Origin of the sequence: Xanthomonas sp. WHRI 6108, assembly GCF_040202385.2 — a bacterium.
In the GTDB taxonomy this organism is placed as follows: Bacteria; Pseudomonadota; Gammaproteobacteria; order Xanthomonadales; family Xanthomonadaceae; genus Xanthomonas; species Xanthomonas arboricola.
On the sequence record NZ_CP168198.1, the window covers coordinates 4577347 to 4692689 of the forward strand.

Annotated in this window: 80 protein-coding genes, 2 tRNA genes, 3 rRNA genes, 2 other RNA genes and 3 pseudogenes (2 of these 90 only partly in view); 40 read left to right on the top strand and 50 right to left on the bottom strand. The window is 66.0% G+C overall.

Going from position 1 to position 115343, the window contains the following annotated elements:
• A protein-coding gene (locus tag ABQ039_RS19260) for a TonB-dependent receptor domain-containing protein (protein WP_184611897.1) crosses the window boundary here: on the top strand, positions 1 to 2444 show its 3' portion. 262 nt of this gene lie to the left of the window's left edge; the window shows 2444 of its 2706 coding nt (coding positions 263–2706); the start codon falls outside the window, past its left edge; its stop codon occupies positions 2442 to 2444.
• Positions 2445 to 2661: 217 nt separating this feature from the next.
• Here the strand turns inward: ABQ039_RS19260 and ABQ039_RS19265 are convergent, their stop codons facing one another.
• From ABQ039_RS19265 to glyQ, 3 genes are all read right to left on the bottom strand, one after another.
• Positions 2662 to 4251, bottom strand: a complete 1590-nt coding sequence (locus ABQ039_RS19265; protein WP_184611694.1) for a sulfotransferase — start codon at positions 4249 to 4251, stop codon at positions 2662 to 2664.
• A complete protein-coding gene (glyS, locus tag ABQ039_RS19270) occupies positions 4251 to 6485 on the bottom strand; it encodes a glycine--tRNA ligase subunit beta (RefSeq protein ID WP_349778611.1) in 2235 nt (744 codons plus the stop codon). Before glyS ends, ABQ039_RS19265 begins: the two co-directional genes overlap by 1 nt.
• A gap of 294 nt (positions 6486 to 6779) precedes the next feature.
• On the bottom strand, positions 6780 to 7688 hold the full coding sequence (glyQ, locus tag ABQ039_RS19275; protein ID WP_167764315.1) for a glycine--tRNA ligase subunit alpha: 909 nt from the start codon (positions 7686 to 7688) through the stop codon (positions 6780 to 6782).
• Between the two features lie 90 nt (positions 7689 to 7778).
• Here glyQ and ABQ039_RS19280 point away from each other — a divergent pair, with 90 nt between their 5' ends.
• The 3 genes from ABQ039_RS19280 to ABQ039_RS19290 all read left to right on the top strand — a co-directional run bounded on the left by ABQ039_RS19280 (position 7779) and on the right by ABQ039_RS19290 (position 11842).
• Positions 7779 to 9593: a GspE/PulE family protein gene (locus tag ABQ039_RS19280; protein WP_054591723.1), complete on the top strand. Its 1815-nt coding sequence runs from the start codon at positions 7779 to 7781 to the stop codon at positions 9591 to 9593.
• A 539-nt stretch (positions 9594 to 10132) separates the two neighbouring features.
• On the top strand, positions 10133 to 10897 hold the full coding sequence (locus ABQ039_RS19285; protein ID WP_016904252.1) for a glutamine amidotransferase: 765 nt from the start codon (positions 10133 to 10135) through the stop codon (positions 10895 to 10897).
• Between the two features lie 45 nt (positions 10898 to 10942).
• Positions 10943 to 11842 (top strand): BPSS1780 family membrane protein, encoded by a 900-nt coding sequence (locus ABQ039_RS19290; RefSeq protein ID WP_016904253.1) that lies wholly within the window; start codon positions 10943 to 10945, stop codon positions 11840 to 11842.
• 182 nt (positions 11843 to 12024) lie between these two features.
• Here ABQ039_RS19290 and tatC read toward each other — a convergent pair whose 3' ends face one another.
• The 4 genes from tatC to ABQ039_RS19310 all read right to left on the bottom strand — a co-directional run bounded on the left by tatC (position 12025) and on the right by ABQ039_RS19310 (position 14616).
• Positions 12025 to 12762: a twin-arginine translocase subunit TatC gene (gene tatC, locus ABQ039_RS19295; RefSeq protein WP_024937600.1), complete on the bottom strand. Its 738-nt coding sequence runs from the start codon at positions 12760 to 12762 to the stop codon at positions 12025 to 12027.
• Entirely contained in the window at positions 12759 to 13397 is a 639-nt protein-coding gene (gene tatB, locus ABQ039_RS19300) for a Sec-independent protein translocase protein TatB (protein WP_349778612.1), read from the bottom strand. The genes tatC and tatB overlap by 4 nt, the downstream gene beginning before the upstream one ends.
• Before the next feature lie 15 nt (positions 13398 to 13412).
• Positions 13413 to 13640 carry a Sec-independent protein translocase subunit TatA gene (gene tatA / locus ABQ039_RS19305; protein ID WP_016904256.1) on the bottom strand — a complete coding sequence of 76 codons (228 nt, stop codon included), beginning with the start codon at positions 13638 to 13640 and terminating at the stop codon, positions 13413 to 13415.
• Positions 13641 to 13713: 73 nt separating this feature from the next.
• On the bottom strand, positions 13714 to 14616 hold the full coding sequence (locus ABQ039_RS19310) for a YSC84-related protein (RefSeq protein ID WP_349778613.1): 903 nt from the start codon (positions 14614 to 14616) through the stop codon (positions 13714 to 13716).
• Positions 14617 to 14768: 152 nt separating this feature from the next.
• Here ABQ039_RS19310 and hemH point away from each other — a divergent pair, with 152 nt between their 5' ends.
• The 3 genes from hemH to ABQ039_RS19325 all read left to right on the top strand — a co-directional run bounded on the left by hemH (position 14769) and on the right by ABQ039_RS19325 (position 17031).
• Positions 14769 to 15734, top strand: coding sequence for a ferrochelatase (gene hemH, locus ABQ039_RS19315; protein ID WP_039521260.1), 966 nt, complete (start codon positions 14769 to 14771; stop codon positions 15732 to 15734).
• 2 nt (positions 15735 to 15736) lie between these two features.
• Entirely contained in the window at positions 15737 to 16603 is an 867-nt protein-coding gene (locus tag ABQ039_RS19320; protein ID WP_349778616.1) for an alpha/beta hydrolase, read from the top strand.
• A gap of 140 nt (positions 16604 to 16743) precedes the next feature.
• A complete protein-coding gene (locus tag ABQ039_RS19325) occupies positions 16744 to 17031 on the top strand; it encodes a hypothetical protein (RefSeq protein WP_024937605.1) in 288 nt (95 codons plus the stop codon).
• A gap of 150 nt (positions 17032 to 17181) precedes the next feature.
• On the opposite strand, the gene ABQ039_RS19330 is transcribed toward ABQ039_RS19325, so the two are convergent.
• The 3 genes and pseudogenes from ABQ039_RS19330 to ttcA all read right to left on the bottom strand — a co-directional run.
• Positions 17182 to 17967, bottom strand: coding sequence for a SprT family zinc-dependent metalloprotease (locus ABQ039_RS19330; protein ID WP_164737123.1), 786 nt, complete (start codon positions 17965 to 17967; stop codon positions 17182 to 17184).
• 739 nt (positions 17968 to 18706) lie between these two features.
• A complete protein-coding gene (locus ABQ039_RS19335) occupies positions 18707 to 19612 on the bottom strand; it encodes a recombination-associated protein RdgC (RefSeq protein WP_007974628.1) in 906 nt (301 codons plus the stop codon).
• A gap of 82 nt (positions 19613 to 19694) precedes the next feature.
• Positions 19695 to 20615 (bottom strand): annotated as a pseudogene (gene ttcA / locus ABQ039_RS19340) (tRNA 2-thiocytidine(32) synthetase TtcA); the annotation flags it as partial.
• 481 nt (positions 20616 to 21096) lie between these two features.
• On the opposite strand from ttcA, the gene xylA reads away from it, so the two are divergent.
• A complete protein-coding gene (gene xylA / locus ABQ039_RS19345; protein ID WP_349778645.1) occupies positions 21097 to 22434 on the top strand; it encodes a xylose isomerase in 1338 nt (445 codons plus the stop codon).
• Between the two features lie 69 nt (positions 22435 to 22503).
• Here xylA and ABQ039_RS19350 read toward each other — a convergent pair whose 3' ends face one another.
• Positions 22504 to 23577 (bottom strand): LacI family DNA-binding transcriptional regulator, encoded by a 1074-nt coding sequence (locus ABQ039_RS19350; RefSeq protein WP_349778648.1) that lies wholly within the window; start codon positions 23575 to 23577, stop codon positions 22504 to 22506.
• A gap of 161 nt (positions 23578 to 23738) precedes the next feature.
• On the opposite strand from ABQ039_RS19350, the gene ABQ039_RS19355 reads away from it, so the two are divergent.
• The 6 genes from ABQ039_RS19355 (at position 23739) to ABQ039_RS19380 (ending at position 35263) form a co-directional block, all read left to right on the top strand.
• The gene (locus ABQ039_RS19355; RefSeq protein ID WP_349778644.1) at positions 23739 to 25949 is read left to right on the top strand and encodes an alpha-glucuronidase family glycosyl hydrolase; all 2211 of its coding nucleotides are present in this window, start codon (positions 23739 to 23741) and stop codon (positions 25947 to 25949) included.
• Positions 25946 to 27910, top strand: a complete 1965-nt coding sequence (locus tag ABQ039_RS19360) for a sialate O-acetylesterase (protein ID WP_349778643.1) — start codon at positions 25946 to 25948, stop codon at positions 27908 to 27910. Before ABQ039_RS19355 ends, ABQ039_RS19360 begins: the two co-directional genes overlap by 4 nt.
• An 11-nt stretch (positions 27911 to 27921) precedes the next feature.
• The gene (manD, locus tag ABQ039_RS19365; RefSeq protein ID WP_211921291.1) at positions 27922 to 29181 is read left to right on the top strand and encodes a D-mannonate dehydratase ManD; all 1260 of its coding nucleotides are present in this window, start codon (positions 27922 to 27924) and stop codon (positions 29179 to 29181) included.
• Positions 29181 to 30875: a glycoside hydrolase family 43 protein gene (locus tag ABQ039_RS19370; RefSeq protein WP_374057825.1), complete on the top strand. Its 1695-nt coding sequence runs from the start codon at positions 29181 to 29183 to the stop codon at positions 30873 to 30875. Before manD ends, ABQ039_RS19370 begins: the two co-directional genes overlap by 1 nt.
• Before the next feature lie 2 nt (positions 30876 to 30877).
• On the top strand, positions 30878 to 33571 hold the full coding sequence (locus tag ABQ039_RS19375; protein WP_374057826.1) for a glycoside hydrolase family 3 C-terminal domain-containing protein: 2694 nt from the start codon (positions 30878 to 30880) through the stop codon (positions 33569 to 33571).
• Positions 33572 to 33799: 228 nt separating this feature from the next.
• Positions 33800 to 35263 carry a mannitol dehydrogenase family protein gene (locus tag ABQ039_RS19380; RefSeq protein WP_184611887.1) on the top strand — a complete coding sequence of 488 codons (1464 nt, stop codon included), beginning with the start codon at positions 33800 to 33802 and terminating at the stop codon, positions 35261 to 35263.
• Positions 35264 to 35413: 150 nt separating this feature from the next.
• On the opposite strand, the gene ABQ039_RS19385 is transcribed toward ABQ039_RS19380, so the two are convergent.
• Positions 35414 to 35800, bottom strand: coding sequence for a VOC family protein (locus ABQ039_RS19385; RefSeq protein ID WP_054591734.1), 387 nt, complete (start codon positions 35798 to 35800; stop codon positions 35414 to 35416).
• A 473-nt stretch (positions 35801 to 36273) separates the two neighbouring features.
• Here ABQ039_RS19385 and ABQ039_RS19390 point away from each other — a divergent pair, with 473 nt between their 5' ends.
• Both ABQ039_RS19390 and ABQ039_RS19395 read left to right on the top strand, forming a co-directional pair.
• Positions 36274 to 36564, top strand: a complete 291-nt coding sequence (locus ABQ039_RS19390; RefSeq protein ID WP_260297980.1) for a type I toxin-antitoxin system SymE family toxin — start codon at positions 36274 to 36276, stop codon at positions 36562 to 36564.
• A 337-nt stretch (positions 36565 to 36901) separates the two neighbouring features.
• On the top strand, positions 36902 to 37906 hold the full coding sequence (locus tag ABQ039_RS19395; protein ID WP_184611681.1) for a 2-hydroxyacid dehydrogenase: 1005 nt from the start codon (positions 36902 to 36904) through the stop codon (positions 37904 to 37906).
• A gap of 543 nt (positions 37907 to 38449) precedes the next feature.
• On the opposite strand, the pseudogene ABQ039_RS19400 reads toward ABQ039_RS19395, so the two are convergent.
• Positions 38450 to 38839, bottom strand: a pseudogene (locus ABQ039_RS19400) (hypothetical protein); the annotation flags it as partial.
• 227 nt (positions 38840 to 39066) lie between these two features.
• Between ABQ039_RS19400 and ABQ039_RS19405 the strand changes: the two are divergent.
• Positions 39067 to 39225: a DUF2256 domain-containing protein gene (locus tag ABQ039_RS19405; RefSeq protein ID WP_046346114.1), complete on the top strand. Its 159-nt coding sequence runs from the start codon at positions 39067 to 39069 to the stop codon at positions 39223 to 39225.
• Positions 39226 to 39305: 80 nt separating this feature from the next.
• Here the strand turns inward: ABQ039_RS19405 and ABQ039_RS19410 are convergent, their stop codons facing one another.
• Entirely contained in the window at positions 39306 to 40316 is a 1011-nt protein-coding gene (locus tag ABQ039_RS19410; RefSeq protein ID WP_221232478.1) for a DNA-binding protein, read from the bottom strand.
• A 161-nt stretch (positions 40317 to 40477) separates the two neighbouring features.
• On the opposite strand from ABQ039_RS19410, the gene ABQ039_RS19415 reads away from it, so the two are divergent.
• Entirely contained in the window at positions 40478 to 41521 is a 1044-nt protein-coding gene (locus tag ABQ039_RS19415; protein WP_184611679.1) for a kelch repeat-containing protein, read from the top strand.
• Positions 41522 to 41638: 117 nt separating this feature from the next.
• Complete coding sequence (locus tag ABQ039_RS19420; protein WP_260297978.1) at positions 41639 to 42535, top strand: DUF3800 domain-containing protein; 897 nt, start codon at positions 41639 to 41641, stop codon at positions 42533 to 42535.
• Between the two features lie 207 nt (positions 42536 to 42742).
• On the opposite strand, the gene ABQ039_RS19425 is transcribed toward ABQ039_RS19420, so the two are convergent.
• The 6 genes from ABQ039_RS19425 to ABQ039_RS19450 all read right to left on the bottom strand — a co-directional run bounded on the left by ABQ039_RS19425 (position 42743) and on the right by ABQ039_RS19450 (position 51934).
• Complete coding sequence (locus tag ABQ039_RS19425; RefSeq protein ID WP_349778641.1) at positions 42743 to 43789, bottom strand: SMP-30/gluconolactonase/LRE family protein; 1047 nt, start codon at positions 43787 to 43789, stop codon at positions 42743 to 42745.
• A gap of 76 nt (positions 43790 to 43865) precedes the next feature.
• A complete protein-coding gene (locus tag ABQ039_RS19430; protein ID WP_374057874.1) occupies positions 43866 to 44984 on the bottom strand; it encodes an endo-1,4-beta-xylanase in 1119 nt (372 codons plus the stop codon).
• A 116-nt stretch (positions 44985 to 45100) separates the two neighbouring features.
• The gene (galB, locus tag ABQ039_RS19435) at positions 45101 to 47800 is read right to left on the bottom strand and encodes a beta-galactosidase GalB (protein ID WP_349778640.1); all 2700 of its coding nucleotides are present in this window, start codon (positions 47798 to 47800) and stop codon (positions 45101 to 45103) included.
• 166 nt (positions 47801 to 47966) lie between these two features.
• Positions 47967 to 49388: a glucuronate isomerase gene (uxaC, locus tag ABQ039_RS19440; protein WP_349778639.1), complete on the bottom strand. Its 1422-nt coding sequence runs from the start codon at positions 49386 to 49388 to the stop codon at positions 47967 to 47969.
• 43 nt (positions 49389 to 49431) lie between these two features.
• Complete coding sequence (locus tag ABQ039_RS19445; RefSeq protein ID WP_349778638.1) at positions 49432 to 50418, bottom strand: endo-1,4-beta-xylanase; 987 nt, start codon at positions 50416 to 50418, stop codon at positions 49432 to 49434.
• Between the two features lie 10 nt (positions 50419 to 50428).
• Complete coding sequence (locus tag ABQ039_RS19450) at positions 50429 to 51934, bottom strand: MFS transporter (protein WP_374057875.1); 1506 nt, start codon at positions 51932 to 51934, stop codon at positions 50429 to 50431.
• 282 nt (positions 51935 to 52216) lie between these two features.
• Between ABQ039_RS19450 and ABQ039_RS19455 the strand changes: the two genes are divergently transcribed.
• The 4 genes from ABQ039_RS19455 (at position 52217) to ABQ039_RS19470 (ending at position 58681) form a co-directional block, all read left to right on the top strand.
• Positions 52217 to 55159, top strand: a complete 2943-nt coding sequence (locus ABQ039_RS19455) for a TonB-dependent receptor (protein WP_349778636.1) — start codon at positions 52217 to 52219, stop codon at positions 55157 to 55159.
• Between the two features lie 99 nt (positions 55160 to 55258).
• A complete protein-coding gene (locus ABQ039_RS19460) occupies positions 55259 to 56746 on the top strand; it encodes an MFS transporter (protein ID WP_349778635.1) in 1488 nt (495 codons plus the stop codon).
• A 36-nt stretch (positions 56747 to 56782) separates the two neighbouring features.
• The gene (locus ABQ039_RS19465) at positions 56783 to 57817 is read left to right on the top strand and encodes a glycoside hydrolase family 43 protein (protein WP_260297972.1); all 1035 of its coding nucleotides are present in this window, start codon (positions 56783 to 56785) and stop codon (positions 57815 to 57817) included.
• Between the two features lie 330 nt (positions 57818 to 58147).
• Positions 58148 to 58681: a lipocalin family protein gene (locus ABQ039_RS19470; protein WP_179466122.1), complete on the top strand. Its 534-nt coding sequence runs from the start codon at positions 58148 to 58150 to the stop codon at positions 58679 to 58681.
• A gap of 123 nt (positions 58682 to 58804) precedes the next feature.
• On the opposite strand, the gene ABQ039_RS19475 is transcribed toward ABQ039_RS19470, so the two are convergent.
• Both ABQ039_RS19475 and ABQ039_RS19480 read right to left on the bottom strand, forming a co-directional pair.
• A complete protein-coding gene (locus tag ABQ039_RS19475) occupies positions 58805 to 59158 on the bottom strand; it encodes a ribonuclease E inhibitor RraB (RefSeq protein WP_184611666.1) in 354 nt (117 codons plus the stop codon).
• A 189-nt stretch (positions 59159 to 59347) separates the two neighbouring features.
• Positions 59348 to 59920: a hypothetical protein gene (locus ABQ039_RS19480; RefSeq protein WP_039527696.1), complete on the bottom strand. Its 573-nt coding sequence runs from the start codon at positions 59918 to 59920 to the stop codon at positions 59348 to 59350.
• 156 nt (positions 59921 to 60076) lie between these two features.
• Between ABQ039_RS19480 and ABQ039_RS19485 the strand changes: the two genes are divergently transcribed.
• Entirely contained in the window at positions 60077 to 60280 is a 204-nt protein-coding gene (locus ABQ039_RS19485) for a YdcH family protein (protein ID WP_023905744.1), read from the top strand.
• 415 nt (positions 60281 to 60695) lie between these two features.
• Here the strand turns inward: ABQ039_RS19485 and ABQ039_RS19490 are convergent, their stop codons facing one another.
• From ABQ039_RS19490 to ABQ039_RS19500, 3 genes are all read right to left on the bottom strand, one after another.
• Complete coding sequence (locus ABQ039_RS19490; RefSeq protein ID WP_349778634.1) at positions 60696 to 61676, bottom strand: zinc-binding dehydrogenase; 981 nt, start codon at positions 61674 to 61676, stop codon at positions 60696 to 60698.
• A gap of 325 nt (positions 61677 to 62001) precedes the next feature.
• Positions 62002 to 64671 carry a glycerol-3-phosphate 1-O-acyltransferase PlsB gene (gene plsB / locus ABQ039_RS19495; protein WP_024937637.1) on the bottom strand — a complete coding sequence of 890 codons (2670 nt, stop codon included), beginning with the start codon at positions 64669 to 64671 and terminating at the stop codon, positions 62002 to 62004.
• Entirely contained in the window at positions 64671 to 65645 is a 975-nt protein-coding gene (locus tag ABQ039_RS19500; RefSeq protein WP_186810885.1) for a hypothetical protein, read from the bottom strand. Before ABQ039_RS19500 ends, plsB begins: the two co-directional genes overlap by 1 nt.
• A 406-nt stretch (positions 65646 to 66051) precedes the next feature.
• On the opposite strand from ABQ039_RS19500, the gene ABQ039_RS19505 reads away from it, so the two are divergent.
• From ABQ039_RS19505 to ABQ039_RS19520, 4 genes are all read left to right on the top strand, one after another.
• Positions 66052 to 67104, top strand: coding sequence for a LacI family DNA-binding transcriptional regulator (locus ABQ039_RS19505; RefSeq protein WP_016904027.1), 1053 nt, complete (start codon positions 66052 to 66054; stop codon positions 67102 to 67104).
• A gap of 135 nt (positions 67105 to 67239) precedes the next feature.
• A complete protein-coding gene (locus ABQ039_RS19510) occupies positions 67240 to 70269 on the top strand; it encodes a TonB-dependent receptor domain-containing protein (protein WP_349778633.1) in 3030 nt (1009 codons plus the stop codon).
• 317 nt (positions 70270 to 70586) lie between these two features.
• Positions 70587 to 73622, top strand: coding sequence for a TonB-dependent receptor domain-containing protein (locus ABQ039_RS19515; RefSeq protein WP_054592241.1), 3036 nt, complete (start codon positions 70587 to 70589; stop codon positions 73620 to 73622).
• 107 nt (positions 73623 to 73729) lie between these two features.
• Entirely contained in the window at positions 73730 to 75250 is a 1521-nt protein-coding gene (locus ABQ039_RS19520; RefSeq protein WP_104590377.1) for a tryptophan halogenase family protein, read from the top strand.
• 205 nt (positions 75251 to 75455) lie between these two features.
• Here the strand turns inward: ABQ039_RS19520 and ABQ039_RS19525 are convergent, their stop codons facing one another.
• From ABQ039_RS19525 to ABQ039_RS19540, 4 genes are all read right to left on the bottom strand, one after another.
• Positions 75456 to 76151 carry a hypothetical protein gene (locus ABQ039_RS19525; RefSeq protein WP_184611658.1) on the bottom strand — a complete coding sequence of 232 codons (696 nt, stop codon included), beginning with the start codon at positions 76149 to 76151 and terminating at the stop codon, positions 75456 to 75458.
• Positions 76152 to 76156: 5 nt separating this feature from the next.
• Positions 76157 to 76753: a hypothetical protein gene (locus ABQ039_RS19530; RefSeq protein ID WP_126966958.1), complete on the bottom strand. Its 597-nt coding sequence runs from the start codon at positions 76751 to 76753 to the stop codon at positions 76157 to 76159.
• Positions 76754 to 77030: 277 nt separating this feature from the next.
• Entirely contained in the window at positions 77031 to 77762 is a 732-nt protein-coding gene (gene pyrF, locus ABQ039_RS19535) for an orotidine-5'-phosphate decarboxylase (RefSeq protein ID WP_184611656.1), read from the bottom strand.
• The gene (locus ABQ039_RS19540) at positions 77759 to 78724 is read right to left on the bottom strand and encodes a 5'-nucleotidase, lipoprotein e(P4) family (protein WP_184611654.1); all 966 of its coding nucleotides are present in this window, start codon (positions 78722 to 78724) and stop codon (positions 77759 to 77761) included. Before ABQ039_RS19540 ends, pyrF begins: the two co-directional genes overlap by 4 nt.
• A 16-nt stretch (positions 78725 to 78740) precedes the next feature.
• Here ABQ039_RS19540 and ABQ039_RS19545 point away from each other — a divergent pair, with 16 nt between their 5' ends.
• Positions 78741 to 78947 carry a hypothetical protein gene (locus ABQ039_RS19545; RefSeq protein WP_184611652.1) on the top strand — a complete coding sequence of 69 codons (207 nt, stop codon included), beginning with the start codon at positions 78741 to 78743 and terminating at the stop codon, positions 78945 to 78947.
• 58 nt (positions 78948 to 79005) lie between these two features.
• Positions 79006 to 79674: a YceH family protein gene (locus tag ABQ039_RS19550; protein WP_104575882.1), complete on the top strand. Its 669-nt coding sequence runs from the start codon at positions 79006 to 79008 to the stop codon at positions 79672 to 79674.
• A gap of 132 nt (positions 79675 to 79806) precedes the next feature.
• Here ABQ039_RS19550 and ABQ039_RS19555 read toward each other — a convergent pair whose 3' ends face one another.
• Positions 79807 to 80841, bottom strand: a complete 1035-nt coding sequence (locus ABQ039_RS19555) for a DUF4272 domain-containing protein (RefSeq protein ID WP_349778632.1) — start codon at positions 80839 to 80841, stop codon at positions 79807 to 79809.
• Positions 80842 to 80911: 70 nt separating this feature from the next.
• Between ABQ039_RS19555 and ABQ039_RS19560 the strand changes: the two genes are divergently transcribed.
• Positions 80912 to 80987: non-coding RNA, sX9 sRNA (locus tag ABQ039_RS19560), on the top strand.
• A gap of 4 nt (positions 80988 to 80991) precedes the next feature.
• On the opposite strand, the gene ABQ039_RS19565 is transcribed toward ABQ039_RS19560, so the two are convergent.
• Positions 80992 to 81582: a GNAT family N-acetyltransferase gene (locus ABQ039_RS19565; RefSeq protein WP_184611647.1), complete on the bottom strand. Its 591-nt coding sequence runs from the start codon at positions 81580 to 81582 to the stop codon at positions 80992 to 80994.
• Between the two features lie 63 nt (positions 81583 to 81645).
• Positions 81646 to 83622: a DNA helicase Rep gene (rep, locus tag ABQ039_RS19570; protein WP_349778631.1), complete on the bottom strand. Its 1977-nt coding sequence runs from the start codon at positions 83620 to 83622 to the stop codon at positions 81646 to 81648.
• 113 nt (positions 83623 to 83735) lie between these two features.
• On the opposite strand from rep, the gene ABQ039_RS19575 reads away from it, so the two are divergent.
• Together ABQ039_RS19575 and ABQ039_RS19580 are read left to right on the top strand one after the other, a co-directional pair.
• Complete coding sequence (locus ABQ039_RS19575; protein WP_024937658.1) at positions 83736 to 84401, top strand: thymidine kinase; 666 nt, start codon at positions 83736 to 83738, stop codon at positions 84399 to 84401.
• Positions 84402 to 84607: 206 nt separating this feature from the next.
• A complete protein-coding gene (locus tag ABQ039_RS19580) occupies positions 84608 to 85852 on the top strand; it encodes a GAF domain-containing sensor histidine kinase (RefSeq protein WP_024937659.1) in 1245 nt (414 codons plus the stop codon).
• A 147-nt stretch (positions 85853 to 85999) separates the two neighbouring features.
• Here the strand turns inward: ABQ039_RS19580 and ABQ039_RS19585 are convergent, their stop codons facing one another.
• The 8 genes from ABQ039_RS19585 to ABQ039_RS19620 form a co-directional block, all read right to left on the bottom strand.
• Positions 86000 to 87601 carry a glucan biosynthesis protein gene (locus ABQ039_RS19585; protein WP_102256379.1) on the bottom strand — a complete coding sequence of 534 codons (1602 nt, stop codon included), beginning with the start codon at positions 87599 to 87601 and terminating at the stop codon, positions 86000 to 86002.
• A gap of 68 nt (positions 87602 to 87669) precedes the next feature.
• A complete protein-coding gene (locus ABQ039_RS19590; RefSeq protein ID WP_349778630.1) occupies positions 87670 to 88773 on the bottom strand; it encodes a DUF4380 domain-containing protein in 1104 nt (367 codons plus the stop codon).
• Between the two features lie 184 nt (positions 88774 to 88957).
• Positions 88958 to 89773, bottom strand: coding sequence for a bifunctional DNA-formamidopyrimidine glycosylase/DNA-(apurinic or apyrimidinic site) lyase (gene mutM, locus ABQ039_RS19595; protein ID WP_349778629.1), 816 nt, complete (start codon positions 89771 to 89773; stop codon positions 88958 to 88960).
• 314 nt (positions 89774 to 90087) lie between these two features.
• Positions 90088 to 90202 (bottom strand): 5S ribosomal RNA (gene rrf / locus ABQ039_RS19600).
• A 112-nt stretch (positions 90203 to 90314) separates the two neighbouring features.
• Positions 90315 to 93195: ribosomal RNA gene (locus ABQ039_RS19605) — 23S ribosomal RNA — on the bottom strand.
• Between the two features lie 227 nt (positions 93196 to 93422).
• Positions 93423 to 93499: transfer RNA gene (locus tag ABQ039_RS19610), tRNA-Ile, on the bottom strand.
• Positions 93500 to 93518: 19 nt separating this feature from the next.
• Positions 93519 to 93594, bottom strand: a tRNA-Ala gene (locus ABQ039_RS19615).
• Between the two features lie 92 nt (positions 93595 to 93686).
• Positions 93687 to 95233, bottom strand: a 16S ribosomal RNA gene (locus tag ABQ039_RS19620).
• The 16S, 23S and 5S rRNA genes sit together here with 2 tRNA genes alongside, the layout of an rRNA operon.
• A gap of 820 nt (positions 95234 to 96053) precedes the next feature.
• On the opposite strand from ABQ039_RS19620, the gene ABQ039_RS19625 reads away from it, so the two are divergent.
• Together ABQ039_RS19625 and ABQ039_RS19630 are read left to right on the top strand one after the other, a co-directional pair.
• Positions 96054 to 97229, top strand: coding sequence for a benzoate/H(+) symporter BenE family transporter (locus ABQ039_RS19625; protein WP_349778322.1), 1176 nt, complete (start codon positions 96054 to 96056; stop codon positions 97227 to 97229).
• Positions 97230 to 97283: 54 nt separating this feature from the next.
• Positions 97284 to 97354: non-coding RNA, sX9 sRNA (locus ABQ039_RS19630), on the top strand.
• A 39-nt stretch (positions 97355 to 97393) separates the two neighbouring features.
• Here ABQ039_RS19630 and bphP read toward each other — a convergent pair.
• The 6 genes from bphP to ABQ039_RS19660 all read right to left on the bottom strand — a co-directional run bounded on the left by bphP (position 97394) and on the right by ABQ039_RS19660 (position 104861).
• Complete coding sequence (gene bphP, locus ABQ039_RS19635; RefSeq protein WP_184515036.1) at positions 97394 to 99295, bottom strand: bacteriophytochrome BphP; 1902 nt, start codon at positions 99293 to 99295, stop codon at positions 97394 to 97396.
• On the bottom strand, positions 99292 to 99885 hold the full coding sequence (locus tag ABQ039_RS19640) for a biliverdin-producing heme oxygenase (RefSeq protein ID WP_349778321.1): 594 nt from the start codon (positions 99883 to 99885) through the stop codon (positions 99292 to 99294). Before ABQ039_RS19640 ends, bphP begins: the two co-directional genes overlap by 4 nt.
• A 99-nt stretch (positions 99886 to 99984) precedes the next feature.
• Complete coding sequence (locus tag ABQ039_RS19645; protein ID WP_024939648.1) at positions 99985 to 101250, bottom strand: TCR/Tet family MFS transporter; 1266 nt, start codon at positions 101248 to 101250, stop codon at positions 99985 to 99987.
• Between the two features lie 381 nt (positions 101251 to 101631).
• The gene (locus ABQ039_RS19650; protein ID WP_374057827.1) at positions 101632 to 103791 is read right to left on the bottom strand and encodes a lytic murein transglycosylase; all 2160 of its coding nucleotides are present in this window, start codon (positions 103789 to 103791) and stop codon (positions 101632 to 101634) included.
• A 315-nt stretch (positions 103792 to 104106) separates the two neighbouring features.
• Positions 104107 to 104313: a hypothetical protein gene (locus tag ABQ039_RS19655; protein ID WP_024939646.1), complete on the bottom strand. Its 207-nt coding sequence runs from the start codon at positions 104311 to 104313 to the stop codon at positions 104107 to 104109.
• 158 nt (positions 104314 to 104471) lie between these two features.
• Positions 104472 to 104861 (bottom strand): YchJ family protein, encoded by a 390-nt coding sequence (locus tag ABQ039_RS19660; RefSeq protein ID WP_054591718.1) that lies wholly within the window; start codon positions 104859 to 104861, stop codon positions 104472 to 104474.
• Between the two features lie 82 nt (positions 104862 to 104943).
• Between ABQ039_RS19660 and ABQ039_RS19665 the strand changes: the two genes are divergently transcribed.
• A complete protein-coding gene (locus tag ABQ039_RS19665) occupies positions 104944 to 105723 on the top strand; it encodes a TSUP family transporter (RefSeq protein WP_349778319.1) in 780 nt (259 codons plus the stop codon).
• A 780-nt stretch (positions 105724 to 106503) separates the two neighbouring features.
• Here ABQ039_RS19665 and ABQ039_RS19670 read toward each other — a convergent pair.
• The 4 genes and pseudogenes from ABQ039_RS19670 to folE all read right to left on the bottom strand — a co-directional run.
• Positions 106504 to 109896: pseudogene (locus ABQ039_RS19670) on the bottom strand (ATP-binding protein); the annotation flags it as partial.
• A 385-nt stretch (positions 109897 to 110281) separates the two neighbouring features.
• Positions 110282 to 110983: a DUF4194 domain-containing protein gene (locus ABQ039_RS19675; RefSeq protein ID WP_039518266.1), complete on the bottom strand. Its 702-nt coding sequence runs from the start codon at positions 110981 to 110983 to the stop codon at positions 110282 to 110284.
• The gene (locus ABQ039_RS19680) at positions 110970 to 112439 is read right to left on the bottom strand and encodes a DUF3375 domain-containing protein (protein WP_016902174.1); all 1470 of its coding nucleotides are present in this window, start codon (positions 112437 to 112439) and stop codon (positions 110970 to 110972) included. The genes ABQ039_RS19675 and ABQ039_RS19680 overlap by 14 nt, the downstream gene beginning before the upstream one ends.
• Positions 112440 to 112458: 19 nt before the next feature.
• Positions 112459 to 113061, bottom strand: coding sequence for a GTP cyclohydrolase I FolE (folE, locus tag ABQ039_RS19685; protein ID WP_016902173.1), 603 nt, complete (start codon positions 113059 to 113061; stop codon positions 112459 to 112461).
• 131 nt (positions 113062 to 113192) lie between these two features.
• Here folE and ABQ039_RS19690 point away from each other — a divergent pair, with 131 nt between their 5' ends.
• The 4 genes from ABQ039_RS19690 to ABQ039_RS19705 all read left to right on the top strand — a co-directional run.
• Positions 113193 to 113648 (top strand): MarR family winged helix-turn-helix transcriptional regulator, encoded by a 456-nt coding sequence (locus ABQ039_RS19690; RefSeq protein WP_349778317.1) that lies wholly within the window; start codon positions 113193 to 113195, stop codon positions 113646 to 113648.
• Positions 113649 to 113751: 103 nt separating this feature from the next.
• Positions 113752 to 113970, top strand: coding sequence for a DUF1656 domain-containing protein (locus ABQ039_RS19695; RefSeq protein ID WP_024939640.1), 219 nt, complete (start codon positions 113752 to 113754; stop codon positions 113968 to 113970).
• On the top strand, positions 113967 to 114887 hold the full coding sequence (locus ABQ039_RS19700) for an efflux RND transporter periplasmic adaptor subunit (RefSeq protein WP_349778316.1): 921 nt from the start codon (positions 113967 to 113969) through the stop codon (positions 114885 to 114887). Before ABQ039_RS19695 ends, ABQ039_RS19700 begins: the two co-directional genes overlap by 4 nt.
• Positions 114884 to 115343: the 5' end (the start) of an efflux transporter outer membrane subunit gene (locus ABQ039_RS19705; protein WP_349778315.1), read on the top strand. 1001 nt of this gene lie beyond the right edge of the window; 460 of the gene's 1461 nt are visible here — the first part of the coding sequence; it begins with the start codon at positions 114884 to 114886; its stop codon lies off the right edge, out of view. Before ABQ039_RS19700 ends, ABQ039_RS19705 begins: the two co-directional genes overlap by 4 nt.

Here is a 115343-nt window from a genome sequence, read left to right on the forward strand (position 1 = left end):
TGGACCCCGGCTTCACCCTGGTGCTGATCGACGGCCGGCCGATGGCCGATTACCCACTGCTCTACAACGGCCAGAGCAATTTCGTCGACCTGGCCAGCGTGCCGGTGGGCATGGTCGAACGCATCGACGTGGCGCCGGGCAACCAGTCCTCGATCTACGGCTCCAGCGCCATTGCCGGCGTGGTCAACATCATCCTGAAGAAGCGCATGGACGGCGTGCAGATGAATTACCGCATGGGCACCTACGATGGGGGTGGCGGCAACAACCAGCGCTTCCAGCTCACCGGTGGCAACGAGATCGGTGGCGCCAACATCGTGTGGGGCCTGCAGCTCAACAATCAGGATCCGATCTACGGCTACCAGCGCCGCGATTTCGATTCCACCAGCGACAATCCTGACCCGACCCTGCGTTACGGTTCACGCATTGCCTTGCATAACCTGCCCACCACCTATCTCGATCCGGGCGCCGAAAATTGCGCTGCATTGGGACCGCTGTTCAATGGCTCGGTGCAGTACGACAACCGCGCCAACCGCGGCAACTTCTGCAGCAGTCGCGCCGAGCCGGGCTACGCCAGCATCCTCAACAAGGAACGCAGCGCCAGCGGCTATGCCAACCTGAGCTATGCCTTCAACGATAACGTCGAGCTGTACTCGACCCTGCTGCTCAATCGCACCAAGGTCGAGGTCAATAGTGGCCCCCGCTTCTGGCAGACCTCCTCCGATACCGGTGGTTTTTTCTACAATCAGGACAGCCAGCAGCTCGAAAGCTATCAACGCATCTTTGCGCCGGAGGAAACCGGCAATCAAAACTTCAACAACGACCGCCAGACTGCCGACTCCTACAACATCGCGCTTGGCCTGAAAGGCGGCCTGGGTGCCAGCAACTGGACCTACGATGCCTACTACGCACGCTCGGAATATCGCATCGAAAGCCGTCAGCAGTGGCCGCTGGCCGACCGCATCGAAGATTTCTTCCGCGAACAGTTCCTTGGCGCTCCGCAGGGCGAGTACTACGGCTACCCGATCTATTCACCCAACGATGCCAACTTCTATCGCGCCTTGACGCCGGCGCAGTACCGCAGCTTCAACGACGAAATCCGCACCAAGTCCCGGACCTGGACCCAGAACGTCAACCTGCAGCTGACCAACACCGAGTTGTTCAACCTGCCGGCCGGTGCGGTCGGCGTCGCCGGTGTGGTGCAGGCCGGTAATCAGTACTGGACCAACCCGACCGACCAACGCGTGATCGCTGGCGACTTCTACCAGCTGACCGGCACCCAGGGCAGCGGCAAGCGCGAGAACTGGGCGGCGGCCTTCGAAATGCGGGTGCCGATCCTGAGCACCTTGACCGCCAATCTGTCGGGCCGCTACGACGACTACAAGAACCAGGGCGGCGGCGGCGATTCCAAGTTCACCTACAAGGCCGCGCTGGAATTCCGTCCGATCGATTCGCTGCTGTTCCGCGGCAATTACGCCACCGCGTTCAAGGCACCGGACATGGCATTTTCCTTTGCTGGCGACAGCGGCTTCTTCCAGGGCGTCAACGATTACTACCGTTGCGCACTCGAAGAACCCAACGTGCCGATCGCCGACTGCACCTATGGCGGCACCAGCATCCAGGGCCGTCGGTCCGGCAATGCGGATCTGAAGTCGATCACCGCAAAGTCCTGGGGTGCCGGCGTGGTGTGGTCGCCGAGCGCAAGCTTCAGCGTCAACGCCGATTACTACAACATCAAGATCGATGACAAGGTCAGCGACCTGAGCACCGATGCCCTGCTGCAGAACGAATCGGCCTGCCGGCTCGGCGCCCTGGATATCAACTCGCCGACCTGCGTCGACGCGCTGTCGCGCATCGATCGCACGGCCGCCGATGCGCCGGTACCCAATCGCCTGAGCAACATCCGCATCAACCCGGTCAATATTTCCAACGAGGAAATCTCCGGCGTGCTGACCAAGGCGACCTACAACCTGGCTACCGACTCCTGGGGCCTGTTCGTGTTCGACGCGCAATACAACCTCACGCTCAAGCATGAAAGTCAGCAGTTCCCGCAAGACCCGGTGCGCGACCTGCTGAGCGAGCCGTTCTTCTCTTCCGAGTTCCGCAGCATCACCAATGCCTCGATCACCTGGCAGAAGGATGCGTGGACCACCACCTTGTTCGGCCAGCGTTACGGACGTACGCCCAACTTCACCGCACAGCAAAGCACCGATGGCTATGCGGTGGAAGGCGCACGCAAGGTCGGTGCGTGGACCACGCTCAATGCCACGCTGGACTATGCGGTCAACGACGACATCTCGCTGACCGCCACGGTCAACAACCTGGCCGACACCCGGCCGCCGCGCGATCGCACCTACAGCAGCTATCCGTACTACAACATCTTCAACTACACCGGTTACGGACGTTCCTACATGCTGGAGCTCAACTGGCGTTTCGGCGCGCACTGAGTCAGCCAGGGTGGTATTTGCCAACGGCAGCCACGGGGCTGCCGTTGTCGTTTTGAGACAAGCGTTTTTGGGTCGAGCGCTTGGGGATCGCCGCTGCTGCGAGTGGGCGAACTTGGAGTGGCCAGACACGACGAGGCTGGCGACACGCAGGCGTTTTCGATTGCGGGCATAGCGCATACATCGCGGCGGCGTCTCCGCGTCGTTTCGCTGGCCGTTGTCAGCGTGCGTCGGTCTGGATCAGGCCGGCGTGCAACAAGGCCTGCCGCAGCGGCCCCAGCTGCGTGGCGTAGCGCCGCCATTCTTCGACGTTGCGCCCATGCACGCCTTCGCGCACCTGCACGCTGCTCAGCGTGGCCGACGCGGCCGCATTGCGGGTGATATCGATCTGCCCGGGCTCGATCTGCAACCCGCAGCGCGCCATCAACTGCTGCAATACCGCAGATGGATCGCGCACCATCTGCGCATAGTCCACATCGATCACCCGGCCCGGCAATGCCGCGCGCCATTGCGCCATCAGGGCGTGATACGCCTGATAGTGGCGCGCCAGCGTGTGCAGGTCGTAGCTGTAGGCGTAAGAATCACCGAACAGCGCGCGGTAATTGGAGAAGCACACCGCCATCGGCTCGCGTACCAGATGCACGATCAATGCCCCCGGCAAGGCGCGCGCGATCGCGCCGATCGCCACTGCATTGGCCGGTAGCTTGTCGATGTACCAGCGTGCCGATCCGGCTCGCCATTGCGTCTGTTCCAGGTAACGCGCGCCGATCTGCGCGTAGTCCAGCGTCGGCAAGGCCTGCAGCAGGCGCGCATCCAGCAGGCTGCGACCGGCCTGGTCGGCGCCCCAGCGCAGTTGATGGCCGAAGTCGTTCAACTCGCCAGCCGACACGATCTGGGAATGGTTGCCCAGCATCCGCTCCAGCACCGTAGTGCCCGAGCGCGGCAAACCGAGCACGAAGATCGGTTGCGGACCGTGTGCGACGGGGGCTTGCTGCGCGGCGAACAGGCCCTGGCCGGCCAGCGCACCCAGCTGCGCGTACAACGCCGCCTCGGCGTCGGCGTCATGACGCAGGCGTGCATGCATCACCGCGTTGCCGTGCTGTAGCGCGTTCCAGGCGGCCCCGGTCTGGCCGAGGTCTTCCAGCTCCTTGTACAGCGCGAACGCCAGCCCGGCGCGATCTTCGCTGTCGGGTTTGGCGAGCTGCAACTGCCGACGCAGTTGTTCCACATGGTTGCTGCTGGCGCTCTGCCGGCGCAGGCGCGCACGCGTCAACGCCGCGCGACCATAGCCGGGCGTGTGCGCCAGCGCATGCTCCAGCGCCTGCGCCGCTTCATCGAGGCGACCATTGAACTGCAACTGCACCGCAAGGAAAAAACGGAAATCCGGTCCATCGAATCCGCAGGCCTGCGCCTGCTGCATCATCGCCAGTGCATCGACATGTTCGCCCAGCGATTGATGCACGTGCGCGAGCAGGGCCAAGGTCGCGCCGTCCTGGCACTGCGTCACCGACGGGTGCCGCAGCAAGGCATGCAGTGCGCGATGCTCGCCGACCCGCAACAAGGCCTGCGCCACGCGGCAACGCATTGTCACGTCGTCGCCTAGATCGTTTGCGGCCAGCCGCAGCTGCACAACCGCCTCGCGCATCCTGCCGTTGGCCAGCACGGTGCCGGCCAGCAGCACGCGGGCCGCCACATGCGCCGGCTCCACCTCCAGCAGCGCCTGCAACGCAGACGCCGCCACAGCCAGGTCGCGGCGTGCCAATGCGGCCTGCGCGGTCTGCCAGTGCGCCGCGCCGGCGGACGCGGCCATCAGCTGGACAGATGCTCGATGGCGGCGACGCTGCCGAGGCGGTCGCCGAGCTTCTTCAGCAGGGCCAGACGATTGGCGCGCAATTGCGCGTCTTCTGCATTGACCATTACCCCGTCGAAGAACGCGTCCACCTGTGGGCGCAACCGCGCCAGGCGTGCGAGCACGGCGACGTAGTCGTGCCGGTGCAGCGCATCGCCGGTATCGCCGATGGCCGCTTCCACCGCTTCGGCCAGGGCTTCTTCGGCCGGTTCGCGCAGCAGCGTGGTGTCGATATCGCCGGGGATCTCGCCCTCGACCTTGCGCAGGATGTTGCGGATGCGCTTGTTGGCTGCGGCCAGGGCTTCGGCTTCGGGCAGCGTGGCGAAGATGCCGATCGCATCGATGCGGCGGTCGAAGTCGTAGAGGGAGCCGTGGGTCGCGCCCAGGTGCGCTCCTACGAGCCCTGTAGGAGCGCCCTCGGGCGCGACCGAGAACAGTGCGGCGACCGCGTTGAAGTGGGTGGCAGGAACGCCCTTGTCTGCGTAGTAGCCGCGTAGGCGGTCGAGGATGAAGTCAAAAATCTCTGCTGTAGTCGCCTCTACATTTGGCACCCATAGTCCGCCGCCTTGACGCTCTGCGACATTGACGCCGTGGGTCTTGGCGGCTTCAGCCGCTGTTTGCTGTTTACTAGCTTGCGACGAGGCCAAAGCGGAATTAACCAAACCCACTGCTTTCTTGATCAAATCAAGTAGTGATAAGTCAAACCCACTCTCAATCACCGTCCGCGCCAGCCCCAGGGCATTGCGCCGCAGCGCGAACGGGTCCTTGTTGCCGGTCGGCTTCAAACCGGCCGCAAAGCCACCAGCCAAGGTATCCAGCCGTTCGGCAATCGCCAGCACCTTGCCCAGCGGCGACAGTGCGATGTCGTCGCCGGCAAACCGCGGCTGGTAGGCCTCGTCGATGGCCAGCGAAATCTCGCTCGGCTCACCGGCGGCCTTGGCGTAATGACGCCCTGCAATGCCCTGCAGCTCCGGGAATTCGTTGACCATGCGCGATTGCAGGTCGTTCTTGGCCAGCTCCGCAGCGCGACGCGCCTGCGCAGGATCGGCGCCCACCTGCGGCGCGATCGCCTCGGCCAGCGCCGCCACACGCGCGGTCTTGTCGGCCACCGTGCCCAGCTTGGCCTGGTAGGTCACGCTGGCCAGGCCCGCACCCATCGCCTCCAGGCCCTGCTTGAGGTCTTCGTCGAAGAAGAACTTGGCATCGGCAAAGCGCGGACGGATCACCCGCTCGTAGCCCTTGGCGACTTCGGCCACGTCCTTGGAGACGATATTGGCGATGCCGATGAACTGCTCGGTCAACTTGCCGCCGTCGTCCAGCACCGGGAAGAATTTCTGGTTGATCTCCATGGTTTCGATCAGCGCTTCCTGCGGCACCGCCAGGAAGTCGCGCTCGAAGCTGCACAGCACCGCCGACGGCCATTCGACCAGGTTGACCACCTGCTCCAGGTTGTCGTCGCTGATGCGTGCGCTGCCGCCGGCCTGCCTGGCGGCGGCTTCGACCTCTTCGACGATGCGCGCACGGCGTGCATCCGCATCCACCAGCACATGCGCCGCGCGCAAGGCCTCGATGTAGTCGCCCGGTGCCGCCAGCGATACCTCGCCCTGATGCATGAAGCGGTGCCCGCGGCTGAGGCGATCGCCACGCACGCCCAGCAGCTCGGCCGGAACCACGCTGTCGCCGAACAGCAGCACCAGCCATTGCACCGGCCGCGCGAAGGCGTATTCGTGCGCGCCCCAGCGCATCGGCTTGGGGATCGGCATCGCGGCGATCGCTTCGCGCAGAATGTCGGGCAGCAGGTCGGCGGTGCGCGCGCCCGCCGTCACCGCGCGGTGCACGAAGCGCTCGCCCTTGGCGTCGCTGGTGCGCTCCAGCGCGGTCCAGTCGATCCCGGCCTTGGCGGCGAAACCGGCCAGCGCCTTGGTCGGCTTGCCCTCGGCATCCAGCGCGATGTTGAGATACGGACCCAGCACTTCGGAGCGCTGCTCGGGCTGCTCGGTGGCCACGCCCGGCAGCAGCACCGCCAGGCGGCGCGGTGTGGACAGCGGCTTGGCATCGCCCCGGGTGACCGCGACGCCGCGCTTTTCCAGACCGTGCAGCACGCCATCGAAGAAAGCCTGCGCCAGACCCGGCAGCGCCTTGACCGGCAGCTCTTCGGTGCCCAGTTCGATCAGCAGGGGAAGTTGTTCGCTCATAAGACGTGGACCTTTACGTGTTCCCTTCTCCGGTCGGGAGAAGGTGCCCCGAAGGGGCGGATGAGGGTACGGGCGAAGCTCTGTGGTGTTTGGGTGCAGGAGGGCTACACCTCGTCCCCTCACCCCAACCCCTCTCCCGGGGGGAGAGGGGTCTGCTGTCACTTCTCCCAACGGGAGAAGGTGCCCCGAAGGGGCGGATGAGGGGACCGGCGAAGCTCTGTGGAGTCTGGGTGCAGAAGGACTGCGCCTCCGTCCCCTCACCCCAACCCTTCTCCCGGGGGAGAGGGGCTTTGGTTACTTCTTTACTCCGGGAAAGCCCAGCTTCTCGCGTTGTGCGTAATACGCCTGCGCCACGCCCTGCGCCAGCGCGCGCACGCGCAGGATGTAGCGCTGGCGTTCGGTCACGCTGATCGCGCGGCGCGCATCCAGCAGGTTGAACGCATGGCTGGCCTTGGTGACCTGCTCGTAGGCCGGCAGCGGCAGGCCGACCTCGACCAGGTGCCTGGCTTCGGCTTCGCAGGCGTCGAAGCGATGGAACAGTTCGGCCACGTTGGCATGCTCGAAGTTGTAGGCGCTCTGCTCCACCTCGTTCTGGTGATAGACATCGCCGTAGCTCACCGGCGTGCCGTCCGGGCCGTAGGTCCACACCAGGTCGTAGACGTTGTCGCAGCTCTGCAGGTACATGCACAGCCGTTCCAGCCCGTAGGTGATCTCGCCCAGCACCGGCTTGCACTCCAGTCCGCCGGCCTGCTGGAAGTAGGTGAACTGGGTGACTTCCATACCGTTGAGCCAGACTTCCCAGCCCAGGCCCCAGGCGCCGAGCGTCGGCGATTCCCAGTTGTCCTCGACAAAGCGCAGGTCGTGCACCTGCGGATCAATGCCCAGGGCCTTGAGCGACCCCAGGTACAGGTCCTGGATGTTGTCCGGGTTGGGCTTCATCGCCACCTGGTACTGGTAGTAGCGCTGCAGGCGGTTGGGGTTTTCGCCGTAGCGGCCGTCGGTGGGGCGGCGCGAGGGCTGCACGTAGGCCGCATTCCACGGCTCCGGTCCCAGTGCGCGCAGGAAGGTGGCCGGATGGAACGTGCCTGCGCCCACTTCCAGGTCCAGCGGCTGGATCAGCACACAGCCTTGCTCGGCCCAGTACTGGTTGAGGGTCTGGATCAGACCCTGGAAAGTGATTGGAACGCGCCGGGAATCGGACATGCAGCAAAGGCCGTGCGGAAGGGGTGCGCTAGTATACCGGCCGACCCGCAGCGCTTTGCCGCGGAGCACCGCCGCAGGGGAACATCGAACATGGAACAGCGGCGTACGGCCGATCCAGACAGCGCAGCGGCGATCCTGCCGCGCGGCCGGTTGATGTTCGACCCGGTGGCTGCCGCGTTGCTCGCCGATGGCATGGTGGTGCCGCACGAACACGAGCGCGTGCAGTTCTCCGCCGCCGGCGTACGCAATGCCAGCGAGGTGCATCCGCTGGTGCTGCTGGCCAATCTCAAGCTGCATGCCGCGCAGCCGCCGGCCGGCGAACTCGGGCTGGAACGGCTGACCGAATGGCTGGCCACCCGCACCGGCCTGCGCTATCTGCGCATCGATCCCACCCGCATCGATGTGGCCGCGGTCACCGGTGTGGTCTCGCATGCGTATGCGCGCCGCCACCGCATCCTGCCGCTGGCGCTGGATGCCGAGCGCGTGCTGATCGCCACCAGCGAGCCACTGGCGCTGGAATGGCTGGCCGACGTGCAGCATCTGAGCCGGCGTCGCATCGAGCTGGCATTGATCAACCCGCTGGACCTGCATCGCTACACGATGGAGTTCTTCGGCGTGACCCAGTCGGTGCGCGGCGCGCGCGGCGATGTGCGCAGCGCCGAACCGGGTGCCGGCCTGCCCAGTTTCGAGCAGCTGGTGGAACTGGGCCGCGCCGGCGACGTCAATGCCGACGACCACCACATCGTGCATATCGTCGACTGGCTGCTGCAGTACGCCTACGAACAGCGGGCCAGCGACATCCATCTGGAGCCGCGTCGCGAGGCAGGGCGCATGCGCTTCCGCATCGATGGGGTGCTGCACAAGGTGCTGGAAGTGCCACCGTCGGTGATGACCGCGGTGGTCAGCCGCATCAAGGTGCTCGGCCGCATGGACCTGGCCGAACGTCGCCGCCCGCAGGACGGCCGCATCAAGACCCGGTCGCCGGGTGGGCGCGAGGTGGAAATGCGCCTGTCCACGATGCCCACCGCGTTCGGCGAGAAGTGCGTGATGCGCATCTTCGACCCGGATTCGGCGTTCAAGAGCATCGAGCAGCTCGGCTTCAGCCCGGAAGAGGCCGCCGGCTGGAGCGCGCTGGTCGAGCGCCCGCACGGCATCGTGCTGGTCACCGGCCCGACCGGCTCGGGCAAGACCACCACGCTGTACTCCACGCTCAAGCGTCTGGCCACGCCGGACGTGAACGTATGCAGCGTGGAGGACCCGATCGAAATGATCGCGCCCGAGTTCAACCAGATGCAGGTGCAACAGAACATCGACCTGGATTTTGCCAGCGGCGTGCGCACGCTGCTGCGCCAGGACCCGGACATCATCATGATCGGCGAGATCCGCGACCTGGAGACCGCGCAGATGGCGGTGCAGGCTTCGCTGACCGGGCATCTGGTGCTGTCGACGCTGCACACCAACGACGCCGCCTCGGCGATCACCCGCCTGCTGGACCTGGGCGTGCCGCATTACCTGGTGGCGTCCACGCTCAACGGCGTGCTGGCGCAGCGGCTGGTGCGCACCCTGTGCGTGCACTGCAAGCGCCCGCATACGCTCAGCGACGATGAGTGGGCGGCGATCCGCGAGCCGGGCGAAGCACTGCCGCAGGTGCTGAACGTACACGCGCCGGTCGGCTGCCTGGAATGCCGCCGCACCGGTTACCTGGGCCGTGTCGGCCTGTACGAGTTGCTGCCGGTGAGCCCGCGCCTGCGCAGCCTGATCCGCGCCGACACCGACCTGGCCAGCTTCAGCCACGCCGCGCGTGGCGAGGGCCTGCGCACGCTGCGGCGCACCGGCCTGGAGAAGGTCGCCGCCGGGCTGACCACGGTGGAAGAGGTGTTGTCGGTGTTGCCACCGCGGGACTAGGCGGATCGACTGGGACTTGCACGGTTACCGGCACAGGCGACCCTCGCCTCACCCCCCGCTCCCCGCCCGGCCCACGTTTGCGACGCGGGCGCTCCAAGGCACGCGCGCCAGTGGCGCGCAAGCCGTGCCCTCTCGCCCCGGCGGGAGAGGGGCTCGCTCCGTTCTCCCACCGTTTGCTCCCTTCTCCCACCGGGAGAAGCTGCCCGAAGGGCGGATGAGGCTACGTCGGCACGCACATGCCGCCATTGGCAGGGACCAGGCCTCACCATTGACCAGGTACACGGCACGGCCGAGTACAACCAGATCGGCGGCGCACGATCACCGCGGCAACCGAGTCGGAAACCGACGTGGCACAAGCCATCTCAGCCATCACTGCTCTTACATCCACACAGCGCAAGTCACCAGCGCCCCGCCCCCCAGCCATCAGCACATAGCCATCCGGAATAACCTTAGCTGCATGCGTTGGCACGCCACTTGAAAAAAACCGCCTGGAGCTGCCTACAATCGGGCACATCAGTCGCTGCTGGATTTCCGTCCGCATGTCCGCCTTGCCGTTCCTGATCATCGAAACCGGGCATCCCGTGCCGGAGATGAAGCGATACGGCCGTTTTCGGCACTGGATCCGCGTCGCGGCCGGGCTGGCCGAGCATGAGACCGTCGCCGTCGATGTCGCCAATGGCGGCCGCCTGCCCGACCGCGACGGCTTTGCCGGCACCATCGTCAGCGGCTCGGCCGCCTACGTCACCGACCGCGCCGACTGGAGCGAACGCAGTGCCGCCTGGCTGCGCGATGCCGCCCACCAGGGCATGCCACTGCTCGGCATCTGCTACGGGCACCAGCTGCTGGCGCACGCGCTGGGTGGCGAAGTCGACTACAACCCGGCCGGGCGCGAGTCCGGCACCATCGCGCTGGAATTGCACCCACCGGCCGAGCAGGACCCGCTGTTTGCCGGCCTGCCGGCACATTTCCCGGCGCACGCCACCCACATGCAAACCGTGGTGCGCGCCCCGGACGGCGCCATCGTGCTGGCGCATTCGCGGCAGGACCGTTGCCATGCCTTCCGCTGGGGGCAGGCCACCTGGGGCGTGCAGTTCCACCCCGAGTTCGCCACCCACCACATGCGCGGCTATGTGCAGGCGCGCGCCGAGTGCATTGCCCGCCACGGGCACTGCGCCCGCACGGTCGCCCGCGAGGTCACCGCCGCGCCGATCGCCCGCAAGCTGCTGCGCCGGTTCGTGCATCACGCACGCGGCCTGCAAACAGTGACCACTCATCCCGCCGCACACACGCAAAAGCAGCGATAATCGCGTCACGCCGGATGGTCCGGTGCGTATCGATCCGGAATGGGAATGAGCGAAATCCGCAAGGTGCCGGCGTCTGCCGGCGCAGAATGGCTGTTGACCGGTTTCTCGCTGTTGAAGCGGGCGCCGCTGGCGCTTGGCTCGCTGGGGGTGATCTGGAGCGTGGCGGCCACCCTGGTGGTGTCGCTGTCGGTGCTGGTACCGCTGCTGGGCCCGGCCCTGCAGTTCCTGCTGGTGCTGGCCGGCCCGCTGTTCATGGGCGGCCTGCTGTGGGCGATCCGCGAGGTCGACGAAGGCCGCATCGCCAAGCCGTCGCATCTGCTGCACGGCCTGCAGGACGGCCGCGCGCCGCATCTGCTGGTGTCGCTGCTGCCGCAGCTGATCGCCGGCCTGCTGCTGGGCGTGCTGCTGCTGGTGATGATCGGCGCCAGCGGGCTGCAGCAGTTGTCCGAGGTGATGATCAAGATCAACCAGATCAGCCAGTCCGGCGCGCAGCCGGATCCGGTACAGATCGAGCAGCTGGCCGCCAGCCTGCCGGCCGGGCGCATCCTGCTGTGGCTGCTGCTGACCATCGCCACCTTCGCGGCGATGACGCTGGCGCTGTTCGTGATGCCGCCGCAGGTGATGTTCGACCGCAGCACCGGCGGCCATGCACTGCGCGAGAGTCTGCGCGCCAGCCTGCACAACCTGCCGGCAATGCTGGTGTTCTTCGTGCTGGCCTTCATCGCCATCTTCGCCATCTATTTTGCGGTGATGATCGTGGCGCTGATCGTCGGCCTGGTGGCCGGCCAGACCGTGGCGATGTGGCTGGCCCAGCTGCTGCTGATGGCGGTGCTGATGCCGGTATTCGCCGGCTCGGTGTACGCCGCCTGGAAGCAGATGTTCACCCACGCAGGCGCAACCGCGCAGCCCACGGCACCGTCGCGCCCGGATGTGTTCGCCGCCTGATCGCCTTGACCGGCGATGTGCTGACAACAAAACCCTGATCCGTAGGAGCGCACCCGGGCGCGACGAAGCCTTCCACGGGAGAGCCCCAGTCGCGCCCGGGTGCGCTCCTACGGGGGTGATTGCGTTCGGGTGATGCCGGATTGCGCGCCTGCATGGCGGCGCGCCTCACCGCGGCGAAAGCGCTAGGCGGGCTTCGGCCCCACCGCGCGCGAGGCGACGATACCCAGCTCGTAGAGCAGGCACATCGGGATGGCCAGCATCAGCTGCGAGACCACATCCGGCGGGGTGAGCACCGCGGCCAGGATGAAGATGCCGACGATGGCATAGCCGCGGCCTTCGCTCAGCTGCTTGGGGCTGACCCAGCCCAGCAGCACCAGGATCACCAGTGCCACCGGCAGCTCAAAGCTCGCACCGAAGGCGAAGAAGATCGCCAGCACGAAATCCAGGTAGGAATTGGCGTCCGGAGTAATGGCGATCACGTCCGGCTTGAACGTGGTCAAAAAGTGGAACACCGCCGGCAACACCAGGAAATACGCGAACGCGCAGCCGATGTAGAACAGCGCCACTGCCGAGGCCAGCAACGGGAATGCGAGTTTCTTTTCGCGCTGGTACAGGCCCGGCGCCACGAAGGCCCAGGCCTGGTACAGCAGCCACGGCACGCTGACGAACACCGCCACGAAGAAGGTCAGCTTGAGCGGTGCGAAGAACGCGCCGGCCGGGTTCATCGCGATCATCGTCTGCCCCAGCGGCAGCTGCGAAATCAGCGGCGCGGCCAGCCACGAATAGATCGCACGCGAGAACGGCAGCAACGCCAGCAGCACCACGCCCAGGCCGATCAGGGCGCGCACCAGGCGCGCGCGTAATTCGACCAGATGCTCGATCAGACTGCTTTCGGCCTGTGCGTCGTCGAACAGGCTCACGGCTGTTTCTCCTGGATATTGCCCGGCGCAGCCGGCTCGGTCGGCGCTTTCAGCGTGCTCGGCTCCAGCGGCGTGGTGGTGGCCGGCGTCTGCGCCTGCGCGCCGGTGCTGCTGAGATGCGCAGCATGCGGCGCCGGCACCACGGTGTCGTGCGGGGCCGGTACCAAGGTTTGATGGGGCGCCGGCGCAATCGGCTGGGCCTGGGCAATGAGCGGTGCGGCCTCATGGTCGGCCGCATCCGCAGCGCCCGCTGCCGACGTGGCAGTCGCCCCGGCCGACAGATCCGCATGCGCCAGCTCCAGCGGTGTCGCCACCGGTGTGGCCGGGCTGCGGATATCGATATCGCGCCCCACCTCGTCGTGCAGCGCGCGGGCGCCCTGCTCCAGGTGCTGCTGCTTGGTGCGCAGCTGGTCTTCGGCTTCGCGCAGCGAGGCCTGCACATCCTGCAGGCTGCGCTTGAGCTCTTCGGCTTCCAGCTCGCGCTCCAGCTCCTGCTTGACCGAATCCCACTGCATGCGCGCGCGGCGCACCCACAGTCCGGCAAACCGGGCCGCCTTGGGCAGGCGCTCGGGACCGAGCACCACCAGGGCGACGATCGCAATCAGCGTCAGTTCGCCAACACCTATGTCAAACACCGACGCCGCTCCGGATCAACGCGCGTCGCGATCGCGCTCGGCCTGCGCCTCACGTGCCTGCTCGGCCGTGCGGGTGTCGTCACCGAGCTTGCCGGCCGGCTTGTCGTCGTCGTGCATGCCTTTCTTGAATTCCTTGACCGCGCTGCCGAGATCCTTGGCACCGCTGGTGAGCCGCTTGGTACCGAACACCAGCAACACGATCACCAGCACGATCAGCCAGTGCCAAATGCTGAAACCGCCCATGATCTGCTCGCTTGCTGAAGAAGAAGGAAGACGCAGGATACCCCAGCGCACCGCGCAGGGGGATGACAGCCTGTCAGCGGTTGCCGTCCAGCGATTCGGTACGGATTTCGCCATCGGACACCGGCTGGAAGCCCTGCTGCGGCGGTGGCGTCGTGCTGGGCTGCATCGGCATGGTGCTGGCCTCGTTCACCGCTGGCGGCGGCGTGGTGGTCGCCTGTGCCGGCGGCGGCGTTGCCGGACGCGGCGCGCTGGCCCCGTCGTCGGCGCTGCCATCGGTACCGCGATTGGCGCGTGCGGTGTAGGTCGCCTCTTCCAGGCGGTCGCGGAAGGCGATCACGTCGGTGGAGGCACGCTCGTTGGTGCGGCCTTCGAAGATCATGCGCGGGGTGGCGCCGCCACCGTAGGCGTTGAGGTCGGCGGCATCGTCGATCTGCAGCACCGCACCGTCCAGCGCCACGCCGGCGAACAGGCCACGGGCACGCGACCACGACCAGATTTCGGCCTTGAGCTGGCCGTCGGTGGCGGCGGCGGCATTGCGGCCGACCGGGCCGGCGGCCACGCCGGCATCGGCACCGAGGGTGAACTTGCCGTTGACGATGTTGTCCAGGCTGCGGTCGTTGCGGAACACCAGCACCACGTCGGAGGACTGCACGCCGGCCTGGAAGCCGATGCTGCCGCCGGTGAGCTTGACGAACACCGGCTGCGACCAGCTGCCATCGGCATTCTTCATCGACATCAGGCCGTGCCCGCGCCGGCCGCCGATCACCAGCCCGGCCTTGAGCGTGTCGGGGATGACCACGATGGCGCGCGCCTCGTCGAGCAGCTTGTCCGGGATCGCCTGCTCGGGGATCTTCATGATCTCGTTGAGCACGCGCACCGCGTTACGCGCGCGCTGGTCCTCTTCCGGGCCGGCGACGGCATGGCCGGCGGCGAAGGTCAGCGACAACAACAGGGCCAGGCGCGACAGACGAGGCATGACAAGCTCCAGAGGACAATCCGTCAAAGATAGCAATGGCGCGACGTTAGTGGTGGCGCAATGAATCGGTGGTGAGCGCAGCCAGGCGGCAGAGGCGGTCAATGGCGGCGATCGATGCGCTGTCCTCGGCAGCACCGCTGCGCTCTGCCAGAATGGTGCGCATGAACACCACCCCCGATACCGCCCTGCTGGTCGTCAATCTCGGCACCCCCGAGTCGCCCACCGCCCCGGCCGTGCGCCGCTACCTGGCCGAGTTCCTCAGCGACCGCCGCGTGGTCGCGATCCCGCCGCTGTTCTGGAAGCCGCTGCTGTACGGGGTGATCCTGCCGATCCGCGGGCCCAAGTCGGCCGAGAAATACGCCAAGGTCTGGCTGCCGGACGGCTCGCCGCTGGCGGTGTACACGCGCCGTCTGGCCGAGGGCCTGAAAGAGGTCATGCCGGACTGGCACGTGGAGTGGGCCATGCGCTATGGCGCCCCGGCGCTGCGCAAGACGCTGGATGGCCTGCGCGCGCGCGGCATCAGGCGCATCGTGGTGCTGCCGCTGTATCCGCAGTATTCCACCACCACCACCGCCTCGATCCAGGACGTGATCGATGCCTGGCGCCCAAGCGCGCCGGAGATCGCGGTGGAGGTGATCCAGGACTATTGCGAAGACGCCGGCTGGGTCGCGGCGATCGCCGATTCGATCCGCGCGCACTGGCAGGCGCATGGGCGCAGCGAGAAGCTGATGTTCTCCTTCCACGGCCTGCCGCAGCGCGTGGCCAATGCCGGCGACCCGTATCCGCAGCAATGCGAGCGCAGCGCGCAGGCTATCGTCACCGCGCTCGGCCTGGGCGCGGACGAATGGCAGATGGGCTACCAGTCGCGCTTCGGTTCGGAACGCTGGCTGCAGCCGTACGCCGAGCCGACCTTGTGGAAACTGGCCGAAGGCGGCGTGCGCAGCTTCGACCTGGTCTGCCCGGGCTTTGCCACCGACTGCCTGGAAACCCTGGAAGAAGTGGCGCTGGGCTTTGCCGAAACGCTGGCCGAACGCGGCGCCACGCTCAGCTACATCCCCTGCCTCAACGCCAGCCCGGCGCACGCACAGGCACTGGCCGCAGTGGCGCGACGCGCGTGAGATTGGAGCCGTTTGCGTGCGACCTGGCGATCGGCCGGGTCACCGGGCTGCGCAACCCCGAACGTGGCCCGCGCCGGGTGCTGGCCCTGCATGGCTGGCTCGACAATGCCGCCAGCTTCCTGCCGCTGAGCGCGCATATGCACGCGCAGGACCTGGATCTGGTGTTGCTGGATCTGCCCGGTCACGGCCATAGCGCGTGGCTGCCGACCGGCGCCGAATACACGCTCAGCAGCGCGATCGCGATCCTGCTGCAGGTGGCCGATGATCTGGGCTGGGATCGCTTCAGCGTGCTCGGCCACTCGCTGGGCGGCGGCGTCGCCAGCCTGCTGGCCGCTGCGGCGCCGGAACGCGTCGAGGCACTGATCGCGATCGAGGCCTTGGGCGCGCTGGCCGAGCCGGTCGAGAGCACCGCCACCCGCCTGCGCGATGCGGTGGCGTCGGCACGCACGCTGGCGCAGCGGCCGTTGCGGGTGTTTCCGTCGATGGAGATGCCGGTGCGCGCACGCATGATGGCCAACCAGCTCACCGAACCGGCCGCGCGGCTGCTGGTGGAGCGCGGGGTCTGCGCGGTCGAAGGCGGCTACAGCTGGTGCAGCGACCCCCGCCTGACCTTGCCCACCGCGATCCGCATGACCGAAGCGCAGATCGACGTATTGCTGGCCTCCATCGCCTGCCCGACCCAGGCCATCTTCGCCACGCCGGCGCAGGTGTACTTCCCCGATGCCCTGCGCGATCACCGCGTGGCACTGATGCGCGATGCACGCCTGCAGTTGTTGCCCGGCACGCATCATGTGCACATGGAAGCGCCGGACGCGGTGGCGGCGGTGATCAATGGATTCCTGGCGTCGTTGCCGCCGCCGCACGCGTGATGCGTGGAATGCGTGCATGCATCCTGCGCGATGCCACGGCGCTGACGTTCGTGCTTGCTGCCTTGCATGCGACAGCAGACCTCAGTGCCAGCAGGCATCGTCAGCGGCGCACGGCATCCTGGCACCGTTGAGCTAGCGCAATGGGCCATCCAGACCGGCTTGTCGCCGCGATCGAATCCTTCGAGCAGTGGAGTTTGCCAGGGACGTTCCTGGAGACGGTGCACGCGTCGCCGCAACTGGATCCGGACGATCGCCGGCGCCTGGATGAAGTCTGGTCGGTGGCCTGCGACGCCGACCATTGGGGATCGGCACGCGAGCTGCAGGCCGGCATCGCGGCCATCGAGTGTGCCCTGACCAGGCGCTTTGCGTGGCTGTCGCCGCTGGCCTGCCGCCACCTTGCGCGCGCCGCGTCTTACCAATGGCGCTAGCGCAGCCGCGTGGCGCTATGTCGCTTCGCTGGCCGCGTCATCGCGCAGCAGCTCTCCGAAAACCCGAAGCGCATTGGCGCCCCGACTTCGCGCCTTGATCGTTGCAGGAGCGCCGCCACAGCGACGGCAACTGCATCGCGACGACCGGCCTCACTCCACCTGCAACAACCGCCGCAGTTGCGCCTTGAGCTGGCGGCCGTGCTCGTGGAAATAGCTGCGCTCGTCGCGCCAGGCGGGGAAGCGTTGTTCCACCTCGGCCCAGAACGCCGGCGAGTGGTTGGCCTGCAACAGGTGGCAGAGCTCGTGCACCAGCACGTATTCGAACGCGGACGGGCGGCCGAGCACCAGCGCCAGATCCAGCGCCATCGAGCCATCCGGTGCCAGCGAGCCCCACTGCGAGGACATCACCTTCAGCCGCACCCGCGCCGGGGCGCGCGGCAGGCCGGGCAGATAGGTAGGCAACCAGCGGCCAACATCGGCGCGCGCCTGCGCTTCGTAGAATTCCCTCAGCGTGCGGCGCAGGCCTGCATCGCCCAGGCGGGTCGGCACATGGAACTGCGCGCCGTCATCGGTGACCTCGATGCGTGCGTAGCGCCCGTCGTGCCAGCTCAGCGGCAACAGGGCACCGCGTAACGGCAGCAGCCCCGGCACGCCACGCTCCAGCGCCGGAAACGCATCCACCTGCTGATAACGCGACAATTGCGTGCTCAGCCAGTCCAGATGCGCCTGCAGAAAGCGTTCGCCGGCCACCAGGCTTGCGCGCAGTGGCAAGGTCAGCCGCGCGCCGCGTTCGTCCACACTGAGCTTGATGCGCCGCGCACGCGGGTCGCGCACGCGCAGCACCGCGATCTCGCGCCCGTCCAGCTGCAGGCGCAGGCAATCGCGTTCGACAACCTGCGGGGCGGGCGCGATAAGGCGGCGGACGGGCTTGAACATGGGCACAGGATAGCGCTGCGATGTGTCAGGTGGTGAGACGAAGCGATTGATGCATTCGATGTTGGCACGACTTCTTTGAGCGACTGGCAAACGACGCTGCCCACCGCCAGGTGGGCGCAGCCGACGTCGCTGGATCTGCGGCCTGGTTGCAGGGCCCTTGCCCGCCCAGCACGGCCGAGTCTCTGTGCTTTGGGCGTCGTACTGGATAGCGCGAATGGAACAGTTGCAGAGCGGCTGATCGGCGACTTGGCTGCAGGGCCCTTGCCCGCCCACCGTCGCGGGACACGCCGCAAGTACGTCCTTGTAGGCTCTTACGCGGCATCCATGCCGCGTAAGGTCCCGCGACGGTGGGCGGGCAAGGGCCAGTCGAGATGGTCGGTGTGCATGTTTGCAAACAGGGCATGACCTGCGCTGGTCGGATCACTGTGCGTCGACCAGCTTTTCCCCTTTTGCATGCAGAGCGGTGGACAGGCTTTCAGCACGCAAGCTGCAAACTTTTCATTGCCTGGCGCAGCGCAAGCCAGGAAAGACGCTTTCAAGAAATCAAGCGGCCAACTTTCTGGTGCGGTGTCCTTGCCGGTTGCGGGACCCGTGGCGGCATGGATGCCGCCAAGGAGACTCCACGAACGGATGCACGGCGTGTCCCGCGAGCGGTGAGGGCACCGCGCACTCGACTCACCGTGCGTTTGACTCAAGCACCCGATCGCGACAACACGACGCCACCGCTCGACCGTTGCGCTTACTCGGCCTTGCTCAGCTTCAACGCGGTTTCCAGCAGCAGGAACAGGCGCCGGATTTCCGCGCTCATCAGCGCGAAGCGGGCATCGAGTTCGGCGCGTGCGCCGTCGTCTTCGCTGTGTTCGAGCTGGTCCAGTGCGCCGTCGAGGAACTTGAGCTTGCGGATCACCAGATCGTCGCCGAGCACGAACGACAGATTGTCGTCCAGCACCAGCGCCAGCTTGGTGACCTGCTTGCCGGCTTCCAGGTGCTTGTCGATCTCGTCGCCGCGCAGTTCCTGGTGCTGGCACTTGACCACTGCGCCGCCTTCGATCGGGTCCTTCATCTCGCACTCTTCGCCCAGGCTCAGGCCTTCGGGCAAGGGTTCGCCGGCGATCCAGCCGGTGAGGATGGCGCGCGGTGCGACCTCGGCATTCAACGGCAGTGCCGGGAAGCTGCCGAGTGCGCCGCGGATCTCGCTCATCACGTTCTCGCCGCTCTTGCGGCTGGAGCTGTTGACCGCAATGTAGCCGTGCTGCAGGTCCAGAATGGCATCGGTGCGCGAGCTCTTGACGAAGGCGCGCGGCAGCAGCTCATGGATCAGATCGTCCTTGAGGCGCTTGCGGGCCTTGCCACCGGGGCGACGGCCTTCCTTCTCTTCGATCTCGGCGACCTTGCGCTCGAGCAGGTCGTTGACCACCGCGCCGGGCAGGATCTTGTCCTCGCCACCGACGGTGAGCCAGAGGAAATCTTCCAGACGGTGCGAGAGCACTTCCTGCTCGTCGCGGCCGAACGGGGAGATGAAACCGCGCGAGCTCATTTCCAGCGGGCCGACCGGCTTGAGCTGCACTTGCGGCAGCAGCGTGTCGATCTCGGAGAAATCCAGCGTGGTCGGGAAACGGAACAGGGTGAGATTACGAAAGAACATGCGTCGGACCGAAGAGGAGGAAGAAACGGGGAGGGTGGAAAGACTGCCGGCGCCGCGATGGCCGCGTCAGTCGCTGTCGTGTGTGTGCGCTGTCGCCGGCGGCGAGCCAGGCGCTGGAATCGGGATCGGGATCGGGATCGGGATCGGGCGGTGCTGCATCGCCGTTGCGGCCCAGCGCCAGGAAATCGAACAGGGTGCGGTCGGCCAGTTGCTCGGGCCGCACATCGCCCAGCGCGCGGGCGATCTGCTCGACCCGCCCGGGCTGCTCGCGGTCCCACTGCTGCAGCATCCGCCCGACCTGCTGGCGCTGCAGGTTTTCCTGGCTGCCGCACAGGTTGCACGGAATGATCGGGAACTGGCGCGCCTGCGCGTAGGCGGCGATATCGGCTTCGCGCACGTAGGCCAGCGGGCGGATCACCACATGCGCGCCGTCGTCGCTGCGCAGCTTGGGTGCCATCGCCGCGAGCCGGGCGTGGTGGAACAGATTCATGAAGAACGTGGCCACGATGTCGTCGCGATGGTGGCCAAGCGCGATCTTGGTCACGCCATGCGCCTGCGCGTAGGCATACAGCGCGCCGCGCCGCAGCCGCGAGCACAACGAACACATGGTCTTGCCGGCCGGAATCACCCGGCTGACCACCGAATAGGTGTCCTGCTCGACGATGTCGAACGGTACGTCCAGCCCGCGCAGGTAAGTGGGCAGCACCTGCGCGGGGAAGTCGGGCTGCTTCTGGTCCAGATTGACCGCCACCAGGGTGAACGGCACCGGCGCCTTGCGCTGCAACTGCAGCAGCATGTCCAGCAAGGTGTAGCTGTCCTTGCCGCCGGACAGGCAGACCATGATCTTGTCGCCGGGGGCGATCATGCCGAAGTCGGCAATCGCCTGGCCCACCTGGCGCTGCAGGCGTTTGCCCAGGCGCAGCTGCTCACGCTGCAACCGCTGGCGCGGGTCGCGCGGCGCGGGGTCGGCCAGGGGTTGCGGCAGCGGCAGGACAGCGGTCATAAGCCGGCCATTGTAGCTGCCCGGCGCGCGGCGGGCCGGCGCCGCGCGTACGCGGCTGAACGGGCGGTCAGCCGCTTGCGGGCGGGGTGTCCGGCGCTGGTTTGGCGGTGCCGGGGCGCTAGCGAGCCGATCACCGCTAGAGGTGTGCCGCAGGTGCTCGGGGCAGCGCACATCTCGCAGCGCAGCAAGCCTTTCGGCGCCGGGCTGGGTAAAGTCGGGCAGACCGCTTCACTCGGGATCGGCATGGCATCTTCAGCTTCGCTCCATCGCGCGGCTTTTTTCGGTCGCGATTGTGGTAGCGCTAACATTCTGCGCGGCACGGGTCAGGCCCCGTGCCGGCGTTCGTTCCCGGCGCTGATTGAGAGTGCGCGCCGGTGGCGGCGGTGACGGCCTGCATGCGCGATCGCTGCGCTGCGTGGCTGGTCACTCGCGTGTGACACCTCTCCCTTCTCCCCTCGCCTCTCTGCAGGAGTTCCACCCCATGAGCAACACCGTCTACATCGGCGCCAAGGAATATTTCCCCGGTATCGGCAAGATCGGCTTCGAAGGCCGCGACTCGGACAACCCGCTGGCGTTCAAGGTCTACGACGCCAACAAGCAGGTCGGCGACAAGACCATGGCCGAGCATCTGCGCTTTGCCGTGGCCTACTGGCACAGCTTCTGCGGCAACGGCGCCGATCCGTTCGGCCCGGGCACGCGCGCGTACCCGTGGGATATCGGCAACACCGCGTTGAATCGCGCCGAAGCCAAGGCCGATGCCGCGTTCGAATTCTTCACCAAGCTCGGCGTGCCGTACTACTGCTTCCACGACATCGACCTGTCGCCCGATGCCGACGACATCGGCGAGTACCAGAGCAACCTCAAGCACATGGTCGGCATTGCCAAGCAGCGCCAGGCCGATACCGGCATCAAGCTGCTGTGGGGCACCGCCAACCTGTTCTCGCACCCGCGTTACATGAATGGTGCGTCGACCAACCCGGACTTCAACGTGGTGGCGCGTGCGGCGGTGCAGGTCAAGGCCGCCATCGATGCCACCGTCGAGCTGGGCGGCGAGAACTACGTGTTCTGGGGCGGCCGCGAAGGCTATGCCTGCCTGCACAACACCCAGATGAAGCGCGAGCAGGACAACATGGCGCGCTTCTTGACCCTGGCACGCGACTACGGCCGCGCGATCGGCTTCACTGGCAACTTCCTGATCGAGCCCAAGCCGATGGAGCCGATGAAGCACCAGTACGACTTCGACAGCGCCACGGTGATCGGCTTCCTGCGCCAGCACGGCCTGGACCAGGACTTCAAGCTGAACATCGAAGCCAACCACGCCACCTTGTCGGGCCATAGCTTCGAGCATGACCTGCAGGTGGCATCCGATGCCGGCCTGCTCGGCAGCATCGATGCCAACCGCGGCAACCCGCAGAACGGCTGGGATACCGACCAGTTTCCGACCGACCTGTACGACACCGTCGGCGCGATGCTGGTGGTGCTGCGCCAGGGCGGGCTGGCACCGGGCGGGCTGAACTTCGATGCCAAGGTGCGCCGCGAGTCGTCCGACCCGCAGGATCTGTTCCTGGCGCATATCGGCGGCATGGACGCGTTCGCACGCGGGCTGGAAGTGGCCAATGCGCTGCTGACCTCCTCGCCGCTGGAGCAGTGGCGCGCCGAGCGCTACGCCAGCTTCGACAGCGGCGCGGGCGCGGACTTCGCCAACGGCAGCAGCACGCTGGTGGATCTGGCCAAGTACGCCGCCGGCAACGAACCCAAGCAGCCCAGCGGCCGTCAGGAAGCCTACGAGAACCTGATCAACCAGTATCTGACGCGTTGATGTTATGCCGATGGTCGCCTGCACGCGCAGGCGACCATCGGCGGCCTGCACGCAGAACCGCGTGCAGCGTCATGGCTGTTCCGTTGCATCCGGCGCCGCCGGTGCGGCCACCGAATCCCGCTTGACCAGCAGGTGCGCGACCACATGATCGACCATCTTCGCCGTGCGCTCCTTGGCGCGAATCGTCTTCAACAGGATGTCCAGCGCAGCGTCGGCCATGGCGGCGATGGGCTGCTGCACGGTGGTGAGTTCGGGCCATACCGCAGTGGCGGCGGAGGTGTCGTCGAAGCCGACCACCGACAGATCGCGCGGCACATCCAGCCCGCGTCGATGCGCGACCGAGATTGCGGCGGCGGCCATATCGTCGTTGCTGGCGAAGATGGCACTGGGGCTGCGTTTGCGCGCCAGCAGTTTTTCCGCAGCGACGAGGCCGGATTTGTAGGTGTAGTCGCCCGGTTGCACCAGGTGCCGGTCCAGCCGCAGGCCCGCATCGGCCAGCGCGGCCTGGAACCCCTCGAAGCGACGCGTGCTGGCAGACAGGTTGGGATGCCCGGCGATGTAACCGATACGCGTGTGGCCCTGCGCGATCAGATGCTCGGTGATTTCCTTGGCGGCAGCGAATTCGTCGATGCGCACACAGGCCACATCCGGGCTGAAACGGTTGGAGGCGATCGCCACCACCGGCACCTTGGCGCGCACCAGCTCCAGTACCGCGGCCTTGGATTCGCACAGCGGCGGCGGCAGGATCACCCCGGCCACGCCCTTGGCGAGCTTGCGCGCGGCACGGCGTTCGGCGTCGGCATCCAGGTCGTCCCAGCAATCGATCACCAGCTGGATCGGCGTGCGCGAGGCAACCCGCAACACGCCCAGCAGCAACTCACGCAGGTAGGCGCCGCTGGGATCGCTGTAGATCAACGCAATGCGCGTGCTCTGCGCGGCGGCCAGGGCACTGGCCGCCAGGTTGGGCGTGTAGCCCAGCTTGTCGACCGCGCGCAGCACGCGTGCACGGGTGGCATCGCGCACGCTGCCGTTGTTATTGACCACGCGCGAGACCGTCATCGGCGAGACCTTCGCCAGCGCCGCCACCTCGTCGATGGTGGTCGCGCGGCTGGTGCGGCGGACCGATTTCCTGACCTTCTCCAAGCGTGGCCTCTTCAAGTGGGTGGCGAACCTGCACGATGCACACAACCCGCTGCAGTAACGCAAGCGCCGACTGCGTGCATGACGATGCGACGCATGGTACCGGGAAGCAGGCAGAGCGGCGATACACCGCGGCGTGCGGTGATGTCGCTGGAGCATGCCGCATGAGCGCGCGTGCAACGCGGCGCTGCGGCGCGTATTGCACAGCGTTGACGCAGCCGTGGTGGCTGGCGCTGACGTTGCTGTGCGGATTGATGCTGGCCAGTGCCGGCGCGCGGGCCGAGGATGGCTACGATTTATGGTTGCGCTACCACCCGCTGGCCGACGCGGCGCAGTTGCGTGGCAACGCAAGCGAGTTGATCGTCGCCGGCGACTCGCCGACGTTGCAGGCTGCACGTGAAGAATTGCAGCGCGGACTGTCGGGTCTGCTTGGTGCTGCGCCGCAGTCGTCCGCGAATGTCACGCGCGATGGGGCGATCTTGCTGGGCGCGTCCGCTGCGCCGCAGATCGCGGCATTGCAGCTGCAGACCACCGGCCTGGGCCGCGAGGGCTATCTGATCCGCAGTGTCAGCGTGGACGGGCATCGCACCATCGCCATCGTCGGCGGCAGCGATGTCGGCGCGCTGTATGGGGCATTCCACTTCCTGCGCCTGCTGCAGACCGGCCAGTCGCTGGCCGCGCTGGACCTGCGCGAGTCGCCGCGCTTGCAGCTGCGCATGCTCAACCACTGGGACAACCTGGACGGGGTGGTCGAGCGCGGCTATGCCGGCGCCTCGTTATGGAACTGGCAGACCCTGCCGGGTTACCTGGATCAGCGCTACACCGACTACGCGCGCGCCAATGCATCGCTGGGCATCAACGGCAGTGTGCTCAACAACGTCAACGCCAAGGCCTGGAGCCTGACGCCGCAGTATCTGGACAAGGCGGCGGCACTGGCCAAGGTGTTTCGCCCTTACGGCATCCGGGTGTTTCTCAGCGCGCGCTTCAGCGCGCCGATCGAGATCGGCGGTTTGACGACCGCCGACCCGCTGGATCCGCAGGTGCGCCAGTGGTGGCGCGACACCGCCGACCAGATCTATGCACGCATTCCGGACTTCGGCGGTTTCCTGGTCAAGGCCAATTCCGAAGGCCAGCCCGGCCCGCAGGATTACGGGCGCAGCCATGCCGATGGCGCCAATCTGCTGGCCGACGCGCTGGCGCCGCACGGCGGGGTGGTGATGTGGCGCGCATTCGTCTATTCGCACGAGCAACCGGACGATCGCGCCAAGCAGGCGTACAGCGAGTTCCTGCCGCTGGATGGCCAGTTCCGCGACAACGTGATTGTGCAGGTCAAGAACGGGGCGATCGACTTCCAGCCGCGCGAGCCGTTCCATCCGCTGTTCGGTGCGATGCGCAAGACGCCGTTGATGCCGGAGTTCCAGATCACCAAGGAGTATCTGGGCTTCTCCACCCATCTGGCCTATCTGGGCACGCTGTTTGCCGAAACCCTGCAGGCCGACACCTATGCACGCGGCAAGGGCTCGACCGTTGCCAGAACCGTTGATGGCACGCTCTTCAATGATGCCAGACGCACGCGCCTGACCGGCATTGCCGGGGTGGCCAACATCGGTGCGGACCGCAATTGGAGCGGCTCGATCTTCGATCAGGCCAACTGGTATGCGTACGGGCGGCTGGCGTGGAACCCGCAGTTGTCGCCGCAGGCGATCGCGCAGGAGTGGGCGCGCATGAGCTTCTCCAACGATGCTGACGTGGTGACGCCCGTGGTCGACATGATGCTGCGCTCGCGCGAGGCAGTGGTGGACTACATGACCCCGCTCGGCCTGCATCACCTGATGGGGCGTGGCCATCACTACGGCCCGGCACCCTGGGATGCGGGCAGCGAGCGCCCGGACTGGGACCCGGTCTATTACCACCGCGCCGATCGCGACGGCATCGGTTTCGATCGCAGTGCCAGCGGCAGCAATGCGGTGGCGCAATACGCCAGGCCGGTGGCTCGCATGTTCGGCGATGTGCAGCGCGTGCCAGAGCATTACCTGCTGTGGTTCCACCATGTGCCCTGGGAGCACCGCATGGCCTCCGGGCGGCCGCTGTGGGACGAGCTGGTATGGCATTACGACCATGGCGTGGACGAGGTGCGTGCCATGCGCGCGACCTGGCAGGGCCTGGCCGGCAGGATCGATCCGCCGCGTTACCAGCAGGTAGCGAACTTCCTGGCGATCCAGCAGGACGAAGCCCAGTGGTGGCGCGATGCCAGCATCGCCTACTTCCAGCGCGTGTCCGGGCGGCCGTTGCCGGCCGGCACGGCGCCGCCGGCGCATCCGTTGGCGTATTACCAGGCACTGAAGTTTCCGTATGCACCGGGGAATCCGAAATGAGCGCGCGCCTCTCGACGGTCATCATGGCAACGCTCTGTGCAGCACTGCTGCCGCGCCTGGCGCAGGCGGCCGATGCGCCGCTGCTGCATGCGCTGTTTCAAGAGCATGTCGTGTTGCAGCGCGATGCACCGATCCGGGTGTGGGGCGATGCACCCCCTGGCGCGCGCGTGAGCGTGCAACTGGATGCGCAGCAGGTGCAGGCACGCGCAGATCGGCAAGGCCACTGGGAAGCACGCCTGCCCGCGCACGCCGCGGGTGGCCCGTACAGCTTGAGCGCACGCACCAGCACGGGCGTGACGCAGCAGGTCAATGACGTGCTGATCGGCGATGTGTGGCTGTGCTCGGGCCAATCCAACATGGAATTGCAGGTGCATCGCACCCTGGATTCACGCAGCGAGATCGCCGATGCCGACAACCCGCGCATCCGCATGTTCAAGGTGCCGGCGCAGTCCAGCCCGACGCCGCAGCGCCGCTTCGGTGGCGCTGCGGCATGGCAGCGCACCACGCCGGAGACGGTGAAGGAGTTTTCTGCGGCCTGCTATTACTTCGCACGTGAATTGCAGAAGACCGTCGATGTGCCGATGGGACTGATCAATGCCTCCTGGGGCGGCTCGCAACTGCAGGCCTGGATCGGCGAGAAGGCACTGCGCGCTGCCGGCGACGATGGCCCGGCGCTGGATGTGCTGGCGCGTTACGCACGCGACCCGGTGGATGCCGCGCCGCACTGGGGCGCGCTGTGGGAGGCCTGGTGGCATGCGCACGGCGAAGGCGAGCCCTGGCAGGCGGATGCGCCCGGCGCCTGGCAAACCGCACCGGCGGCATTGGGCGCGTGGGACGACTGGGGCGTGCCGCAGTTGGTCGGCTTCAACGGCATGGTCTGGTACCGCACCAGCGTGGAGCTGACGCCGGCGCAGGCCGCGCAGGACGCCAGCTTGTTGCTCGGGCCGGTGGACGAGCTGGACCAGACCTGGGTCAACGGGCACGGCGTGGGCAGCAGTTACGGCGCCGACCAGCCGCGTCGCTACAGCGTGCCGCGCGGGCGCCTGCATGCCGGGCGCAACACCATCGTGCTCAATGTGCTCAATACCTATCGGCGCGGTGGGCTGCTGGGCGATGCGCAATCGCGTGCGCTACAGTTCGCCGATGGCAGCACGCTGCGGCTGGATGCGCCCTGGCAGTACCGCATCGTGCCGCCGCAACTGGGCTCACCACCGCGCGCGCCGTGGTCGTCGGCGGCCGGGCTGACCACCTTGTACAACGGCATGATCGCCCCGCTCGGCCAGCTCGGCCTGCGTGGCGTGCTGTGGTACCAGGGCGAATCCAATGCCGGCGATGCGGTGCATTACCCGGCCTTGCTCGCTGCATGGCAACGCGATTGGCGGCAGCGCTTCGGTGCGCAGTTGCCACTGCTGATCGTGCAACTGGCCAACTATGGCGCGCCGCCCACCCAGCCGGTCGACAGCGGCTGGGCGCAGCTGCGCGAGGCGCAACGCCGCTTCGTCGCCAACGATGCGCATGCGGGCCTGGCGGTGACGATCGACATCGGCGACCGCTACGACATCCATCCGGCCAACAAGCAGGAACTGGGCCGGCGTCTGGCGCGCGCGGCGCGGCAAGTGGTGTACGGCGAGGCGCTTGCGCCCTCCGGCCCGGTGCCGCGCAGCGCGCAACGCGAAGGCGACAGCGTGCGCATCGCCTTCGACGATGTGGATACCGCCTTGCTCAGCTATGGCGCCGATGCGCCGATCGGCTTCGAGCTGTGCGGCGCCGCGTCCAACAGCTGCCGCTATGCCGTTGCCAGCTTGCACGACCACGCCATCAGCCTGCGCGTTCCCACCGGCCTGGCCGTCACGCGCGTGCGCTACTGCTGGGCCGACAGCCCGGTATGTACCTTGTACGACCGCAGCGGCCTGCCGGCCGGCCCGTTCGAGCTCCCCCTCACTGCCGCCACTTCTCCCTGAGCGAGACCACGATGTCACAGACTCCCGACTCCCCTGCTCCGCTGCAAGGCTCGGCCCGCGATCGCGAGATCGTCGAGGCGCGCGTCATCGTCACCTGCCCGGGCCGCAACTTCGTCACCCTGAAGATCCGCACCCGCTCGGGCATCACCGGGCTGGGCGATGCCACGCTCAATGGCCGCGAACTGGCGGTGGCGGCGTACCTGCAGGAACACCTGGTGCCGAACCTGATCGGCCGCGATGCCGGCCGCATCGAAGACATCTGGCAATTCTTCTACCGCGGTGCGTACTGGCGGCGCGGCCCGGTGACGATGAGCGCGATCGCCGCGGTGGACGTGGCCTTGTGGGACATCCTGGGCAAGATGGCCGGCCTGCCGTTGTATCAGCTGCTGGGCGGGCGCTCGCGCGAGGGCGCGCTGGTCTACGGCCATGCCAATGGCCGCGATATCGCCGAAACCAGCGATGAAGTCGGCCGCTTCCGCGAGCTGGGCTTCATCGCCATCCGCGCGCAGTGCGGCGTGCCCGGCATCAAGAAGACCTACGGCATTTCCAGCGGCGGCAAACCGTATGAGCCGGCCGAGAGCGAGCTGCCGACCGAAACGGTGTGGTCCACGCCGCGCTATCTCGGCGTGGTGCCGAAATTGTTCGAGCAATTGCGCAGCGATCATGGCGACGAGATCGAACTGCTGCATGATGCCCACCACCGGCTCACCCCGATCGAGGCCGCTCGGCTGGGCCGCGACCTGGAACCGTACCGGCTGTTCTGGCTGGAAGACGCCACCCCTGCAGAAAACCAGCGCGCGTTCGAGGTGATCCGCCAGCACACGGTCACCCCCTTGGCGGTAGGCGAGGTGTTCAATTCGCTGTGGGATTGCAAGCACCTGATCGAGCAGCAACTGATCGACTACATCCGCACCACGATTGTCCACGCCGGCGGCATCACCCATGTGCGACGGCTGGCCGATTTCGCCGCGCTGCATCAGGTGCGCACCGGCTTCCACGGCGCCACCGACCTGTCGCCGGTGTGCATGGGCGCGGCATTGCACTTCGACACCTGGGTGCCCAACTTCGGCATCCAGGAATACATGTTCCATTCCGACGAGGCCAACGCGGTGTTCCCGCACGATTACGTGTTCCGCGATGGCCGCCTGCATTGCGGCGAAACACCCGGGCATGGCGTGGACATCGACGAGGCCCTGGCCGCGAAGTATCCCTACGTGCCCAAGCAGTTGCCGATCGCGCGGCTGGAAGACGGTGCGATGTGGGACTGGTGATGCGCTGGCTGCCGGCCGCGCTTGCGGCACTGCTGCTTGCGGTGGCCGCGCCTGCGCGCGTGCAGGCGCAAGCAAAAGCCGATGTCGCCTTCGACTGGTTCGAGTATCGCGGCGACGATGCGGTGTTCGCCATGCCGCTACCGCCCGGGCACTACCGCAACCCGGTGCTGGCCGGGTTCTACCCGGACCCCAGCGTGACACGCGTGGGCGAGCGTTACTACCTGGTCAATTCCACGTTCGCGTATTTCCCGGCGATCCCGGTGTTCGAGAGTACCGACCTGGTGCACTGGACGCAGATCGGCAATGTGGTCGAGCGCCGCGAACAGCTCGACTACGACGGGCTGGGCGTGTCGCGTGGCATGTTCGCTGCCAGCATCCGTCATCATGCCGGGCGTTTCTATGTGGTGGGTACCTCTGTCGACAGCGGCGGCAACTTCATCGCCAGCGCCAGCAATCCCGCAGGCCCATGGTCGGCATTGACGTGGTTGCCGGGCATCGACGGCATCGACCCGTCATTGTTCTTCGATACCGACGGCAACGCCTACCTGCTCAACAACGGCCCGCCGGAAGGCACGCCGTTGTACGAAGGCCACCGCGCGATCTGGATGCAGCGCTTCGACCTCGCCAACAATCAACCGGTCGGCCCGCGCAAGGTGTTGCTCAACGGTGGGGTGGATCTGGCCAGCAAGCCGATCTGGATCGAAGGCCCGCATCTGTATCAACGCGACGGTTGGTATTACCTCTCGTGTGCCGAAGGCGGCACCGGGCCGCAGCATTCGCAGGTGGTGCTGCGCAGCCGCACTGTGTGGGGGCCGTTCGAGGCCTCGCCGCACAATCCGATCCTGACCCAACGCGACCTGCCGGCCGGGCGCGCGCACCCGGTCAGCAATGCCGGGCATGTGGATCTGGTGGACACACCGGACGGGCAATGGTGGGCGGTGTTCCTGGCCAGCCGCCCGTATGCGGGCGAACGCTACAACACCGGGCGCGAAACCTTCTTGCTGCCAGTGCACTGGCGCGATGGCTGGCCGTCGATCCTGCCGGCCGGCGAGCCGATTCCGTATGTCGCACAGAGCCCGCGCGGCGCCAAGACCCCGGCCGATCAAGCGCCGTTGTCGGGCAACTTCACCTGGCGCGACGACTTCGCCGGCACCTCGCTGCAGCGCGAATGGCTTTCCTTGCGTGTGCCCAAACATGAGGTGGCCGATCTAAGCGCACGCACCGGTTGGCTGACCCTGCATGCCAGTGCGCAAGGGTTGGATAGCACAACCACACCCGCCTTCCTCGCGCGGCGCCAGCAACACACGCGTTTTACCGCGAGCACCGCGTTGGCGGTGCCCACGCAGGCCGGCGTCAGCGCCGGGCTCGCCGCCTTGCAGAATTCCAACGCGTGGTATGCGCTGGGCGTGCGACGCAACGGCGATGCGCTGGACGTCTTTCTCGACAAGCGCGAGGGCGTAAGAACCACCACGCTCGCACGCACCCGCGTCCCCGCAACGGTGCAGCTACGCCTGCAGATCAGCGGCGACGGCGACGCGTACAGCTTTGCCTTCGATGCCGATGGGCGCGGCTGGCAATCGCTACACCGCAACGATGCTGCGGGCATGCTCAGCACCGCACAGGCCGGCGGCTTCGTCGGCAGCATGATCGGGCCGTTTGCCCAGCTGGAACCGCACCGCACCCAGGAGGACTGACCATGCATTCGCACCCCGCCCACCGCGCCACCACCCCGCGTCGCCCACCTGCGCGCGGCTTACTGCTGGCGATGGCGATGGCGCTGGCCGCCACCGGCACGCAGGCCGCAACGCCGCCGCCGTATCTGGACACCCAACGCCCGTTCGACGCACGTGCGGCCGACCTGGTGTCGCGCATGACGCTGGAAGAAAAGGCCGCGCAGATGCAGAACGCCGCCCCGGCCATCCCGCGCCTGCAGGTGCCCGAATACGATTGGTGGAACGAAGCGCTGCACGGCGTGGCGCGTGCCGGCGGCGCCACCGTGTTTCCGCAGGCGATCGGCCTGGCTGCTACGTTCGATACCCCATTGATGGCCGAGGTGGCCACCGCCATCAGCGACGAAGCGCGCGCCAAGCACCACGCCTTCCTGGCGCGCGGCGAGCACAAGCGCTACCAGGGGCTGACCTTCTGGTCGCCCAACATCAACATCTTCCGCGATCCACGCTGGGGCCGCGGGCAGGAAACCTATGGCGAAGACCCATTCCTGACCGCGCGCATGGGCGTGACCTTCGTGCAGGGCCTGCAGGCGCAGCAAGGGCCGTACCGCAAGCTCGATGCCACCGCCAAGCACTTCGCCGTGCACAGCGGCCCGGAGGCCGACCGTCATCACTTCGACGTGCATCCCAGCGAGCGCGATCTCCATGAAACCTATCTGCCCGCGTTCCAGGCCCTGGTGCAGGAAGGCAAGGTCGCCGCAGTGATGGGCGCCTACAACCGCGTCAATGGCGAATCCGCCTCGGCCAGTACGCGGCTGGAAGGCATCCTGCGCCGCGACTGGGGCTTCGATGGTTACATCGTCAGCGACTGCGCCGCCATCCGCGATATCTGGCAGAACCACAAGATCGTGCCCACGCCCGAGGCCGCCGCCGCGCTCGGCGTCAAGCATGGCACCGACCTGGATTGCGGCGACACCTATGCCGCGTTGCCGGCGGCGGTGCGTGCCGGCCTGATCGACGAGGCCAGCATCGACACCGCGCTCAAGCGGCTGATGACCTCGCGCATGCGGCTGGGCATGTTCGACCCGCCGGCCAAGGTGCCGTGGGCGCAGATTCCTGCATCAGCCAATCAGTCGCCAGAGTACGATGCACTGGCCCGCCGCACCGCGCGCGAATCGCTGGTGCTGCTGAAGAACGACGGCCTGCTGCCGCTCAAACCCACGCTCAAACGCATCGCCGTGATCGGCCCCACCGCCGACGACCCGATGTCGCTGCTGGGCAATTACTACGGCACGCCGGCCGCGCCGGTCACCATCCTGCAAGGCATCCGCGACGCCGCACCGCAGGCGCAGGTGGTCTACGCGCGCGGCAGCGATCTGGTGGAAGGGCGCGAAGACCCCAATGCCGCGGCACCGATCGACACCCGCTATCTGCGCCCGGCGCCGGATGCCAAGCAGAACGGCCTCACCGGCGAATACTTCAAGGGCCGCGCCCTGGCCGGCCAGCCGGTGCTGACCCGCATCGACCCGCGTATCGCCTTCCGCTGGGACCGCAATGCGCCCACCGACGATGCCATCGGCCGCGGTGAACTGCAGGCCGACCGTGCGCTGGCCAAGGACGACTTCAGCGTGCGCTGGCATGGCCAGCTGCTGCCGCCGGTGTCGGGCACCTACGAGCTGCAGATTGCCGCCGACGATGGCGTGCGCCTGTTTCTGGACGGCAAGCTGCTCATCGATCAATGGAGCGAGGCCCCGCGCATGCGCGGCGGAAATGCCAGCGTCGCGCTGGAAGCGGGCAAGGCCTACGACCTGCGCGTGGAATACTTCGAGGCCACACGCGATGCCGGCGTGCGTCTGGCCTGGCGCATGCCCGGCGCCAAGCCGCCGCTGCAGGAAGCGGTGGACGCCGCACGCAACGCCGAGGTGGTGGTGTTCGTCGGTGGCCTCACCGGCGATGTCGAAGGCGAGGAGATGGACGTCAACTATCCCGGCTTTGCCGGCGGCGACCGCACCGACACCCGCCTGCCCAAACCGCAGCGCGAATTGCTGCAGGCAGTGCAGGCCACCGGCACGCCGGTGGTTGCGGTGCTGACCACCGGCTCGGCGCTGGCGATCGACTGGGCGCAGCACCACGTGCCCGCCATCCTACTGGCCTGGTACCCCGGCCAACGCGGCGGCAGCGCGGTCGGCGATGTGCTGTTCGGCCAGGCCAGTCCCGGTGGCCGCCTGCCGATCACCTTCTACAAGGAAGACGAGCGCCTGCCCGCCTTCGACGATTACGCCATGCGCGGCCGCACCTATCGCTACTTCGCCGGCAAGCCGCTGTACCCGTTTGGCCATGGCCTGTCGTACACGCAGTTTGCGTATTCGGATCTGCAACTGGACCGCACCACCGTTGCCGCCGATGGCACGCTCACGGCCACGGTCACGCTGAAGAACACCGGCCAACGCGCAGGCGATGAAGTGGTGCAGCTGTATCTGCATCCGCTCAAGCCGCAACGCGAACGCGCCATCAAGGAACTGCGCGGCTTCCAGCGCATCACCCTGCAACCCGGCGAGCAGCGGCAGCTGCGCTTCACCCTCAAGGCACAGGACGCCCTGCGCATCTACGACGAGCAGCGCAAGGCCTACGCAGTGGATCCAGGCGACTATGAAGTACAGGTCGGCGCCTCCAGCGCAGACATCCGCAGCAAACAACGCTTCACCGTCACCGACAAGTAGCAACCGCAGACACCCACGCCACGCGGACACGGGCAAAGAAGCCCCCGAGCCGCGATTGCCCTAAGCCCCTCTCCCGCCGGGGCGAGGAGGCACCGCTTGCGCGCCACTGGCGCGCGTGCCTTGGAGCGCCCGCGTCGCAAACGCGGGCCGGGGCGCGGAGCGGGGGTCGGGGTGAGGGTACGGCCACAGGCGAACTTGCAGCACCCCCACGATTCCAAACAAAAACCCATGCCAATTCCAACGCTCTCCATCGCAACACTCGCGCACCTACCAACCACCGTCCTCACTCCCAGCTACGACCCCAAACAGACCACCATCGGCATCGTCCATCTAGGCGCAGGCGCCTTCCACCGCGCCCACCAGGCCGTCTACATCGACGACCTGCTCGCGCAGGACCCCACCTGGGCCATCTGCGCCGTCTCCCTGCACAGCCCGAGCGTGCGCGACGCCCTGCGTCCACAAGACGGCCTCTACACCCTCGCCCTGCTCGACGAACACCCGCAGCTGCGCATCATCGGCGCCATCCGCGAGGTGCTGTGCGCGGCCGACGAGCAAACAGCGGTGCTCGCGCGTCTGTCAGACCCCGCCGTGCGCCTGGTCACTCTCACGATCACCGAAAAGGGATATTGCCTCGCAGGCGACACCCTCGACCTCGCCCATCCCGACATTGCGCACGACATCGCACATCCCGCGACGCCGCGCAGCGCCATCGGCTATCTGGTCGCCGGCCTGCAACAACGCAGGCAGCAGGGCAGCGCACCGTTCACCGTGCTCAGCTGCGACAACCTGCCCGACAACGGCAGCCTGCTGCGTAGCGCGGTGTTGCGGCTCGCCCAACAACACGATCCAGCGCTTGCTGCATGGATCGACCGGCACGTCACCTTCCCGCGCTCGATGGTCGACAGCATCACCCCCGCCACCGACGATGCACTGCGCGCCAACGTACAAGCGCAAACCGGTCTGCACGACGCCTGGCCGATCCAGCGCGAGCGCTACAGCCAGTGGGTGATCGAAGACCGCTTCTGCAACGGCCGCCCCGCCTTCGAAAGCGCAGGGGTGATTCTCAACGACGATATCGCCGGCTATGCACGCGCCAAACTGCGTCTGCTCAACGGCCCGCACTCCGCACTCGCCTATCTCGGCAGCCTGCTCGATCTGGAAACCGTCGCCGACGCCATGCGCCACACGCAACTGGCCACCTTTGTCGAAGCCCTGATGCGCGAGGACATCGCCCCCACCCTGCAGCGCATGCCGGGCTTCGACCCACAGCACTACATCGACGCCGTCCTCGCCCGCTTCCGCAACCCCGCCATCCGCCACCTGCTCGCCCAGATCGCCTGGGACGGCTCGCAGAAGATTCCGGTGCGCCTGCTCAGCGCGATCAGTGATGCATTGGACGCCGGGCAACGGATCGACCGGCTCTGCATTCCGATAGCGGCCTGGCTGCAGTTCGTGCGCAGGCAGGCGGCCAACGGCGTGGCCCTGGTCGATCCACTGAGCGAGGTCCTCAGCGACATCGCCCATTCGACCACCGGCAATGCCAGCCATGACATCGCGGCATTCCTCACCGTGGATGCGGTGTTCGCCGCGCCCTCTGGCGATGCGCGTTTTGTGGAAGCATTGCGCGCTGCCTATGCTGCGCTGGGCACTGCAACACCGGCAGAGATACAGCTGGCAATCGATGCAAGGTGATGTGCGGCAAACGCATCGCCGGCTGCCATCGCATGCCAACAAGGCCAGATGTCTGCGTCGTGCGATGTCGGGCAGCGTGTATATCGTGCCACCTGACCGATGGCCTGTTCCGGATATGCAGGTAAGCAAATGTAGCGGGCGATTGGACGCCTAGCTACCGATTACCTGCCCAATCCTGATCAGATTGCCGCTCTCATCGACAAGCGCAAACTCCCGCATGCCCCAGGGCTTGTCGCTGACAGCATCGAGTCTGGGGATGCCGTGCGCCGGAAGCTGCGCGGCACGCATGGCGGCGTAGACCGCATCGACATCGCCAACCCGGATATAGCAGCCCGCATAGCAGGCCGCAGGATCCAGGTCAGGGTGCGCGAAGAAATGCAGTTCCACCTCGCCACGCGTCAGGATCGCGTAGCCCGCATCGTGCGGGTGCGCGTCGCCGACAAAGCCCAGCCGCCGATAGAAGGCGACCGTGTGTTCGATCGAGCGACCGGGGAGCAGTGGAATCGCACGGTCTGGCGTTTCGGCAGTGGAAGTCATCGCTTTCTCGTAGTGGGATAACGAAGCCGTCTTTGAGCACAACGATACGCCAGATACGAGGGATCGGTTGGGAACCGTGCCGTGCTGTCTTGACTCGCTGCATTGGCGAGTAGCAAGATCCCTGTGCTGCGGCACATTCCGCAGCCGGGTTTAGCAGCCCGTAATCACAAGGCGCACCAGCGCCCATTGAACGATGTCGGCGCTTTTCTTTTGCCCGACTTATCGCATGGGCAGGCGTGCTCGCTTTACGGCGGGCGGTGCGCGGAGACCGCAAGGTCTGCCGGTTCCTTGTGACCGGTCTGCTAACCGCGCATCGTCCGCCACCCTCGTTTAGCAGCGAGGTGGCGGACTTCCTATCGCACAAGGAGTTCGATATGACCCGTCCAAAAGCAACCGCCCGTGCACGCGCTGCATCGCCTTCCAGGCGATCTGTTGTGACACGCGCCAGATCCAGGCACCGCCCGGCTGCCGGCATGACCGGTGCTGAGCCAGCGGTGGATCCATCGCTGGCGCCTACCCCGCCCTTGCGCAAGCCCGGCTTCCGCATTCCAGAGCGGGTCACCATGAGCTACCAGCACTACGACGTGCGGCGTGCCGAGGATGTCATCGGTTGTGCGGTGCCCAAGCTGCGGCTGTCCGGGCGCTGGCTGGAACACTGCGGTTTCGCAGTGGGTGATGCCTTGCGGGTAACGGCGGGACGCGGCGTGCTGTTGATCAGCCGCGTGGCGCCTGCGGTACCTGCGGTGAGATCGCGCCGCAGGTGACACGCCTGGGGCGAGCGCCCTTGCCCGGCGCTTTGCGGTTCCTTCTCCCGTGCACGGGAGAAGGGACGCATTCTGCTCCTGTCTGGATTGCAGAAGGGAGGCCGGCTGTTTGCGCCTGAGAGCAGAGGTGCCTGTTGCGGTGCGGAGCAGCAAAGCAAGGCTGCGTAGCGCAGGGGCTGTCAGCGGTAGAGAGCTTCGTGCCTGCAATGGCATCTGCACCGCATCGCTCGACATGACATGCTTGGCCTCACCTACGCCCCGCCCACGTTCGGACAGGTTCAAGCGCCACATGGCCATGCGCAAGCTACCGTATTCGCGCACCGATGGAGTTCTCTGCATGAAAATGGCTGTCTTCAGCACGCGCCCTTACGACAAGCGCTTTCTCGATGAAGCGAAACTACGCCCAGGCACGCAATGCGCAGCCGAGTTCGTTTATTTCGAGGCATCGCTCGATCTGCAGACGGCAGCATTGGCACAGGGCTGCGAGGTGGTCTGCGTGTTCGTCAACGACCAGCTCAATGCGCCCGTGCTGCGGGCACTGCACGCGGCCGGTGTGCGCGCGGTGCTGCTGCGCTGTGCCGGTTTCAACAATGTGGATCTCGCTGCGGCCACCGCACTTGGGCTGTTCGTGGCACGCGTGCCGGCCTACTCGCCCGAAGCGGTGGCCGAGCACACCCTGGCGCTGGTCATGACGCTCAACCGCCAGACGCACCGCGCCTACAACCGCGTGCGCGAGGGCAACTTCATGCTCAATGGCCTGCTCGGCCGCACCTTGCACGGCAAGACGGTGGGCCTGATCGGGCTGGGCAAGATCGGGCTGGCGACTGCGCGTATCTTTCAAGGGATGGGCTGCGATGTGCTGGGCTTTGATCCTTATCCCACGCCTGGGTTCGATACGCTCGGGCAGCGGGTGGAGCTGGAGACACTGTTCGCCCGCTCGGACATCGTCTCGCTGCACTGCCCGCTGACACCGGCAACGCAGCACCTGATCGATGACGCGGCGCTGGCGTCGATGAAGCCGGGTGCGATGCTGGTCAACACCTCGCGCGGTGGCTTGGTGGATACCGATGCGGTGATCCGCGCGCTCAAGTCTCGCCAGCTCGGCCATCTGGCCATCGATGTCTACGAGCAGGAAAGCGCGTTGTTCTTCCAGGACCGCTCGGGCGAGATCATCGACGACGAAGTATTTCAGCGCCTGATGACCTTCCCCAATGTGCTGGTGACCGGGCACCAGGGATTCTTCACTGCCGAGGCATTGCAGGAGATCTCCGACATCACCCTGCGCAACCTTGCCGATTTCGCTGCCGGTTCCCCATGCGCGAATCGTGTTCCGACACCTTAGCGTCACCTTCTCGCTCACCACCCGCGCAGGTTCGACGCATCGACTCCTCTGTCGTGGTACTCGGGTTCAAGCCGGTACGGCAGTTGCCTGGCGACGCAGCGCAGAGATCCGCGTGCAACCAACCGCAGCGGCCAGCCCCAGCTGACCGGTGTACCAGCTCACCTGCCGCAAGTATCCACCCAGGCGGCAGTTGACTGCATGGCCCAGTGGCCGCACCCGCCTGTGGCCCCGGCGCATGTACGCATCCCGGATCACCGGCGCCACGCCCTGCAGCAGAACCGGGCCCAGCCGGCTTGCCAACAAGTATGCAAACACGTCGATACCCACCATCTCCAGCAGTGGTATGGCCGCTGCAACCTCCGGATTGTATGCGATGCAGGCAATCGCCAGCGTAGTGATGGCAATGACCGCCCTGCGGTTCAAGTTGACCGGCCACATGTCGATGGTCCTGAGCGCTCTCTGGATGTCACGCAGATTTGCGCCATTCAGACACCTTGGCTTGCCTGTCGGTCCCGATACCCGGACGCCCTGGCTGCCGCCGGATGTATTGAAGATGCCCGTCAGCACCAGCACGAGCAGGACCACAAAGCTCAACTCCCACACATAGAATGCGGCGCCCACGTGATCGATCATGACTTGCTGGCCAGCCTCGTTCTTGTCGAACCGGGTTGCGCGAAAGGTATCCAACCCGATCAGACAAGCCGCTACCAACAGGGCCGCCGCCATCTTGTCCGCCTTGAGGAAATAACACAGCCATGCCAGCAGGAACAGCGGGTTACTCATCCAGGCCAGGCACTGGCCATCGAGCACCTGCATCCAGCCAAGCAGCAGGATGACAAATCCACCCAGTTGATCATTACCGCCATGCAGTGCAGGAAGGCACAGCGAAATGCCGTACAGCAGGGCAGATAGCAGAAGTGGAAACAGCTTCATGGGCGTCCGTGTCTGATGATGAGGCGAGTGCATGTCCCCGCGTTGGGGAGGCTCGTTCCATCTCGGCACAAGCCAACCTGCGTCACTATAGACACTGCGCATGCCGCTTTCACGACCACGCTGCCAAGCCCGCCGACGCATCCCGTGGAGCGGCGGAGGCTTCGGCCCAATGCATCGCTATGGCATGCTTGAACCCCTGCCGCACAGCGTCCGACGTCCGCCTTCCCATGGCCGCCCACAAGAAGCAGAACTTGCCGGAAAAGCTCTGCGTTCAATGCAGGCGACCCTTCTGCTGGCGCAAGAAGTGGGAAAAGGTGTGGGACGAGGTGAAGTATTGTTCGGACCAATGCCGCCGAAACAGCAAGCGGCAGCGCCCGGAACAATAGTCTGCTCACGCGCAACCCGTCTCTCCCGTGGCGTCGCGCGTGAGCCGAGCGGGTTCGGCCATTCTGACAGCCGGTTGCGGCTAACGTTTACCAGCTTTTTTCGCAGCACCCGATCCACTCGCCCGCTTGGCAGCGCTGCCTTTACCTGCCACTGCCATGTTGTCCACCAGATTGGGATAGGGGCGGCCTGCTGCCTCGGCGCGTTGTCTGGCCTGTGCCTTCTGCGCCGGGGACAGCGGACCTGAGCGCGAGCGACTCTTGGGGTTGGGCCTTTTCCATGGCGCAGACGTCTTGCTTGTGCCTTTCTTCGCTGCACCGCGCGTGGAAGCGCTCTTCCCGGCTGCAGTTCGGCGGGCGACCGTCTTGTTTACCGCTTTCTTCGTCGATGCTGCCTTCTTTGCAGGAGATGTCCTGGTCGCAGTCTTCTTGACTGCCTTCTTGACTGCCTTCTTGCCGGTCGCCTTGCGGGCACCGGCCGAGGGCGCCGACTTGCGCGTCGCTGCGTTACTGGCGCTCGTTTTCTTGGCCGCGGCCCGTGTTGCCGACGGCTTCCTCGCTGGCGACGTTCCGGTTGCCGTCTTTGCGACCGCCTTCTTTCTCGCGGCCTTCTTCGGGGTGCGCTTGTCCGCGGCACCGGCATGGGCGGCGGCCGTCGTGGTCGCGCTTGCTCGTTTTCCTGCCGGGGTCTTCGCGCTCGCCGCCTCTTCCAGACGCTGGTATAGCCGCGCCGCCCAGCGCTGGCCGGCATCGCCGCCCCAGAGCAGCCAGGCAATGTAGCCGGCCGATGGCGCGCTACGGTCGGCCCAGCCCCTGCCAGTCTTGTCCACGCTGTGGCGCGCGAAGTACGCATGCATGCGCCGGATGGTCTGCGTGGAAAGCGATTTCCGTGCCGAAAGATCGCGCGCACGCGCAACGCCGATTGCGGTGCCACCACGCCCATGCTGCTCGCGCAACCGCAGTCCGCGTGCCGCCGCGTCGGCAACTGTCTTGGGTGGTGTTGTCGAAGACGCCTGCTTTGCCGGTTTGCGTGCCACACCTTTCTCCTGTCGTATCGCGTTGCCGTAGTGTTCGCATGCGCGGTGCTGCTGCATGTGAAGGAGCCGGCAACCAGGACTGCCTAGGCAGCCTGCCGGGGGACATCGCGGCAATGCGCAAGCACGCGCGACCTGGCCCTGGATCGGCTTGCTTGTGCGAGTGGATCATCGCGCGCGTGTCGCTACACTGGCCTGCCACGCCATCGGAGGAGTGCTGCATGCGCCTGTTGACGAGCTGGTTCCGCGCAAGCCTGTTTGCTGCCGCAATCGGCACTTTCCCCGCGCTTGGTCAGGCCACCGACAAGGCGGTGCCGGTGGCCACCTCGGCACAATCGAAGCAGGTGGCCTCCTGGCAGACGCTGACCCCGCACAACAAACCGCACGCGCGCCATGAGAACAGCCTGGTGTCGGTCGGCGACAGGCTCTACCTGATCGGAGGGCGCGACGACCGCCCGCTAGACATCTTCGACACCACAACACGCCGCTGGTCCAAGGGCAGCACGCCGCCGCTGGCGGTCAGCCATGCGCAGGCAGTGGTGTCGTCGGGGAAGATCTACGTCGTCGGCGGCCTGACCGGCGACTACCCGGAAGAAGCCGCGCTGACCCACTTGTTGATCTACGACCCTGCCACCGATCGCTGGCAGGCAGGCGCGGAGATTCCCAAAGGCCGTCGCCGCGGCGCGGCAGGCGCGGTGGCGCACGACGGCGTGCTGTACCTGGTCGGCGGCAACACGCGCGGCCATATGAGCGGGTACGTGCCGTGGCTGGATGCGTTCGACACCAGGACGCAGCAATGGACGCAGCTGGCCGACGCACCGCGTGCGCGCGATCACTTCCATGCAGTGGTGCTCGACGGCAAGCTGTACGCGGCCGGTGGCCGCAGGTCATCGCACGAGAGCGGCAACACCTTGGCGCAGACGATTTCCGAAGTCGATGTCTATGACATCCAGCGCGGCACCTGGAGCGTTGCCCCGGCCGCGCTGCCGACGCCGCGCGCCGGTGCCGCCGCCATTGCACGCAATGGCCAGCTGCTGGTCATGGGCGGCGAGAGCACGCGCCAGGTCAAGGCGCACGATGACGTCGAAGCCTACGACCCGGCCACCTCCACCTGGCAGACGCTGGCTGCGTTGCCGCAAGGGCGCCACGGCACCCAGGCCGCAGCGGTCGGCGACGCTCTGTACATCGTGGCGGGCAGCGGCAACCGCGGCGGCGGGCCGGAGCTGGATGATGTGCTGGTGTTGCATGAAAGCAGCGCGCAATAGGCCATGCCGACTCCCGCGTACGGCATGCTGCAAGAGACCTGGTTGAAGATTGTGCCTCTGCAGACGAGGATCTAATCTGCTGCATCGTTGTTCAATGTGCAGTGCCAGGGAGCGGTCATGCCGAAACGTGGATCAGATCACACGCCATCAACGATGCCTGGCGTTGCCGGGCAATTTTCGCTGCCACTGGTACAGGCGGAAGGCGAGCCGGCGACATCGCCACTGCTGGCAGCTACCGACCCGCGTTACAGCAATTACATCGTCTATGTCGATGAAAGCGGCGACCACGGCCTGGAGTCGGTAGATCCCAACTATCCGGTGTTTGTGCTGGCCTTGTGTGTCTTCCACAAAGGCCACTACGCGCAACGCGTGGTTCCCGCGATTGAGTCATTCAAGTTCAGGCATTTCGGGCATGACGTGGTGATTCTTCACGAGCATGACATCCGCAAGGAAAAGGGACATTTCCGCTTCAGTGATCGATTGGAGAAGACGATTTTTCTGGACGAGCTGACGGGCATCATCGAGTCGCACAACTTCATCCTGATCAGCTGTGTCATCGACAAGACACGGCTGAAGGAAAAGGCCCAGACCGCAGACAATCCCTACCACCTGGCGCTCGCATTCTGCCTGGAAACACTTTTCGAACTGATGCAGGAAAAGAAGCAGGACGCCGTTGCCACGCACGTGGTGGTTGAGTGCCGTGGCAAGAAGGAAGACCGCGATCTGGAGCTGGAATTCCGGCGGATCTGCGACGACGCAAACCGCTGGGGCCGGCAACTTCCCTTCACCATCGTCTTTGCGGACAAAAAGGCAAACTCATCTGGCTTGCAACTGGCTGACCTCGTTGCGCGGCCCATCGGGCTATCGGTACTGCGCCCGGATCATCCCAATCGCGCATTCGACGTGCTGCAGCGAAAATTCTTCTGCAAGCAAGGCCGGCGTCAATTGGGTGTCGACTATGAAGGCTGGGGCCTGAAAGTTTTCCCGCCGCCAGAAAGCGAAAAGCCCCGGTGATCTCACCGAGGCTATGACGCCGACCGGGAACCCCCAGTCCACTTAGGGTGCGAGTCTAGGGTTCTGGACCGAAGAATTCAAGGTTGCCTGCTACAAAACCGGGTCAGTCAGGACATCGCATCCATCAGCTGTTGTGACGGCTGAAAAAAGAACGCCGTGCAATACAGGGCGATGGGTAAAGCTCCATCGCGGCCAGGGCCGCTCCTACTAAAGCGGCGATTGCGCAAACTCCAAGCCAAGCGCCTTGACTCGCACCCGCGCCAGCATCGCGTGGGAGGTCATGTACAGCGTATGGCCGTCATTGCCGAAGGCGCAGTTGGAGATGGGCTCGCCGGTTTCGATACGGCCCAGCCTGCGGCCATCGGGGGCGAACACGATGACGCCGCCGGGGCCGGTGGCGAACAGGTGGCCGTCGGCGGAAACCGCCATGCCGTCGGGCAGGCCGGGCGCGTCCTTGGCGACCAGATCGGAGGCGTCGGCGAACACGCGCTTGCTGGTCACCGCACCGGCTGCGTCGAGCGTGTAGGCCATCCAGATCGGGCGCTCCGGATCGGAGTTGGCCACGTAAAGGGTGCGCGCATCGGGCGACAGTGCGATGCCGTTGGGAAGGCTGAGACTGTCGTCCAGCAGATGCACGCTGCCGTCGGTGTCCAGCCGGTAGACGCCGTTGAAGCGCAGCTCCTTGACCGGCGAATCGTTCATGCCCTTCAGGCCGTACGGCGGGTCGGTGAAGAACACCACGCCATCGCTGCGGCGGACCAGATCGTTGGGGCTGTTGAAACGGTGGCCTTCGAACTGCGTCGCCAGCGGCGTCTTCTTGCGCGTGGCCGGGTCGAGCCTGGCGACGATGCGCGTGCCGGAATCGGCCAGCAGCACGGTGCCGCCCGGTTCGGCATACAGGCCGTTGGCGCCGGCTTCGCGCAGCGTGGCCTGTTCCGGGCCGCTGTAACCGGATGGCGACAGCAGGACAGACAGGCCTGCGTCCTCGGACCAGCGATAGAGCTTGTTTTCCGGCACATCGGTGAACAGCAGATAGCCACCGTTGCGGACCCAGGCCGGGCCTTCTGACCACGTAAAGCCTTCGCTGAGCTTCTCGATGCGCGCATCGCCAGCGACCACGTCGCTGAAGCTGCGATCGAAGCTCTGCAGATGCCCAATCACAGCAAAGCGCGGTGGCGGCACCTCCTTCCTGGTGCAGGCGGCGAGGATTGCCAGCAGCGGAACGGCCAACAGCAGATAGGGCGGCAAGCGCATCGGTCAGTCCAGTAACGAAGTCGGGCCATGATGCCACCATGCGTGTGCAGGCCTGCTGCGCACGCCGGCGGTCGTGCTAGCGCCCGCTAGCGTGCGCGGGTATTGCCAACACCGCATCCAGCGCGGGTTTGGGCTGGTGATTGCGATCGAACAGCAGCGGATAGTTGGTGCGGCCGGGTACGGGGTAATCGTTCTTCCAGGACATGCCATCGCTGACACCCCACACGCTGACGCGCGCGAGCTTGTCGCGCTTGCGCCAGAACAGCGCGAACAACTCGGCATAGCGATCGCGCAGCTGCGCCTGCACCTGCGGTGGCAAGCCCTCGCGATACGGGTCGAGAAAGCGCTTGAATTCCGGCAGCTGGAACTGCTTGTGCGCAAGCCCGGTCCCGATGACCTGACCTTCCCTGGTCAGTGGCAACACGTCGATGTCCAGCTCGGTGATCATGACCTTGATGCCGAGCGCGGCGTAGGCATCGATGGCGTCTTCGATATCGCGCAGGCTGGGATAGTTGAGCCCCCAGTGCCCTTGCATGCCGACGCCGTCGATGCGGATGCCGGATTGCTGCAGCATCCTGACCATGCGCACGATGCCATCGCGCTTGCTCGGCCGCCATGCGTTGAAATCGTTGTAGTAGAGCTCCGCATCCGGCGCATACCGGTGGGCAAAGGTGAAGGCGTTGCGCACCACGGTGTCGCCATCGCCGACGCGCTGCACCCAGTTGGTATCACGGTAATGCCCGTCTTCGTCGATGATCTCATTGACCACGTCCCAGGCCTGCACCTTGCCGACGTAGCGCCCCGCCACGCGCTCGATGTGCGCGCGCATGCGCTCCAGCTGCGCGTCGGCGCTGTTGGGCTTGCCCTGTGCATCGACGAAGAACCACTCCGGCGTCTGGTTGTGCCAGACCAGGGTATGGCCGATCACGAACAGGGCGTGATCGCGTCCATAGGCGACGAAGGCGTCGGCCGCGCCGAAGTCGAACACGCCCGGGCGCGGAGCGACCACTTCGGCCTTCATCACGTTCTCGGCAGTGATGGCATTGAAGTGGCAGGCGACCAGCGCGGCAGAGGCAGCGTCCTTGCCGGAGACGATGTCGGCATTGACGGCGGTGCCGATCAGAAAACCGTCGGCGTAGGCGTGCTTGAGCGAGGTGCTGCGGGTGTCGCAGCCAGCCAAGGCCGGCACTGCCATCACAGCGCCGATCAGGGCCAGAACAAAACGCAAGCATGCTGCTGGGCGCTCGTGGGTCTGCTGCATCGCCGGATTCCTGTGCAGGTACCGCAGGTAGTGCGTCATCGGGAACTCCATCACTCCACCACCACCTGCGCACTGGCGGCCTGCAAACTGTCGGAGTCCACATGCAGCGTGATGGTGCCGCGCGCGCCGGGCTTGGCACGCACGATCGCCAGGCACAGCCCGTTGAAGGCGTTGCGCTGCGGCGCGGCGAAGGATTCCAGGTTGGTGGGATCGCCGTTGTCGGTGGCGACCAGCTCACCCGGGCCTTCGATGCGGAAACGCAGGCGGTCGCCGGCGGTCGGCGCAGGGCGGCCAGCGCGATCGAGCAGGCGCACGGTGACGAAACTCAGATCCTGCCCGTCGCCACGGATGCTGCCGCGGTCGGGCCTCACCTGCATGCGCGTGGCGCTGCCGGCGGTTTGTACGCGGTCGTCGGCCCAGGGGTTGCCTTCCTTGTACGCCTGCACGCGCAGCTCGCCGGGTTGGTAGACCACCGCGTCCCAGCGCAGCCGGTACTGCAGCGGGCCCTTGCGCTTGCGCCCCTGCGAGACGCCATTGACGAACAGCTCGGCCTCGTCGCCGGAGGTGAACACATGCACCGGTGTGACCTGGCCCTCGCGGCCGGGCCAGGTCCAGTGCGGCAGCAGATGCGCCATCGGCAGATCGGGGCGCCAACGCGATTGATACAGCCAGTAGCGATCCTTGGGAAAACCGGCCAGATCGAAGATGCCGGAGTACGAACTGCGCGAGCTGTAGTACGGCGTGGGCTCACCCAGATAATCGAAGCCGGTCCAGACGAATTCACCGGCGACATACCGATGCCGGTCCTGTGCCGCGAACACCTTGTCGGCGCTCGAGCCGAAGTCCACCGCATGCAGCTCGTAGGCGCTGACCTGGTGCGCGACCGAGTCGCCGCCGCGCCCATCGCGCACCGGCGCGCTAATGTCTGGCGTCACCGGAAACAAATACACACCGCGGCTGCTCAACGCCGAGGCGGTCTCGCTGCTGAGAATGGGCTTGTGCGGGAACCTGCCATGGAACGCGGGATATTGCGGTTGTTTGCGGATGCGCTCGGTGCCTGCGAATTCCGGTGCGTCGCGGATGCCTTCGCCCTGGTAGTTAAGGCTGATGACATCCAGCGCAGCGGGCAACGGCATCTCGGGCGAGGCGTAGTTCATCGCCACCGTGGCGGGGCGCGTGGGGTCTTCCTCATGCACGATGGCGTGCAGTGTGCGTGCGATCGCCGCACCCGGCTCGCCGGTGTATTGCTCACCGACTTCGTTACCGACGCTCCACAAAATCACCGAGGGATGATTGCGGTCGCGCCGCAGCATCGCGCGCAGGTCCGGCTCGTGCCACTGCGGGAACACCAGGTGGAAATCCAGTGGAGTCTTCTTCATCTCCCAACTGTCGAACACCTCGTCCACCACCAGCAGGCCCATGCGGTCGGTTAGCTCCAGCAGCTCCGGTGCGGGCGGATTGTGACTCATGCGGATGGCATTGGCGCCCATCTGCTGCAGCAACTGCAGTTGCCGCTCGGCGGCGCGCACGTTGAACGCCGCACCCAGCGCGCCGAGGTCGTGATGATTGTTCACGCCGCGAATCGGCACATGTTCGCCATTGACCAGCAAGCCCTTGTCGGCATCGAACACGATACTGCGGACACCGAACGGTGTTTCGTAGCGATCCACCACGTGCCCGTCCTGACTGACCTCGGTCACTGCGATATAGCGGTGCGGGCGCTGGGTCGGCGGCGGGCCCCACAGACGCGGGCGGTCGATCTGCGTGCTGCCCTGCACACGGGCGCTGCCACCGGCGGCAACCGCAACCTGCACGGCGGCAATGCGCGCGACCGTCTCGCCGCTGCGTGTGCCGCGCGCATCGTCGAGCACATAGATCGCGGTGCTGACCTGCGCCTGCACCGCGCTGCGCGCGGCATTGTCCAGCGTGATCGCCAGCTGCACCTGCGCGGTGTCGGCCGACACCTGCGGCGTGGTCAGCTGCGTGCCCCAATGCGCGACATGCAGCGGCGCAGCTTTGGTCAGCCACACATTGCGATACAGCCCGCCGCCCGGATACCAGCGCGCCGAGTCGGGCGGGTTGTCCAGGCGGATCGCCAGCTGGTTGCGCGCACCAAACACCACATAGGGGCTCAGGTCCACGCGCCAGGAGCTGTAGCCATACGGCCAGCCGCCGACCAGCTTGCCGTTGAGCCAGACCGTGGCATAGGCCATGGCGCCATCGAGATCCAGAAACAGCGCGCGCCCGCGATCGCTGGCGGGGATGTCCAGGCGCTTGCGACACCAACCCACGCCCCAGCTCGGCAGGCGCCCCATGCCGCCATAGGGACCATCGGCCAGGAACGGCCCGGCGATGGCCCAGTCGTGCGGCAGATCCACGCGCTCCCAACCGCTGTCGTCGAACTGCGGCTGCACGAAAGCGACGCTGCTGCCGGGGTGGCCGGGCGGGCGTTTGTGCCGCTTCGCGGGATCTGCAATCAAGGCATTGGCCGTGGGCAGGATCCATGGCTTGAGCACGCGGGTTGCGGTGGCATCGAGGCGCTGCGCCTGCTCGGGCTGCGCGTCGGCCACCTTGCCGTCTTCGCTGCGTAGCACGTGCGGGCGGATGTCGTAGTCCAGGATTTGCCGATTGTCTGGAGGATCGCCGCGATGGAAGCGCCACTGCGCGTTGAGCGAGACGCGCTCGCGCGGCAACTGGGTCGGCGCCGGTGGTGCTGCCAGCGCGGGCACTACCAGGCAGCTGCAAAGCATCGCGACACCTGCGAGGCGCGCACAATGCCTGAAAAAATCTCGCGTCGCTGTCGCTGCCATGCCTGCATGCGTCATATCGCGCCTCGCGTCGACCATGCATGCAGGCGTGTCCTATCCGCACCGCCTGCACGCGTGCAGGCATCGCTGCGTGCTGCCTCGCTCAGCCTCACAGCTTGTAGGCTTGCTTGGGCAGGCGATACGCCAGATCGATCGCAACCTCGACCGCCTCGTCCTCGTCCAGCCTGTGCTCGGCGACCAGCTTGGCGAGAAAGGCACTGTCCACGCGCCGCGCCACATCGTGCCGCGCCGGAATCGACAGGAAGGCGCGGGTATCGTCGTTGAAGCCCACGGTGTTGTAGAAGCCGGCGCTGGCCAGGGTCTGCTCGCGGAAGCGCCACATGCCTTCCGGCGCGTCATGGAACCACCAGGCCGGCCCCAGCAGCAGCGACGGGTAATGCCCGGCCAGTGGCGCCAGTTCGCGGCTGTAGCTGGTTTCGTCGAGGGTGAACACGATCAGGCGCAGGCGCGGGTCGTTGCCGAACCGGTCCAGCAAGGGTTTGAGCGCGTGCACGTAGTCGGTGCGCATCGGAATATCGGCGCCCTTGTCGCGCCCGAAGGTCTGGAAAAACTGCCGGTTGTGATTGCGAAAGCAGCCCGGGTGCAGCTGCATCACCAGGCCATCGTCCAGGCTCATCGCCGCCATCTCGGTCAGCACCTGCGCGCGGAACAGCTCGGCCTGCGCCGGTGTGGCGGCACCATGCACCACGGTGTCGAACAGGCGTTGCGCCTCGGCCGGCGACAGATCGGCGGTGGCCGCGCTGGGGTGGCCGTGGTCGGTCGAGGTGGCGCCGTGTGCGGCAAAGAAGGCGCGGCGCTGCCGGTGCGCACGCAGATAGCCTTGCCAGCTCAGCACATCCTCGCCGGTGAGCGCGCCGAACTGCTGCAGCGCACCGGCAAACTGCTCGTGTTCGGGGTCGACCACCGGGTCCGGGCGGTACGCGGTGAGCACGCGTCCCTTCCAGCCGCTGGCGCGAATGGCCGCGTGGTGCTGCAGCGTGTCCAGCGGCGACTCGGTGGTGGCAATCACCTCGATGTTGAAGCGCTCGAACAGGGCACGCGGGCGGAATGCCGGCGTCTGCAGCGCAGCGGTGATGTGGTCGTAGTAATGATCGGCAGCGCCGGCATCCAGCCGGATGCGCAGATCGAACACCTCATGGAAGACATGATTGAGCCACAACGCAGAGGGCGTGCCGCGCAGCAACGTGTAGTGCGCGGCGAACACGCGCCACGCTGCGCGCGGGTCCACCGCCGCGCGCGACCCATCCGCACGCGGAATGCCCAAGGCATCAAGTGCGATGCCCTGGCTGTAGAGCATGCGGAACACGTAGTGATCCGGCACCAGCAACAACGCGGTGGCATTGGCGAATGGCGCGTCGGTAGCGAACCACGCCGGATCGGTATGGCCGTGCGGGCTGATGATCGGCAGTGCGGCGATCTGCGCGTACAGGCGGCGCGCGATCGCACGCGTGCCGGGGTCGGCGGGCAACAGGCGGTCGGCGTGCAGGGTCAGCGGAATGGAGGTAGGCATCAGTCGGTCGCCGAACGGGCAGGAAAAAGGCAGGGCACCGGGATCACCGCGCCGCGCCGTGGCTGGCAACGTAATCGCGCAGCCAGGTCAGCGCCGGCCGCTCGGTGCCATCGGCCCGGATCAGGTACGCCGCTTCCTTGTCGCGCCATAGGCCGGGGCGAAAGCCCCACAGCGTGATACCGTGCACGCTGGGGTGCTCCCAGAACACCGGGAACACACGCTGGTAGGCGGCCAGCTGCTGCGCATCGGTGGGGCCGTCCAGATCGAACTCGGTGATGTAGATCGGCAAGCCGGTCGCGGCCAGTGCATCGAGATTGTCGCGATGCACCGACATCGCCACATTTGGGGTGGTTTCGAAGGCATGCTCCTGCACGCCGATCGCATCGACCAGTTGCTCGCGCTGCAGCAACTGCACGATCTGCAGGTACTTCTGCGTGGCCTGGGGGCTGTTGGTGATGCTGTAGTCGTTGATCATCAGCCGCGCACGCGGAAAGTGCTGGCGCGCCAGCCGGAACGACTGCAGCACCCACTCCCAACCGCTGGCGCCGTTGCCGCCGAGCGCCTGCAGATAATTGCCGCCGCCGGTGTCGTTTTTGCTGGGCGGGTCGTTGAGCGGCTCGTTGACCACTTCCAGCAGGTCGATCTCCGGATAGCGCTGCGCCACCGCGGCAAACCACTGCTCGATCTCGCGGCGCTGCTCGGCCGGCCGCAACGACTTGATCCACTCCGGCTGCTGATTGCCCCATACCATCACGTGCATCTGGAACGGCATGCCGTTGGCCTTGGCCAGCCGGTAGGCGGTATCCAGCCCGCTCCAGTCCATCTGGTCGCGCACCGCCTCCACGCTGCCCCACTTGCCGCTGTTTTCCGGCGTGAGCTTGTTCCAGTACTGCGCAAATCCCGGCGCCTGTTGCGGACTGTAGGCGCTGCCCAGGAACTTGGGCGCGCCGGAAGCCAGCGGTGCGGCCTGCGCAAGCGTTGCGACGTTCGCCGCCAACAACAACCCGATTGCCAGTGTGCGTAATTGCATGATGATCCCCTCAGGAAGATGCGGCGGTGGCGGCGGCATCTGCCGGCAGCTGCGCCGGCGCCAAGCGTGGCACCAGCATGTGTACCACCGCCAGCGCCAGCAGATACGCCGAGCCTGCCATCAGGAACACCGGCACATAACTGCCGGTGGCCTGCAGCAGGAACCCGATGAAGGTGGCGATCAGCATGCCACCGACCGCGCCGGCAAAGCCGCCGATGCCGACCACGGTGGCGACCGCGTGGCGTGGAAACATGTCCGATGGCAGCGTGAACAGATTGGCCGACCACCCCTGATGCGCGGCAGTGGCCAAACCGATCAAACCAACCGCCACCCATAGATTATCCGCGCGTGCGGCGAACACGATCGGCACCACCGAGATCGCGCAGATCAGCATTGCGCTCTTGCGCGCGCGGTTGACGCTCCAGCCGCGCGCGATGAAGCGCCCGGCGACCCAGCCGCCGGCAATGCTGCCGATGTCGGCCAGCACAAAGATCACGATCAACGGCGTGCCCAGTTGCAACAGACTCAATCCGTATTCGGCATGCAGGAACTTGGGCAGCCAGAACAGGAAGAACCACCAGATCGGGTCCGTGATGAACTTGCCCAGCACGAACGCCCAGGCCTGGCGATGCCGCAGCACCTGCAGCCACGACAGTCGCGTTTGCACCGGTTCGTGCGCATTGCTGCGGATATGCGCCAGCTCTGCCGCCGACAGGCCGGGTTGCTGCTCGGGCGGGTGATAGCTGAGCCACCACACCAGCAGCCAGGTGGCGCTGAGCACGCCGGTGAACAGGAATGCCGCCTGCCAGCCCCAGGCAGTGGCGATCACCGGCACCAGCAGCGGCGCGACGATGGCACCGATGTTGGAGCCGGAATTGAAGATGCCGGTGGCCAGCGCACGCTCGCGTCGCGGGAACCATTCGGCCACGGTCTTGAGCGCAGCGGGAAAGTTGCCCGACTCGCCCAGCCCCAGGAAGAAGCGCGCAATCGCAAAGCCCACCACGCTGGTGGCCAGCGCATGGCCCATCGCCGCCAGACTCCAGATGCCGATCGCCAGCGCGTAACCGACGCGCGTGCCGAAGCGGTCGATCACCGCACCGCTGCACAACAGGCCCAGCGCGTAGGCGGCCTGGAACGCGGTGACGATATAGCCATACTGGATCTCGTTCCAGCCGATCTGCGTCTGCAGAAACGGCGCCAGCACGCCCAGCACCTGGCGGTCGACATAGTTGATGGTGGTGGCGGCAAGCAGCAGCGCGCAGACGCGCCAACGCATGCGGCCCAGGCGCGCCAGCGTGCCGGCGGGGGGAGCCGCTTGCGGCAACTCGCTCATGCGCGCGGGCGCCATAGCGCTGCTGGACGCAGCCTGCGATGGGCTGTCGCGCAACGGCCACTGCAATGCGCTGCCACATGTCGCGTGTGGCCCGGCCTCTGGCTGCCGCGTTCTTTGGTTCGTTTCATCGAGCACTGCACCTGCACGAAGGTGGCCTTGCGCCACGGGTGATAGCGCTACCATTACCACGCTGCCGGGCAAAAACCATCGCGCAGTGCAACACGCCAGTGCGCCATATACGGCCGGCACCAATCCGATCAGCGCCACTGTCGCAGCCGCCACGATGCCTTCCGTCGCCTATGCTGCCCTGCAGCGTGATGTTCTGAATTTGGTAGCGCTAACATCGGCGACCGCTGATCGCCCGTCTCCCCCATCGCACCATCGCCGCGCCGCTACCGGCAGCGGCACTCCCTGCGCAGGGGCGATGCGTGGGACATCTGCTCACCTGTTAGGGAAGGGATTACGGTGAAGAACAGCTACGCACAAACCGCGTTGTCCTGCGCGTTGGGGTCCATCCTGCTGGGCATGACCAGTACCACCGCCTGGGCGCAGTCCAGCGACGCCGACAGCGCTGCCGCCACCGCACAACCGCCCACGGCCGCCGCTGCCAGCGGCGATGCGGTGACCCAGCTCGACACCGTCACCGTCTCCGGCTACCGGCGCAGCATCCAGTTTTCCACCGATGCAAAGCGCGACTCGGTGGGCTTTGCCGACACCGTGTTTGCCGAGGACATCGGCAAGTTCCCGGACATGAACATCGCCGAGTCGCTCAACCGCATCCCCGGCGTGCAGCTCTCGCGCGACGTCAATGGCGAGGGCCTCAATATCGCCATCCGCGGCCTGGGCACCAGCTTCACCAAGACCACGCTCAACGGCGCCAGCATCGCCACCGCCTCGATCGGCCTGAACGCGCAGAACCAGAACCGCGAAGTCGATCTGAACCTGTTTCCCACCGAGTTCTTCACCCAGCTCACCGTCAGCAAGACGCCCACCGCCAGCATGCTCGAAGGCGGCGTCTCCGGCGTGGTGGACATGCGCAGCGCGCGCCCGTTCGATCGCCCCGGCGTGCACTTCACCTATCAGGCCCAGGCGGACTGGAACAGCACCAGCGAAAAGACCACCCCGCGCGGGGCCTTCATGGGCAGCTGGACCAACGAGCAAGGCACCTTCGGCGCATTGCTGGGCGTGGCCTCGGTCCGCGGCAAGCTGGGCGTGCGCGGCTTCGAAAGCGTGGGCTGGACCAACCCCGGCCTCACCTACACCCAGTGCGGGCTCACCCCGCCTGCCGGCACCCCGGCCACCAATCAACCGGCCGCGTGCAACGTCAATGGCGGCGGCAACTGGCGCATCCCCGACCGCGTGCCGGCCACCGCCGGCAGCGGCCTGACCACCGGCGAGACCATCGATGCAGCCTGGCTGCTGGCGCGCAACCCGGGTCTAAGCATCGACCAGATCAGCGACGCACTGATTCCGCGGCTGGGCCGCAGCGTCTACATGAATGGCGATCGCGACCGCGATGCCTCGGTGATGTCACTGGAATGGCGCCCGTCCGACAGCATGCATTTCTACCTGGACACGCTGTATTCGGAAGCCAAGCGCACCACCGAGCGGATCAGCATGAATCTGATCGGCCGCAACGGCAACATGATCCCGCTGGGCATGCAGCTGGACCAGAACAACGTGGTCACCAGCGCCACGTTTGCCAATGCGCAGTACTTCCTGGAAGCGCGCCCGTACCGGGAAGAGGTCAAGTTCTGGAGCGTCAATCCGGGTGCCGAGCTGTTGTTCGGCGAGAACCAGGACATCAAGCTCAACGTGCAGGCCAACGCCACGCGCAGCTGGCTGGAGCGCGAGTCGCCCAGCATCCTGGTCACCTCGCCGTTCACCACCGTCGATTACCGCAACGAAGGCGGCGACCGCCCCTCGATCAGCAGCCCGCTCGATCTCAACGACCCCAATCTGGGCTGGGGCTGGAACGGCGGCCGGGTCAATATCCAGAACGAAAAACGCGTGACCGAAACCCGGGGCGCACGCGCCGACCTGCAGTTCGGCGAAGACAAGCGCAACATCAAGATCGGCGCCGCCTACGACCAGGCCGAGCGCACCATCCGCGGCTTCGACAACAGCATCGCCTGGGAGCAGGTGGTCTGCCGCGGTGGCGGTGGCAATGTCTGCAACGGCGGCCCTGGCTCGGCAATCCCGAATGCGGCGCTGGCCGGCTATCTGCGCCCCGGCCCGGATGGCTTCATCACCGCCGATTTCAACCGCTTCCTGGGCGACACCAATTACTACGCGCTGCGCGATTCCGCACCGGAGACCAACTCCGCCAATACCGGCGCCTCGGCCGGCGGCATCCGCGAAAAGAACCTGGGCTTCTACATCGAAACCAACGCGGAAACCGAAGTGTGGAACCGCACGCTGCGCTTCAATGCCGGCGTGCGCTACGTGACCACCGACCAGACCATCACCGGCCCGGTCACCATCAACGGCATCCGCCGCGTCCAGGTGCTGGATTCGGACTACAAGGAGACCCTGCCCTCGTTCAACGCCGCCTGGGACGTGGCCGACAACGTGGTGCTGCGCCTGTCCAGCTCGCGCACGCTCACCCGGCCTGACCCCAGCGCGATGCTGCCCAACACCAACTTCAGCGACCCCTCCGCGCAGACCGCAACCCAGGGCAATCCGAACCTGGCGCCGTACCTGTCCACCAACGTGGATTTCGGCGGCGAGTGGTACACCGGCGGCGAAGGCTATGTGGGCCTGACGTTGTTCAACAAGCGCATCAGCGGCTTCACCGTCAACGGCGTGCGGCGCATTCCCTTCAACGACCTGGGCGTGCCCTACGACAGCCTGCTGCCGATCCAGCAGGCCGGCCTGGACCAGCGCGGCGGCCCGAATGCGGCCACCGTGGATGTCCAGACCCAGGTCAACGCCGACGGCGTGCTCAACATCCGCGGCACCGAGGCGATCTGGGTGCAGCCGCTGGACCGGCTGGTCGACGGCCTGGGCTTCAGCGTGAACTACACCCATGTCACCCAATCCTCCGAAGGCGAAGGCATTCCGGCAGTGGCGGTCGGCGTGGCGCCCAACCTGTGGAACGGCACTGTGTACTGGGAAAAGGACGCCGCCTCGGTGCGCCTGTCCTACACCTGGAACGACGACATGGTGATCTCCGGCGCCAACCAGAACGGCATTCCCTACGCGCGCCTCAACGCCGATGCGCGCGGGCAGCTGGATCTGTCTGCCAGCTACACGCTGGAATCGCTGCCGTCCAAGCCGCAGATCACCCTCAACGTCACCAACCTCACCGACGAGCCGCTGCGCACCACCTACGCCTGGCCCAACGCCACCTACGATCTGTACGAGCCCGGGCGCACGGTCATGCTCGGCATCCGCGGTACCTTTTGAGTGCTGTGTTTGCCGGTCGCGATCACCTCCCATCGCGACCGGCAGCCTGGCGCGCGCCGCGGCGTTTTCCGCAGCACTCCCTGAGCCCCGCCCCACCTCATGAACGATCGCTCACAACAGCTCTCCTTGCGCGAAAAGATCGGCTACAGCCTGGGCGACCTGGCGGCCAACCTGATCTTCCAGACGCTGGTCACCTTCCTGGCGTTCTTCTATACCGATGTGTTCCGCATCCCGGCGAGTGTGGCCGCCACCCTGATCTTCGTGGTGGGCATGCTCGGCGCGTTCGTGTTCACGCCCATCATCGGCATCCTGGCCGACCGCACCCGCACGCGCTGGGGCAAGTTCCGCCCGTGGATCCTGTGGACGGCATTGCCGTTCGGTGCCTTGTCGCTGGCCGCGTTCAACACACCCGCACTCGGCGAGCAGGGCAAGATCGCCTACGCCTTCGCCACCTACACGCTGCTGATGCTGGTGTACGTGGCCAACAACCTGCCGTACTCGGCATTGAGCGGCGTGCTCACCGGCAGCATGGAGCAGCGCAATAGTTTGTCGGCGTACCGCTTCCTGGCGGTGACGTTTGCACAGTTCATCATCCAGGTGTTGTTGCTGCCGCTGGTCTTGATCCTGGGCAATGGCGACAAGGCACAGGGCTTTCGCAACACCATGGCGCTGTTTGCCGCCGTCGGCACGCTGTGCTTTCTGATCACCTTTTTCACCACCCGCGAGCGCGTGCTGCCGATCAGCGAACAACGCAGCAGCGTGCGCCAGGACCTCACCGATCTGGTCCGCAACAGACCCTGGCTGGTAATGCTGTCGCTGACCATCCTTGTCTTCATCAATCTCGCCATGAAGGGCGGGATGTACATTTACTACTTCAAGTACACCCTCGACGCGAACGCATTGACGCTGTTCCTCGACAACGCCGGCTTCAACCGTTTCATCGCTGCGATCAACAGCATGCTTACCGGCGCCGGCCTGAGCGCGCTGCAATGGCCGCAGGACGCACCCACCTCGGCCTTCAGCGTGTTCAGCGCCGGCGGCATCCTGGCGATGATCGTGGGCATCGGCTTCTCCAAGCGGCTGGCCGATCGCTACGGCAAGCGCAACGTGTTCGGCGGCGCGCTGCTGATCTCCACGCTGTTCCTGCTGGCGTTCTACGTGTATCCGCCGACTGCGATCGCCTGGGTGTTCGCCTCCTACGTGCTGCACGGCTTCTTCTACGGCATCACCATCCCGCTGCTGTGGGCGATGATCGCCGACGTGGCCGACTACTCGGAATGGAAGAACCACCGCCGCGCTACCGCGATCATTTTCTCGGCGATGTTGTGCGGCCTGAAGATCGGCCTGAGCGTCGGCGGCGCGCTGGTCGCCGGCATCCTGGCGTTCTATGGCTACGATGCCACCCTGCCGCTGCAAAGCGATGCCGTGACAAACGGCATTCGCCTGGCCATCAGCGTGTATGCGTCCATCCCGTTCCTGCTCGGCACCGCGTTGCTGGCGCTGTACGAGATCGACAAGCCGCTGGAAACCCGCATCGAACACGAGCTGGGCCTGCGCCGACGCAGCGCCGCGCTCGCCACCAGTTGACGCCCTCTTCCTCCCACCTCATGCACAGGTACGCGCATGTCCGATGAACTGCACACCGCTGCACTGCAGGCGCTGGCGCGCACCGCCATTTCCGCACCGCTGGTCACCCACCTCTATACCGCCGACCCTTCCGCACACGTGTTCGACGGCGCCTTGTACATCTACCCCTCGCACGACATCGATGCTGGCGTTGCCTTCAGCGACGATGGCTCGCACTTCGACATGGCCGACTACCACGTCTTCCGCATGGCCCATCCCGGTGCACCGGTGGAGGACCTGGGGCAGGTCCTCCACGTGCGCGACGTGCCCTGGGCACAGCGCCAGATGTGGGCACCGGATGCCGCGCAGCGCGGTGGCAAGACTTATTTGTATTTTCCCGCCAAGCGGGCCGACGGCATCTTCCAGATCGGCGTGGCGGTCGGCGATGGCCCGCAAGGCCCGTTCGTCGCCGCAGCCGAGCCCATCGCCGGCACCTACTCGATCGACCCGGCAGTATTTGCCGACCACGACGGCGCGCATTACCTGTACTTTGGCGGGATCTGGGGCGGCCAGCTGCAGCACTACCGCGACAACGTCTATGCGCCGGACCATCAGGAACCGGGCGACGACGCGCCCGCACTCGGCCCGCGCGTCGCCCGCCTGCGCGAGGACATGACGCAACTGGCCGAACCCACCCGCGAGATCATCATCCTCGACGAACACGGTACCCCGCTACGCGCAGGCGACCACGCCCGCCGCTTCTTCGAAGGCCCCTGGGTCCACCACCATGCCGGCCGCTATTACCTGTCCTACTCCACCGGCGACACCCACCGCATCTGCTACGCCACCAGCGATACTCCGTACGGGCCATTCGCCTACCAGGGCGTGCTGCTCGCACCGGTGGTCGGCTGGACCACGCATCACTCCATCTGCCTGTTCAACGGCCAGTGGTACCTGTTCTATCACGACGCCGTGCTGTCGGGCGGGCAGACGCATCTGCGCAGCATCAAGATGGCACCGCTGGAACACGACGCGGATGGAAGGATCGCGACGATTCATCCATATGGGGAAGACGCGGTATCGCCCTGGTGAATGCAGTCGGGGACTATCAGCGCGTCATGGCTCGACCGCCGGCGCTGAACGACACGTCCTGCCACCGCTGCGCTTTCAAAGCGCGTCTTTATCCTCGTTGCGGCTGATCGTCGACCCGGCGCTCACCGCTCCGTGATCGCGCGTTTCCTGGCATGCGCAAGGCGTCGGCCTGGCGCTTCAACGCCGCCATGACATGTCGAGCGGTACGGTCGTGCCGCTGGCACACCACGCCAGCGTGCACTCGGTCCGGAACTGCATCGCATGGGCTTGCATCCGGACGCACAGTAACGCCGTAGGCCTATCTACGGGTTTTTTCTGGTGGAGGTTGCCATGCGAGGTGGTTCAATGCTGTTGTTGCTGACGCTAGCGGTCTACGGGAGTGCCAGTGGGAGCGAGTCGCGTGCCGCCCTGCCCCGCGCAGACAGCGTCGACGTGCCGCGCTTCATGGGCGACTGGTACGTCATCGCGCACATTCCCACCCGGCCGGAGCGCAAGGCCTACGATGCCGTGGAGCGCTATGCGCTGCGGCCGGACGGCCGCATCCAGACCACCTTCACCTACCGCAAGGGCAGCTTCCAGGCACCGCTCAAGTCCATGCATCCGATCGGCCAGGTGGCGAAGGAAGGCAATGGTGCGCTGTGGAGCATGCAGTTCTTCTGGCCGTTCAAGGCCGAGTACGTGATCGCCTGGCGGGATGCGGAGTATGCGCAGACCATCGTGGCGCGCAGCAAGCGCGATTACGTCTGGTACATGGCGCGTACCCCGCAGGTGTCCGATGCCGACTATCAGCAGGCTGTCCAACGCATCGCCGCCATGGGCTATGACGTGTCAAAGCTGCGCCGCGTACCGCAGTCGCAGCGCTGATGCGGTAACGCGGTAACGCGGTAACGCGGTAACGCGGTAACGCGGTAACGCGGTAACGCGGTGATGATGCAACGGGCTTAGCGATGCCGTGGCTGCATCGCCGGCTCTCGCACACGGGCTGCGTCAGGCGTCCTTGTCATCCACGGAAAACTCCCAGCCGTCATTCAGGCCACCCAGGGGCTTGGCCTCCACGGCCAGCTCTTCCTCGAATGCCGAAATCGCCTTGTGCGACGGCACCATGGTCGGATATACCGTCACGTCCATCGGAAACGTGGTGTTTTCCGGATAGTGGCAGCAACGCACCTTTTGCTCGAAGCGCAGCAGCATCACTGAGAACTCCAAGGCCGACTCCTTCGTGGGGAAGACCACGGAGAACGCAATCTCGCGCGGCTTCGACAGGTCCACGCCTTGCTGGGCAATGTGCCAGAGGGTGTCGCCGTTATCGTCGTTGGGATACAGGTCCGGATGTCGTTGCATATGAGCTTCGGTCTTTGGCGGCCGGTGGCCAGGGAAGAGCGCTGGCGCTGATTGTGCGCTCTGATCGCGTGTCGCCAGGATCCAGACCTCGGCTGCTGGAGCCTACCGTCTCCCGGTGTTCGAGGTGCCTGCTCAGGCAATGAACCTGCTACGCAGATGGCCGCACGATGTGCGACCACCTCGGGCAATTCACGGCAGCCAAACCAGATTCATCAGCTGCGGATCCGCAGTGACCTTGACCAGCTTGCCGCTGGGGCCGAACTGCACTTGGTACTCGGAGAAGCTGTCGCGCCAGTAGCGCCACAGCGAGGCGTCCAGATTCGGGTTTTCGCTGCTGATCGGGTAGCCGACGGCCATCAGCACCTGTTCGCGCGTCATGCCGCCAGTGAGCTTGCCGTCATTGATGGCCTGGCGGATCTTAGGCGGGAAGGTGGCCAGCTTGAGCTTGGGGTCGGCGGTGACGACATAGCGGGCGGCGAAGGCGGTGTTGTCCAGGTCGCGGCTGTAATCGTTGCCGATGGACTGCTTTTCGCCGGCGATCTTGAGGTTGACGCGGTTGCGGCCGAAGCCGGTGACGCTGACCGGGGTGCCTACGGGAAGCATGCGCTTGCCGTCTTCGGCGTAGTTGCTGTCGCTGATCCAGCTGCCGTCGGTGCGCAGGTTGCAGCACAAAAAGCCGTCGTACTTGGCGACGTCGGCGGCGCTGGCCAGGTTGGCGGCGGTGAGCAGGCTCAGGGCCAGCAGGGAAGAACGCAAACGCATCGTAAAGACTCCTTTCTCGACGGCCATGGCCGCGCGGCAATGATGGGATCAGGCGCGCCGCCGTTTCCCCAACGGCGCGCAGGCATTGTCGCAGCCCCGGGCGGCTTGGCAAGCACGGGTGACGCGGCCGGCCCGTGGTTGTGTATGCTCGGAGCCGTGGAAACTCTCTCACCCGCCGAGATCGCCGAGCAGATCGCCGAGTTGCGACGCGCCCACCGCGCGTTGGACGAGGAGATCCAGCGCGTGCCCGCCAACATGGACGACGAGCTGCAGATGAAGCGCCTGAAGAAGCGCAAGCTGCATCTCAAGGACTGCATCACACGGCTGGAAATGGAACTGGTGCCTGACGAGCCGGCGTGAGGTTGGTGCGTGCGGCTGCCTGGGTCTGCTTTGCGGTAGTGGATATCAACGTCGCGGTGACAGGCAGTTGAGTCAGTTGGTGATGCAGGCAGGGGTTTGTCGGCATGGCGCCGGCTTGAGCTGAGGCGTGTCGCGTTGGTCGCTTGGTCCACACCCTCACCCCAACCCCGCTGCGCGCCCCGGCCACGTCTTGGGACGCAGGCGCTCCAAGGCACGCGCGTCAGTGGCGCGCAAGCGGTGCCGCTTCGCCCCGAGGGGAGAGGGGCTTGATATGCCGGTCTTGGAGAATTGTCGATCTCTTCGGCCGATCTGAGCAACGGATCCGGGCGCTTGTTCGCGTCAGCGGACGTGCAAGCGCCTCACCGCTTTTGCGCGTCAGGCGCCGACTGTCGTAAGACGACCCGAGCCGCCGTCCTCAGCCTGCGCGCAGCAGGATCTTGCCGCGACGACCCGGTTCGGCGCTTGCCGCTGCCGCCTTGGCTGCATCTTCCAGATCGAATACCGCTTCCACCGGCAGAGCCAGGCTGCCATCGACGGCGGCCTTGAGCAGTTCGCCGATCATGCGGCGCTTGTCCTCGGGCTTGGTGGCGGCCATGACCTTGCTGCCCCAGAAGCCGCGCACGCTGGCCTGCTTGAAGATCACATCGCCGCTGGAAATCTGCAGCGGCTCGCCGGTCATCGAGCCGAACGAGATCAGCTCGCCGCCTTCGGCAAGCAGCCCCATCAGGTCGCCGGCTGCGCTGCCGGCCACCGAGTCGATTGCGCGCACGATCGGCGCCTCGCCGACCAGCGCGCGCACGCTGTCCTGCCAGCCCTCCCGGGCGGTGGAGACCGCGTTGCCAATGCCCAGGGCCTGCAGCTCGTCCACGCCGGCGTCGCGGCGCACCAAGTTGACCACGTTGATACCGCGCGCGGCGGCGAGCATGGCGACAGTCTTGCCGACCGCGCCGTTGGCGGTGTTCTGCACGATCCAGTCGCCTTTTTCGACATGCAGGAACTCGATCAGCATCAGCGCGCTCAGCGGCATGGCGATCAACTGGCAACCGCGGTCGTCGTCCAGCGCGTCGGGCAGCGGCACCACGCCGGACGCGTCGGCCAGGAAAAACTCCGCCCAGCTCTCGTGCACGCCGGCGGCGGCAACGCGCTGGCCGGTCTGCAGGCCCTGGACGCCTTCGCCCAGAGCATCGATCACCCCGGCCGCCTCGCTGCCGCCGATTGCGGGAAGCTCCGGCTTGTAGCCGTAATTGCCACGCACCGTCCACAGGTCGTGGTTGTGGATCGGCGAGCGACGCATGGCGATGCGCACCTGGCCCTTGCCGGGCTGCGGGGTGGGCCGTTGACCGAGTTCGAGCACCTTGGCCGGGTCGCCGAATTGGGTGTGGATGGCTGCGCGCATGGAAATCTCCTGCCGGGCACGCCAGTGATCCAACGCACCCGATCGTGATGAAAGGTGGCGCGATGCTATCGGCACGGCTGCAAGAGGCGGATGAAACGAACGGAACTGTTGTGTGAAGTTGCGCGCGTTGGTGGAGCACGCCTGGTGTGACTCTGGCCTACTACAGCGCCGGGGGTCGCGTGCTGACCGACCCGCATCCGCCCTTCGGGCACCTTCTCCCGGTGGGAGAAGGGGAGGCGTCGTGCGCATCTGCTCTTCCTTGTGGGTGCGCTGCCATTGCCCGCATCACCTGCCGCAAGGAGACGCTGGCGTTTGTAGTGCCGCCTTACTCGGCCGGCGGCAGCACCACATCCGGCTTGACCGCCTCGGGGCTGACCCGCTCGATGGTGTGGCGCAATTCGCGGCCAAGGATGAACTTGGCGTCCTTGGCCCAGGCATCCAGGCGCTCGTCGAACAGCAGCTTGCTGTTCTCGTCCGGCCACACCAAGCGCAGCTCGCGCAGTTTCTGGATGAAGCTGCGGAACAGGGTCTTGTCGAAGAACTCCGGGGCGGCCGGGGCATACAACAGGCTCAGGCGTTGCGCGGCCTGCTGGCACAGGCTTTCCAGTTCGCCGGCACCGAGCACGCCGGGGCCGTTCTTCACCAGCACCGAGATGGCGATGTAATAGCGCTCGAAGGCCTGCTGCAGCGAATGGCCGATCGCACGCAGGCGGAACACCTCGTCGGTCTGCCCGGTGTTGCGGGTAAGGATGCCGCCATCGTCATCGGTGACGTTGAGCAGCAGGCCTTCGCGCACGAACATGTCGATGGTCTGCTCGATACGCTCGGCAAAGCGGTCCTCGCTCCACGGCAGGAACAACTCCGCCTGCAGGAACGGGTACACGGTGCGCCCCAGGCGCAACAGACCGGCACGGCTCATGCGGCGGTTGTTCTGGAAGCAGCACGCCACCCACGAGGAGGCGGTGAACAGGTGCAGCACGTTGTTGCGGAAGTAGCTCAGCAACACCGCAGTGTCGCCGCTGACGCTCAGCACATCGCCCAGCGGATGCGACACGCGCGTGAGCACGTTGATCTCTTCGGCGTGGGTGATGATGCGCGCCGGGGTGTGCGGGGTGACGGTGACACGGTCCGAATACGGCATCTCCGCCAGCAGCTTCTTGCACAGCTCGATCTGCGCGATCAGGTCGGCCTCGCCCATCGCGTGCTTGGGCGTGGACAGCAGCGCCAGCGCCAGCAGGTTGATCGGGTTGACGTCGGCGGCGCAGTTGATGCGGGTCTGGATCTGGGTGGACAGCGTGTCCACCGCCGGTGCCAGCCAGGTGGGCTTTTCGTCGTCGGGCAGCGGTTGGCCGTCCCAGTCGGGCGCGTGTTTGGCCAGCACGTCGTTGAGCGCGATCGGCTCGCCGAAGTTCACCACCACCTGGCCGTAGTTCTGCTTGAGCACCTTGGGGATGGACCACAGCAGGCCCCAGATGGATTCCTTCTCCTTGGGCCGGCCGGTGAGCTCGTCCAGGTAGCTGTTGCCTTCCATCAGCTTTTCGTAGCCGATGTAGACCGGCTGGAACAGCACCGGCTTGCGCGGCTGGCGCAGGTAGGCGCGCAGCGTCATCGCGATCATGCCGCCCTTGGGCTGCAGCAGGCGCCCGGTGCGCGAGCGCCCGCCTTCGACGAAGTATTCGATCGAGTAACCGCCGGCCACCAGCTGGGCGACGTACTCGCTGAGCACCGCCGAATACAGCGCATTGCCCTTGATCGAGCGGCGGATGAAGAACGCGCCGCCCTTGCGCAGCAGCGTGCCGACCACCGGCAGATTGAGGTTGATGCCGGCCACGATGTGCGGCGGCACGATGCCGCGTTCGTACAGCAGGTAGCTCAGCAGCAGGTAATCCATGTGGCTGCGGTGGCTGGGCACGTAGACCACCTCGTGCCCGGGCGCGGCCTGCTTGAGCTTGTCCAGGTGATGCACCAGCACGCCGGCGTAGATGCGGTTCCACACGTGGGTCAGCAGGAAGCTGGCCGAGCGCACCACCGGGCTGGAATAGTCGGCGGCGATCTCCCAGGCGTAGGCATGCGCCTTGCGCCAGGCATCGACCGGCTTGGAGTTGTCGCGCTTGGCCTGGGTGGCGATGGCTTCGCGTACCGAATCGGCGGCCAGCACCTGGTCCACCAGCAGGCGGCGGGTGGACAGGTCCGGCCCGATCACCGCCTCGCGGATGCGGCGGAAATGCGTGCGCAGCACGCGCTGCAGCTTGCGCAGGGTGCGCTCGGGCGGCAGGCCCTCGGCCATGGTCTGGCGCAGCGAGATCGGCGGAGCGAAGCGCACGATGGTGGTGCGGCCGTTGAGCAGCACCGCCAGCAGGCGCCGGAAGCGGCCGACCAGCGCCCAGTTTTCCGAGAACAGCACCGCGAACCAGCCGCTCTGCTTGTCCGGCGCGCGGCCGACGAAGATCGACACCGGCACCAGATGCACGTCCAGGTCGGCGCGCACGCGATGCGCCTGCAGCAGCTTGGCCAACGAATCCGAATGGGTCTTGCCGCCGCGCTGCTCGGGGATCAGCGAATTGCTGCTGCTGCGCCGCGACAGCGCCAGGTAGGCGCGCTTGCGCTGCAGCGGGTCGCCCGGCAGCGGCACCAGTGGCGAGGGCAGCCCGGCCTCGCGGCAGGCCTTGTCCAGGATCAGCGCGCTGGACAGGCCGTAGTCCTCCAGCACGTAAACCACCGGCGTGCCGTCGTCGTAGCGGCTCGGCTGGTCCGGTTCGATGGTCAGGCTCAGCCAGGGGTCGGCCAGGCGGCCGAGCAGGCGCGCCCACCACGGGCGTTTGGCGCTGCGGGCAGCGGCGACGGCGGGCGCGATCGACGGCGCAGCGTCCGGCGGAACCGGAACGGCGGTCGGCAAGGCGGCGGTCGTGGCACCGAGATCGGTGGCGGCAGCGCTGGGCGGGGCGGGCTGGCCGTCCGGGAACGGCAGGGGATTCTGTTCTGGCATCACGGTCATTATCGCCCAGCCGGGCGTTGCCCGGTGGCGGCGGGCGTGGCGGGCGCGGCCGCCGGGGTGTCAGGCCTTGCAGCGGCGTCGGCTGCGGGCGCCGCCGGCGCAGCGCCGAGCAGCGCCTGCACCTCGTCCTGGGTCTGCTGCTGGTACCAGTGGCCGTCGCGCTTGATCAGGCCGATGCTCAGGTCGATGTCGTGCGCGGCCAGCGGATAGCGCAGCCGCACCTGGGCGCGGTCGCCGTCCTGCCTGATCAAGCCGGTGCGCAGCGCATCCAGGCTGCTGTCCAGCGACAGGCCGTAACGCTCCAGCACCTGCTTGGCCGCGGCCCAGAACGGCCCGAGCCGGCGCAGGCTCTCTTCCATCCCCAAGCGCTGCAGATCGGCGTCCGAGCCGATGCCGGTGGCGCGGGCGGCGGTCACCAGGTCGGCGATGCTGGCCTTGGCGCGCGCGCGATCGGCCAGCGGCGCGGTGGCCGCCCAGGCGCTCAGGGCATCGACCAGCTGCACGTAATGGGCGCGTTGCTCGGGCTGGTAGTCGCTGCGGCTGCGCAGGTATTGCACGCCGAACTGGCCCAGCGACTGCGCGGCCTGGCGGATGCCCTGCGACTGGCCGGCCAGCTGTGCATCGAAGGCCTGCTGCAGCTGGCGCTCGGCGCCGGGCGCCGACAAAGTGCCGAGCAGGCTGCCGACCTCGTTGGGCAGCGGTAGCTCGGTCAGCGGCCAACGGCTGGCGCCGCTGCGCCAGGCCGCCTCCAGCTGGGTGTATTGCGCAGGGGTGACCCGGATCCGCGCATAGGCGACCAGGTCGTTGCGCCGCAAGGGCAGGGTCATCGACTGCATCGCTGCGGCTGGCTCGGCGCTGGCGCCCGGCAAGGCGGCGGTCTTGTCAGCGCGCTGGCAGCTGCCCAGGCACAGCGCTGCCAGCAGCACCCACGCGATGGACTGGAACCGGCCGGCGCGGACGGTAGATGGCGACATGCGCACGCTGTTCCCCTGATCGATCGGCGCATCTTGCTGTCTGAACGCACTGGCGGCAAGGCGCGCGACAACCGTGCGCCCGGGTACGGTGCGGAAACGTTAGATTTTCGTAGTTCCATGCATGTTGTCGCCCAGTGTCCGACATTGACTGCCGTTGTCCTTCCCGGACAAACTTGTCCAGGGGATGCCGCCAAGCCCTTGTGCCACCTGCGTTTGGCCCAATGGTGCAGCGCATCATGTAAGCGCTTGCAGTTCCTGCTAGCGTGCGCGCCATCTCGCTCTGAGGTCGCCATCGGTTGGGGCCGATGTCATTCATGTGCATGTGTGACACGAACGTTCTGCGCCAGCGGACCGTGCGACCCTTCCCGGCGTGCGGTGGCAACCGCGTTGTTTTGGAGGTTTTGCCATGAGTCGGCCACGCTCCGAAGGCGGTAGCGTCACCATCAAGGACGTCGCGCGCGAAGCGCAGGTGTCGGTGGCAACGGTCTCGCGCACCATGAATGGGCACCAGCATGTGGCCGAGTCGGTGCGCGAGCGCGTGCTGCAGGTGGCCCGCGCGCTGCATTACATCCCGCACCACGCCGCGCGCAGCCTCAGCAGCCGGCGCACCCACACCATCGGGGTGGTGTTGCCTGACCTGCATGGCGAGTTCTTTTCCGAACTGATCCGCGGCATCGACCAGGTGGCGCGCGAGCAGGGCTACCACCTGCTGGTGTCCAGCTCGCACGGCGACCCGCAGGCGCAGCGCAAGGCGCTGGAACGCCTGCCCGGGCGCGTGGACGGGGTGGTGGTGATGTCGCCCTCGCTGGGCGACTCCGGCGTGCACGAGGACGCCCTGCCCGGCGGCCTGCCGGCAGTGCTGCTCAACTGCGCCGGCACGGCCAGCCAGCGCCCGGTGCTCAACGTGGACAACTACGGCGGCGCGCGGACGATGACCCGGCACCTGCGCGACAGCGGCCACCGCCGCATCGCCTTCATCGCCGGGCCGGCCGACAACTTCGATGCGCATGAGCGTCTGCGCGGCTACCGCGACGAGCTGGCGCTGGATGCCGACGTGCAGCCGTGGGTGCTGCCGGGCAACTTCGACGAAGAGTCCGGCTACCGCGCCGGCCAGACGCTGGCACAGGGCGCGCGCCCGGATGCGGTATTCGCGGCCAACGACATGATGGCGCTGGGCTGCCTGTTCGCGCTCGGCCATGCCGGGCTGAAGGTGCCGCAGGACATCGCGCTGGCCGGCTTCGACGACGTGCCGATGGCGCGCTACGTGCTGCCGGCGCTGACCACCATGCGGGTGGATATCGCCGGGCTGGGCGCGCGGGCATTGCAGTTGTTGCTGGGCCAGCAACTGGTCGATGCGCCCGCCCCGCCCGCCGATGCCGCCCCCCCCGCGTTTTCCGAGATGGTTCCCGAACTGATCGTGCGCGCGTCCAGCGCGCCGCGGGCGGCGCCTCCCACCTGAAACGCGCCACCACGCTTTGCCGAACGTGTGTTGCTTGCAGTCCTTTGCCGTTGTTGCCAGCTGTCCCGCTTGACGCAGTACCGACGCGCCAGCCACTCCGCTGGTTCGCGCTTTACCCCTGGGAGGGGGAAAGTCATGAAGAATTACCGCACCGTCTCCACCCTGCCCGCGCGCAGCCTGTTGTGCTGCGCCCTTGCCGCCTCGTTGCTGGCCAGCACCCCGGCCATGGCCCAGTCCAGCAATGCGACCTTGCGCGGCCAGGTTGCGGCAGCACAGGCCGGCACCACCGTGACCGCGACCAATGTCGCCAGCGGTGCCGTCCGACGCGTGCCCACCGGTGCCGACGGCAGCTACGCGCTGGTCGGCCTGCCCCCGGGCACCTACAAGGTGGATGCCGGCCCCGGCAGCGAGCAGACCGTGACCCTGTCGGTGGCCTCGTCGGTCACCTTGAACCTGGGCGGCAGCGCAGCCGCGGCGCCTGCCGGCGATGCCACCACGCTGGATGCGGTGCAGGTCACCGCCACCACGCTGCAGGAGGTCAAGACCTCCGAAGTGGGCACCAACGTGTCGCTGAAGCAGATCAGCACCGTGCCGCAGCTGACGCGCAACTTCCTGGAGTTCGCCGACACCGTGCCGGGCATGCAGTTCGAGACCAACTCCAACGGCAACAGCCAGATCCGCGGCGGCGCGCAGGGCAGCTCGGCGGTGAACGTTTACATCGACGGCGTCGGCCAGAAGAGCTACCTGTTCGGCGGCGTGTCCGGGCAGGAGCAGAGCGCGGGCAACCCGTTCCCGCAGCTGGCCATCGGCGAGTACAAGGTCATCACCTCCAACTACAAGGCCGAGTTCGACCAGGTCGGTTCGGCAGCGATCGTGGCCTCGACCAAGTCTGGCGGCAATGAGTTCCACGGCGAGATCTTCGGACGCACCAGCAATACCGATTTCCGCGCGCGCCAGCCCGACGAACGCGCCGGCGCACCCAACTCCGATGGCAGCAAGCGCAAGACCCACCAGGACGAATACGGCTTTGCGCTGAGCGGGCCGATCGTGCAGGACAAGGCGCATTTCTTCTTCAGCTACGAAGGCAAGGGCTTCGAGGTCTCGGCCGATCCGGTGGCCGTGCCCGATCGCTTCAGCGCGCTCAGCGACGACCTGCCCGCCGGCGTGCAGAGCCGGCTCGGCTCGGTCACCCGTCCGTTCAACGAAGACCTGTATTTCGGCAAGGTCGACTGGGACATCGGCGAGAACGACCGCCTGGAGCTCACCGGCAAGTACCGCGACGAGGAAAGCCGCGACAGCGTCGGCGGCCAGACCACCGCGATCGCCTCCAAGATCAACCTCAACACCGAAAAGCGCTTCGACCTGCGCTGGCAGCATTACGGCGAGCGCTACGTCAACGAAGCGCGCGTGTCCTATGAGGACGTGCTGTTCAATCCTACCGCCTACACCGTGGGCAGCCAGAGCGTGTACACGCGCGGCATCGCCGAAGACGACGTGCTGCTCAACGACGGCGCCACCAGTGGCCTGGCGATCCAGCGCAAGGGCCAGAAGGGCCCCAGCTTCCAGAACGACCTGACCTTCAACAACCTGGAGTGGCACGGCAACCACGTCATCAAGATGGGCGTGAAGTACAAGGAAGTGGAGCTGACCCAGAGCGAGAACTCTGCGGCCAACCCGTCGTTCTACTACGCGGTGGGCGATGGCACGGGCACCTCGGCCATTCCCTACCAGGTGCGCTTCAACCTGCCGTTCGCCGGTGCCGCGCCGTCGGTGACCACCACCAGCAAGCAGCTGGGCCTGTACATCCAGGACGATTGGGACGTCAACGACAAGCTGCAGTTGAATATCGGCGTGCGCTGGGATGGCGAAAAGATTCCCTCGTACCTGGACAACGTGACCCCGCCGGAAGTGGTGGCGGCCTTGAACGGCCCCGGCACCGATCCGGCCGTGAGCGCCACCTACGCCGAGCAGCTGGCCAAGGGCGGGGTGGACATCAACGACTACATCAGCAACGGCCGCAATCGCAAACAGGACAACAACAACTTCGCACCGCGCCTGGGCTTTTCCTACGACTTCCGTGGCGACGAGTCGCTGGTGCTGTTCGGCGGTGCCGGCCGCAGCTACGACCGCAACCTGTTCGACGTGATGGGCCTGGAGCAGATCAAATCCGCGCTGGCGCAGTACACGATCCGCTTTGCCGGGCCCACCAACTGCATCCCGGCGGCGGGTACCTGCACCGCCTTCGATCCGACCTATGTGAGCAATCCCGACAGCCTGGCCAACCTGGTCGATGCGCGCGTGCGCAACGGCGAAATCGACCTGCTCAACAACGATCTGAAGACGCCGTATGCCGACCAGTATTCGCTGGGCCTGCGCACCCAGCTGGGCGACTGGAACACCTCGGCCACGCTGTCGTACATCCACAGCAAGGACGGTTTCATCTTCACCCTGGGCAACCGCTATGCCAACGGCGATTTCTTCCAGAACGGCAACCAGGCGTTCGGCCAGACACCCCGCGGCTTCGGCAACCTGATCATCGGCAACAACGGCGTGGAGACCAAGACCGGCCAGTTGCTGCTGTCGGCAGACAAGCCCTATACGCAGGAGAGCGGCTGGGGCCTGACCGCGGCCTACACCTTCTCGCGTGCGCGCGGCAATCGCGGCAACGACGATCGCTACGGATTCGATGCGGCCACCATTGCCGACTATCCGTTCCTGGATCTCAATGCGGTGCCGCGCCACCGCCTGGTGCTTACCGGCATCTACGACCTGTTCTGGGGCATCAGCGGCTCGGCCAAGCTGACCCTGGCCACGGTGCCGCCGCGCAACGAGGCGATCTCCTACGACCAGTACGGCGGCCCGAGTTCGGACAACATCCGCGTGGTCTCGGTGGATGCCCCCGGCGGCAAGTTCATCGCCGGCGGCGACATCTTCGGCACCCGCCAGCTGGACCTGTCGTTGTCCAAGGACATGCACATCACCGATGCGGTGACGGTGCAGGTGCGCGGTGATCTGATCAATGCGCTGAACTTCCGCAACTACGATCAGTACAGCATCGACTGGGGCAGTGCCGGCGTATACGACCCGCGCGTGAGCATCAACCAGTACGGCGCGATGTCCACTCCGCCACGGACCTTGTTCATGAGCGCACGCATCATCTGGTAACGGCTGCGTTGGCGGCATCCGGCGTCTCGACGCCGGTACCGTACCCGCTGCCTAAGCTGCATCGGCCCCACGGCAATGGGGAGGGGCCGGCCGCAGGTTTGTTGCATCGTCCCGATTGAGGTGTGTTGCTGCGGCGCGACGCGCGATGCGCGCGATGCCGCAGACGCCACGCTCCGGTTGGCGACCGTTTTTGCTGTGTTTGCCGTCCCTGCTGTTTGTTTGTTGCCCGCTGTACCCGTTCCATCCACACCAAGCACCAACCTCGACGCGCCAGTCACTTCACTGGTTCGCGCTTTACCCCTGGGAGGGGGAAAGTCATGAAGACTCACCGCACCGTCTCCACCCTGCCGGCACGTAGCCTGTTGTGCTGCGCCCTGGCTGCCTCGTTGTTCGCCACCACCCCGGCCATGGCCCAGTCCAGCAACGCCACGTTGCGCGGACAGGTCGCTTCCGCACAGAGCGGCAGCGAGGTCGTCGTCACCAACCTTGCCACTGGCTCGGTGCGACGCGCACCGGTCAATGCCAACGGCAACTACACCATCGTCGGTCTGCAGCCGGGCACCTACAAGGTCGAATCCAATGGCGCCAGCCGCACGGTGACCCTGTCGGTGGCCTCCAGCGCCACCGTCGATCTCGGCACCGAGGCGGCCGCGGCGCCCGCCGGCGACGCGACCACACTGGACACGGTGACGGTCAGCGCGCCGATGATTCGCGACGTCAAGACCTCCGAGGTGGGCAACACCATTTCGGCGCGACAGATCCAGCAATTGCCGCAGGCCACGCGCAACTTCCTCGAGTTCGCCGACACCGTGCCGGGCATGGTGTTTCAGGTGGATGGCAACGGCAACACCAAGCTGCGCGGTGGCGCCTCCAATGCCAGCGCCGGCAATCTGTATATCGACGGCGTCGGCCAGAAGAGCTACGTGCGCAGCGGCGGCGTTGCCGGCCAGAGCGACACCCAGGGCAACCCGTTCCCGCAGCTGGCGATCGGCGAATACAAGGTCATCACCTCCAACTACAAGGCCGAATACGGCCAGATCAGTGGCGCGGCGATCACCGCGGCCACCAAGTCCGGCACCAACGAATTCCACGGTGAAGCCTTCTATCGCTACACCGACCAGGATCTGCGCGACAAGCGGCCCGACGAGGAAGCCAACGGCAAGATCGATTCGCAGACCAAGGAATACGGGTTTGCGTTGGGTGGGCCGATCATCCAGGACCGCATGCATTTCTTCGTTGCCTACGAAGGCAAGGAGAACGTCGCACCCAAGAGCGTGCAACCGAGCGCAGAGGCAGCCGCGTTCCTCAACCAGCTGCCTTCCGATCTGGCCAGCCAGTACGGCCCGGCCAACATGCCGTTCGAAGAAGACCTGTTCTTCGGCAAGATCGATTTCGAACCCACCGATCGCGATCGCATCGAGCTGAGCACGATCTATCGCGACGAGACCCAGACCGCCAACGTGGGCGGCACCAACACGCTCGCGCAAGCCACCGACAAGATCAACAAGGACAAGCGCACCAACCTGCGTTGGCAGCACAGTGCAGACAACTGGTTCAACGAGGTCATCGTCGGCACCGAAAACTCGGAGAACAACCCGACCCCGCGCACGCTGGGCAACGGCATCGTCTACACATATTTCCAGCCGCGTGCCGGCTCCACCGATATCGATGAGCGCACCTTCCTGACCACCGGTTCGGCCGGCGGCAGGAATGCGCAGCGCAAGAGCCAGAAGGGCTGGTTCCTGCAGAACGACCTGACCTTCACCAGCTTCCAGTGGCACGGCGAACACACCATCAAGATGGGTGTGAACTACAAGGACATCGAGCTGACCTCGCAGGACGCGGCCGCGCTGAATCCGCAGTTCAGCTACCGCGTCAACGGCGGCAGCGTGGAATCCACGCCGTATCGCGTCGACTTCATTGCGCCCTACACCACGCCCGGCCAGCGGGCGACGGTGGTATCGCCGTCCAAGCAGTACGGCATCTATCTGCAGGACGATTGGGCCGCCACCGACAAGCTGATGATCAACATCGGCGTGCGCTGGGATTACGAGGACACACCGGCCTACACCGACTTCGTGACCTCGCAGGCCTTCGTCGACGCGCTGTACGCCAACGATGCGGAAAACCCCGGTCAACCATGGGCCAACCGTCTGCTACCCAGCGGCATCAACGTGGCCGATTACATCAGCACCGGCAACAACCGCAAGAACTTCAAGGATGCCTGGGCTCCGCGCTTCGGTTTCTCCTACGACTTCTTCGGTGACGAGGCCGCCATCCTGCACGGCGGTGCCGCGCGTTCGTACGACCGCAACCTGTTCGAGCAGCTGGCCCTGGAAACCAGCAAGGCGGCGTTGTCGCCGGTCGCGGTGTATTTCGAAAACCCGGCAACCCAGCAGTGCTATCGCGCAGACCGCACGTGCGTTGCGTTCGACCCGCGTTACCTCAACGGCATCGATCAGCTCAACACCATTCCCGGTGTCGCTGGCAGCGCCGAGTTGTTCATGTTCAACAACAAGCTCAAGACGCCGTACAGCGACCAGTACAGCATCGGCATCACCAACCAGGTGGGCGACTGGCTGACCGATGTGACGTTCCAGCGCATCCTGAGCTACGACGGCTTCGCGATGGGCCTGATCAACCGCTATCCGGATGGCTCCTACTTCCAGAACGGCAACGTGCCGTGGGGCGAGCCGGTGCCGGGTTACCAGAACACTATTCTGGGCAGCAACGGCCTGGAGCAGCGCAACAGCCAGGTCCTGCTGTCGGCCGACAAGCCGTACACCAAGGAATCCGGTTGGGGCCTGACCCTGTCCTACACCCACACCAGCGCGCGCCAGAACCGCAACATTGATGAGCCGTACGGTTTCGACAAGGCGACCATCCGCGGCTATCCGTTCGTGAAGTCCGATGCCGTGGCCGCACATCGCTTTGTCGCTTCCGGTTCGATCGATGGTCCGTGGGGCGTCACCTTCGGTGCCAAGCTGGTGCTGGCAACGCCCGAGCCGATCAACACGATCGCCTGCTTCGGCTTCACCGATCCCGATGGCGCGACCTGCCAGCAGGTCGGTGTCACCCCGCCGGGCAGCGGCAAGTTCCTGGTCGGTGGCGATATCTGGGGCTACCGCACGGTGGACTTCCAGGCCACCAAGGAGTTCACCGTGGTCGGGGACTTCAAGCTCAACGCGCGCGTGAACCTGCTCAACGCCTTCAACTTCAAGAACTACAGCGCGTACGCCTACAACGGCTTCGGCAGCAACGGGCAGTTCGATCCGGACATCGCCATCAACACCAGCGGCGAAATCAACTACGTGCCACGCAGTGTCGTGCTGGAAATCGGCGCCAAGTTCTGATTGGCCCCATCGCCACACGCGCCGACATGGGCGTGTGGTAGTTCGAACGGGGCCGGCTGGCCCCGTTCGTTTGTCCGTCCGCCATCTTTGCCCAGGAACACACAGGCATGATCCCCGCTCCCCTCCGCAACATCGTCATCGTCGGCGGTGGCACCGCTGGCTGGATGGCCGCCGCGGCGTTCGCGCGCGTGCTTGGCCCCGGCTTCAAGGTGCAGCTGATCGAATCCGAACAGCTCGGCACCGTCGGCGTCGGCGAGGCCACCGTGCCGCACATCAAGGCCTTCAATAACCTGCTCGGCATCGACGAAGCCGAGTTCGTCCGCCAGACCCAGGGCAGCTTCAAGCTTGGCATCGAGTTCGTCGACTGGCAGCGGCCCGGCACGTCGTACATCCATGGCTTCGGCACCCAGATTGGGCACCCGCTCGGGCTGCTGCCGTTCCACCAGTACTGGATCAAGCAGCACGCGCGCGGCAAGGCGCAGCCGCTGGGTGCCTATACGCTCAACACCGTGGCCGCGGTGCGCGGCAAGTTCATGACCTCGGCCGGCGATGTGCCGGCCAATTCGCCGCTGGCCAATATCGCCTACGCGTATCACTTCGATGCCACGCAGTACGCGCGCTTCTTGCGCACTTACGCCGAACAGCGCGGCGTCACCCGTATCGAAGGCCTGGTCGAGCAGGTGCAGCTGCATGCGGACAGCGGCCACGTGCAATCGCTGCAGCTGGCCTCCGGGCAGGTCGTCAGCGGCGACCTGTTCATCGACTGCTCCGGCTTCCGTGGGCTGTTGATCGAAGAAGCGCTGCACACCGGCTACCACGACTTCACCCATTGGCTACCCTGCGACCGTGCCCTGGCGGTGCCGAGCGAAAACGTCGGCCCGCCCACGCCGTATACGCGCTCCACCGCGCGCGCGGCCGGCTGGCAGTGGCGCATCCCGCTGCAGCACCGCACCGGCAACGGCTATGTGTACTCCAGCGCGCACATCAGCGACGACGAAGCCGCCGCCACGCTGCTCGCCAACCTGGACGGCAAGCCGCTGGCCGACCCGCGCCCGCTGCGCTTCACCACCGGCCGGCGCAAGCAGTTCTGGAACCGCAATGTGGTGGCGCTGGGCCTGGCCAGCGGCTTCCTGGAACCGCTGGAATCGACCAGCATCCATCTGATCCAGGCCGGCATTTCCCGGCTGCTGGAGCTGTTTCCACGCGAGGGCATCAGCCCGGTGCTGGTGCAGCGCTACAACGACCGGCTGGCATTCGAGTTCGACCGCATCCGCGATTTCCTGGTGCTGCACTACCACGCCACCGAGCGCGACGACAGCGCGTTCTGGCGCCACTGCCGCACGATGCCGATCACCCCGGAACTGCAGACCACGCTGGACCTGTTCCGCGACAGCGGGCGCTTCTACCGCAATGCCGAGGAGATGTTCGCCGAGATCAGCTGGGTGCAGGTGATGGTCGGCCAGGGCATCCTGCCGCAGGGCTACCACCCGCTGGTGGACCAGGTACCCGATCACGACGCCGAACGCTTCCTGGCCAGCGTGGCGCAGACCATCGGCCACTGCGTGGACGTCATGCCGACCCACCAGCAGTTCATCGATCGCTACTGCAAGGCAGCGGCGCCGCGTTGAGCGACGGCACCGCCGACGCAGTCGCTGCAAGCACCGATCGGCAGGCAAAAAAAAGGACCGGGCACAAGGCCCGATCCCTTCGAAAACCGGGACAAGCCCGGTGGACAATGAGTGGCACAGCTTCCGACTGACATCGGACGAGGGGCATCGTACGCAGGCTTTAACGTTAAAGCAACACTTTAATAATATCTGCGTAACTCATTGATTAGTCAGAAGCAGCGACCACTGCGGTCTCGTGAAACAAGGTCGGGAAGTTGCGTGCGAACTCTTCGCTGCACTGAGCAACGTAGTCAGCACCCACCTGCTTCACCTTGGCGTAGTCCGCCGCTTGCCAGTCGGCCAGTGACAACTCAATGGGTGCGGGATTGCAGCGTTGTGTGACCGTTGCCTGGCGCTGGCCGTCGCGGTCCGGAGCGCGCGCTTCCATATCCAATGAAAGGTGCAATTGGTAGGGCGTCTGCGAATCCGACAACGAAGTGTAGATCAATGCCCATGTGGCGGGACGGATCACAAACTGCGCGGGCGGCGTGGCCGCAGGATGCGCCAGCGCATAACTACGCAGTTGTTCTTCCAGCGCGTGCGGGAGTTCCTTGATTGAAGGATCTACCAGATCCTCATTCGGGTCACCGAGCAGATCCTCCTTCTTAAATGCCGTAATGTTTCCGCCGGTGCTCATCGCCCCGAAGATTCCCTGCATGACTTTCAGGCTGGTTGCCTTTGCGGTGTGCGAGCGATGCACGACACGCAACCCGGTGGTCTTGCGATAGATATCTTTCGACGCGACCACGGTCAATGGTGGCTGGATCGGCTCGGCGACGATCGCCTTGGGTTTTGGAGCCGTTGCGCAGGCGCTGAGCAGTGCGGCGCCCAGGCCAATGGAGATTAAACGGACATGTGCCATGGCAATCATTCCTTTGAGGTGGCGGGGCAGCTGGGTAACGCGGCGGCAATGGCGCGGCGTTCGGTCGTACCGTCGTTACGCTTTGTCAGGGCATACACATCGAGCCGGCAGCGGCCCGCACCGAAATCCACGTGCGCCTCGTAATCGATACCCGATTCCGGCACGAAACTCCGCGTGGTTGCGCAAGTCGGCCCGTGACCGATCGGGGCATTGCAGACCATTCGATAGCCTGGCGGCGCTTTGGGACACGTCTGACTGGCTACAGCACCGGCACTGAAACCCACCACCATGGGTTCACCTGCCCGCACAGCCAATTCCAAGGGATGTTTGGGTGTATCGCTCAAGCGCGGCATGCCCAGATCCTGCCCACCGAACACCAGCGCGCGAGCAGCTCTGCCAAATCCCGGCACGTTGGCACGGTCGCACGTGGTCCCAGGGTAGATGACGGTATTACCGTCATCGCCGACGATGCGCAGACGCGTTCGTTGACCGTCGGTGGGTTCGTTGTAGCGGAACAACTCAGGCACGTTGGCGACGAGAGAACAGGCGCCAAGGCCAATACAAAGCACCACCGCAGTTAGCGGCCGAAAAAGATCACGCATGACACTGCTATCCGAAACCGGTGTCCCATATCGGCAGCGACCGGCAGCGCGAGACGCTGCGGTAGTACCGTCCTTGGGCGATATGGCGCAAACATCGCGCACATGCGCATCCTTGCAGACGATGGTCACCGTCTAGGTCGCCTGCCGATAAAGAATTACGTTTTCACGTAATCCTCACCAGCAGGCAATACCCCACCCCAGGTGGGTGATTTCCCTACCTGAGTTGACTGGCTATCGCATTTCGCATCTTGCGAGGTCGCAAGAAACCGCAGCCGCCTTACTCGTGACGTTGCCCCAATGCAGTACGAATCTCGGCCTGGATCGCATTCGCCGCAGCGGCCGGATCGGCAGCCAGGCGGATCGGCCGGCCAACCACGATGGCATCGGCGCCGTCGTGGAAGGCCTGCGCCACACCCACGGTGCGTTGCTGGTCGTCGCCGACCGGGCCGCGGGGGCGGATGCCGGGGCAGACGATCGAAAACCCTGCGCCGGTGGCGCTGCGGATCGGGCCGGCCTCCTGGCCGGAGGCGATCACCCCGTCGATGCCGGCGGCCTGCGCGGCCAGCGCGCGCTCCACCACCACCTCCACCGGTTCGCGGTCGATGCCCATCGCCGCCAGGTCCGGCCGGCCCATCGAGGTCAGCACGGTCACCGCCAGCAGGCGCATGTCGCCGTGGTTGGCCTCGGCGGCGGCCTGCAGCATGCCGGCGTGCCAGCCGTGCACGGTGCAATAGCTCACCGGCCACTGCGCCAGGCGGCGGATGGTGCCGGCCACGGTGGCCGGGATGTCGAAGAACTTCAGGTCCACGAACACGCGCTTGTCGCGCCTGGCCAGGGCGTCGAGTACCTGGAAATACTCGCCGGAGGCCAGCAGTTCCATGCCGATCTTGTAGAAGGACACCGACTCGCCCAGGCGGTCGACCCAGGCGATCGCCTCGTCGTGGCCGGGCACATCCAGCGCAAAGATCAACCGCTCATGCGCGGCCAGCGGCAACGGGGCGCGGCTCATCGGGCCACCTCCAGCGCGGCGCGCTTGGCATCGTGGCGCTGCTGCCAGGGCTGGGCGTAATCGTTGTTGAACTGCGCCGGCTCCCAGCCGCCGTAGCTGGGGTTGGGCAGCATCCACCAGCGCTCGCCAAACCAGTCGTGGTACTGCTGCAGCAGCGCGCCACGCGCCTGGCCGGTGTTGGCGGTGACCTGCACGAAGTCGCCCAACTGGTCGCCGAACTGCATCAGCACGCGGTACTTCTGGCCGGCCAACTGGCGCCGGCAGTTCTTCTCGCTGCCGTTCTGCTCGCAGCCCTGGACCACGGTGCCAAGGCCCAGAAACACGCTGTCATCGGCCACCGGCAGCCCGACGCTGCGCAGGTTGGCCAGCGTGGCGTCCTTGAGGTGCACGGCGCGGTTGGAGATGTAGACCAGGGTGATGCCGCGGGCGTTGGCGGCCTTGGCGAAATCCACCACGCCCGGGATCGCGGTGGCCTTCTTCTCCGCCACCCACTGGTCCCAACTCAGCTCGTCGTATTCCTTGCCGTCGCGCAGCAGGCGCGCCTGGTACGGCGAGTTGTCCAGCACCGTCTCGTCTACGTCCAGCACCACCGCCGGCTTCAGCCCGGTGGCGGCATTGCCGCGTTCCTCGGGCACCAGCGCGTCCCAGATGGGCTGCTTCAGCGCCGCGTCCAGCTTATCGGCAGCGGCGCGGTAGGTCTGCTCGGCCACGGCGCGGTATTCCTCCGAGCGCTGCATCCACAACACTGCGTTGAGGTTGTCGTCGCCGGCCGGCACGGTGGCGGCTGCGGGCGGCGTGGCGGTCTTGGCTGCGGCGGCGCCGGCGGCCGCATTGGCGGACACGGCGGCGTCCTGCGCGCGCTGCGCGAGCTCCTTGTCGCCGGGTTTGCAGGCGCTCAGGGCCAGCGCAGTGCAGGCGAGCAGGGACAACGGTGCGTAAAGCGAGGGGCGCATGGCATCCACCAGGACAGGAGCGGCAATGAAGACCGCGATTTTAACGGGTTCGCGCCGCCCCGCCCGCTCCGGCCGACAGCAGTGCTGCGGGCAGCGGCACGTGCGCACGCACGGCGACGTGGTCACCGTGGGATTTGCTGGCGTTGCACGCGTGCCTCATGCGCCTGCGACGACTGACGGCCGCTTCGATCCCGTTGCCGCTCTGGCTGCCCTGCACGGGATCGCGGTCTGAAGAACGCCGATGCAGGATCGGCATATGCTTGTGAGCTGATTGCCCCGGAGTCGCCCCCATGACAGATGCACCTTCCCCGCCCGTCCTCGATACCGCCCAGGCCCGCGTGCTTGGCTGCCTGATCGAAAAAGAGGCGACCACGCCGGATGCGTATCCGCTCACGGTCAATGCCGCGCAGGTGGCCGCCAACCAGAAGACCGCACGCGAGCCGGTGCTGAACCTGCAGACCGGCGTGGTGCATCACGCCCTGCGTCAACTCGAAACCCTGGGGCTGGTCCGCCAGCAGTTCTCCTCGCGCGCCGAGCGTTACGAGCACCGGCTGGGCAGCGTGCTGGACGTGACCCGCCAGCAGGTGGCCCTGATCGGCCTGCTGCTGCTGCGCGGCCCGCAGACGCTGGGCGAGCTGTTCGCGCGCAGCGAGCGGCTGGCGCGCTTCAACGATGCCGACGACGTGCGCCACCATCTGGACCGGCTGATCCAGCGCGGCCTGGCGGTGCAACTGCCGCGTGCCAGCGGCCAGCGCGAGGACCGCTATGCGCATCTGCTCAGCGGCGAGCTGGACGTAGAGGCGTTGCAGGCCGCGGCGGCACGCGCTGCGCCAGGCCCTCGCAGCAGTGCCGACAGCAGCGAGCTTGAAGCGCGCGTACAAACGCTGGAAGCCACCGTCGCCGAGCTGCAGGATGCACTGGCCGCCGTGCAGGCGCGCCTGGAGGCGGCTGGCGCCTAGGGCGACGGTTCGCTCCTGGAGATGCCCGCTTCACATCGACGCCTGCGCGGAGCGCAAAGCACGCAACGACCAGCCAGACCGCCAGATGACGCGCTTGCCGCGCAGTGACGGCGCAGCCTGCGGCCGGCCCGCTTACGTCGGCGTATCCACCTCGTCCCAGTCGGCGTCTTCGAAGTGCAGCAGCCAGTTGAGGGTGTAGTGACGCTCGTAGACCACGCCCGGCACGATGCCGGCCGGTGGCGGTTGCTCGCTCTGGCCGGCCTGGCGCACCGCCCAATGCAGGCGCAAGTGCCGGTCCAGCGCATCCAGCAGCTCGGGCACCGGCCGTAGCGTCAGCAACGGCCGCGTCGCGGCCTCAGCATGCTCCAGCGCGCGCTGGGCAGCCAGGGGCACATCGCACAGGCTGGTCGGCTCCGGCAGCGCCTCGGCCAGCCCCAGGGCCCACTGCAGCACGGCCAGGCTCTCGTAGCGCCATCCGAAGTTGGCGAGCTGCTGCGGCTCCGGCGCAGGCTGGGCAAAAAAGGCGCGCTCCTGCGGCGACAGTGCCACCGCCACGCCGGGCAGGCGGGCGTCCATCTCTTCCAACCCGGGTGGCGTATCGCCGGCGGCCAGCATCTCCGCGCGCAAGGCCACCGCAAACAATGCCAGCATGCGCTGCGTCACCGCCGCCACATCGCGCACCCGCGCTTCGGCCTCGCCAGGCACCGGCGGCAGGCTGGGTGGCACGCGGATGCCTTGCGCGGTCAGCTGCGCGAGTTGCTGCGCACGCCGCTGCAAGGCATCCGGCGGATACGGCACCTGCGCCTGGTCATCGAGCGCGGGCTCGCCCTGGCTGATCAGCACACGCCCCTGCGGGTCGCGCACGCTGCCATCGGCCAGGAAACACACCGCGTTGGCCTGCTCGGCCCACTGCGCCAATTCCCCGAAAGCCGCATCGTCGACCTCGAAGGTGAAGTGCTGGCGCACCCGCTGCACATGCCGCATCAGGTGATAGCGCGGCTGGGTCATCTGGCCGTCGCCGGCCTGACTTACGTAGCCGACGAAGCCATGCAGATGCGTTGCCAATTCCGGATCGGCTTGGTCGCGGTGTTGCACGGCGGCGCGCGGCAGGAAATCCGGCCACAACGGCTCGCGCAGCGTGGAATAGGCGTTGACCAGCAATGGCATGCAAGTGTCCTTGTTGGGGCGACGGACACAACGACGGCGCTTATCGCCAGGCAGGTGCGGTGCGGAGTCGCTGCGCCGCTCGTCCACCGAAGTGCCTGCGCGCCGTGCCCGCCCCGCTGACGACTGTTTGCTGCGTTGTGTCGGCCGCGTTCAGCGGTAAGAGTCGCCGCCAGGGTGCCGCAGGCCTGCCCGGCTGTCCATGTCGGCCGGAGCGAGCGCGATCGTGTAATACAGCACCGGGTGGTCCTCCTGGCTCAACACGCGCAGGCCTTGCCGCTGCAACCCAAGTTTTTCCAGCGCGCGAATCGAATCGGCATTGTCCGGCGACACGATCGCGCACAGCTGCGGCAACCCCAGCACATCGCGCGCATGGTCCAGCACCGCGCGCCCGGCCTCGCTGACATAGCCCTTGCCGCGATGCTCGGGCAGCAATGCAAAGCCGATATGCGGCACCGGCAAGGTATCGCGGCACAACAACCCCAATGTGCCGGCAAACGCCCCTTCGGCGCGCGTCTCCACCGCCCAGTGCGCAAAGCCGTATTTTTCCCGGTGCGCCTGCGCCCACTCACGCAGATGATCACGCGCCTGCTCGCGGGTGCGCACACCGCGGTCGTTGATGCCGGCGATGAAACCGGGGTCGTTGACCAGCGTCAGCACTGCGTCGGCATCGCGCTCGGGATCCAATGTCCGCAGGCGCAAACGCGGGGTTTCGATCACGACAGTCACGGCGCACTCCGGCATCAGGGCAAACCAGACTGCCGTGCAGGCGTGTCGCTGGCAAGCCTGCGCGGTACGCAACAACCGCTAGTCGAACAACGCCTGGATCGCCGCCAAGCCCGCGCTGGCGCGCTCTTTCTTGCGCTCGGCATCGGCCACCGGGTCGGCGCCATCGCGCTGCAATTCTTCGGCCGGGATCTCGTCGAAGAAGCGGCTGGGCTTGAGCCGCACATGCTCGCCGAACTTGCGCGTCAATTTGCTGTAGCTCATCCACAGCTGTTCCTTGGCGCGGGTGATGCCCACATACAGCAGCCGGCGCTCTTCCTGCAGGTTGCCTTCTTCCAGGCTCACTTCATGCGGCAGCACGCCGTCCTCGCAGCCGACGATGAACACATAACGGAATTCCAGGCCCTTGGACGCGTGCATGGTCATCATGCGTACCTGGTTGCCGCCATCGTCCTTGTCGTTGCGCGACAACAGCGCCAGCTGCGCGGCCAGATCGCTGGCACTTGCACCACGCGGGCCGCCTTCGAACCACTCGGCCAGCTCGTCCAGATTGCGCTTGCGCCGCTGGAAGCCGGTTTCGTCCTTGGACTGGTTGCGCAGGTCGTTGAGCAGGCCGGATTTGTCGGCCAGCATGCGCACCAGTTCCCCCGCCGGCAGCCTGGCCGAATGCTCGCGCATATCGCGCAGGATGTCGGTGAACGCACTCAGGCCATTGGCCGCACGCGCCGGCAGGTGCTGCAGCGCGCCCATCGACTCGGCCGCGCGCGACATCGGCACCGACTTCGCACTGGCAAGCTCGGCCAGCCGCGCCAGCGAGGTCGCACCGACCTCGCGCTTGGGCGACTGCACCGCGCGCAAAAACGCCGCGTCATCTTCGGGGTTGACGATCAGCCGCAACCACGACAGCACGTCCTTGACTTCCTGCCGCTCCAGAAACGCAGTGCCGCCGGTCAGGTGATACGGCACGCGCAGCAGCTGCAGCGCCTTTTCCAGCGGCCGCGATTGGAAATTGCCGCGAAACAGGATGCAGAAATCGCTCCACGGCACCTGCTTGGCGGTACCCAGGAACGAGATCTCGGCAGCGACCTTTTCCGCTTCGTGCTCGCTATCGCGGCATTCCCACACGCGGATGCGCTCGCCGTCGGCCTGATCGCTCCACAGGGTCTTCAAGTGCTCGTGCGGGTTGTGCGCGATCAAGGCATTGGCTGCACGCAGCACGCGGTTGGAGCAGCGGTAATTCTGTTCCAGCTTGATGATTTCCAGCGCCGGATAATCGCGCCCCATCTGCTGCAGGTTTTCCGGATTGGCGCCACGCCAGGCGTAGATGCTCTGATCGTCGTCGCCCACGCAGGTGAAGTTGCCGCGCGGCCCGGCCAGCATTTTCAACAGCCGGTACTGCGCATCGTTGGTGTCCTGGCACTCGTCCACCAGCAGGTAGCCGATGCGCTCGCGCCAGCCCATCACGATCTCTTCGTTGGCCTCCAGGATCTGCACCGGCAGGCGGATCAAGTCGTCGAAGTCCACCGCGTTGAAGGTGGTCAGCCGCGCCTGGTAGCGCTCGTACAGGCTGGCGGCTTCCTTTTCGCGGTTGCTGCGTGCCGCCGCCATCGCCTGTTCGGGCGACAGGCCGGCGTTCTTGGCGCGCGAGATCAGGTTCTTGGCATCTTCGATCGCATCGGGCTTGGCGCCGTGCATCAGGTCCTTGATCTGGGCGGCGGCATCGTCGGAATCGAAGATCGAAAAGCCGCGCTTCAAGCCGGCAGCGGCGTGCTCGATCTGCAGGAACTTCAGCCCCAGCGCGTGGAAGGTACAGATGGTCAGGCCATCGGCGCCATCGCCACGGATGCGCTTGGCCACACGCTCGCGCATTTCCTTGGCCGACTTGTTGGTGAAGGTGATCGCGGCGATGCGCTTGGCCGGATAGCGGCCGGTGGCGATCAGGTGCGCGATCTTCTCCACGATCACGCGCGTCTTGCCGCTGCCGGCACCGGCCAGCACCAACAAGGGACCTTCGCAGTGCAGCACTGCGGCGCTTTGCGGGGGATTGAGACCGTGCATAGAGGCTTCCAACAGAGCAGGCCATTGTACCGGCGCCGCGCCGGGCAGGCCTGCGCCACCGGTTCATGCAGATGGCCGTCACCGCCGGCCGCCCGGCCCGGTAAAATCCACCGATGGCCAAGCTCTACTTCTACTATTCGGCAATGAATGCCGGCAAGACCACCACCTTGCTGCAGTCGGCGCACAACTACCGCGAACGCGGCATGCGCACCTTGATCCTCACGCCCAAGCTCGATCACCGCGCCGGCAGCGGCGTGGTGGCCTCGCGGATCGGCCTGCGCGCGGACGGGCGCACCTTCGATCGCGGCACCGAGTTGCAGCAACTGATCGAACGCGACATCCAGGCCGAAGGCGCGCTGCATTGCGTGCTGGTGGACGAGGCGCAGTTCCTCAACCGTGGCCAGGTCTGGCAGTTGAGCGAGGTGGTCGACCGCCTGCGCATTCCGGTGCTGTGCTACGGCCTACGGACCGACTTCCGCGGCGAGCTGTTCGAGGGCAGCCAGTTCCTGCTGGCCTGGGCCGACGAGCTGGAGGAGATCAAGACCATCTGCCATAGCGGCAGCAAGGCCACCATGACCGTGCGCGTGGATGCACAAGGCCACGCGGTGCAGGACGGCCCGCAGGTGGAGATCGGCGGCAACGAGCGCTACGTGTCGGTCAGCCGCGCCGAGTTCAAGAAGATCATGCGTGGCGAAGGCCGCATCGACCCGCTGCAGATCGCACTGCCGCTACCGCCAGCGGGCTCGTCGGACAGGGAAACCGGCACGGGGACGGGCTGAAGAATTCAGCCGAAACGCTGTCGACGCATTGCCCCGGTATGCACGTGTGATGCGCCGCTAAACCCCTGCAGGCATTCGATCGCCGCTGTATTTCCGCTACATATCAACAGGCGTATCGTTGCGGTGCCGTTGCAGCGATCCACGCGCAACCAGGCGCAACCGCAGTCCTGTAAACTGGCGACCATCCACTTGTCGGGAGGCAATTCATGGGTCCGCTTCCTCCCGAGTTACGCGCAGATATCGCGCGTGTTGGCCGGCTATCGTCGGTCCCGGATGTCCTGACCATTCTCACCCGTCTGACCGGCATGGGGTTCGCGGCTGTTGCGCGCGTGACCGATACGCGCTGGATCACCTGCCAGGTCCGCGACGAGCTGTCGTTCGGCCTGGCGCCCGGCGACGAGCTGCCCCTGGTCACCACCTTCTGCGACAGCGTGCGCACCCAGGGCAACGCGTTGTGGTTCGGCCATGCCTCCGAGCACCCGGTCTTCCGCGACCACCCCACGCCGCGGCTGTACGGCTTCGAAAGCTATGTCTCGGTGCCGATCAAGTTCGACGACGGCAGCGTGTTCGGTACCTTGTGCGCGCTGGACCCGTTGCCGCGCGTCATGGACGCGCCGATGGTGGAAAAGGTCGAGCTGCTAGCGCAACTGCTGGCAGCGCAGATCCAGGCCGAACAACGCGCCGAAGAGAGCGCGCAGGAATCGCGGCGCGCACGCAGCGAACTGGGGCGTATCGGCGCCTCCGCGCGCCTGCGCGAAGAGTTCATCGGCATCCTTGGCCACGATCTGCGCAACCCGCTGCAGTCCATGCATGCGGTGGTGGACATGCTGGCAATCGACCCGCTCAACCAGCGCCAGGGCGGCGCGATCCGGTCGATGCAGCGCAGCCTGCGGCGCATGGAAGAACTGATCGACTTCGCCAACGATTTCGCGCGCGGCATCGAACGCGACTGGCTGCAGCTGGACTACGGCAACGGCAGCGATCTGCTCGATGCCTTGTCGCAGGTCGTCGACGAAACCCGCGCCGCGTATCCGAACCAGGTGCTGTCCACGCATGTGGCCATCGACGAGCCGGTGCATGGCGACGCGGTGCGCCTGGCGCAGATGTTCGGCAGCCTGATGATCAACGCCGTGGTGCAGGGGCAACAGAGTTCGCTGATCAAGGCGGTCGCGGTCACCGAGCAGGGCCGCCTGCGCATCGAGGTCTGCAATCTGGACGGGATCGATCCGCGCCGGCTCGACGTGCTGCAGGCCTCCACCCACGTGCACACCGGTGGACGCGCCTTGCCCGAAGTGGATCTGGGCCTGCACATGGCCGCCCAGATCGCCCGGGCCCATCAAGGCGAACTGCGCATTCTCAGCGGCAAGGACGGCACCTGCTTCCGGGTGGACCTGGCCTGCGTGCGCCCGCGTGCGCGCATGCAGTTGGTCAACAGCTCGACGTCGGCCTGAGTCCGCGGCGCCTGGGCGCCGCATCCGCGACTGTGCGGCTGTAACGCAGCTGCGCTCGCCATTCGAAATCGGCGGCCTGTCGTCACTGCGCCATCCGCACCTGCCTGACAGTCGCCCACCTTATCGGTCGCGCGACGTCCCTGTGCGCTAGTAGACCTTGCGCTCGCTCGCCGGCGGCGGCGTCCACTGGTACAGCCAGGTTTCGGTCAGCGGCTTGCCGTTGGCGCGCAGGAACAGGCGGATATCGATCTGCCGGGTGCTGTCATCCGGCGGCACCAGGTCGAACATCGCCCGGTAGCCCTTGAGCTCATGCAGCGGACGCGCCGACACGATCTCGGTGCTGCCACGCGACACCTGGAGGATGGCCTCGACCTTGGCTTTCGGGTCCTTGACCAACGCAGCCAGTTCGCCCCCGGCAAAATCCACCGCAAACCGCCACGAGAAATGGCTGCGCTTCTGCCCGACGATGCCGCCCAGGCCGGTGCGCGTGGCCACGCAGTGCGCCAGCGGCGAGCTGGCCGGCGGATGCGCACCCCAATACAACCGGTACCCCATCAGCAACTCTTGCCCCGGCTGCGGTTTGTCCTGCGGATTCCAGAACGCCACGATGTTGTCGAAGGTCTCGTCCACGGTCGGAATCTCGACCAGTTGCACCGAGCCCTTGCCCCAGCCGTTCTTGGGTTCAACCCACAGGCAGGGGCGCTTCTCGTAGAACACGCCGTCGTCCTGGTAATGATCGAAGTTGCGATCGCGCTGCAACAGGCCGAATCCGCGCGGATTCTCGTCGACGAACATGTTGAAGCGCAGCTGCGGCGGGTTGCACAGCGGCCGCCAGATCCACTCGCCGCCGCCGGTCCACATCGCCAGGCCGTCGGTGTCGTGGATTTCCGGCCGCCAGTCCCAGTCCATGCGGCGATCGTTTTCGCCGACCTGATACATGCTGGTGCACGGACCGATCCCCAATCGCTCGATGGTCTTGCGCGGGTAGAGCGCGCTGTCGATCTCCATCACCAGCACTTCGCCATTGGTGATGGCAAAGCGATACGCACCGGCAACGCTGGGCGAATCCAGCAGCCCGTACACCACCACGGTGTTCGAATCGTCGGCCGGCTGCTCCAGGTAATAGGCAATGAAGTCCGGAAACTCCTCCGGCCCGCCGGTGCCGGTGTCGATCGCCAGCCCTCGCGCCGACTGTCCGTACTGGCCTTCCTTGCCGACCGCGCGGAAATAGCTCGCGCCCAGGAAGGCCGAGAAATCGCGATCGGTGTCCTTGCGCGTATTGAGACGGAACCCGGCAAAGCCCAGGTCCTTGGGCAGCTGCTTGCCGCCCAGCCCGCTGCTGCCGTAATCGAACGCCGCCGGGTCGTAGGCAAGTTGCTGCGCCTGGCCATCGACGATGTCGTAGATATGCACGGGGGTGTGGAAATACAGCCCCAGATGGAAGAACTTCGCCTGGAACTTGCCGTTGCCGTCCGCCCATAGCGCATGGTCCTGGCGGTAGCGGATCGACTGGTATTGATCCCAGTTCAACGCCTCCAACGACCCCGGAAGCAGCTGCTTATGGCTTTTGTAAGGCGCCGTGGCCAAGGCACGCGCCTGCCCCTTGAGCCAGCCATAGTCGAACGGCTGCGGCTGCCCCAGGCGACGCAGTCCAACGGCCTTGGCCGCCAACGCCCACTGCGGCAGCGCCGGCAAACCGAGCGCGGCCAATGCGGCGGCGGCATTCTTCAGGAAGTGGCGTCGTTGCATGCGCATCGGTCTGCTCAGGGAATGGCCGCCATCATAGCCACAGCTCGGCACGGAGGTGAATGCGGAGGTCAGGGCGCGGCAGACGAAGGCGCGCACGCATTGGTCAGTTGCAGCTCCTGCGCCTTGCTGCACAGGAACTGGTGTTGCGCCTGCTGCGCGTCGGGTCCGGTATAGCGCAGCAAGGTCCATTGCTCGTTCGCCTGCATGCGCTCGCCCGGCGCCAGCTGCCGGTACGGTGCGTGCACTTCCATTTCCAGCAGTCCGCGCTCGGGATGCTGCGGCGGCGCGTCCAGATACAGCTCCACCTGCCCTTGCTCCGGATGGATCGCGGACAGCGGCTGGTGCGCAAAGCGGATCACCAGCACCTGGTCGCCCGCAAAGCCTGCCATCCAGCCTGCCGAAGGCTGCAACAACACCTTGCCGCGCTGAATCAGCCCGTCCTGACGTGCATCGGCACGCAATGCAAACACGCCGCCGTGATGCCGGTAGGCCGGCGCAACCGTGCCGGCCTCGGTCGGCGGCTGGAGGCGAATGTCTGCCGCGTCGGCAACCGGTACGAATACGCGCGTGCTCGCCGCGACACGCGTGTTGAACCACAGATCCCAGGCGATGGACTCGCTGCGGATATTGCGGGCGGTGGCCTCCACCTCCACGGTATCGGCACGTGTCGATGAAAGAGCCACGCGCTTGCGTAGCTGCACGCCGGTGACCGGACTTGGCACGCCTTCCAGGATCAGTTGATCCCCACTACGTGTGACTGCACGTGTGGTTGCCAACGACAGATACGGATCCGGTGGCCAGACCGCAGTGGCCGCCTTGCGTGTCGGGTTGACCTGTTGGTGCATCCACCACTGACTCTGCGGCCCCACCCAGACATCGTGGCCGAGATACGGGATATCGCCTGCAGTCGCGGACACTTCTGGCGCGGGCTGCTGATCGACCGCCTCGCCTGTCTTCAACACGTTGGGTTGTCCACGCAAATTGAAGGACAGTACGCGCCCACCGAACGCGGACGTGGCACTGAGTTCAACAACCCCGTTGTGCAACTGGATGCGCTCAACTGCAGGTTTGGTGCTGGACGCAAGCTCATCCGCGCATGCGCCTGTTGCCAGCAGCAACGCTGATGCACCCACAAGCATGATCGGCATAAAGTAGCGCAGTGAGGCAGGCATGGACGACTCCAATCGCAGGACCTCACGATTGTGGCGCGATGCACGGCAACGCACCATCAAGCAATTGGCCACTGTGGCTCCAAGCGCGCCGTTTGCTGTTACCCGAGGGCTACTCGCCAGCTGTCGTAGCTGACGCAGAACTGGAGGCTGGTGTTTCGATCAGCGTGGGTCACCTGGCCGGCGTTCAACGTTGGCAATTGCTGCACCACACCGTCGCACGTTGCCCGATCGTGGCGTGTTTCAACACACGTCCACACTGCTTGCAGGTTTCACCCTCGCGCCCATACACCGTGAGTTCCTGCTCGAAGTAACCGGGCGCCCCGTCCGGGCTGATGAAATCGCGCAGCGTGGTACCGCCGCGCTGGATGGCGTAGCCGAGGATGTCTTTCACTGCCGTGGCCAGGCGCCGGTAACGGTCCAATGACACTTTGCCCGCTTCGCGTAATGGGCTGATTCCGGCACGATGCAGGCTTTCTGCCGCATAGATATTTCCCACGCCGACAACGACCGCCTGATCCATCAGAAAGGTTTTCACTGCCGCGCGCCGGCCATTCGCCAGTGCATGCAGATAATCGCCAGTAAATGCATTCGATAATGGTTCCGGGCCAAGTGCCGCCAGCAGATCGTGTACGTGCGTATCGTTTTGCCACAACAGGCAACCAAACCGACGCGGATCGTTGAAACGCAGGACACGGCCATTTTCCAGGCTGATATCCACATGATCGTGTGCCCGCGGCGGGGTATCGCCGGGTAAGACGCGCAGACTTCCGGACATTCCAAGATGCAGCAGCGCGCTGCCGCCGGCATCGGTATCGATCAACAGGTATTTGGCACGGCGACGCACATCGGTGATGGTCGCGCCGGGCAACAAGCGTTCGATCTGCTCGGGGATGGGCCAGCGCAGGTCGGGGCGTCGCAAGATGACGCCATGGATGCGTTGGCCGACCAGATGCGGAGCCAGTCCACGCAAGGTGGTTTCGACTTCGGGCAGCTCGGGCATGCAGGTCTCCAATTGGCCAGGCCGGCGGTGCACCGACACCGATTCAATATGGTGGCCAACGGCAGTAAATCCAGCTCGTCGCCCCAGTCTCGTTACGGTGCTCGATTGCGCCTAGAGCGTCCGAGTGCCGTGGTGAGATTCGGACCTTTGCCTCTGGCTTCGGCTTTGGCTTCGGCTTCAGCTCTGCCTTTGGCTTTGGCTTTGGCTTTGCTCTGGCTCTGGCTCTGGCTTTGGCTTTGGCTTTGGCCAGGTGGCTTAAATTTCGCACAAAAAGAAACCCTCAGTCCTGTTGGACTGAGGGTTTCGGGTAAAGCCCCTGGCGATGACCTACTCTCGCATGGCTTGAGCCACACTACCATCGGCGCAGCTGCGTTTCACTTCCGAGTTCGGGATGGGATCGGGTGGTTCCACAGCGCTAATTTCACCAGGGAGACGGTTGGAGCAGCGCTTGATAGCGCTCGTCTCGCATAGGTAACTTGTGACGTAGCTTGCGTTTGGTGATCTACCAACGTTCGTTGGGACCAAGGCAACTTGAGGTTATATGGTCAAGCCGCACGGATCATTAGTATCAGTTAGCTCAATACATTGCTGTACTTACACACCTGACCTATCAACCACATAGTCTATATGGTTCCTTTAGGGGGCTTGTGCCCCGGGAAGTCTCATCTTGAGGCGCGCTTCCCGCTTAGATGCTTTCAGCGGTTATCGCTTCCGAACATAGCTACCCGGCAATGCCACTGGCGTGACAACCGGAACACCAGAGGTTCGTCCACTCCGGTCCTCTCGTACTAGGAGCAGCCCCTCTCAAACTTCCAACGCCCATGGCAGATAGGGACCGAACTGTCTCACGACGTTCTGAACCCAGCTCGCGTACCACTTTAAATGGCGAACAGCCATACCCTTGGGACCGACTACAGCCCCAGGATGTGATGAGCCGACATCGAGGTGCCAAACACCGCCGTCGATATGAACTCTTGGGCGGTATCAGCCTGTTATCCCCGGAGTACCTTTTATCCGTTGAGCGATGGCCCTTCCATACAGAACCACCGGATCACTAAGACCTACTTTCGTACCTGCTTGATCCGTCGATCTTGCAGTCAAGCACGCTTATGCCTTTGCACACAGTGCGCGATGTCCGACCGCGCTGAGCGTACCTTCGTGCTCCTCCGTTACTCTTTAGGAGGAGACCGCCCCAGTCAAACTACCCACCATACACGGTCCCTGATCCGGATAACGGATCTAGGTTAGAACGTCAAGCACGACAGGGTGGTATTTCAAGGATGGCTCCACTGCAGCTAGCGCCACAGTTTCATAGCCTCCCACCTATCCTACACAGACGAACTCAACGTTCAGTGTAAAGCTATAGTAAAGGTTCACGGGGTCTTTCCGTCTTGCCACGGGAACGCTGCATCTTCACAGCGATTTCAATTTCACTGAGTCTCGGGTGGAGACAGCGCCGCTGTCGTTACGCCATTCGTGCAGGTCGGAACTTACCCGACAAGGAATTTCGCTACCTTAGGACCGTTATAGTTACGGCCGCCGTTTACTGGGGCTTCGATCAAGAGCTTCGCCTTGCGGCTGACCCCATCAATTAACCTTCCAGCACCGGGCAGGCGTCACACCCTATACGTCCACTTTCGTGTTTGCAGAGTGCTGTGTTTTTGATAAACAGTCGCAGCGGCCTGGTTTCTGCGACCCTCTTCAGCTATAGCTCGCATGAGCCACCAAAAAGGGTGCACCTTCTCCCGAAGTTACGGTGCCATGTTGCCTAGTTCCTTCACCCGAGTTCTCTCAAGCGCCTGAGAATTCTCATCCTACCCACCTGTGTCGGTTTACGGTACGGTCTTCGTGAGCTGAAGCTTAGGAGCTTTTCCTGGAAGCGTGGTATCAGTGACTTCGCCATAAAGGCTCGTCTCGGTGCTCGGTCTTAAAGGATCCCGGATTTGCCAAAGATCCAAACCTACCGCCTTTCCCCGGGACAACCAACGCCCGGTACACCTAACCTTCTCCGTCCCTCCATCGCACTCACGCGAGGTGCAGGAATATTAACCTGCTTCCCATCGACTACGGCTTTCGCCCTCGCCTTAGGGACCGACTAACCCTGCGTCGATTAACGTTGCGCAAGGAAACCTTGGGCTTTCGGCGTGCGGGCTTTTCACCCGCATTATCGTTACTCATGTCAGCATTCGCACTTCCGATACCTCCAGCAGACTTCTCAATCCACCTTCGCAGGCTTACGGAACGCTCCTCTACCGCGCATAAAACAAGTTTTATGCACCCCAAGCTTCGGTTCACTGCTTAGCCCCGTTAAATCTTCCGCGCAGACCGACTCGACCAGTGAGCTATTACGCTTTCTTTAAAGGGTGGCTGCTTCTAAGCCAACCTCCTGGCTGTCTATGCCTTTCCACATCGTTTTCCACTTAGCAGTGAATTTGGGACCTTAGCTGTGGGTCTGGGTTGTTTCCCTTTTCACGACGGACGTTAGCACCCGCCGTGTGTCTCCCGGATAGTACGTACTGGTATTCGGAGTTTGCAATGGTTTGGTAAGTCGCGATGACCCCCTAGCCATAACAGTGCTCTACCCCCAGTAGTATTCGTCCGAGGCGCTACCTAAATAGCTTTCGAGGAGAACCAGCTATCTCCGGGTTCGATTAGCTTTTCACTCCTAATCACAGCTCATCCCCGTCTTTTGCAACAGACGTGGGTTCGGGCCTCCAGTACCTGTTACGGCACCTTCACCCTGGCCATGACTAGATCACCCGGTTTCGGGTCTACTGCCCGCGACTATGCGCCCTTATCAGACTCGGTTTCCCTTCGCCTCCCCTATACGGTTAAGCTTGCCACGAACAGTAAGTCGCTGACCCATTATACAAAAGGTACGCAGTCACTCTTGCGAGCTCCTACTGCTTGTACGCACACGGTTTCAGGATCTATTTCACTCCCCTCTCCGGGGTTCTTTTCGCCTTTCCCTCACGGTACTGGTTCACTATCGGTCGGTCAGGAGTATTTAGCCTTGGAGGATGGTCCCCCCATATTCAGACAGGGTTTCACGTGCCCCGCCCTACTCGTCTTCACTGGAGTGGCCCTTTTAAATACAGGGCTATCACCTTCTATGGCCAATCTTTCCAGATTGTTTTTCTAAAGCCATTCCAGCTTAAGGGCTGCTCCCCGTTCGCTCGTCACTACTTAGGGAATCTCGGTTGATTTCTTTTCCTCCGGTTACTTAGATATTTCAGTTCACCGGGTTCGCTTCCAGCAGCTATGAATTCACTGCAGGATACTGCCGAAGCAGTGGGTTTCCCCATTCGGATATTGCCGGATCAAAGCTTGTTGCCAGCTCCCCGACACTTTTCGCAGGCTACCACGTCCTTCATCGCCTCTGACCGCCTAGGCATCCACCGTGTGCGCTTATTCGCTTGACCATATAACCCCAAGTTGCCTCGGAGCTACATGCCGTGTTGTGTGGGGTACAAAGCCACCAACGCGAACATACGACTCAATTATTTAGGGACTCGAAGTCCCCGCCTTAGCCTCAACGACACGTTTAGATAGATATCTCAAACGCTCGCTACGTCACAAGTTATAAAAGAACATGTATCAGCCTCAACGCTGATCCATATAAATTCTTAAGTGTGCACTACATTCAGAGTGGTGGGTCTGGGTAGACTCGAACTACCGACCTCACCCTTATCAGGGGTGCGCTCTAACCACCTGAGCTACAGACCCGAAGTCTTTTCACTCAATATGGTGGAGCCTGTCGGGATCGAACCGACGACCCCCTGCTTGCAAAGCAGGTGCTCTCCCAGCTGAGCTAAGGCCCCAAAAGGGACTTCGCATACCGACCTGTGCCGGTATGAATCTCTGAATGCAGGTAATTTGTGAGGACGCCCGCAAGACGATGACGTCATGCTCAAAAGGAGGTGATCCAGCCGCACCTTCCGATACGGCTACCTTGTTACGACTTCACCCCAGTCATCGGCCACACCGTGGCAAGCGCCCTCCCGAAGGTTAAGCTACCTGCTTCTGGTGCAACAAACTCCCATGGTGTGACGGGCGGTGTGTACAAGGCCCGGGAACGTATTCACCGCAGCAATGCTGATCTGCGATTACTAGCGATTCCGACTTCATGGAGTCGAGTTGCAGACTCCAATCCGGACTGAGATAGGGTTTCTGGGATTGGCTTACCCTCGCGGGTTTGCAGCCCTCTGTCCCTACCATTGTAGTACGTGTGTAGCCCTGGTCGTAAGGGCCATGATGACTTGACGTCATCCCCACCTTCCTCCGGTTTGTCACCGGCGGTCTCCTTAGAGTTCCCACCATTACGTGCTGGCAACTAAGGACAAGGGTTGCGCTCGTTGCGGGACTTAACCCAACATCTCACGACACGAGCTGACGACAGCCATGCAGCACCTGTCTCACGGTTCCCGAAGGCACCAATCCATCTCTGGAAAGTTCCGTGGATGTCAAGACCAGGTAAGGTTCTTCGCGTTGCATCGAATTAAACCACATACTCCACCGCTTGTGCGGGCCCCCGTCAATTCCTTTGAGTTTCAGTCTTGCGACCGTACTCCCCAGGCGGCGAACTTAACGCGTTAGCTTCGATACTGCGTGCCAAATTGCACCCAACATCCAGTTCGCATCGTTTAGGGCGTGGACTACCAGGGTATCTAATCCTGTTTGCTCCCCACGCTTTCGTGCCTCAGTGTCAGTGTTGGTCCAGGTAGCCGCCTTCGCCACGGATGTTCCTCCCGATCTCTACGCATTTCACTGCTACACCGGGAATTCCGCTACCCTCTACCACACTCTAGTGACCCAGTATCCACTGCAATTCCCAGGTTGAGCCCAGGGCTTTCACAACAGACTTAAACCACCACCTACGCACGCTTTACGCCCAGTAATTCCGAGTAACGCTTGCACCCTTCGTATTACCGCGGCTGCTGGCACGAAGTTAGCCGGTGCTTATTCTTTGGGTACCGTCAGAACAATCGGGTATTAACCGACTGCTTTTCTTTCCCAACAAAAGGGCTTTACAACCCGAAGGCCTTCTTCACCCACGCGGCATGGCTGGATCAGGCTTGCGCCCATTGTCCAATATTCCCCACTGCTGCCTCCCGTAGGAGTCTGGACCGTGTCTCAGTTCCAGTGTGGCTGATCATCCTCTCAGACCAGCTACGGATCGTCGCCTTGGTGGGCCTTTACCCCGCCAACTAGCTAATCCGACATCGGCTCATTCAATCGCGCGAAGCCCGAAGGTCCTCCGCTTTCACCCGTAGGTCGTATGCGGTATTAGCGTAAGTTTCCCTACGTTATCCCCCACGAAAGAGTAGATTCCGATGTATTCCTCACCCGTCCGCCACTCGCCACCCATAAGAGCAAGCTCTTACTGTGCTGCCGTTCGACTTGCATGTGTTAGGCCTGCCGCCAGCGTTCACTCTGAGCCAGGATCAAACTCTTCACTTAAAATTACATGCCCGAAGGCAAATTACTTTAGCTGCAGAAGTTCAACCACTGGCAACTTATCGCTTGCAAAGCAATTAATATGTTGCATTTTGATTAAACGTCTGCAAGATGGACAATCATCCTTCCTGCAGGCGTCCGCACAAATTACCTGCGCACACTGTCAAAGAACATTGGGAAGTGGCCTCAGCGCCGTTCCCGTCAGCTTCGTCGTTTCCGTCGAAGCGAGCCGCCCATTATAGCGGACTTTTTCTTGCCGTCAACACCTCATTTCGAGGTGGTTGACGCTGCTTCGTTTCGACCCGAAGGTTTTCTGCGAAGCGAGCCGGCCATATTAGCAGGCTTTTCATCTTCGTCAACCCCTCGTGAAGAGGAAGTTGCCGCCGCTGCACTTCAATCCGCCGTAGCGTCTTTCCGTGTAGCGAGCCGCCCATCATAGCCGGCTTTTTCGTTTCGTCAACACCTTGTGATGTTTCCGATTCGCCCCGTTCGTTGTTGCGATGCTTCGAGAAGCGCCGCCGTCCTGAGCGAGGCCGCGCAGTTTATCGAGACTGTGCAGAAGTGCAAGCACTTTTTGACACTGGCATGACACGGACGTCATTGCGTCCATGCGCCAGGCCTGATTCCACGCACTTTGCGGTGTTTGCGGTGTATCGGCCTGGTCTCTATCAAGGTCATAGGACCGTGTGTCCGCATCGCTGCGACGCCGTGCTTTCCAGGCAGGGCAACAAGAGCGTCGATAGAGAGCCGACCACGCAAGGTGCTGCGCTATCGATCATCGGCGTGCTCGGTAAGAATGCATGCACTAGATAGAGAGCACCCGATGTCTCCCTTACGCAGCCTGCTTCGCGATCTGTCCCTGCCTGCGATTGCCGCGGGCTTTGTCACGGTGCTGGTGGGTTTTGCCAGTTCTGCGGTGATCGTGTTCGAGGCGGCGCGTCACCTGGGGGCGGATCAGGCGCAGATCGCCTCGTGGATGTGGGCGCTCGGCATCGGCATGGGCGTGACCTGCATCGGGCTGTCGCTGCGCTACCGGGTGCCGGTGGTAACGGCATGGTCCACGCCGGGTGCGGCCATGTTGATCGGCAGTGCGGCCGGGGTGCCATTGCGCGAGGCGGTCGGCGCGTTTGTGCTGGCGGCGGTGCTTGGCATGCTGGCCGGCTTCTCGGGCTTGTTTGAGAAGGCGATCCGGCGCATTCCGATCTCGCTGGCCTCGGGCATGCTGGCCGGGGTGCTGTTGCGCTTCGGGCTGGACCTGTTCGTGGCGATGCAGAGCCAGGTGTGGCTGGCGCTGGCGATGCTGGCGGCCTATCTGGCCGGGCGGCGCTGGTTTGCGCGCTATGCGGTGATCGCGACCTTGCTGGTCGGCGTGGCGATTGCGGCCGGCAGCGGGTTGATGCAGTGGAAGAGCGTGCAGCTTGAACTGGCCCGGCCGGTGCTGGTGGTGCCGTCGTTGTCGTGGGCGGCGTTGTTCGGGCTGGCGATTCCGTTGTTCGTGGTCACCATGGCCTCGCAGAACGTGCCGGGCGTGGCGGTGATCCGCGCTTCCGGCTACGCGGTGCCGATCTCGCCGACGATCGGCTGGATCGGAGTGGTCAATACGCTGCTGGCACCGTTCGGTGGCTATGCCTTGAACCTGGCGGCCATCACTGCGGCGATCTGCATGGGCCGCGAAGCGCACGAGGATCCGGCGCGGCGTTACACCGCTGCGGTGAGCGCGGGCGTGTTCTATGTGCTGATCGGCGTGTTCGGCGCGACCGTGGCGGCGGTGTTTGCCGCCTTTCCGCGCGAGCTGGTGATGGCCATCGCCGGGATCGCCTTGCTGGGCACGATCGGCAACAGTCTGGCGGCCGCATTGCAGCAGGACAGCGAGCGCGAAGCGGCCTTGATCACCTTCCTGATGACCGCATCGGGACTGACGCTGGGCGGGATCGGCGCCTCGTTCTGGGGCCTGGTGGCCGGAACGATCACCTTGCTGGTGTTGCGACCGCGGGCCTAGGGCAGCGATCAAAACGACGGCGCGCACCGCCAGGCGGGCGCGGCCGGTGCGCGGAGTCCTCAACACTGCGGTATTTCCGCGCCGTCCGCACCCCGCTGGCGACTGCTCGCGACGTTTTGTCAGCCACTGCTGGCCGCGGCAGGCGATTCGGTTGCGGGTTGCGGTTATTCGGGGTCGCGTAGCTGCAGCAGCCAGTGGGCGGTGACGCCATTGGGGCTGGGCAGCGGTTCGAGATGGAACTGACGGTAGACCGGCGCGCCGCCCTGCGCGCGCAGCGGCAGGGTGACATAGGCGGCGCGCCCTTGCCGCAGCGCGTCTTCGAGCAGCTCCACCTTGGACGGGGCGGCATCGCTGGCCAGCAGGGACAGGATGTCGCAACCGATCAGGTCGGCCACTTCGGTCTGGCTGAGTTCTGCGAAGGCCGGATTGACGAACATCAGCCGGTGCGCGTCCGCGGTGCCGCGTTCGATGATGGCCACACCATCGCGCAGACGCGAGAGCGAGGCTTCGAGCAAGGTGAAATCCTGCTGGAAGCGCTTGCGCTCCATCAGTTCGATCAGCACGCGCAGGCTGCGCGCCGATTCCAGGTGCAGCGGCGACCAGCGTCGCGCGCGACCGCGCACGGTTTCCTGCCACAGGTCGAAGCTCTTGCGTGGCGACAAGCGCGAATTGGGAATGTCCTGCAGCTTGGCCAGCTGCGGATTGCCGGCCCATTTGACCTGCTGCACCTGCTCGCGGCGGGTCCACAGCAAGGCGCTGCGCGACTGCGGCATCAGCGGCACGAAAATGAAACCGGCCGCCAGCGGGGCGAGGTCGGCCAGCTCGGGGAACACCTCGCCGATCGCATCCACATGCAGGGCGCCGACCGCATCTTCGCGCAGGGCATCGTGGTGTTCGGATTCGATGTGGTCGCGGATGCGGCGCAGCGCGGCCGCGTCCGGGGTGCTGCCATGCCGGCTGATCTCGCCGCCATGGAAGATCGCCACGCCGTCGGCGTCGACCACGTCCATCAGGTCGGGCGCCATGTCGGCGAGCATTTCCACGGTCATCTGGTCGGCGTCGTTGAAATCGGTGATCAGCTTCTCGCGCACGGTGAGCAGCACCGATTCCATGTGCGCACGCGCCACCGCCTGCAATCCGCCGATGCGCCCGGCCAGCGCGCGGGTCACCGCATCGGTGGCATCGCGCATGGCGTGGCTGGTGAAGTGCGGGCTGTAGTGGTGGCAGGCGATCAGCCCCCACAGCGCATCGTTGACGACGATCGAGGACACCAGCGTGGCGGTCACGCCCATGTTGGCCAGGTATTCCAGATGCACCGGGGAGACGCTGCGCAGGCTGACATCGCTCAGGTCCACCGGGGTGCCCAGGCGCGGATGCAGGGTGGGTTCGATCGGCGAGGCCCGATAGCCGACGTCGGCGATCTGGCGGACGCGGTTGCGCAGGTACAGCGCGCGCGCCTGGGCCGGGATGTCGGTGGCCGGGTAATGCAGGCCGAGATAGGCATCCAGCTCGGGCTGGCGCGCTTCGGCGATGATGTCGCCATTCCACTCTTCGTCGAAGCGGTACACCATCACCCGGTCGAAGCCGATCATGCTGCGCAGCCCCTTGGCGGCGCGCACGGCGGCTTCGGCGATGCCGGGATCGCGCTCGATGCTGCGCAGCAGCGGCAGCGCTTCGCGCAGGGTGACGTCCATCAGGCGTGCGTCGCGCGGCTCGATTTCCACCAGCCACTGCTCCGGATACAGATGCCAGGCGGCCACCCAGGGGTGCTCGGTGGGTGCTGCACGCAGGGGAAAGCGCACGTCGGCATGCAGCAGGTGCTGCGCCTGGTCCTCCACCGCGAATGGCTGCTCGCCGGGCAGTTCCAGCGCTTGCGTGTAGACCATGCCCAGCAGCTCGGCCAGCGGTACACCGAGCAGGTCGGCGGCGGTGGTGCTGGCCTGCACGATACGGCCGTCGGCCGGCTCGATCACCAGCAGCACGCCATACGGCTGGATCAGGCCGGGGATATGGATCGGCTCACGCGCGCAGACATCCATATCCAGGGGTTCGGTGGGCTGATTCACGGGCGCGGCTCCGCTGCAAGACAGGTGTGGAAGTGGGCAAACATGCGCTGCGCACCGTCAATGGCGGCCTCGCGCGCGGAAGAGGTGTCCAGGCGTTGGTCGAGCAAGGCCTGGAAACGGCGCCAGCCGGCCGGGTCGTCGTTGGCCAGTTCGAAATAGCGCAAGGCGTCAGCCAGCGCAGGCTGCTGCTTGCGCAAGGTGCGCGCGATCATCCGCCCGCCGAGCTGCGAGCCTTCGATGACGTAGAGCATGCCCCAGCGCGCGGCATCGTTGCCGGCCGCAGGCGCCGCGATGGGCGGCTGTGGCGGCTGCCCGAGCGTGTGCAGGTCCTCGCGCAGGGCCGGGACGCGGCGGCGGTACTGCCAGCCGGTGCCGATCAGGGTGCTGAGCCAGTCGCTCAGTTGCGCTTCGAAGCCGGCCAGCAGCGCATGGTGCCGGCGCAGGATCAGCGTGTAGGCAGCGCGATCGACCCGCCCCTGCCCCAGCGCCTGCATCAGCGGAACCGTCTCGACCAGGCGGTGGGCGTCCTGCGTGGCATGGCGCAGCGCGAGCGCGGCCGAGGGCGGAACAGCCAGGGTGTCAGGACACATAATGAGTGGAGGCGGTGCCGCAGCACGGAATGCATCAGCCTAGCAGTGACTGCGCAAATCAGATAAAGCGGGCGCGAGCACAAGCTGAATAGGTTGGCATCATCCCTGTGCTGCGGGGGCCGTGCCGGCCCCTCGCCCCGCCCGCCGCCAGGCCATGACCCAGCCTGCGGCAAGCAGAACACCCGCCAGCAACCAGGGGGCGCCGGGCAGATGCAGCGGTGCGCCCGTGCCGATAAACCAGGCGAACACGTTGGCAAACAACAGCGGACCGGCGATGCCGGCCAGACTGACCAGGCTGGTCAGTGCGCCCTGCACGCGGCCCTGCGCATCGGCGCCGACCTCGCGGGTGATCAAGGCCTGCGCGGCCGGTGCGGCGATCGCCCAGAACGCACTGATCGGCACGCCGATCAGGAACGCGGTACCGCTGTCGGCCAGCCCGTAGATGACGAAACCGACCACCCCGCAGCCCAGACCCAGCAGCAGCGCACGGCGTTCGCCCAGCCAGCGCACCAGCCGGCCGACCAGCAGCGCATTGACGATGATGCTGCACACGCCGACGCCGGCCAGCACCCAGCTCACCTCGCGCGGGCCCCAGTGGTATTGATAACCGGCGAACAGCACGAAGATGCTGGGATAGACGTAGTGCGCCAGGTTGGCCAGAAACACCACCGAGGCCAGGCCGAACACCTGCGGATAACGGCGCAGCAGCTTGAGCGCGCCGAGCGGGTTGGCATGCGACCAGTCCAGGCGTGGCGTGCGGCGTTCGGCAGGCAAGGATTCGGGCAGCACGAACCAGCCATACAGCACGTTCAGCAGCGCCAGCCCGGCGGCAAACCAGAACGGCCAGCGCAGGCCGATGCTGCCCAGCCAGCCGCCGATCAAAGGCCCGGCGACAAAACCAATACCGAACGCGGCGCCAAGCATGCCGAACGCGCCGGCGCGTTTGTCGGCCGGGGTGACGTCGGCGATGTAGGCATTGGCGGTGGAAAAGCTGGCCGAGCACACCCCGGAGATCACCCGCGCCAGCAGCAGCATCGGCAGGGAATGGGCGACCGCCATCAGGATGAAGTCCAGGCCCAGCCCCAGGCAGGAAAGCAGGATCACCGGGCGGCGGCCGTAGCGGTCGGACAGGGTGCCCTGCAGCGGCGAGCAGACGAACTGGATGGCGGCAAACAAAAAGCCGAACCAGCCGATCCAGCCGGCGGCGACGGCGTAGTCGCCCCCGGTGAACTGGCGCACCAGATCCGGCAGCACCGGAATGATCACGCCGAACGACAGCACGTCGATCAGCACGGTGATGAAGATGAAGATCAGCGCGGCGCGGCGCCGGCCCGTGGCGGGAGCGGAATCTGCTGGGAGGGACATCGCGCTGCGCAGTGGGGCGAAGCGGCGAGTGTAGCGGTGGACCGGGTGACGCAGTTGGGGGGATGAGCTGTCGCCTGATACGCCCAAGGTCCCCCTCACTGAAAGCCCCTCTCCTGCGGGGCGAGAAGGCATGGCTTGCGCGCCCCTGGCGCGCGTGCATTTGAGCGCCTGCGCCTCATGCGCGGGCGGGGCGCCGAGCGCGGGTTGGGATGAGGGTACGTGCGAAGCCACAGGCATTGTGAGGTGGCACGAGGCTTCGCCCGCACCCTCGTCCGCCCTCCGGGGCCCCTTCTCCCGGTGGGAGAAGGGAGTCGTCCCTGCCTCCATGTCTGTTCTAGAAAACAGCGTGGGCTTTGCCCGATCGGGAGGCGATTGTCGCGCTTACTCGACGCTGATGGTCTGGGTCAGCGTGTGGCTGGCGCCGGGGGCGAGTTCGATGACGTCCGGGCCGGCGTTGGCCGCTTCCAGGCAGACGTAATGGCGCCAGCCCTCGCCCACGTCGGCCATCTTGGCGGCCGCCTCGTCGCCCGGGTTCCAGGCCACCAGCGAGCGACTGCCTTTGGTGGCGATGACGATGCGGCGGCCGAGTACCGGGTCGGTCAGGGTGTAGCGGCCGCCGGCGTTGGTGTAGATACGGTCGCTGCGGCCGGGATCGCGTGGGTCGCGCAGGCTCCAATCGCCCTGCTGGCGGTGGGCGGTGGCGTAGTTCTCGTACTTGTCGAGGTAGTCCAGCCCGTCCAGGCCCTGCACGCTGACGGTGAGCGCGTCGCCGACGCGGAAGTAGTTGTGCAGCGCCTGGGTGAAGCGCACCGGGGCCGGGCTGGTGTTTTCGGTGATCAGGCTTTGTTCGAGGGTGCGGCCGATGCGCAGGGTCATGCGCAGGCGCAGCGCCAGGTCGTCGAAGCTGGGCGGGGTCAGCGTGAGCACCAGGGTGCCGTCGTCCTCGCGCCGGCTCTCGGTGAGCTGCCAGGGCACGGTGCGCACGAAGCCATGCGCAGGGACCTCGCCGGTCTGGTCCTGGCGGCCGAAGTACGGCCAGCACACCGGCGCGCCGCCGCGGATCGGGGTGGGCGGCTGCTTGGCGGTGGGCGACAGCCACATCACGTCCTGCCCGCCCTTGGGCACGAACGACAGCAGCTGACCGCCGAACAGGCTGATGGCGGCGGTGGAGAACGGGGTGTCGATCAACAGCGAGGGAAAGCCGTGGAAGTCGCCTGTGCGCAGGCCGGTGAGGTCGGACATGGGGGGTGCCTTCTGGACGATGGGGGATTGGACGAATGCGGGATGGGCGGCCGGCAGCTTGAACGCCGTGGCGCGGATGGCCGCCGCGCCGGCGACCGGCGGGGCGGCGCGCAGGGCGGTGAGGATGCGCTGGCCGGGACGGCCGTCGGCCGGCTGCAGGCCCAGGCGGGTCTGCTCGACCTGGATGGCGCGCCGGCTGGCGGTGCCGATCATGCCGTCGGCCTCGCCGATCAGGTGGCCGCGGGCCAGCAGCAATTGCTGCAGTTCGCGCCGTTCGGGCCGGCCCAGGCCGGGGTCGTCGGTGGGCCAGGCGGCGACCAGGCCGGCGCCACCGCGCAGACGGTCGGCGAGCAGGGCGATCGACAGCGCGTAGCTTTCGGCGGCGTTGTAGGCGTAGATCGCGTCGTAGTTGCGGAACACCAGGAATGCCGGGCCGGTCGCGCCGGCCGGCAGCAGCAGGGCGGCCGGGGTGTCGGCGGGCAGGCCGGCCGGCGCCAGCGCCTTGCCGTCGGTGCCGAGCAGGCCGGCGTTTTGCCAGGCCTGCAGCGGTTGGCGCCGGGTGCGGCCGGCCTTGCTGGCATCGAAGCCGGCGGGCAGGCGGACTTCCATGCCCCAGGGACGGGCGCGCTCCCAGCCGGCCTTGACCAGATAGTTGGCGGTGGAGGCCAGCGCGTCGGGAATGCTGGCGACCAGATCGCGGCGGCCGTCGCCGTCGCCATCCACCGCGATGCGGGCATAGGTGGAGGGCATGAACTGGGTCTGCCCGAAGGCGCCGGCCCAGGAGCCGGTCAAGCCATCCGGCGACAGATCGCCTTGCTGCAGCAGGCCGAGCAAGGCGAGCAATTCGCCACGGAAGAACGGCTGGCGGCGGCCCGCGCACGACAGCGTCGCCAGCGAGACCAGCAGCGGGCGCTTGCCGATGACACGGCCGTAGTCGCTCTCCACGCCCCAGACCGCCACGATGGTGGCCGGATCGACCCCGGTCTGTTCGGACAGGCGGGTAAGCAAATCGCGGTGGGTGGCCAGCATGGCCTGGCCGTCGGCGACACGCTGGCTGTCGACCAGGCTGGCGAGGTAGTCCCAGATCGGGGTGGTGAACTCGGGCTGGGCATCGAGCAGCGGCAACACGCTGGGATCGGGCGCCAGGCCAGCGGTGAAGCGCTGGAAGTCGGCGGCCCCCACGCCCTTGGCGGCGGCCTGGGTCTGCAGGCCGGCCAGGCAGCGGTCGAAGGCCGGATCGGCGCAGGCGATCAGCGGCGCCAGCGCCAACAGCGCAGGCAGGACGCGCCGGGTCGGCATCACGGCGCGATGGCCGGCGTGTGGACGGAGGTCATGCGATGGAGTGCTCCTGCGGCAGGTCGAGCCGCCGAGGATAGCCAACCTGGCTGGTTGCAGGCGTGCAGGCCGTGATGTTGCGACGGCATCGTGCGCTGCGCTGGTCGGCAGCGACACGCAGGGGTGACTGTGCGGTGCGTACGCTTTTCAGCGCGATGGGCACGACGCAGAGATCGTGTGGCGCGAGTCGGAGAATGATGTTGCGTGCCGATGGAGTGGCATCGGTCCGGCCCGCCTGGCGAAGACGCCGCGGCAACCCAGCCGCGTCGATCGCCGCGCCTAGCTACCGTCGCCGGTGATGCCGGTCAGCAGCGACAACGCCGGGCTGGAGGGGCTGGTGTCGGGCATACGTCGGGCGCGCGCGCTGCGCGGGGCGTCGTGGCGGGGGCCGAACCAGATCAGTGCCGTGGCCAGGCACGCCGGCAGCACGATCGCAAATACCACGATGGCCACAAGCACCCACTGCCAGAGATTGAAGGTTGCCATCATCGTGTCCGCCCCGCGGCGAGCTCCGCCGAGGCGGCAAGCTTCCGGGATCGGCTGCGAACGTGGCGTCGAGAAACCGCGCCGGCCCGTGCCGTCCGTCGGGCTGAACAGCTTCATGGTGAGCGTGACCGCTGACCTCGCTCACGCCTGAGCCCGGCTCAGCGCGCGTCGAGGTAATACCAGCGGCCGTCTTCGCGCACGAAGCGGCTGTGTTCGGTCATGCGCACCGCGCTGCCGCCGCCGATGCGGTAGCGGGCCAGGAACGCCACCTCGGCGGTGTCGGTGCCGGTCTCGATGGCGCGTTGCACGGTCAGGCCGAGCCAGGTGGTGCGGCCGCCCTCGTCCAGCGACAGCTCGGGTGGGCGCGTGGACGGATGCCAGCTGGCGAGCAGGTACGCCACATCGCGGCGGACGTAGGCGCTGTAGCGCGCACGCATCAGGGTTTCGGCATCGGGCGCGGCGGCGCCGGCGTGGTAGTGCCCGCAGCACTGCGCGTAGGTGGCGGCGCGGCCGCAGGGACAGGGATCGTTGGGAGTGGAAGTCGGCATCTGGCGATTGTGCGGGAAGTGGGAAGTGGGAGGCGGGGTTTCTGCGCGTTTATGCTGTCGCCCCGTCGTGCGGAGCACCGCCTTGCTGGAACTGATTCCCACCGAGTTGCCGTGGCTGCTGTGCATCGCGTTTGTCGCCGGGCTGGTGGATGCGGCAGTCGGCGGCGGTGGCCTGATCCAGTTGCCGGGATTGTTTGCCACCCTGCCGCAGCAGGCGCCGTCGCTGGTTCTGGGCACCAACAAGTTCAGCGCGATGTTCGGCACCGGTGCCTCGGCGTGGCGCTATGCGCGCACTGTGCGCTTTCCGTGGCGGCCGGTGCTGTACGCGACGGTGGCGGCGTTTACGTTTTCGTTTCTGGGCGCGACCGCGGTCAGCCTGATGCCCAAGCAGGCAGTGCGGCCGCTGATCCTGGTGCTGCTGATCGCGATGCTGGTCTACACGCTGATCAAGAAGGACTTCGGTGCGCTGCATCGGCCACGCCAGATCGGCCGGCGCGAATTGATCACTGCCTTGGCGATGGGCGCGGCGATCGGTTTCTACGACGGGTTCTTCGGGCCCGGTACCGGCAGTTTCCTGATCTTCCTGTTCATCCGCTTTTTCGGGCTGGACTTTCTGCGCGCCTCGGCCGCGGCCAAGGTGGTGAACCTGGCCACCAACCTGGCGGCGCTGTCGTTCTTCCTGCCCAGCGGCCAGGTGATGCTGGCGATCGGCATCCCGATGGCGGTGGCCAACGTAGCCGGTGCGGTCGCCGGCACGCGGATGGCGCTACGCGGCGGCACGCCGCTGATCCGCACGTTGTTCCTGGTGCTGGTCATCGCGCTGATCGGCAAGATGGGCTGGGATCTGCTGCACGGGGTTTAGAACTCCATACTCAGCGTCGCCGACAAGGTGCACGGTGCGCCGGGAGAGTGGTGGTCTGCTGTCCCCGACCTGCGACGCCTGCGACCGCAGCGCGGTGACGCAGGCATCCAGGTGGCGCGCTCAGCGTTTTCCGCGCGGCTTGCCTGCAGATCCGCGCGTGGACGCAGCACGTGCCTTGGCCACGGGTTTGGTTGGCGCGGGCCTGGCCGCAGTGCGCGCGGCAGTTGTCCTGGTTGCCTTGGTTGCGCCACCCAGCGAAGTGGTGGCGCGCCTGGTCGCTACCGTCGATTTGGCAGCAGGCTTTTTCGGCGCTGCCGCTGTTGTCGCGGCTTTGTTCGGCCTGGCAGTCGGTTTGGCGGATGCGGTCGCGCGCCTGGGTGCCGTCCCGGTGTTCGCTGGCGTCCTGGCCGGTTTGGTCGGCGTTGCCGGCTTGCGCGCTGTGCCCGCTGCAGGCGATGCACGCCTGGCTGATGCAGGTTTGGCGGATGCGGCCTTGCCCGCTGCGGTCTTCGCCGCTGCCGACTTGCCTGATCCCGCACGTGCGCTGGCAGCGGCTGTCTTTGATGGCTTCGGCGCGGCTTGAACAGCCGGCGTCGATGCCGGCGCGACCTTGCTGGCCCGCTTGCCCGCCTTGGCCGCCACGTCGTCCTGTGCAGGGACGTCCTGAAGTGCCGCGCCCTCAGCGCCAGAGACGGCAGCGGTGCTGTCCATCCGCGTTTCACCCTGCGTCGAACGCGGTGCATCCTCGCGCTGCGCAGCACTCACCGCCTGTTCCGTCACCGCTGCAGCGGCCTCGTCCCCGCGCGAGCGCTCGGGCAACTGGAGTCGCTGCGCCTGCTCGTCGTATTCGATCAGCAGCACGCCGGAGTTGTGCCGGCCGCTGATTTCCACAAAGCAGGCACCGCCGATGAACGGCTCCAGCGTCATCACCGATTTCAGCGGCGTGGCCACCACCATCTGGAAACCGAAGTTCTCGAAGATGTTCATCGCCAGCGCGGTGAATTCGTTGTCGGCCTTGTCGAAGGCTTCGTCCAGCACCACCGCGCAGTAGCGCGGCAGTTCGCCGTCTTCGCCACCGAGCTGGTAGCGCAGTGCGGCGGCCAGGCAGGTGGTTGCCAGCTTCTGGCGCTGACCGCCGGATTTGCCGGCGCCGCTGCGGTAGATCTCCACCTGCGCGCGGGTCTGCGCATCCAGCTCCACGCCGATGAATTCCACATGCTGGCGCACGTCCAGCACCTGCTCGCGCCAGCGACGTGCGTCCGGTTCCTGCGCGCCCAGGCGTGCCACCAACGCGCGCAGGGTGGAAAACTGCGCTTCGGCCAGTGCGCGGTCTTCGGTCTGTTGATGCGACAGCACCGCGCGCAGCTGTTGCTGGAATTCCTGCACCTCGCCCAGGCGACGGTCGCTGACCTCGATGGTCAGCAGCGTGCCGCGATTGAACGGCACCTGCTCCAGACTGGCGTTGACCTCGTCCATGCGCTGCTTGATGCCCTTGTGGGCCTCGGCGGTGTGGCGCTGCAGGGCCAGCAGATTGTTCTTGCTCTGGGTCTGCAGCAGATCGAAGAAGCGGTGCTCGTGGCGCGGCAGGCCATCGCTTTCCAGGCGATCCAGGCGCGCGAGAAAATCGTCGGCACTGGCCAGGCTCACGGTGAAATCGCCGCTGTCTTCCGGCCATTGCTGGCAGTACTTGCGGAAGCAATCGAGCAGCTGCGCGCTGAGCCGGCTGTCGCGGCCCTGGCTCTCGGCCAATTGCTCGGCCAGGCCACGCTCCACCACGCGGAAATGCGCCTCCAGATTGTCCAGCGACAGCGGTGCCAGCGCCGCCAGGCGTTCGCGCAGGCCCTGCAGCTGGGTGGGCGTTAGCGCGGCGGTGCCGGCACGGCTGGCACAGGCAGCGTGCTGCTGTTCCAGCCGAACCCGCTCGCGTGCCAGCTGCGCGCGCTCCAGCCGCACGTCCTCGTAAGTGCGCTTGGCTTGGTCGCGCAAGGTACGTGCGGTCTCGATCGCCTGGCCGAGCGCGCGCAGGCCGCTGTTGCCTTCGCGCAGCTGCTGCAGCTGTTCGTCGATATCGCTCAGGCGCTGCAGCTTGGGGCCGACATCAATCTCGTCCCAGTCGCGCTCGACCAGCGTGTGCGCGGCCAGCTGCCGTTCCTGGTCCTGCTCGCGTTGCTTGCGCAGCGCGGCCACGTCGGCATCGCAGCTGGCGATGCGCTGGGCAAGCGTCTGCGCTTCGCGCTCGAACACCTTGAGCTTGTCGCGGTTGTCGTGACCCAGCAACCAGCGCTTGCGGTCGTTGACCGCATGGCGGTCGTCCTTTTCGTAACGGTCGCCGGGATGCTTGACCTGCCCTTCGCGGGTGATGGCACGGTCGGCATTGCGCAGCGCGGCGGCGTTGTCGACGCATTCGTAGTCGAAGCGACGCATCAACTCGTTGCGCAGCCACTCGGTGAAGGCATGCTCGCGCAGCTGCAGCTTGCCCGGCAATGCACGCGCATCCGGCGTGCGCGCCTGCAGCGCATCGTTGCGGCGTACCCGGAAATACACCAGCCGCGTGCCGAGCTGGGTGCGGTTGACCCATTCGCTGACCTGCGCGTAATGGCGGTCGTCCACCAGCAGCGACTGCGCAAAACCGCTCAGCACGCGCTCGATCGCACCGCGCCAGGCAGATTGATCCTCGCGCACCTGCACCAGTTCGCCAACGAATGGCAGCGCCGCTTCGGCAATGCCGGTGTCCTCGCACAGGCGCGCGCGCAAGGCCTGCATCGGTGCCGGCATGCTGGACGGGGCGCGCTTCAACGCATCCAGTTCGGCGCGGATCTCGGCAAAGCGCCGCTCATCGTCGCGGCGCACACCCATGCGCTCGGCGATCGCCTCGTCCAGCGCGCTGGCGTCGTGCTTGCCGTTCTCGAGCACGGTCTGCGCGTACGCGATCTGCTCGGCAAAGCCGCTGGCGCCTGCGGCCAGGGCGGTGCCGAGCTGGCGGCAGGCCTGTTCGATCTGCACGCGACGCCGCAGGCGCTCGTCACGCTCGCGCTCGACCCGGGCGCGCTCGCGTTCGAGTTCCTCGATCTGCTCGCCACCGGCGGCGCGTTGTTCGCGCTCCAGCCCGGCGAGCTTCTGTTCGTGATTGTCCAGCGACTCACGCCGCTGGCCTTCTTCGCCGGCCAGCCCGCGGTCCTGGCTGTCGAGTTCGTGCAGGCGCGTCTCCAGCAAGGCCAGACGCTGCTGTTCGCGGTAGCTGTCCACGCCCAGCTGCAGCTCGCGCAACTCGCCGACGCTGTGGCGCAAGGCCATCAGCGCCGCATGGTGCTCGCGTGCCGGGCTGAGCGTTTCCACCTGCCGGCGTGCGGTGACCACTGCATGGTGTGCGCCGTCGAGTTCGGCGAAGTCTTCCACCAGCCGGTCGGCCGCCTCGAACGTGCGCGGCTCGTCCAGCATGAAGCCGCGCAGGAACACATTGAGATCGCCCAGGTTCTTGGCCGACTGGGTCTTGTGCAGCAACCGCAACGCCATCTCGTTGCCGATGCCCAGCGCATGCCGAAAGCGCTCTGCGTAGCCGGCAAAACCATCGAAATGCGCGACCTCTTCGCCAAGACGCGCCTTGAGCCTGCGCAGATCCAGATCGAACCCATCCAGCTCGCTGGCCACATCGAAGCTGCGCGGCGCGACCATGTAATGGCGGCGCACATCGGCCGCGGCATTGCCGCTGCCGGCGATCCAGAACAGGCGAATCAGGCTGACCGTCTCGCCGTGCGCGTTGCGGTATTCCAGTACCAGCGCCGACCAGGTGGCGCCCTTGCGCAGGTATTGGGTGGCGATCTCGCCCGAGGCGCTGTCCTGCTGATCAGCCCAGGCACCGCGCACATACGACACCAGGCTGCGATCGCGCCCGCTGCGCTCGGCCTCGCGTGCGGCGGCGTTGAAGTCGACGATGCTGGGCGGGGTCAGCAACGCCGACATCGCATCCAGCAGGGTCGACTTGCCCGACCCGGAGCGCCCGACGAACAGGAAGCCCTTCTCGGCGATCGGCACCTCGGTCAAGCCGTTGAACGTGCCCCAGTTGTGCACCTGCAACCGCCGCATGCGGAACTGCTGCGCGCGCTGCTCGGCAAGCGAATCAGTGAACAGGGACGCGCCCGGCTGCGCCGGCGACAGGTTGGACTGGGAATTCATGGCTTACTCACCAAAACGGGATGACGGGTAACGCTGAAGACGAATCACATCAGGACTGTTTGTAGCGGGGTGTTGCGTGTTGCTGGGCTGTTGGCGGTGCTGTGGTCTGGGAGTGATTCGGTACGGCCCCTTCGCGGCCGGGGCCGCTCTTACGGGTGCGGTGGTCTGCGTTGACGTGGGGCGGCGGCGGCCGATAAGGAAGCTGGATGCCTTGCTGCAGCCCGTGGAAAAAGTGATCGCGTTTGATCGGGCGTGAGAGCCGACATCCATCGCACAACGCACGACTACACAAACTCCACGCATCCCGGGCGTCATACATCGGGCATCGCGATCGGCCGTCCGCTCATCCGCGCTTCGGGCACCTTCTCCCGATGGGGGAAGGCACTTAGTCGAGCGCAACATCTCCCTCGCGCAAGCCGCGATACGCCACCACCAGGGCCTGCACGTCTTCGGCCGAGAACAGCAACTTCAGCACCGGCGAGACCTCGTAGCGCTCCTCGCTGCCGCGCAGCCGCGACAGCAACTGGTTCTCGCGCATCTTGCCGATCGCCGTCAGCACCCGTCGCGCGAATCCGGCGCGGTCGGTGGACACGTTCTTCTCGTAGACCGACAAGGCCTCCACCAACTGCGCCTCGTCCACCACCGCCCGCTCGCCGCGCGTATCGGCTTCGGCCAGTTGCTGGCGCAGGAACAGCAGCAGCACCGACTCGATGAAGGTCAGCGGCGCGCTGCGCAGCAGGGTCGGCGATTCCAGCTCGGCGGTGTCGGCCTGACGGGTGAAGGCCACCCCGCCCTCGCGGTCCAGCACCAGCTCCAGGAACAGCTCGCACAAGACCTGGCGGATCGCCGCCTCGTTGCGCAGCAGCGCAGGCCACAACGCACCGTGGCGTTGCGCATCGATGCTGGGGCCGGCCAGCAGCTGGCACAGCGCGCGCCGCGCGTCGAACGGCAGCGTGCCGGTGTCGCCCAGGAACAGTTCGCCGCGCGGCTGTGCAGGCGATGTCTCCGTCAGCGGCGTGCGGCCGGCATCGGCCGACGCGCCGCTGTCCTCGTCCGCGTCCAGGCGGGTGTCCTCAGTCCAGTTCATTGCGTTTCTCCCGGGTGAACCACACCAGCGGAATGCGTGCGCGCCGCAGGGCGCCGTCGCCGCCTTCCCATTGCACCGTTTCCATCTGTCCGTCGATCACCACGCCGTGGCGCGTGCCCAGCGACAGGTAGCCGATCACGCTGCCCAGGCCCTGCGCGGCCGGGCGCTGCTGCAGCGCATCGCCGATGGTCAGGCGCGGGCGCTGGCCGAGCAGCTCGTGCAGGTCGCGGCGCAGGCTGCGCACGTCGATTTCCGATTGCGCGACCAGATCGCCCACGCTGTCGAGCGAGATGTCTGCCGCATCGGCGGCCTGCACGCGGCCATCGACCTGGGTCAGGCGCGGGTCGTGCAGGCGCCATTGCGACAGCGAACGCAGGCGGGCCGCGCTCAACGCCTGGGTGTAGCCGGTGGCGGTGGTGGCGTGCAGGCTGTCGCGCAGCTGCAAGGCTTCGCCCTGCGCCTGCTTGAGCAATTGATTGAGCCGGCGCTGCTCCAGATAGCCGCGGCTCTGCACGAAACCGCGCAGGCTGCGGGCGAAGTGCTGCATCACCGTGTGCACCTCGCCGCCGCGCTCCAGCAGCGTGCCGGTCAACCCGCGCAGGAAGGCGCGCTCGCGCCGGTCCAGCTTGCGCGCGAAACCGCGTGCCAGCAGCGCATCCAGCGCCTGATCGAGCTGGCTGCTTTGCTGGGTGTCGTTGAGCAGGCTCCAGAATGCCTCGAAGGTGCGCCCGGCCTCGCTGTCGGCGATCACGTCCACGCCGTTGAACAGCTGCTCCAGCACGTCGCCGCGTGCGCCCTCGTCGTCGATGATGCGTTCGCGGAACTGGCGGTTGAGCTGTTCGAAATCGTCGCGCACGCGATGGAAATCTTCGGCCAGCTCGTCGGAGAGATGGATCAGGTCACGGGCACGCTCCAGCGCGCGCTTGCCGTCCAGCGCGGCCACGCGGCCGGAGGCCACCCGTTCGATCTCGGCATCGATGCGCGCGCGTTCTTCGCGCAGGGCGGCCAGGCGCAGCTCCGGGTCGGCTTCGGTCTGGCCCGCCAGCTGCACCAGCTGCTGGATCACCAGCGACAGGCGGCTTTCGGTGGCGCTGCTGCTGCTCTCGCGCAGGCCGACGATGAAGCGGATGGCCTGGGTGGCCGCGCGCGACAACTCGTATTCTTCTTCGGCCGCGCCCTCGGGCAGGCGGCGTTCCAGCCAGCCCTGTGCCAGCCAATGCGCCAGATAGGCCTGCGCGGTGCGTGGCAACTCGCGCGAGAGCTCGTCGGCGCGCAGCGCGTCGAGCTGGCGCTGCAGGCGCTCGTGCAGCACGGCCGAGGGCAGGCGGCGTTCGCCGTCCAGCAACACCGTCTGCAGCAGGCCGATCAGCTCGGGCGCGTGGTCGGCGGCCAGCAGTTTCCACACCGGCTGCTCGCGCAATTGGCGATAGCCGGCGATACGTGCCTGGTGCTTCATGGCGACGGCAACGGCTGCCTCAACGCTTGCCGCCCACTTCGATGAACTGCAGGAACTCGGCGCGGGTGCGCGCGTCCTCGCGGAAGCTGCCCAGCATCTTGGAAGTCACCATGCTGACGCCGCGCTTGTGGATGCCGCGGGTGGTCATGCATTCGTGCGAGCCTTCCACCACCACGCCGACGCCGCGCGGCTGCAGCACGTCCTGGATGCACTGGGCGATCTGCGCGGTCATCTTTTCCTGCACCTGGAAGCGCCGCGCATAGCTTTCCACCACGCGCGCCAGCTTGCTGATGCCGACCACCTTGCCGCGCGGCAGATAGCCCACGTGCACCTTGCCGATGATCGGCGCCATGTGGTGCTCGCAGTGGCTCTCGTAGGAGATGTCGCGCAGCACGATCAGCTCGTCGTAGCCGGCCACTTCCTCGAAGGTGCGTTCCAGATACTCGCGCGGTTCCTCGCGGTACCCGCTGAACCAGTCGCCATAGGCTTCGGCGACCCGGCGCGGGGTGTCCAGCAGGCCTTCGCGGGCCGGGTCTTCGCCGGCCCAGCGCAGCAGGGTGCGCACGGCATCTTCGGCCTGGGCCTGGGTGACGGGGGAATCGGGCTGGTCGGACTGGCTCATGCGCAGGGTGCACCCAAAGGGGGCGAGCATGGTACCCGAGGACGGGCCGGCGGCCCCAGTGGCGGTTGCGCCGGCTTGCCCGGGTTCAGTGACTATTGATTCATTGTTGAATTGATAGCATCCTATCTATTATGACGAACAGCGTTCTCTCTCCCCGCGCCCAGCTCAGCTCCGGCCTGCTGGTCGCCGCCCGCCAGTGGCAGCGGCTGGCCGACCAGGCATTTGCCGAATTCGGGCTGTCCAGCGCCTGCACCGGGCCGTTGTTGATGATCGGCCGCTCCGGCGGCGGCATCCGCCAGGTCGCGCTGGCCCAGCAACTGGGCATGGAAGGCCCCTCCCTGGTGCGGCTGCTGGACAAGTTGTGCGCGCAGACGCTGGTGCGCCGCGAGGCCGACAGCAGCGACCGCCGCGCCAACCAGCTGTGGCTCACCGACGCAGGCCAGGCGCTGGTCGGGCGCATCGAGATCCGCCTGGATGCGCTGCGCGCAGAAGTGTTCGGCGCGCTCAGCGAGGCGCAGGTGCAGGTGGTGCTGACCTTGTGGGAGCAGATCGCGCAGGCGCACGCGCGGCTGAGTCAGTCCGACTGAGCCCGCTGTCGGGCGTCGCGCTGCGACGCCGGTTGTGACGTTCCGGATGGCCCGGTGCGCATTGCGCACGGCGCCGGACGTGGTTGTTCCCCCCTTGCCCAGGATGTGCCCGATGTACGGCGAATTCAGTCTCTACGGTGTGTTCGTTCCCACCTTGCTGGCGTTGATGACGCTGGCCTACCTGCTCAACAGCGCCATCGGCGCGCTGCTGACCCGGGCCGGCGCGTACCGGCATATCTGGCACCCGGCGCTGTTCAACCTGGCGCTGTACATCGCGCTGCTGGGCGGCCTGTTTTCCCTTACCCGTTGGATGCAATCGTGAAAAAGCTGATCAAGAACGCGGGGCCGGCGCTGTTGACCCTGGCAATGGTGGTGGTGGCAGCCGTGGTGCTGCAGCACCTGTGGCGTTATTACATGGAAGCGCCGTGGACGCGCGATGCGCACGTGGGCGCCGATGTGGTGCAGGTGGCGCCGGATGTGTCCGGGCTGGTGGAGGAAGTGGCGGTGGCCGACAATCAGGCGGTGCGGCGCGGGCAGTTGCTGTTCGTGGTGGACTGCACACGCTATGCGATCGCGCTGGAACAGGCGCGCGCCGCGCTGGCCGAGCGCCAGGCCACCTTGAGCCAGTTGCGCCGCGAGATCGCGCGCGACCGCAGCCTGCAGGACCTGGTGGCTGCCGAAGATGCCGAGGTGCGCCGCTCCAATGTGCAGAAGGCGCAGGCGGCGGTGGCCACCGCGCAATCGGCGGTGGACCTGGCTCAGCTCAACCTGGACCGCACGCAGGTGCGCAGCCCGGCCGACGGCCATGTCAGCGACCGCACCGTGCGCGTGGGCGATTACGTCAGCGCCGGGCACCCGGTGGTGGCGGTGCTGGATACCGGCTCGTTCCGCGTCGACGGCTATTTCGAAGAGACCCGCCTGCAGGGCGTGCATGCCGGCCAGCGCGTGGACGTGCACCTGATGGGCGAGCCGGCCACCTTGCACGGGCATGTGCAGAGCATCGCCGCCGGTATCGAGGACCGTTACCGCAGCGGCAGCGCCGGCGCCTTGCCCAACGTCACGCCGGCATTCGACTGGGTGCGGCTGGCGCAGCGCATCCCGGTGCGCATCGTGCTGGATCGGGTGCCGGCGCATGTGCAGCTGATCGCCGGGCGCACCGCCACCGTGACCATCCTGCCGGACGCCGTGCGCGACGCCGCCAGCGCGCCTGCCCGCGTGCCGGCCAAGGCCGCGCCATGAACCGCACCGTATTGCGTCCCCTGGGACTGGCCACGCTGCTGGCCACATTGAGCGCCTGCACCACGGTTGGCCCGAACTACGCGGGGCCGGCGGAGTCGGCCTACCAGCGCCCGGCCGCCAATGCCGCGTTTGGCGACACCGGCAACGACCAGGTGCAGGCCGGCGCACCGCTGCCGGCACGTTGGTGGGCGCTGTACCAAGACCCGATGCTGGATGGCCTGATCGAACAGGCCTTGCGCGACAACGTCGAGCTGAAGGTGGCCGGTGCCAACCTGCGCCGCGCCGCGGCGGTGTACGAACAGGCGCTGGACGCGGGCGGTTTCGATTACGAGGTGGAGGCCGGCGTCAGCCGCGCGCAGGTCTCGGCCGAGGCCTTCCTGCAGCAGGAAAAGCTGCCGGTGTTCAACCTGGCCGACGGCAAGTTCGGGGTGTCGTATCAGTTCGATCTGTTCGGCA

Excerpts from the sequence above, each read along its gene's own strand:
- ABQ039_RS19660 (WP_054591718.1), bottom strand. The coding sequence starts at position 104,861 with ATGCCGACTTCCACTCCCAACGATCCCTGTCCCTGCGGCCGCGCCGCC.
- uxaC (WP_349778639.1), bottom strand. The coding sequence starts at position 49,388 with ATGCCTACCTCCATTCCGCTGACCCTGCACGCCGACCGCCTGTTGCCC.
- ABQ039_RS19355 (WP_349778644.1), top strand. The coding sequence starts at position 23,739 with ATGAGCGCGCGTGCAACGCGGCGCTGCGGCGCGTATTGCACAGCGTTG.
- ABQ039_RS19330 (WP_164737123.1), bottom strand. The coding sequence starts at position 17,967 with ATGTTCAAGCCCGTCCGCCGCCTTATCGCGCCCGCCCCGCAGGTTGTC.
- ABQ039_RS19450 (WP_374057875.1), bottom strand. The coding sequence starts at position 51,934 with ATGGTAGCGCTATCACCCGTGGCGCAAGGCCACCTTCGTGCAGGTGCA.
- ABQ039_RS19325 (WP_024937605.1), top strand. The coding sequence starts at position 16,744 with ATGGGCCATCCAGACCGGCTTGTCGCCGCGATCGAATCCTTCGAGCAG.
- ABQ039_RS19380 (WP_184611887.1), top strand. The coding sequence starts at position 33,800 with ATGCCAATTCCAACGCTCTCCATCGCAACACTCGCGCACCTACCAACC.
- ABQ039_RS19420 (WP_260297978.1), top strand. The coding sequence starts at position 41,639 with ATGCCGAAACGTGGATCAGATCACACGCCATCAACGATGCCTGGCGTT.
- ABQ039_RS19645 (WP_024939648.1), bottom strand. The coding sequence starts at position 101,250 with ATGTCCCTCCCAGCAGATTCCGCTCCCGCCACGGGCCGGCGCCGCGCC.
- ABQ039_RS19415 (WP_184611679.1), top strand. The coding sequence starts at position 40,478 with ATGCGCCTGTTGACGAGCTGGTTCCGCGCAAGCCTGTTTGCTGCCGCA.
- ABQ039_RS19565 (WP_184611647.1), bottom strand. The coding sequence starts at position 81,582 with ATGCCGGAGTGCGCCGTGACTGTCGTGATCGAAACCCCGCGTTTGCGC.
- rep (WP_349778631.1), bottom strand. The coding sequence starts at position 83,622 with ATGCACGGTCTCAATCCCCCGCAAAGCGCCGCAGTGCTGCACTGCGAA.
- ABQ039_RS19470 (WP_179466122.1), top strand. The coding sequence starts at position 58,148 with ATGCGAGGTGGTTCAATGCTGTTGTTGCTGACGCTAGCGGTCTACGGG.
- ABQ039_RS19490 (WP_349778634.1), bottom strand. The coding sequence starts at position 61,676 with ATGCGCGCAGCCATCCACACCCAATTCGGCGACCCGGCCAAGGTGCTC.
- ABQ039_RS19655 (WP_024939646.1), bottom strand. The coding sequence starts at position 104,313 with ATGGCAACCTTCAATCTCTGGCAGTGGGTGCTTGTGGCCATCGTGGTA.
- ABQ039_RS19505 (WP_016904027.1), top strand. The coding sequence starts at position 66,052 with ATGAGTCGGCCACGCTCCGAAGGCGGTAGCGTCACCATCAAGGACGTC.
- ABQ039_RS19335 (WP_007974628.1), bottom strand. The coding sequence starts at position 19,612 with ATGTTCTTTCGTAATCTCACCCTGTTCCGTTTCCCGACCACGCTGGAT.
- ABQ039_RS19290 (WP_016904253.1), top strand. The coding sequence starts at position 10,943 with ATGAGCGAAATCCGCAAGGTGCCGGCGTCTGCCGGCGCAGAATGGCTG.
- ABQ039_RS19500 (WP_186810885.1), bottom strand. The coding sequence starts at position 65,645 with ATGTCGCCATCTACCGTCCGCGCCGGCCGGTTCCAGTCCATCGCGTGG.
- ABQ039_RS19695 (WP_024939640.1), top strand. The coding sequence starts at position 113,752 with ATGTGCCCGATGTACGGCGAATTCAGTCTCTACGGTGTGTTCGTTCCC.
- ABQ039_RS19285 (WP_016904252.1), top strand. The coding sequence starts at position 10,133 with ATGTCCGCCTTGCCGTTCCTGATCATCGAAACCGGGCATCCCGTGCCG.
- ABQ039_RS19310 (WP_349778613.1), bottom strand. The coding sequence starts at position 14,616 with ATGCCTCGTCTGTCGCGCCTGGCCCTGTTGTTGTCGCTGACCTTCGCC.
- ABQ039_RS19425 (WP_349778641.1), bottom strand. The coding sequence starts at position 43,789 with ATGCGCTTGCCGCCCTATCTGCTGTTGGCCGTTCCGCTGCTGGCAATC.
- ABQ039_RS19575 (WP_024937658.1), top strand. The coding sequence starts at position 83,736 with ATGGCCAAGCTCTACTTCTACTATTCGGCAATGAATGCCGGCAAGACC.
- ABQ039_RS19680 (WP_016902174.1), bottom strand. The coding sequence starts at position 112,439 with ATGAAGCACCAGGCACGTATCGCCGGCTATCGCCAATTGCGCGAGCAG.
- xylA (WP_349778645.1), top strand. The coding sequence starts at position 21,097 with ATGAGCAACACCGTCTACATCGGCGCCAAGGAATATTTCCCCGGTATC.
- pyrF (WP_184611656.1), bottom strand. The coding sequence starts at position 77,762 with ATGAGCCGCGCCCCGTTGCCGCTGGCCGCGCATGAGCGGTTGATCTTT.
- ABQ039_RS19525 (WP_184611658.1), bottom strand. The coding sequence starts at position 76,151 with ATGGCACATGTCCGTTTAATCTCCATTGGCCTGGGCGCCGCACTGCTC.
- ABQ039_RS19265 (WP_184611694.1), bottom strand. The coding sequence starts at position 4,251 with ATGGCCGCGTCCGCCGGCGCGGCGCACTGGCAGACCGCGCAGGCCGCA.
- ABQ039_RS19390 (WP_260297980.1), top strand. The coding sequence starts at position 36,274 with ATGACCGGTGCTGAGCCAGCGGTGGATCCATCGCTGGCGCCTACCCCG.
- ABQ039_RS19675 (WP_039518266.1), bottom strand. The coding sequence starts at position 110,983 with ATGAACTGGACTGAGGACACCCGCCTGGACGCGGACGAGGACAGCGGC.
- ABQ039_RS19360 (WP_349778643.1), top strand. The coding sequence starts at position 25,946 with ATGAGCGCGCGCCTCTCGACGGTCATCATGGCAACGCTCTGTGCAGCA.
- ABQ039_RS19395 (WP_184611681.1), top strand. The coding sequence starts at position 36,902 with ATGAAAATGGCTGTCTTCAGCACGCGCCCTTACGACAAGCGCTTTCTC.
- ABQ039_RS19430 (WP_374057874.1), bottom strand. The coding sequence starts at position 44,984 with ATGGCAGTGCCGGCCTTGGCTGGCTGCGACACCCGCAGCACCTCGCTC.
- ABQ039_RS19650 (WP_374057827.1), bottom strand. The coding sequence starts at position 103,791 with ATGCCGACCCGGCGCGTCCTGCCTGCGCTGTTGGCGCTGGCGCCGCTG.
- mutM (WP_349778629.1), bottom strand. The coding sequence starts at position 89,773 with ATGCCCGAGCTGCCCGAAGTCGAAACCACCTTGCGTGGACTGGCTCCG.
- folE (WP_016902173.1), bottom strand. The coding sequence starts at position 113,061 with ATGAGCCAGTCCGACCAGCCCGATTCCCCCGTCACCCAGGCCCAGGCC.
- glyS (WP_349778611.1), bottom strand. The coding sequence starts at position 6,485 with ATGAGCGAACAACTTCCCCTGCTGATCGAACTGGGCACCGAAGAGCTG.
- ABQ039_RS19280 (WP_054591723.1), top strand. The coding sequence starts at position 7,779 with ATGGAACAGCGGCGTACGGCCGATCCAGACAGCGCAGCGGCGATCCTG.
- ABQ039_RS19585 (WP_102256379.1), bottom strand. The coding sequence starts at position 87,601 with ATGCAACGACGCCACTTCCTGAAGAATGCCGCCGCCGCATTGGCCGCG.
- ABQ039_RS19520 (WP_104590377.1), top strand. The coding sequence starts at position 73,730 with ATGATCCCCGCTCCCCTCCGCAACATCGTCATCGTCGGCGGTGGCACC.
- ABQ039_RS19445 (WP_349778638.1), bottom strand. The coding sequence starts at position 50,418 with ATGCAATTACGCACACTGGCAATCGGGTTGTTGTTGGCGGCGAACGTC.
- ABQ039_RS19580 (WP_024937659.1), top strand. The coding sequence starts at position 84,608 with ATGGGTCCGCTTCCTCCCGAGTTACGCGCAGATATCGCGCGTGTTGGC.
- ABQ039_RS19550 (WP_104575882.1), top strand. The coding sequence starts at position 79,006 with ATGACAGATGCACCTTCCCCGCCCGTCCTCGATACCGCCCAGGCCCGC.
- plsB (WP_024937637.1), bottom strand. The coding sequence starts at position 64,671 with ATGACCGTGATGCCAGAACAGAATCCCCTGCCGTTCCCGGACGGCCAG.
- ABQ039_RS19555 (WP_349778632.1), bottom strand. The coding sequence starts at position 80,841 with ATGCCATTGCTGGTCAACGCCTATTCCACGCTGCGCGAGCCGTTGTGG.
- ABQ039_RS19465 (WP_260297972.1), top strand. The coding sequence starts at position 56,783 with ATGTCCGATGAACTGCACACCGCTGCACTGCAGGCGCTGGCGCGCACC.
- ABQ039_RS19515 (WP_054592241.1), top strand. The coding sequence starts at position 70,587 with ATGAAGACTCACCGCACCGTCTCCACCCTGCCGGCACGTAGCCTGTTG.
- hemH (WP_039521260.1), top strand. The coding sequence starts at position 14,769 with ATGGTGCGCATGAACACCACCCCCGATACCGCCCTGCTGGTCGTCAAT.
- ABQ039_RS19640 (WP_349778321.1), bottom strand. The coding sequence starts at position 99,885 with ATGTGTCCTGACACCCTGGCTGTTCCGCCCTCGGCCGCGCTCGCGCTG.
- ABQ039_RS19410 (WP_221232478.1), bottom strand. The coding sequence starts at position 40,316 with ATGCAGCAGCACCGCGCATGCGAACACTACGGCAACGCGATACGACAG.
- ABQ039_RS19480 (WP_039527696.1), bottom strand. The coding sequence starts at position 59,920 with ATGCGTTTGCGTTCTTCCCTGCTGGCCCTGAGCCTGCTCACCGCCGCC.
- ABQ039_RS19545 (WP_184611652.1), top strand. The coding sequence starts at position 78,741 with ATGAAGACCGCGATTTTAACGGGTTCGCGCCGCCCCGCCCGCTCCGGC.
- manD (WP_211921291.1), top strand. The coding sequence starts at position 27,922 with ATGTCACAGACTCCCGACTCCCCTGCTCCGCTGCAAGGCTCGGCCCGC.
- ABQ039_RS19625 (WP_349778322.1), top strand. The coding sequence starts at position 96,054 with ATGTCTCCCTTACGCAGCCTGCTTCGCGATCTGTCCCTGCCTGCGATT.
- ABQ039_RS19385 (WP_054591734.1), bottom strand. The coding sequence starts at position 35,800 with ATGACTTCCACTGCCGAAACGCCAGACCGTGCGATTCCACTGCTCCCC.
- ABQ039_RS19690 (WP_349778317.1), top strand. The coding sequence starts at position 113,193 with ATGACGAACAGCGTTCTCTCTCCCCGCGCCCAGCTCAGCTCCGGCCTG.
- ABQ039_RS19530 (WP_126966958.1), bottom strand. The coding sequence starts at position 76,753 with ATGCGTGATCTTTTTCGGCCGCTAACTGCGGTGGTGCTTTGTATTGGC.
- ABQ039_RS19510 (WP_349778633.1), top strand. The coding sequence starts at position 67,240 with ATGAAGAATTACCGCACCGTCTCCACCCTGCCCGCGCGCAGCCTGTTG.
- ABQ039_RS19405 (WP_046346114.1), top strand. The coding sequence starts at position 39,067 with ATGGCCGCCCACAAGAAGCAGAACTTGCCGGAAAAGCTCTGCGTTCAA.
- ABQ039_RS19475 (WP_184611666.1), bottom strand. The coding sequence starts at position 59,158 with ATGCAACGACATCCGGACCTGTATCCCAACGACGATAACGGCGACACC.
- glyQ (WP_167764315.1), bottom strand. The coding sequence starts at position 7,688 with ATGTCCGATTCCCGGCGCGTTCCAATCACTTTCCAGGGTCTGATCCAG.
- tatA (WP_016904256.1), bottom strand. The coding sequence starts at position 13,640 with ATGGGCGGTTTCAGCATTTGGCACTGGCTGATCGTGCTGGTGATCGTG.
- galB (WP_349778640.1), bottom strand. The coding sequence starts at position 47,800 with ATGCTTTGCAGCTGCCTGGTAGTGCCCGCGCTGGCAGCACCACCGGCG.
- ABQ039_RS19375 (WP_374057826.1), top strand. The coding sequence starts at position 30,878 with ATGCATTCGCACCCCGCCCACCGCGCCACCACCCCGCGTCGCCCACCT.
- ABQ039_RS19370 (WP_374057825.1), top strand. The coding sequence starts at position 29,181 with ATGCGCTGGCTGCCGGCCGCGCTTGCGGCACTGCTGCTTGCGGTGGCC.
- ABQ039_RS19590 (WP_349778630.1), bottom strand. The coding sequence starts at position 88,773 with ATGCCTGCCTCACTGCGCTACTTTATGCCGATCATGCTTGTGGGTGCA.
- ABQ039_RS19460 (WP_349778635.1), top strand. The coding sequence starts at position 55,259 with ATGAACGATCGCTCACAACAGCTCTCCTTGCGCGAAAAGATCGGCTAC.